This is a genomic window from Pelomonas margarita, from assembly GCF_043555875.1.
In the GTDB taxonomy this organism is placed as follows: domain Bacteria; phylum Pseudomonadota; class Gammaproteobacteria; order Burkholderiales; family Burkholderiaceae_C; genus Pelomonas; species Pelomonas margarita.
The window spans coordinates 111,023-223,258 of sequence record NZ_JBIGHW010000007.1 but is presented as its reverse complement, the minus strand read 5'-3'; the positions used below and the strand labels follow the sequence as shown (position 1 = coordinate 223,258).

96 protein-coding genes (2 of these 96 only partly in view) are annotated in these 112,236 nt (G+C 69.7%); 53 read left to right on the top strand and 43 right to left on the bottom strand.

Annotated elements, in window-relative coordinates; genetic code table 11:
• From ACG0Z3_RS14570 to ACG0Z3_RS14490, 17 genes are all read left to right on the top strand, one after another.
• A protein-coding gene (locus ACG0Z3_RS14570) for a COG4648 family protein (protein WP_394398621.1) crosses the window boundary here: on the top strand, window positions 1-43 show its end. 515 nt of this gene lie to the left of the window's left edge; 43 of the gene's 558 nt are visible here — the last part of the coding sequence; the start codon falls outside the window, past its left edge; its stop codon occupies window positions 41-43.
• Window positions 40-1,710 carry an ApeI family dehydratase gene (locus ACG0Z3_RS14565; protein WP_394398619.1) on the top strand — a complete coding sequence of 557 codons (1,671 nt, stop codon included), beginning with the start codon at window positions 40-42 and terminating at the stop codon, window positions 1,708-1,710. The genes ACG0Z3_RS14570 and ACG0Z3_RS14565 overlap by 4 nt, the downstream gene beginning before the upstream one ends.
• Window positions 1,710-2,441 carry a glycosyltransferase family 2 protein gene (locus ACG0Z3_RS14560; protein WP_394398617.1) on the top strand — a complete coding sequence of 244 codons (732 nt, stop codon included), beginning with the start codon at window positions 1,710-1,712 and terminating at the stop codon, window positions 2,439-2,441. The genes ACG0Z3_RS14565 and ACG0Z3_RS14560 overlap by 1 nt, the downstream gene beginning before the upstream one ends.
• Window positions 2,438-3,358: an LpxL/LpxP family acyltransferase gene (locus ACG0Z3_RS14555; RefSeq protein WP_394398615.1), complete on the top strand. Its 921-nt coding sequence runs from the start codon at window positions 2,438-2,440 to the stop codon at window positions 3,356-3,358. The genes ACG0Z3_RS14560 and ACG0Z3_RS14555 overlap by 4 nt, the downstream gene beginning before the upstream one ends.
• A complete protein-coding gene (locus ACG0Z3_RS14550) occupies window positions 3,339-4,865 on the top strand; it encodes an HAL/PAL/TAL family ammonia-lyase (protein ID WP_394398613.1) in 1,527 nt (508 codons plus the stop codon). The genes ACG0Z3_RS14555 and ACG0Z3_RS14550 overlap by 20 nt, the downstream gene beginning before the upstream one ends.
• On the top strand, window positions 4,858-5,274 hold the full coding sequence (locus tag ACG0Z3_RS14545) for an acyl-CoA thioesterase (protein ID WP_394398611.1): 417 nt from the start codon (window positions 4,858-4,860) through the stop codon (window positions 5,272-5,274). The genes ACG0Z3_RS14550 and ACG0Z3_RS14545 overlap by 8 nt, the downstream gene beginning before the upstream one ends.
• Complete coding sequence (locus tag ACG0Z3_RS14540; protein WP_394398609.1) at window positions 5,271-5,861, top strand: outer membrane lipoprotein carrier protein LolA; 591 nt, start codon at window positions 5,271-5,273, stop codon at window positions 5,859-5,861. The genes ACG0Z3_RS14545 and ACG0Z3_RS14540 overlap by 4 nt, the downstream gene beginning before the upstream one ends.
• Window positions 5,858-8,146, top strand: coding sequence for an MMPL family transporter (locus ACG0Z3_RS14535; RefSeq protein ID WP_394398607.1), 2,289 nt, complete (start codon window positions 5,858-5,860; stop codon window positions 8,144-8,146). Before ACG0Z3_RS14540 ends, ACG0Z3_RS14535 begins: the two co-directional genes overlap by 4 nt.
• Window positions 8,139-9,224, top strand: a complete 1,086-nt coding sequence (locus ACG0Z3_RS14530) for an SAM-dependent methyltransferase (RefSeq protein ID WP_394398605.1) — start codon at window positions 8,139-8,141, stop codon at window positions 9,222-9,224. The genes ACG0Z3_RS14535 and ACG0Z3_RS14530 overlap by 8 nt, the downstream gene beginning before the upstream one ends.
• Window positions 9,221-9,772, top strand: coding sequence for a DUF3261 domain-containing protein (locus ACG0Z3_RS14525; RefSeq protein ID WP_394398603.1), 552 nt, complete (start codon window positions 9,221-9,223; stop codon window positions 9,770-9,772). Before ACG0Z3_RS14530 ends, ACG0Z3_RS14525 begins: the two co-directional genes overlap by 4 nt.
• On the top strand, window positions 9,769-10,941 hold the full coding sequence (locus ACG0Z3_RS14520; RefSeq protein ID WP_394398601.1) for a beta-ketoacyl-ACP synthase: 1,173 nt from the start codon (window positions 9,769-9,771) through the stop codon (window positions 10,939-10,941). Before ACG0Z3_RS14525 ends, ACG0Z3_RS14520 begins: the two co-directional genes overlap by 4 nt.
• Entirely contained in the window at window positions 10,934-11,395 is a 462-nt protein-coding gene (locus ACG0Z3_RS14515; RefSeq protein ID WP_394398599.1) for a hotdog family protein, read from the top strand. Before ACG0Z3_RS14520 ends, ACG0Z3_RS14515 begins: the two co-directional genes overlap by 8 nt.
• On the top strand, window positions 11,392-12,117 hold the full coding sequence (locus ACG0Z3_RS14510; protein ID WP_394398597.1) for a 3-ketoacyl-ACP reductase FabG2: 726 nt from the start codon (window positions 11,392-11,394) through the stop codon (window positions 12,115-12,117). The genes ACG0Z3_RS14515 and ACG0Z3_RS14510 overlap by 4 nt, the downstream gene beginning before the upstream one ends.
• A 106-nt stretch (window positions 12,118-12,223) precedes the next feature.
• Complete coding sequence (locus ACG0Z3_RS14505; RefSeq protein WP_394398595.1) at window positions 12,224-13,462, top strand: beta-ketoacyl-ACP synthase; 1,239 nt, start codon at window positions 12,224-12,226, stop codon at window positions 13,460-13,462.
• Between the two features lie 128 nt (window positions 13,463-13,590).
• The gene (locus ACG0Z3_RS14500) at window positions 13,591-14,031 is read left to right on the top strand and encodes an excinuclease ATPase subunit (protein WP_394398593.1); all 441 of its coding nucleotides are present in this window, start codon (window positions 13,591-13,593) and stop codon (window positions 14,029-14,031) included.
• Between the two features lie 52 nt (window positions 14,032-14,083).
• The gene (locus tag ACG0Z3_RS14495; protein ID WP_394398591.1) at window positions 14,084-14,494 is read left to right on the top strand and encodes a hypothetical protein; all 411 of its coding nucleotides are present in this window, start codon (window positions 14,084-14,086) and stop codon (window positions 14,492-14,494) included.
• Window positions 14,495-14,534: 40 nt separating this feature from the next.
• Window positions 14,535-15,137 (top strand): 4'-phosphopantetheinyl transferase family protein, encoded by a 603-nt coding sequence (locus ACG0Z3_RS14490; protein ID WP_394398589.1) that lies wholly within the window; start codon window positions 14,535-14,537, stop codon window positions 15,135-15,137.
• Here ACG0Z3_RS14490 and ACG0Z3_RS14485 read toward each other — a convergent pair.
• From ACG0Z3_RS14485 to ACG0Z3_RS14470, 4 genes are all read right to left on the bottom strand, one after another.
• Complete coding sequence (locus tag ACG0Z3_RS14485; RefSeq protein ID WP_394398587.1) at window positions 15,134-15,856, bottom strand: class I SAM-dependent methyltransferase; 723 nt, start codon at window positions 15,854-15,856, stop codon at window positions 15,134-15,136. The two genes, ACG0Z3_RS14490 and ACG0Z3_RS14485, sit on opposite strands and share 4 nt — an antisense overlap.
• A 41-nt stretch (window positions 15,857-15,897) precedes the next feature.
• Window positions 15,898-17,079, bottom strand: coding sequence for a serine hydrolase domain-containing protein (locus ACG0Z3_RS14480; protein ID WP_394398585.1), 1,182 nt, complete (start codon window positions 17,077-17,079; stop codon window positions 15,898-15,900).
• Entirely contained in the window at window positions 17,076-17,906 is an 831-nt protein-coding gene (locus ACG0Z3_RS14475; RefSeq protein ID WP_394398583.1) for a polysaccharide deacetylase family protein, read from the bottom strand. The genes ACG0Z3_RS14480 and ACG0Z3_RS14475 overlap by 4 nt, the downstream gene beginning before the upstream one ends.
• Before the next feature lie 187 nt (window positions 17,907-18,093).
• Window positions 18,094-18,906, bottom strand: a complete 813-nt coding sequence (locus ACG0Z3_RS14470; protein WP_394398581.1) for a hypothetical protein — start codon at window positions 18,904-18,906, stop codon at window positions 18,094-18,096.
• Window positions 18,907-18,966: 60 nt separating this feature from the next.
• Between ACG0Z3_RS14470 and ACG0Z3_RS14465 the strand changes: the two genes are divergently transcribed.
• From ACG0Z3_RS14465 to ACG0Z3_RS14455, 3 genes are all read left to right on the top strand, one after another.
• Window positions 18,967-19,815, top strand: a complete 849-nt coding sequence (locus ACG0Z3_RS14465) for a D-hexose-6-phosphate mutarotase (RefSeq protein ID WP_394398579.1) — start codon at window positions 18,967-18,969, stop codon at window positions 19,813-19,815.
• 39 nt (window positions 19,816-19,854) lie between these two features.
• Window positions 19,855-20,934 (top strand): uroporphyrinogen decarboxylase, encoded by a 1,080-nt coding sequence (hemE, locus tag ACG0Z3_RS14460; protein WP_394398577.1) that lies wholly within the window; start codon window positions 19,855-19,857, stop codon window positions 20,932-20,934.
• 317 nt (window positions 20,935-21,251) lie between these two features.
• Window positions 21,252-23,327, top strand: a complete 2,076-nt coding sequence (locus tag ACG0Z3_RS14455) for a primosomal protein N' (RefSeq protein WP_394398575.1) — start codon at window positions 21,252-21,254, stop codon at window positions 23,325-23,327.
• Between the two features lie 7 nt (window positions 23,328-23,334).
• Here the strand turns inward: ACG0Z3_RS14455 and ACG0Z3_RS14450 are convergent, their stop codons facing one another.
• From ACG0Z3_RS14450 to ACG0Z3_RS14435, 4 genes are all read right to left on the bottom strand, one after another.
• Entirely contained in the window at window positions 23,335-23,691 is a 357-nt protein-coding gene (locus tag ACG0Z3_RS14450) for a hypothetical protein (protein WP_394398573.1), read from the bottom strand.
• 142 nt (window positions 23,692-23,833) lie between these two features.
• Complete coding sequence (locus ACG0Z3_RS14445) at window positions 23,834-25,891, bottom strand: ATP-dependent helicase (RefSeq protein ID WP_394398571.1); 2,058 nt, start codon at window positions 25,889-25,891, stop codon at window positions 23,834-23,836.
• Between the two features lie 150 nt (window positions 25,892-26,041).
• Entirely contained in the window at window positions 26,042-28,639 is a 2,598-nt protein-coding gene (locus tag ACG0Z3_RS14440) for a hypothetical protein (RefSeq protein WP_394398569.1), read from the bottom strand.
• Between the two features lie 168 nt (window positions 28,640-28,807).
• Window positions 28,808-29,755 (bottom strand): protein kinase family protein, encoded by a 948-nt coding sequence (locus ACG0Z3_RS14435; RefSeq protein ID WP_394398567.1) that lies wholly within the window; start codon window positions 29,753-29,755, stop codon window positions 28,808-28,810.
• A 137-nt stretch (window positions 29,756-29,892) separates the two neighbouring features.
• Between ACG0Z3_RS14435 and ACG0Z3_RS14430 the strand changes: the two genes are divergently transcribed.
• Entirely contained in the window at window positions 29,893-30,861 is a 969-nt protein-coding gene (locus tag ACG0Z3_RS14430; protein ID WP_394398565.1) for an AEC family transporter, read from the top strand.
• On the opposite strand, the gene ACG0Z3_RS14425 is transcribed toward ACG0Z3_RS14430, so the two are convergent.
• From ACG0Z3_RS14425 to ACG0Z3_RS14415, 3 genes are read right to left on the bottom strand one after another with little or no spacing between them, the layout of a single operon-like run.
• On the bottom strand, window positions 30,824-32,170 hold the full coding sequence (locus tag ACG0Z3_RS14425; RefSeq protein WP_394398563.1) for a sensor histidine kinase: 1,347 nt from the start codon (window positions 32,168-32,170) through the stop codon (window positions 30,824-30,826). The two genes, ACG0Z3_RS14430 and ACG0Z3_RS14425, sit on opposite strands and share 38 nt — an antisense overlap.
• On the bottom strand, window positions 32,167-33,507 hold the full coding sequence (locus tag ACG0Z3_RS14420) for a sigma-54-dependent transcriptional regulator (RefSeq protein ID WP_394398561.1): 1,341 nt from the start codon (window positions 33,505-33,507) through the stop codon (window positions 32,167-32,169). The genes ACG0Z3_RS14425 and ACG0Z3_RS14420 overlap by 4 nt, the downstream gene beginning before the upstream one ends.
• Before the next feature lie 10 nt (window positions 33,508-33,517).
• Window positions 33,518-33,991: a hypothetical protein gene (locus tag ACG0Z3_RS14415; RefSeq protein WP_394398559.1), complete on the bottom strand. Its 474-nt coding sequence runs from the start codon at window positions 33,989-33,991 to the stop codon at window positions 33,518-33,520.
• Between the two features lie 137 nt (window positions 33,992-34,128).
• On the opposite strand from ACG0Z3_RS14415, the gene ACG0Z3_RS14410 reads away from it, so the two are divergent.
• Complete coding sequence (locus ACG0Z3_RS14410) at window positions 34,129-34,512, top strand: cupin (RefSeq protein ID WP_394398557.1); 384 nt, start codon at window positions 34,129-34,131, stop codon at window positions 34,510-34,512.
• Window positions 34,513-34,618: 106 nt separating this feature from the next.
• Here the strand turns inward: ACG0Z3_RS14410 and ACG0Z3_RS14405 are convergent, their stop codons facing one another.
• Window positions 34,619-35,155, bottom strand: a complete 537-nt coding sequence (locus ACG0Z3_RS14405; RefSeq protein WP_394398555.1) for an FxDxF family PEP-CTERM protein — start codon at window positions 35,153-35,155, stop codon at window positions 34,619-34,621.
• A 189-nt stretch (window positions 35,156-35,344) separates the two neighbouring features.
• On the opposite strand from ACG0Z3_RS14405, the gene ACG0Z3_RS14400 reads away from it, so the two are divergent.
• Both ACG0Z3_RS14400 and ACG0Z3_RS14395 read left to right on the top strand, forming a co-directional pair.
• The gene (locus ACG0Z3_RS14400; RefSeq protein ID WP_394398553.1) at window positions 35,345-37,630 is read left to right on the top strand and encodes an FdhF/YdeP family oxidoreductase; all 2,286 of its coding nucleotides are present in this window, start codon (window positions 35,345-35,347) and stop codon (window positions 37,628-37,630) included.
• Window positions 37,620-37,850, top strand: a complete 231-nt coding sequence (locus tag ACG0Z3_RS14395) for a hypothetical protein (RefSeq protein WP_394398551.1) — start codon at window positions 37,620-37,622, stop codon at window positions 37,848-37,850. Before ACG0Z3_RS14400 ends, ACG0Z3_RS14395 begins: the two co-directional genes overlap by 11 nt.
• Here the strand turns inward: ACG0Z3_RS14395 and ACG0Z3_RS14390 are convergent.
• A complete protein-coding gene (locus ACG0Z3_RS14390) occupies window positions 37,827-38,501 on the bottom strand; it encodes a Crp/Fnr family transcriptional regulator (protein WP_394398549.1) in 675 nt (224 codons plus the stop codon). The genes ACG0Z3_RS14395 and ACG0Z3_RS14390 overlap by 24 nt on opposite strands.
• An 82-nt stretch (window positions 38,502-38,583) precedes the next feature.
• Between ACG0Z3_RS14390 and ACG0Z3_RS14385 the strand changes: the two genes are divergently transcribed.
• From ACG0Z3_RS14385 to ACG0Z3_RS14375, 3 genes are read left to right on the top strand one after another with little or no spacing between them, the layout of a single operon-like run.
• Entirely contained in the window at window positions 38,584-39,339 is a 756-nt protein-coding gene (locus ACG0Z3_RS14385; protein ID WP_394398547.1) for a class II aldolase/adducin family protein, read from the top strand.
• Between the two features lie 4 nt (window positions 39,340-39,343).
• Window positions 39,344-40,201, top strand: a complete 858-nt coding sequence (locus ACG0Z3_RS14380; RefSeq protein WP_394398545.1) for a bile acid:sodium symporter family protein — start codon at window positions 39,344-39,346, stop codon at window positions 40,199-40,201.
• Entirely contained in the window at window positions 40,198-40,812 is a 615-nt protein-coding gene (locus ACG0Z3_RS14375) for a glutathione S-transferase family protein (protein ID WP_394398543.1), read from the top strand. The genes ACG0Z3_RS14380 and ACG0Z3_RS14375 overlap by 4 nt, the downstream gene beginning before the upstream one ends.
• 13 nt (window positions 40,813-40,825) lie before the next feature.
• Here ACG0Z3_RS14375 and ACG0Z3_RS14370 read toward each other — a convergent pair whose 3' ends face one another.
• Together ACG0Z3_RS14370 and ACG0Z3_RS14365 are read right to left on the bottom strand one after the other, a co-directional pair.
• Complete coding sequence (locus tag ACG0Z3_RS14370; protein ID WP_394398541.1) at window positions 40,826-41,230, bottom strand: hypothetical protein; 405 nt, start codon at window positions 41,228-41,230, stop codon at window positions 40,826-40,828.
• 118 nt (window positions 41,231-41,348) lie between these two features.
• A complete protein-coding gene (locus ACG0Z3_RS14365; protein WP_394398539.1) occupies window positions 41,349-42,866 on the bottom strand; it encodes a Do family serine endopeptidase in 1,518 nt (505 codons plus the stop codon).
• A gap of 290 nt (window positions 42,867-43,156) precedes the next feature.
• Between ACG0Z3_RS14365 and ACG0Z3_RS14360 the strand changes: the two genes are divergently transcribed.
• A complete protein-coding gene (locus tag ACG0Z3_RS14360) occupies window positions 43,157-43,507 on the top strand; it encodes an H-NS histone family protein (protein WP_394398537.1) in 351 nt (116 codons plus the stop codon).
• A gap of 22 nt (window positions 43,508-43,529) precedes the next feature.
• Here the strand turns inward: ACG0Z3_RS14360 and ACG0Z3_RS14355 are convergent, their stop codons facing one another.
• From ACG0Z3_RS14355 to ACG0Z3_RS14285, 15 genes are all read right to left on the bottom strand, one after another.
• Complete coding sequence (locus tag ACG0Z3_RS14355) at window positions 43,530-44,633, bottom strand: glycoside hydrolase family 5 protein (RefSeq protein WP_394398535.1); 1,104 nt, start codon at window positions 44,631-44,633, stop codon at window positions 43,530-43,532.
• Between the two features lie 46 nt (window positions 44,634-44,679).
• Window positions 44,680-46,062: a glycoside hydrolase family 5 protein gene (locus ACG0Z3_RS14350; RefSeq protein WP_394398533.1), complete on the bottom strand. Its 1,383-nt coding sequence runs from the start codon at window positions 46,060-46,062 to the stop codon at window positions 44,680-44,682.
• Between the two features lie 106 nt (window positions 46,063-46,168).
• Window positions 46,169-46,972 (bottom strand): PEP-CTERM sorting domain-containing protein, encoded by an 804-nt coding sequence (locus ACG0Z3_RS14345; RefSeq protein WP_394398531.1) that lies wholly within the window; start codon window positions 46,970-46,972, stop codon window positions 46,169-46,171.
• Between the two features lie 36 nt (window positions 46,973-47,008).
• The gene (locus tag ACG0Z3_RS14340; protein WP_394398529.1) at window positions 47,009-48,241 is read right to left on the bottom strand and encodes a glycoside hydrolase family 5 protein; all 1,233 of its coding nucleotides are present in this window, start codon (window positions 48,239-48,241) and stop codon (window positions 47,009-47,011) included.
• Complete coding sequence (locus ACG0Z3_RS14335) at window positions 48,238-49,812, bottom strand: GH39 family glycosyl hydrolase (RefSeq protein WP_394398527.1); 1,575 nt, start codon at window positions 49,810-49,812, stop codon at window positions 48,238-48,240. The genes ACG0Z3_RS14340 and ACG0Z3_RS14335 overlap by 4 nt, the downstream gene beginning before the upstream one ends.
• Window positions 49,809-51,407 (bottom strand): family 43 glycosylhydrolase, encoded by a 1,599-nt coding sequence (locus ACG0Z3_RS14330; RefSeq protein WP_394398525.1) that lies wholly within the window; start codon window positions 51,405-51,407, stop codon window positions 49,809-49,811. The genes ACG0Z3_RS14335 and ACG0Z3_RS14330 overlap by 4 nt, the downstream gene beginning before the upstream one ends.
• Window positions 51,404-52,849, bottom strand: a complete 1,446-nt coding sequence (locus ACG0Z3_RS14325) for an MFS transporter (protein WP_394398523.1) — start codon at window positions 52,847-52,849, stop codon at window positions 51,404-51,406. The genes ACG0Z3_RS14330 and ACG0Z3_RS14325 overlap by 4 nt, the downstream gene beginning before the upstream one ends.
• A 136-nt stretch (window positions 52,850-52,985) precedes the next feature.
• On the bottom strand, window positions 52,986-54,344 hold the full coding sequence (locus ACG0Z3_RS14320) for a GH1 family beta-glucosidase (protein WP_394398521.1): 1,359 nt from the start codon (window positions 54,342-54,344) through the stop codon (window positions 52,986-52,988).
• A gap of 21 nt (window positions 54,345-54,365) precedes the next feature.
• Window positions 54,366-55,643: a GDSL-type esterase/lipase family protein gene (locus tag ACG0Z3_RS14315; protein WP_394398519.1), complete on the bottom strand. Its 1,278-nt coding sequence runs from the start codon at window positions 55,641-55,643 to the stop codon at window positions 54,366-54,368.
• Entirely contained in the window at window positions 55,640-57,925 is a 2,286-nt protein-coding gene (locus ACG0Z3_RS14310) for a glycoside hydrolase family 95 protein (protein ID WP_394398517.1), read from the bottom strand. The genes ACG0Z3_RS14315 and ACG0Z3_RS14310 overlap by 4 nt, the downstream gene beginning before the upstream one ends.
• Before the next feature lie 5 nt (window positions 57,926-57,930).
• Window positions 57,931-59,568: a DUF5597 domain-containing protein gene (locus ACG0Z3_RS14305; RefSeq protein WP_394398515.1), complete on the bottom strand. Its 1,638-nt coding sequence runs from the start codon at window positions 59,566-59,568 to the stop codon at window positions 57,931-57,933.
• 55 nt (window positions 59,569-59,623) lie between these two features.
• Complete coding sequence (locus tag ACG0Z3_RS14300; RefSeq protein ID WP_394398513.1) at window positions 59,624-62,608, bottom strand: TonB-dependent receptor; 2,985 nt, start codon at window positions 62,606-62,608, stop codon at window positions 59,624-59,626.
• Between the two features lie 214 nt (window positions 62,609-62,822).
• On the bottom strand, window positions 62,823-64,136 hold the full coding sequence (gene xylA, locus ACG0Z3_RS14295) for a xylose isomerase (protein WP_394398511.1): 1,314 nt from the start codon (window positions 64,134-64,136) through the stop codon (window positions 62,823-62,825).
• Window positions 64,137-64,153: 17 nt separating this feature from the next.
• On the bottom strand, window positions 64,154-65,608 hold the full coding sequence (gene xylB, locus ACG0Z3_RS14290; protein ID WP_394398509.1) for a xylulokinase: 1,455 nt from the start codon (window positions 65,606-65,608) through the stop codon (window positions 64,154-64,156).
• Entirely contained in the window at window positions 65,608-66,834 is a 1,227-nt protein-coding gene (locus ACG0Z3_RS14285) for an ROK family transcriptional regulator (protein WP_394398507.1), read from the bottom strand. Before ACG0Z3_RS14285 ends, xylB begins: the two co-directional genes overlap by 1 nt.
• Before the next feature lie 234 nt (window positions 66,835-67,068).
• On the opposite strand from ACG0Z3_RS14285, the gene yicI reads away from it, so the two are divergent.
• The 22 genes from yicI (at window position 67,069) to ACG0Z3_RS14175 (ending at window position 95,949) form a co-directional block, all read left to right on the top strand.
• Complete coding sequence (yicI, locus tag ACG0Z3_RS14280; RefSeq protein WP_394398505.1) at window positions 67,069-69,351, top strand: alpha-xylosidase; 2,283 nt, start codon at window positions 67,069-67,071, stop codon at window positions 69,349-69,351.
• Window positions 69,352-69,580: 229 nt separating this feature from the next.
• On the top strand, window positions 69,581-71,338 hold the full coding sequence (locus ACG0Z3_RS14275) for a glycoside hydrolase family 9 protein (protein ID WP_394398503.1): 1,758 nt from the start codon (window positions 69,581-69,583) through the stop codon (window positions 71,336-71,338).
• Between the two features lie 34 nt (window positions 71,339-71,372).
• Window positions 71,373-72,689 (top strand): MFS transporter, encoded by a 1,317-nt coding sequence (locus ACG0Z3_RS14270; protein ID WP_394398501.1) that lies wholly within the window; start codon window positions 71,373-71,375, stop codon window positions 72,687-72,689.
• A complete protein-coding gene (locus tag ACG0Z3_RS14265) occupies window positions 72,689-73,396 on the top strand; it encodes a polysaccharide deacetylase family protein (RefSeq protein ID WP_394398499.1) in 708 nt (235 codons plus the stop codon). Before ACG0Z3_RS14270 ends, ACG0Z3_RS14265 begins: the two co-directional genes overlap by 1 nt.
• A gap of 42 nt (window positions 73,397-73,438) precedes the next feature.
• Window positions 73,439-74,341 (top strand): hypothetical protein, encoded by a 903-nt coding sequence (locus tag ACG0Z3_RS14260; RefSeq protein WP_394398497.1) that lies wholly within the window; start codon window positions 73,439-73,441, stop codon window positions 74,339-74,341.
• Between the two features lie 147 nt (window positions 74,342-74,488).
• Window positions 74,489-76,090, top strand: a complete 1,602-nt coding sequence (locus ACG0Z3_RS14255; protein ID WP_394398495.1) for a rhamnogalacturonan lyase B N-terminal domain-containing protein — start codon at window positions 74,489-74,491, stop codon at window positions 76,088-76,090.
• 474 nt (window positions 76,091-76,564) lie between these two features.
• Window positions 76,565-77,713, top strand: coding sequence for a galactonate dehydratase (dgoD, locus tag ACG0Z3_RS14250; protein ID WP_394398493.1), 1,149 nt, complete (start codon window positions 76,565-76,567; stop codon window positions 77,711-77,713).
• Complete coding sequence (locus ACG0Z3_RS14245) at window positions 77,707-78,618, top strand: 2-dehydro-3-deoxygalactonokinase (RefSeq protein ID WP_394398491.1); 912 nt, start codon at window positions 77,707-77,709, stop codon at window positions 78,616-78,618. Before dgoD ends, ACG0Z3_RS14245 begins: the two co-directional genes overlap by 7 nt.
• A 1-nt stretch (window position 78,619) precedes the next feature.
• Window positions 78,620-79,237 (top strand): 2-dehydro-3-deoxy-6-phosphogalactonate aldolase, encoded by a 618-nt coding sequence (locus ACG0Z3_RS14240; RefSeq protein ID WP_394398489.1) that lies wholly within the window; start codon window positions 78,620-78,622, stop codon window positions 79,235-79,237.
• 24 nt (window positions 79,238-79,261) lie between these two features.
• A complete protein-coding gene (locus ACG0Z3_RS14235; protein WP_394398487.1) occupies window positions 79,262-81,658 on the top strand; it encodes a beta-galactosidase in 2,397 nt (798 codons plus the stop codon).
• Window positions 81,659-81,796: 138 nt separating this feature from the next.
• Complete coding sequence (locus tag ACG0Z3_RS14230) at window positions 81,797-84,433, top strand: TonB-dependent receptor (RefSeq protein ID WP_394398485.1); 2,637 nt, start codon at window positions 81,797-81,799, stop codon at window positions 84,431-84,433.
• Between the two features lie 2 nt (window positions 84,434-84,435).
• Entirely contained in the window at window positions 84,436-85,332 is an 897-nt protein-coding gene (locus ACG0Z3_RS14225; protein ID WP_394398483.1) for an SMP-30/gluconolactonase/LRE family protein, read from the top strand.
• An 18-nt stretch (window positions 85,333-85,350) separates the two neighbouring features.
• Window positions 85,351-86,322, top strand: a complete 972-nt coding sequence (locus tag ACG0Z3_RS14220; RefSeq protein ID WP_394398760.1) for an arabinose ABC transporter substrate-binding protein — start codon at window positions 85,351-85,353, stop codon at window positions 86,320-86,322.
• Window positions 86,319-87,827, top strand: coding sequence for an L-arabinose ABC transporter ATP-binding protein AraG (gene araG, locus ACG0Z3_RS14215; protein ID WP_394398481.1), 1,509 nt, complete (start codon window positions 86,319-86,321; stop codon window positions 87,825-87,827). Before ACG0Z3_RS14220 ends, araG begins: the two co-directional genes overlap by 4 nt.
• Window positions 87,828-87,874: 47 nt before the next feature.
• The gene (gene araH, locus ACG0Z3_RS14210) at window positions 87,875-88,822 is read left to right on the top strand and encodes an L-arabinose ABC transporter permease AraH (protein WP_394398758.1); all 948 of its coding nucleotides are present in this window, start codon (window positions 87,875-87,877) and stop codon (window positions 88,820-88,822) included.
• The gene (locus tag ACG0Z3_RS14205) at window positions 88,806-89,981 is read left to right on the top strand and encodes a glycoside hydrolase family 53 protein (RefSeq protein WP_394398479.1); all 1,176 of its coding nucleotides are present in this window, start codon (window positions 88,806-88,808) and stop codon (window positions 89,979-89,981) included. Before araH ends, ACG0Z3_RS14205 begins: the two co-directional genes overlap by 17 nt.
• Window positions 89,978-90,748 carry an SDR family oxidoreductase gene (locus tag ACG0Z3_RS14200; RefSeq protein ID WP_394398477.1) on the top strand — a complete coding sequence of 257 codons (771 nt, stop codon included), beginning with the start codon at window positions 89,978-89,980 and terminating at the stop codon, window positions 90,746-90,748. The genes ACG0Z3_RS14205 and ACG0Z3_RS14200 overlap by 4 nt, the downstream gene beginning before the upstream one ends.
• An 18-nt stretch (window positions 90,749-90,766) precedes the next feature.
• On the top strand, window positions 90,767-91,711 hold the full coding sequence (locus ACG0Z3_RS14195) for a LysR substrate-binding domain-containing protein (protein WP_394398475.1): 945 nt from the start codon (window positions 90,767-90,769) through the stop codon (window positions 91,709-91,711).
• A 122-nt stretch (window positions 91,712-91,833) separates the two neighbouring features.
• Complete coding sequence (locus tag ACG0Z3_RS14190; protein ID WP_394398471.1) at window positions 91,834-92,871, top strand: branched-chain amino acid ABC transporter permease; 1,038 nt, start codon at window positions 91,834-91,836, stop codon at window positions 92,869-92,871.
• A gap of 8 nt (window positions 92,872-92,879) precedes the next feature.
• Complete coding sequence (locus ACG0Z3_RS14185; RefSeq protein WP_394398756.1) at window positions 92,880-94,697, top strand: branched-chain amino acid ABC transporter ATP-binding protein/permease; 1,818 nt, start codon at window positions 92,880-92,882, stop codon at window positions 94,695-94,697.
• On the top strand, window positions 94,694-95,425 hold the full coding sequence (locus tag ACG0Z3_RS14180; RefSeq protein WP_394398468.1) for an ABC transporter ATP-binding protein: 732 nt from the start codon (window positions 94,694-94,696) through the stop codon (window positions 95,423-95,425). The genes ACG0Z3_RS14185 and ACG0Z3_RS14180 overlap by 4 nt, the downstream gene beginning before the upstream one ends.
• A gap of 17 nt (window positions 95,426-95,442) precedes the next feature.
• Window positions 95,443-95,949, top strand: a complete 507-nt coding sequence (locus ACG0Z3_RS14175; protein WP_394398466.1) for a GrpB family protein — start codon at window positions 95,443-95,445, stop codon at window positions 95,947-95,949.
• Here ACG0Z3_RS14175 and ACG0Z3_RS14170 read toward each other — a convergent pair.
• The 4 genes from ACG0Z3_RS14170 to ACG0Z3_RS14155 all read right to left on the bottom strand — a co-directional run bounded on the left by ACG0Z3_RS14170 (window position 95,918) and on the right by ACG0Z3_RS14155 (window position 100,026).
• Entirely contained in the window at window positions 95,918-96,547 is a 630-nt protein-coding gene (locus ACG0Z3_RS14170) for a DUF938 domain-containing protein (RefSeq protein WP_394398464.1), read from the bottom strand. The two genes, ACG0Z3_RS14175 and ACG0Z3_RS14170, sit on opposite strands and share 32 nt — an antisense overlap.
• Window positions 96,548-96,580: 33 nt before the next feature.
• Window positions 96,581-98,332, bottom strand: coding sequence for a methyl-accepting chemotaxis protein (locus ACG0Z3_RS14165; RefSeq protein ID WP_394398462.1), 1,752 nt, complete (start codon window positions 98,330-98,332; stop codon window positions 96,581-96,583).
• Between the two features lie 134 nt (window positions 98,333-98,466).
• Complete coding sequence (locus ACG0Z3_RS14160) at window positions 98,467-99,336, bottom strand: pirin family protein (protein ID WP_394398460.1); 870 nt, start codon at window positions 99,334-99,336, stop codon at window positions 98,467-98,469.
• An 84-nt stretch (window positions 99,337-99,420) separates the two neighbouring features.
• Window positions 99,421-100,026, bottom strand: a complete 606-nt coding sequence (locus ACG0Z3_RS14155; RefSeq protein WP_394398458.1) for an FMN-dependent NADH-azoreductase — start codon at window positions 100,024-100,026, stop codon at window positions 99,421-99,423.
• A gap of 114 nt (window positions 100,027-100,140) precedes the next feature.
• Here ACG0Z3_RS14155 and ACG0Z3_RS14150 point away from each other — a divergent pair, with 114 nt between their 5' ends.
• The gene (locus ACG0Z3_RS14150) at window positions 100,141-101,064 is read left to right on the top strand and encodes a LysR family transcriptional regulator (RefSeq protein ID WP_394398456.1); all 924 of its coding nucleotides are present in this window, start codon (window positions 100,141-100,143) and stop codon (window positions 101,062-101,064) included.
• Window positions 101,065-101,076: 12 nt separating this feature from the next.
• Here the strand turns inward: ACG0Z3_RS14150 and ACG0Z3_RS14145 are convergent, their stop codons facing one another.
• Entirely contained in the window at window positions 101,077-101,805 is a 729-nt protein-coding gene (locus ACG0Z3_RS14145; protein ID WP_394398454.1) for a TonB family protein, read from the bottom strand.
• Window positions 101,806-101,929: 124 nt separating this feature from the next.
• A complete protein-coding gene (locus tag ACG0Z3_RS14140) occupies window positions 101,930-102,334 on the bottom strand; it encodes a MerR family transcriptional regulator (protein ID WP_394398452.1) in 405 nt (134 codons plus the stop codon).
• A 51-nt stretch (window positions 102,335-102,385) separates the two neighbouring features.
• Here ACG0Z3_RS14140 and ACG0Z3_RS14135 point away from each other — a divergent pair, with 51 nt between their 5' ends.
• Window positions 102,386-103,456: an MBL fold metallo-hydrolase gene (locus tag ACG0Z3_RS14135; protein WP_394398450.1), complete on the top strand. Its 1,071-nt coding sequence runs from the start codon at window positions 102,386-102,388 to the stop codon at window positions 103,454-103,456.
• 222 nt (window positions 103,457-103,678) lie between these two features.
• Here the strand turns inward: ACG0Z3_RS14135 and ACG0Z3_RS14130 are convergent, their stop codons facing one another.
• The 7 genes from ACG0Z3_RS14130 to ACG0Z3_RS14100 form a co-directional block, all read right to left on the bottom strand.
• On the bottom strand, window positions 103,679-104,488 hold the full coding sequence (locus tag ACG0Z3_RS14130) for a M48 family metallopeptidase (RefSeq protein ID WP_394398448.1): 810 nt from the start codon (window positions 104,486-104,488) through the stop codon (window positions 103,679-103,681).
• A 5-nt stretch (window positions 104,489-104,493) separates the two neighbouring features.
• Window positions 104,494-105,288, bottom strand: coding sequence for a lysophospholipid acyltransferase family protein (locus tag ACG0Z3_RS14125; protein ID WP_394398446.1), 795 nt, complete (start codon window positions 105,286-105,288; stop codon window positions 104,494-104,496).
• Between the two features lie 133 nt (window positions 105,289-105,421).
• On the bottom strand, window positions 105,422-106,075 hold the full coding sequence (gmhB, locus tag ACG0Z3_RS14120; protein ID WP_394398444.1) for a D-glycero-beta-D-manno-heptose 1,7-bisphosphate 7-phosphatase: 654 nt from the start codon (window positions 106,073-106,075) through the stop codon (window positions 105,422-105,424).
• 4 nt (window positions 106,076-106,079) lie between these two features.
• Window positions 106,080-108,215, bottom strand: a complete 2,136-nt coding sequence (glyS, locus tag ACG0Z3_RS14115; RefSeq protein WP_394398442.1) for a glycine--tRNA ligase subunit beta — start codon at window positions 108,213-108,215, stop codon at window positions 106,080-106,082.
• Entirely contained in the window at window positions 108,215-109,147 is a 933-nt protein-coding gene (gene glyQ, locus ACG0Z3_RS14110) for a glycine--tRNA ligase subunit alpha (RefSeq protein ID WP_394398440.1), read from the bottom strand. Before glyQ ends, glyS begins: the two co-directional genes overlap by 1 nt.
• A gap of 29 nt (window positions 109,148-109,176) precedes the next feature.
• Complete coding sequence (gene lnt / locus ACG0Z3_RS14105; protein WP_394398438.1) at window positions 109,177-110,619, bottom strand: apolipoprotein N-acyltransferase; 1,443 nt, start codon at window positions 110,617-110,619, stop codon at window positions 109,177-109,179.
• The gene (locus ACG0Z3_RS14100; protein ID WP_394398436.1) at window positions 110,616-111,497 is read right to left on the bottom strand and encodes an HlyC/CorC family transporter; all 882 of its coding nucleotides are present in this window, start codon (window positions 111,495-111,497) and stop codon (window positions 110,616-110,618) included. Before ACG0Z3_RS14100 ends, lnt begins: the two co-directional genes overlap by 4 nt.
• Before the next feature lie 115 nt (window positions 111,498-111,612).
• Here ACG0Z3_RS14100 and ACG0Z3_RS14095 point away from each other — a divergent pair, with 115 nt between their 5' ends.
• Window positions 111,613-112,236 carry the 5' portion of a CobW family GTP-binding protein gene (locus ACG0Z3_RS14095; protein WP_394398434.1) on the top strand. It continues 429 nt past the right edge of the window, so only the first 624 of its 1,053 coding nucleotides appear in the window; the start codon lies at window positions 111,613-111,615; its stop codon lies off the right edge, out of view.

The window sequence follows — 112,236 nt, the reverse complement described above, 5'->3', positions numbered from 1 at the left end:
GCGCAGGCAACTGCGCGCGCGGTGGGAAAGGGTGCATCCGTGAGCCCAGCGCAGCGCCTGGCTGCCCTGTTGACGCTGCCGCCACCTGCCGTTCTCGGCTGGCGTCAACGCGAGCCGGTGACGGGCGCCGACTGGCTGGCCGAGGCCGGCCGCTGGCAGGCCGCCTTCGCCGCACAGCCGGGCCAGCGCTTCGCGCTCTACTTCCACGACAGCCTGAGCTTTGCGGCCGCGCTGTTCGGCGCCTGGCAGGCCGGCAAGCAGGCCTGGCTGCCGGGGGACCTGACGGCCGCGAGCCGGCAGGCGCTGCGCACGCGCGTCGATGGTTTTGCCGGCGACGTGGCGCCGCCGCAGGAGCTGCCCGTCGTCACGCCTGCGGCCGCACCTGCCGTGGCGATGGTGCCGCTGGACGCCGAAGCACTGCAGCTTGTCGTCTTCACGTCCGGCTCCACCGGCGAGCCCCAGGCCTTGCCGAAGCGGCTGCGCCAGCTCTTCGACGAGATCACCGCTCAGGAGCAGACCTTCGGCGCCACCGCGCCCGGCGCCGCCGTGCTGGCCAGCGTGTCGCATCAGCATGTCTACGGCCTGCTGTTCCGCGTGCTGTGGCCGCTGGCCACGGGCCGGGCCATCCAGGCACAGAGCGTCGTCGTGCTGGAGGACCTGGCCGAGCTGGCGCCGCCCGGTGCCCGTGCGGTCCTCGTCGCCAGCCCGGCCCATCTGAGCCGGCTGCCGCTGCAGGCACAGCACAGCGTCGACCAGGTCTTCAGCTCCGGTGCGCCGCTGCCCGACGCGGCCGTGCCCGAGGTCCTCCGCGTGTTCGGCCGTGCGCCCATCGAGGTCTACGGCAGCAGCGAGACCGGTGGCGTCGCCTGGCGACAGCGCAACCCCGGCGCGCCGACGTACTGGCAGGCGCTGCCCGGCGTCGAATGGCGCTTGGACGACGACGCGCTGTGGCTGCGTTCGCCGCATCTGGACGAGGCCGGCTGGATGCCCAGCGCCGACCGTGCCGCGGCGGTGGATGGTGGCTTCGAGCTGCGCGGCCGCGCCGACCGCATCGTCAAGGTCGCCGAGAAGCGCGTGTCGCTGACGGCCGTGGAGGCGGCGCTGCGCGCGTCGCCCCTGCTGGCCGACCTGCGCCTTGTCACGCTGACCGAGCCGCGCGAACAGCTGGGTGTCGTCGCCGTGCCCAGCGACGCCGGTTGGGCGCTGCACGACGCGCAAGGCCGGCGTGCGCTGGCCGAGGCGCTGCGGGCCCTGCTCACCGACGTCGTCGAGCGCGTCGCGCTGCCGCGGCGCTTCCGCTTCCTGCCCGAGTTGCCCGTCAATGCGATGGCCAAGTCCACGCAGGCGCGGCTGCTGACCGAATTCGACCCGCGCCGCCCGGCACTGCGCGCCATCCAGCGCCACGAGGGGGGCGAAGAGCTGACCTTGTTCATCGACGCCGCGCTGCCGCAGCTCGAAGGCCATTTCGACGGCCATCCCATCCTGGCCGGCGTTGTGCAACTGGAGTGGGCGCAGATGTTCGGCCGCGAGCGCTTCGTCATCGATGGCGAGTTCGCCGGCATGGAGGCCGTCAAGTTCCAGCGCGTCATCACGCCGGGCCGTCTCGTCACGCTGTCGCTGAGCTGGACGCCGGGCAAGCTGAGCTTCCGCTACCACTCCGACCTGGGCCAGCACGCCAGCGGCAAGCTGCTGTTCGCCGCAACCTCCTGATGAAGCTCGGCGCCGTCATCCCCGTCTACAACCATGGCGGCCCCATCACGGGCGTCGTCGCGGCGCTGCGTGCGCACGGCCTGCCGGTGCTGCTGGTGGACGATGCGAGCGAGCCCGGCTGCGCGGCCGTGCTGGATCGCCTGGCACAGCTGCCGGAGGTGACGCTGGAGCGATTGCCCGTCAACCAGGGCAAGGGTGGCGCCGTCATCGCCGGCCTGCGCCGCGCGGCGCAACTCGGCTGGACGCATGCGCTGCAGATCGACGCCGACGGCCAGCACGACACGCGCGACGTGCCGAGCTTTGCCGCCGCCGCCGCCGCCGCACCCACGCAGATGATCTGCGGCTGCCCGATCTACGACGACAGCGTTCCCAGGGCGCGGCTCTACGGCCGCTACGCGACGCACATCTGGGTGTGGATCAACACGCTGTCGCTGGCCATCCGCGACTCCATGTGCGGCTTCCGCATCTATCCGCTGACCGGCACGCTGGCCGTCATCGAGCGCCAGTACATCGGCCGGCGCATGGACTTCGACACCGAGATCGCCGTGCGGCTGTACTGGTCGGGCATGGACGTCACCAACATGCCGACGCGCGTGCGCTACCCCGAGGACGGCGTCTCGCACTTCCGTGTCTGGAAGGACAACGTGCTGATCTCGGCCATGCACACGCGGTTGTTCTTCGGCATGTTGTGGCGTGCGCCGCGACTGCTTTGGCGGAAGGTCGCGGCATGACGCGTTCGCGGCATTGGGCGCAGATGGGCGAGAACACCTTCGTCGCCGGCATCTGGCTGCTGTTTTTTGTGCACCGGCTGCTGGGCCGCGCCGTGTTCCGCGCGCTGCTGTGGCCCATCGTGCTGGTCTACTGGCTGTCCAACGCGAACCTGCGCGCGCACAGCCTGGGCTATCTGCGTCGCCTGCAGCCCACGGCCGGCTGGCGCGAGGGCCTGGCCCATGTGCGGCTGTTCGCGGAGACGATGCTGGACAAGCTGCTGGCCATCGCCGGGCGCTACCCGATGGCACGCGTGCGGTCGCGCGGCACGGAGCTGATGGAGGCCCAGTCGAAAACGGGCCAGGGCGCCGTGCTCGTGACGGCCCACACCGGCTGCCTGGAGCTTTGCCAGGCCCTGGCCGAGCAGGCGCCCGACCTCAAGGTCAACGTGCTCGTGCACACCAAGCATGCCGAGAGCTTCAACCGCATCCTCGCGAAGCTGAACCCGCACCGTGGCGTCGAACTCATCGAGGTCAGCGACCTCGACATGGGCCTCGTCCTGAAGCTCGCCGAGCGCGTCGCGGCTGGCGAGTTCCTCGCCATCGCGGGCGACCGCGTGCCGGTGCGCGGCAGCAAGACGGTGCGCATCCCCTTCCTCGGCGGCGAGGCCGAATTTCCGGTCGGCCCCTATCTCATCGCCGGCCTGCTCGGCTGCCCGCTGTTCCTGATGCTCAGCCTGCACGAAGGCGACGGCTATGCGCTGGAGTTCGAGCGGCTGGCCGACAAGGTCATGCTGCCCCGCCGCGCCCGCGAAGCCGCGCTGGCCGAGCATGCCGGCCGCTTCGCCGACGCGCTGGCCGCGCGGCTGCGCCGTTCGCCCTATGACTGGTTCAACTTCTATGCCTTCTGGGATCGCCCCGATGTCTCGCATCACGTTTGACGGCCAGCGCCTCGCCATCGAGGACATCGTCGCGCTGGCCAAACGCCAGGCCGACGCCGAACTGGGCCGCACGCCCGAGTTCCAGTCGCGCATCCAGGCCGGTGCCGACTTCGTCGCCCGCCTGCTGGCCGAGGACGGCGTCGTCTACGGCGTGACCACCGGCTACGGCGACTCCTGCACCGTCGCCGTGCCGCCGGCACTGGTTGCCGAACTGCCGCACCACCTCTACACCTACCACGGCATCGGCGCTGGCGCGCTCTTGAGCCCCGAGCAGACCCGCGCCGTGGTGGGCGCGCGGCTGGCCTCGCTGAGCCAGGGCCTGTCCGGCGTCAGCCTGGACCTGCTGCGCCAGATCGAGACGCTGCTCAGGCACGACATCCTGCCGCTGATCCCCAGCGAAGGCTCCGTCGGCGCCAGCGGCGACCTGACGCCGCTGTCCTACCTCGCCGCCGTGCTGTGCGGCGAGCGTGAGGTCAGCGTCAACGGCGAGACGCTGGCCGCCGCCGAGGCGCTGCGCGCCGTCGGCGCCACGCCGCTGAAGCTGCGCCCCAAGGAAGGCCTGGCCATCATGAACGGCACGGCCGTCATGACCGGCCTGGCCTGCCTGGCCTTCGCGCGTGCCGAGTACCTGGCCCGGCTGGCCACGCGCCTGACGGCGATGAACGTCGTCGCCGCCGATGGCAACGCCCATCATTTCGACGCGACGCTGTTCGCCGCCAAGCCGCATGCCGGCCAGCAGCGCGTGGCCGAGCGCCTGCGCGCCGATCTCGCCAGCGACCGCCCGCCGCGCAACGAGCAGCGCCTGCAGGACCGCTACTCGCTGCGCTGCGCGCCCCACGTCATCGGTGTGCTGGAAGATGCGCTGCCCTGGCTGCGCCAACTGATCGAGAACGAACTCAACAGCGCCAACGACAACCCGTTGATCGACCCCGTCGAGGAGCGCGTGCTGCACGGCGGCCACTTCTACGGCGGCCACATCGCGATGGCGATGGACACGCTGAAGACGGCCGTCGCCAACGTCGCCGACCTGCTGGACCGCCAGTTGGCGTTGCTGGTTGACGCCCGCTACAACCACGGCCTGCCGGCCAATCTGAGCGGTGCCAGCGGTGAACGCGCGCCCATCAACCATGGCCTGAAGGCGCTGCAGATCAGCGTGTCCGCGTGGACGGCCGAGGCGCTCAAAGGCACCATGCCGGCGTCGGTCTTCAGCCGCAGTACCGAGTGCCACAACCAGGACAAGGTCAGCATGGGCACCATCGCCGCGCGCGACGCGCTGCGCGTGCTGGACCTGACCGAGCAGGTCGTCGCCGGCATGTTGATCGCCGCCCGCCAGGGCCTGGCGCTGCGCGAGCGCAAGACGCCGCTGGCGCTGACGCCTGCGCTGGCCGGCTTGCAGGCCGACCTCGCCGAACGCCTGCCGCTGATCAATGAGGACCGCGCGCTGGACAAGGAACTGCGCGGGCTTGTCGATGCCATCCGCACGCAATCGTGGGAGCTGTATGCCTGACTTGTGGCACGAGATCGAGATCAGCCCGGCCTTCCATGACCTGGACCCGATGGACATCGTCTGGCACGGGCATTACGTGAAGTACCTGGAGCTGGCCCGCAACGCGCTGATGGCCCGCTTCGACTATGACTACCCGCAGATGCGCGAGTCGGGCTATGCCTGGCCCATCGTCGACATGCGGCTCAAGTACGTGGACATGCTGCCCTACGGCCGCCGCGCCATCGTGCGTGCCGAGATTGTCGAGTGGGAGAACCGCATCAAGGTCGACTACGTCATCCGCGATGCCGTGACGGGCAAGGTCATCAACAAGGCCCACACCATCCAGGTGGCGCTGAACATCGCGACGCGTGAGATGGAATGGGTCTGTCCGCCGGTGCTGTGGCAGAAGCTCGGCGTGCGTCCAGCATGAAGCGCCGTGCGCTGTTGTTGACTCTGCTGCCTGCTGCGGCATGGGCCCAGTCCAACCTCGCCCAGTCCGTGCGCGAGCGCCTGCAGCAACCCGAGTGGCTGCGCGGCGATTTCACGCAGACCAAGAAGGTGCCGGGTTTTGCCAAACCGCTGCTGTCCAGCGGAAATTTCGTTGCGGCGCGTGGCCGCGGCGTGCTGTGGCGCACGCTCAAGCCCTTCGCCAGCGAGCTGCGGCTGACGCAGACCGAGATCCGCGCCACGCAGGGCGGCCAGACGGCGATGAAGCTGGAGGCTTCGCGTGAACCGGCCGTGCGCCTCATCAACACGCTGATGTTCGCGCTGCTGAACGGCGACGTCAGCGGGCTGGCCGATGTGTTCGACCTGAAGGGCAGCGTGAATGGCGCTGGCTGGCAACTCGCGTTGGCACCGAAGGCCGGCCCGCTGCAGCAGGTGCTTCAGCGCGTCTCGCTGGAAGGCGATGGCTTCGTGCGCCGCATCCAGCTCTTCGAGGCGAATGGCGACGAGAGCCTGATCCAGCTGACCAACCAGCGCACCGACGGCGCCGCCGAGCCGGGCCTGTTCCAGTGAGTCTCGAAACGAGTACCCGGCGCCTCGCGGCCGTGTGGCTGGTGTTCGTGCTCGCGTGCGTGGTGCACAACGTCTGGCACTGGGGCCTTCAGCGCCGTGCGCCGGTGACCGACATGCTGGCCATGCTGCCGCGTGACGAGCAGCGCCCGCAGGCCGCCCAGGCCACGCAGGCGCTGGCCGATGCGGGCTCGCGGCGCATCACCGTGCTGATCGGCGGCGGCGCGCAGGCGCAGGCCGCGACGGCGGCGGATGCCTTTCTGCGGGCGCTGGGCGATGTCCCCGCGCGCCATCGTGTCGCCGATGCCGACCAGAACGCCTGGCTGGGCTTTTACGCACCGCTGCGTGCCGGCCTGCTGTCGCCGCAGGCGCGCGAGCAGCTGTCCACGGCCGACACCGAGACGCTGGCCGACCAGGCGCTGGCTGCGCTCTATCAACCCGTTGGCGGGCCGCGTGTCGGCAACTGGGCCGATGATCCGCTGAACCTCTTCGGCCGATGGCTGGCCGAGCGCGGCCAGATGAGCCGGGTGCGCGTGCAGGGCGGCCGGCTGATGCTGACTGATTCGACGGCGCCCGAACGTCACTTCGCGCTGGTGCTCATCGAACTGCCCGGATCGGGTTTCGAGATCAGCGCGCAGCGGGCCTTGCAACCGAAGCTGGACGTCGCCACAAAGGCCGCGCGAGGGCAGGGCGCACAGGTCATTGCCGCCGGCGTGCCGCTGTTTGCCGCAGCAGCGTCCGAACAGGCCGAACGCGAGATCCACACCATCGGCCTGGGTTCGCTGCTTGGCATCGTCGCGCTGACGCTGCTGGCCTTTCGCTCCATCCGCCCGCGGCTGCTGGTGGCGCTGTCGATGGCCGTGGGCCTGGCGGTGGCGGCATCGGTCAGCCTGCTGGTGTTCGGCGAGCTGCACCTCGTGACGCTGGTGTTCGGTGCCAGCCTGCTGGGCGTGGCCGAGAACTACGGCAGCAACTACTTCAGTGCTCGCCAGGGGCTGCAAGCCTCCGAGCGCTGGGCCATGCTGACGCGCCAGATCCCCGTCGTCAGCCTCGCGATGGCGACGACGGTCATCGGCTACGCGTTGCTGGCGCTGCCGCCCTTCCCGGGCCTGCGGCAGATCGCGGTGTTCTCGGCGGTCGGGCTGGTCGCGGCTTTCGTGACCGTGCTGTGGTGGTTCCCGTTGCTGGATGGCGCGGGTCTCATGAAGCCGACGCGTTTCGCGCACTGGCTGGGTTCGCGCCGCGCGCTGTGGCCCAGCCTGGGCAGGCGTGGCTTGACGCTGCTGCTGGCGGCGACGGCGCTGCTGGCGGGCTGGGGCGCGAGCCGGCTGCGCGTGGACGACGACATCCGCCAGCTGCAGTCCGCGCCCGCAGCGCTGGTGGCCCAGCAGCGCGAGTTCGCGCGGTTGATGCAGGCGCCGGGTGTCGCGCAGTTCTTCGTTGTGCATGGGGCGAGCGAGCAGCAGCTGCTGGAGCGCGAGGAAGCGCTGACGGCGCAACTGCGCGGCATGAGGGTGCATGCACAGGCTGTCAGCGACTGGCTACCGTCGCTGCGTCGCCAGCGCGAGGACGCCGAGTTGTCCGCCCGCCGTGGGGCCGAACTGCGCCCTGTGCTGGCCGACAAGCTGGGCCAGCCGGTCGCGCTCGCCGCAGCGCCGCATGCGGAGATCGAGCCGCAGGCCTGGCTGGCCAGCCCCGTCAGTGAACCCGTGCGTGCGCAATGGCTGGGCCGCATGGGCGACGGCTTCACCAGCGTCGTGCTGCTGCGTGGTGCCGAGGCGGCCGACGCCCGCGCCGGACTCGCCGCGCTGAAGCTGGACGGTGTGAGCTGGGTCGACAAGGTTGGCGAGGTCAGCCAGCTGCTGGGCCGTTACCGCCAGCTGATGTCGGCCGTGCTGGTGCTGGGCTTCGTGTTGACCTGGGCCGCGCTGGCCTGCCGCTTCGGCCGCGCGTCCTGGCGCGCGCTGGCGCCCACCGCGTTGGCCTCGGTGCTGACCGTGGCGCTGCTTGCCATCTGCGGGCAAGTCTTGCAGCTGTTTCACATCCTGCCGCTGCTCATCCTGCTGGGGCTGGGCGTGGACTACGGCATATTCCTGCTGGAACAACCCGGCCGCGCCGAAACCCGGCCCTTCCTGTCCGTCACGCTGGCCGCAGCGTCCACGCTGCTGTCCTTCGGCCTGCTGGCGCTGTCCGGCACCCCCGCACTGCAGGCCTTTGGCCTGACCTTGCTCATTGGCGTCTTCCTCGCCTGGCTGTTCACCCCATTCTTCCTTCCGCCCCATGCTTGAGACCAAGAAGTTCTCTCCCCCGAAGCAGCGCGCCTTCGACGCCCGCTTCGAGGCACAGAAGATCGCTTTCGGCCCGGTGGTTTTTCACTGCGTGCGCTACGCATGGAAGCGCGGCATGCTGCAGGCGCTGGCTGAGGCGGGCGAGGCCGGCGTTACGCTGGCCGCGCTGGAGGCCACCGGGCGCTGGAGCCGCTACGCGCTGAAGCTGGTGCTGGAGTCCTGCCTGTCGGCCGGCGTCGTGATGATCCAGGGCGGGCGCTGGCAGCTGGACAAGGCGGGCTTCTGCGTAGTCTCCGACGACATCACGCGCGTCAACTTCGACTTCATCCACGACGTCTGCTACCAGGGCCTGTTCGAGCTTGAGCGCTCTCTGGACGAAGGCAAGCCGCTGGGCCTGGCGCACCTGAGTGGCGAGGGCGACTGGCCCAGCATCTACCCGGTGCTGTCGCAGCTGCCCGAGCCGGCGAAGTCCAGCTGGTTTGCGTTCGATCACCACTACTCGGACACGTCCTTCCCCGAGATCCTGCCCGACGTCTTTGCCACCGCGCCGAAGCGCCTGATGGACATCGGCGCCAACACCGGCAAGTTCAGCCTGGCCGCGCTGGCCTACGACGCGCGCGCCGAGCTCAACCTGGTGGACCTGCCGCAGCAGCTGGCCGTGGCCGATGCCAATCTCACCGCCGCCGGCCTGCGCGAGCGCGCCCAGTTGCATGCGCGCAACCTGCTGGACGCGGACGCCGTGCTGCCCACGGGCATGGACCTGGTGTGGATGAGCCAGTTCCTCAGCTGCTTCGGCGAGGCCGAGATCGCCAGCATCTTCCGGCGCGTGGCCGCCTGCTTGGGCAGCGCCGGCCAGGTGCTGGTGATGGACACCTTCTGGGACCGCCAGCGCTACGACATCGCGGCCTATTGCCTCATCAACACCTCGCCCTACTTCACCGCCATGGCCAGCGGCAACAGCAAGGTCTACGAGAGCGGCGATTACGTCCGCCTGGCCGAGGCCGCCGGTCTGCGCCTGCTGACGATGCGCGATGGCATCGGCTATTGCCACAGCCTGCTGAGGTTCGCCCGCGCATGAGGCGGCGTTTGCTTCTTGTCGCCGCGCTGCTGGCCGGATGTGCCAGCGCACCGCCCAAGGCCGGCGGCCTGCCGGCGCTGCGCCTGCCGCCGGCGGCGCTGGGCAGCACGCGTCTGGCGCTGACGCAGCGCCTGTCCGTCACGCGCCTGGATGCGCCTGACGTGCCGCCGCAGCGCGTCGACATGCAGCTGCAGCTGGACGCCTCCGGACTGCTGCTGGCGGGCTTCGCCTTCAGCCAGCGCGTGCTGTTGATGCAGTGGGACGGCAAGGACCTGAGCGTGCAACGCCACCCCATGCTGCCGGGCGAGGTCGACACCGACCACATGCTGCGCGACCTGTGCCTGACCTACTGGCCGGCCGAGGCCGTGCGTGCCGCGCTGCCCGACGGCTGGCGCTGGGTGGACACCGCCGAAGGCCAGTCGCTGGAGCAAGCCGGAGAAGCCCGCTTGGTGGTGCGCCGACCGGCCGCGAACATCATCGAGATCGTCAACCGGGCCGAGGGCTACCGCCTGCTGATCGAGTCCCAGCCCTCGGAAGCCTCGTCGTGAGCGTTTATCTACATCCTCCCGGTGTCATCTGCGCGGCCGGCCACGACCTGGCCGAGTTGCGGGAGGCCGTCTTCGCCGATCAGCCGGGTGGCGTCTCGGTCAACGACACCGTCTGGCCGGGGCACGAACTGCACCTGGGCGTCGTGCACGCTGAGCTGCCGTCGGTGGCGGCTCTGCCGCTGGAGCAGCGCAGCCGCAACAACGCGCTGCTGCTGGCAGCGCTGGCGCAGATCCGCGCGCAGGTCGATGAGGCCATCGTGCGCCACGGCGCCGACCGCATCGGCGTCGTCCTGGGCACCAGCACGTCGGGCGTCGGTGAGAGCGAGATTGCGCTGGCCGCGCTGGCCCGCGACGGACAGTTGCCGGCGGGTTTTCACGTCGAGCAGCAAGAGCTGGGCTCGCCGGCGCTGAACCTGGCCCAGCTGCTGGGCCTGGGTGGCCCGAGCTATGTCATTTCCACCGCCTGCTCGTCCGGCGCCAAGGCGCTGGCCAGTGGCGCACGGCTGCTGCGCGCGGGCTTGTGCGACGCGGTGCTGGTGGGCGGCGTCGACGCGTTGTGCGGCATGACGGTGGCCGGATTCACGGCGCTGGAGTCCGTGGACGCCGCGCGCTGCCGGCCGATGAGCGCGACGCGCAGCGGCATCAACATCGGCGAGGGCGCTGCGCTGTTTGTTCTGAGTCGTGAGCCATCTGCCGTGCGACTGTCGGGTTATGGAGAAAGCTCCGACGCCCATCACATCTCGGCGCCCGAGCCTGGCGGCCGCGGCGCACTGGCGGCGATGCGCCAGGCGCTGGCGCGCGCCGGCCTGCAGCCGGCCGACATCGGCTACCTGAACCTGCATGGCACGGCCACGCCGCAGAACGACGCGATGGAAAGCCGAGCCGTGGCCGAGCTGTTCGGCCTGGGCCTGCCCTGCTCGTCGACGAAGCCGCTGACCGGCCACACGCTGGGCGCGGCCGGCGCCATCGAGGCCGCCATCGCGTGGCTGACGGTGGCCGGCGACGGCCGCCTGCCCGTGCATCACTTCGACGGCCAGCGTGATGCCGAGTTGCCGCAGATTGCCCTGGTCGCACCGGGTCAGCGCCTGGCCGCCGTGCCGCGCCATGTGATGAGCAATTCCTTCGCCTTCGGCGGCAACAACGCGACCTTGGTGTTGAGCCATGACTGAGACCACGCTGCCGTCCATCCTCGAACTCGTGCCGCATTCGGGTGCCATGAGCTTGCTCGACCGCGTCATCGCCGTCGAGGGCGAGCGCCTCAGCGCCGAGGTCGTCGTGCCGGCCGACGGACTGTTCAGCCACGACGGCGGCGTGGGCGCGTGGGTGGGCATCGAGTACATGGCCCAGGCCGTCGCCGCCTGGGCCGGCTGGCAGTCGCGCCAACTGGGTGAAGCACCGCGCATCGGCCTGCTGCTGGGCACGCGGCGCTACCGCTGCAGCCTGCCGCGCTTTGCCGCAGGGCAGACGCTGCAGGTCGACATCGAGCGTGGCTACCAGGCGGACAACGGCCTGGGCCAGTTCGAATGCCGCATCCATGCGGATGGCACGGAGCTGGCCAGCGCGACGCTGACGGTGTTCGGGCCCAAGGACCCGAGCGCTTTTTTGAACGGAGAAACTGTATGAGTACGGTGCTGGTCACCGGGTCGAGCCGGGGCATCGGCCGGGCCATCGCATTGCGCCTGGCGCGTGACGGGTATGACGTCGTCGTCCACTGCCGCAGCCAGCGCGAGCAGGCCGAGGCGGTGGCGGCCGAGATCACCGCGCTGGGCCGCACGGCCCGCGTGCTGCAGTTCGACGTCGCCGACCGCGAGGCCGCGTCCACCGCGCTGCTGGCCGACATCGAGACCCATGGCTGCTACTACGGCATCGTCTGCAACGCCGGCATTGCCCGCGACGGCGCCTTCCCGGCTCTGACCAGCGAGGACTGGGATGCCGTCATCCACACCAACCTCGACGCCTTCTACAACGTGCTGCAGCCGCTGACGATGCCGCTGGTGCGGCGCAAGGCGCCGGCCCGCATCGTCACGCTGGCCTCGGTGTCCGGGATCATGGGCAACCGCGGCCAGGTCAACTACAGCGCAGCCAAGGCCGGCATCATCGGCGCCACCAAGGCGCTGGCCGTCGAACTGGCCAGCCGCAAGATCACGGTCAACTGCGTGGCGCCGGGGCTGATAGAAACGGACATGGTCGATCCGGCGCTGGTCGAGGAAGCCTTGAAGATCATCCCGGCCAGGCGCGTGGGGCGGCCCGAAGAGGTCGCGGCGGTGGTGAGTTTCCTGATGAGTGAGGATGCGGCGTACATCACTCGCCAGGTGATCTCGGTCAACGGCGGGATGGTGGGATGAGGGCGGGCCGAGCGCCGGGCCGCCCCAAGCCGGCCCGCATCCCCTCGGGGGATCGGCCGGTGTACTCGTCGGACGAGGGGCAGACATTTAGCGGGGGAATGGTGGGATGAGCGGAAAAAAGAGAGTCGTCATCACGGGCATCGGCGCGCTGTCGCCGCTGGGCCATGACGTCGAGACCGTGCTGGACAGCCTGCGCGCCGAGACCAACAAGGTCCAGCGCATGGCCGAGTGGGCCGACTACGAAGGGCTCAACACCCAGGTCGGCGTGCCCTGCGCGCACTTTGAGTTGCCGGCCGACCGCTACAACCGCAAGAGCATGCGCAGCATGGGCCGTGTGGCGCAGATGGCGACACGTTCGGCGGAACTGGCGTTGGAGCAGGCCGGCCTGCTGGGAGACCCGCTCGTCACCAGCGGCCGGATGGGCGTGAGCTTCGGCAGCTCCAGCGGCACGCCCAGCGCCGTCGGCGACTTCGGCCGCATGATGAGCGCCAAGAGCATCGAGGGCATCAACGCCAACACCTACGTGAAGATGATGTCGCACACGGCGACCGTCAACATCGCGGTGTTCTTCGGCATCACGGGCCGCATCATCACGACGAGCAGTGCCTGCACGTCGGGCAGCCAGGGCCTGGGCTATGGCTTCGAGGCCGTGCAGAGCGGCAAGCAGATCGCGATGCTGGCCGGCGGCGCCGAGGAACTGGACCCGACGCAGGCCGCCGTGTTCGACACGCTGTTCGCCACCAGCACGCAGTACAACGATCAGCCGCGCCTGACGCCGCGCCCCTTCGACAAGGACCGCGACGGCCTGGTGCTGGGCGAGGGCGCCTGCACCTTCGTACTGGAGGAGTACGAGCACGCCAAGGCGCGCGGCGCGATCATCCTGGGCGAGATCGTCGCCTACGGCACCAACTGCGACGGCACCCACGTCACGCAGCCGCAGTCGGCCACGATGGCCGGCGCGATGCGGCTGGCGCTGGAAGACGCGGGACTGCCGCCCGAGGCCATCCCCTACGTGAACGCGCACGGTACGTCGACGGACCAGGGCGATGTGGCCGAGAGCCAGGCCACGCAGGCCGTGCTCGGCAGCCGCACGGCCATCTCGTCGCTGAAGAGCTACATGGGCCACACGCTGGGCGCCTGCGGTGCGCTGGAGGCCTGGATGACGCTGGAGATGATGAAGACCGGCTGGTTCGCGCCGACGCTGAACCTGCGCCAGGTCGACCCGCGCTGCGGTGAACTGGACTACGTGCTTGGCGGCGGCCGCAAGATCGAGACCGAGTACGTGATGACCAATAATTTCGCCTTTGGCGGCATCAACACGTCGCTGATCCTGCGCCGCCCTTGACGCGGCCGCACCCCGATCGGCTGGCACGTGACATTCGCTGACACGCTGGCACCGCGCCGCGAGAAGGCGGTCGTCATGGGGCGCTGATACTGTCTTGTCATCGTCGACCGACCGAAAGGCCCCGGACCATGCGTCGCGCATCCCTCGCGCTTGCCGCGCTCACCGCCGCGTTGCTGGCCGGCCCCGCTGCCGCCCGCGACACCGTGCTGCACATTCCTCTGGCCGATGTGCTGGACATGCCCGAGGCCAAGGGCAAGCTGGACCCGGCTTTCAAGTTCTTCCTGGCCGGTCAGGCCACGCCCAAGGTGCTCAAGCGCTACTCCAGCGACGTCAGCAATCCCAAGACCAATGGCTTCGGCAAGGACGACAGCTTCGGTTGTAAGTGGGCAGCGCTCAGCGCGCTGATCAATTTGCAGGACAGTGCCAAACGCCAGGGCGGCAATACCGTCGTTGACATCGTCAGCTATTACAAACGCGTCGAGTACAAGAGCTCGACCGATTTCGAATGCCATGCCGGCGCTTTCGTCATCGGCGTGGCGCTCAAGGGCGTCGCGGCCAAGGTCGAGTGACGCTTGCGCCAATAATCCGGCGACTTTTCAGTTCCACAAGGGAAGGATACACATGAAAGCACTGAAGACGGCCCTCGTGGCCATGAGCCTGGGCCTGACGCTGGGCACGGCGGTTGCACGAGACGAACCGATGTACGTGCCGGAGCGCGTCAACCTGGCTGGCCGGCCTGGCATCACCCAGAGCAAAGTGCACGATTCGCTGGTCCGCGCCGCCGCACGCCGCAACTGGGTGGTGCAGAGTGATGCGCCCGGCGAGATGGTGCTGAAGCAGAGCCGCAATGGAAAGCACGAGGCGACTGTCAAGGTGACCTACGACGCCACCGGCTACCAGCTGATCTACGCCAACAGCTACAACCTGAACGCCGACGCCGACAAGCAGCGTATCCACCCGACCTACAACATGTGGATCCGCAACCTGAGCAACGACGTGGCCAGCGAGGTGTCGCTCGCGACGTTGAACTGAGAGGGTGGGCTGGGCCTGTATCGCGCCGTTGCAGCAGGCCTTGGCGGCTGTCGGAGACGACACAGCCTGGCTGACGCAGGCTGAGCGCGAACGCTGGGCCGGCTTTGCCGGCGCGGCGCGGCGGCAGCAGTTCGTGGCCGGCCGGTGGCTGGCGCGGCTGCTGCTTGCACGTACCAGCGGCGCCAATCCGGCCAGCTTCTCGCTGGCAGTGGATGCCGAGGGCCGGTGCATTGCGCCGCCGCCCTGGCGAGCGTCCATCAGCCATAGTGTTGGCTGGATAGGCGTTGCGGTTGCCCGTGACTCACGCGTGGGCCTGGACCTTCAAACCGAGTCCGTGCGCCGTGACTGGCGCCCGTTGGCGGTTTTCGCCGGCCTTGAGCCGTGTCCCGATGCCGCCTGCTTCTATCGCCACTGGACGCTGGCCGAGGCCTGGCTGAAGGCGCACCCTGACATCACCAGCCTGTCGACGCTGCGCGGCCTGCGCTGGCAGCCCGACGCCGCCGGGCCGGCCTGGCAGGGCCAGGTGGGCGAACTGCACTGGGCTTTCGTGGGCGACGCGGCGCCCGAGTGGGTCAACGACCTGCTGCCGGAAAGCCTCCAACCCGCTCCGGGCCAGGGCTGGTCGCCGATCAGGCCGGCTTAGAGCGGCTTCAGCGCCGCCGCGTTCAGCAGCGTCTCTTCGCGCACCTTGGGCACGCCGAAGCCCAGCCATTCGAGCGCACCGAGGTCCGAGCGACTCCACCACAGATAGGGCGTGCTGATGCATTCGTCACTGAGCTCGAAGCCGGCGGCGCGCAGCATGTCGAGGAACTCCGGCGCGCTGCGCTGCACGTGCATTGGGTGGCGGAACAGCAGCCGGATGATCCAGCTGTGGATGTAGGCGCGCGTGCTCTCCGCGAGCAGCAGGCGGCCGCCGGGCTTGAGCACGCGGAAGACCTCGGCCAGCGCGCTTGTCTGGTCGACGATGTGGTGCAGCGTCTGGTGGCACAGCACCGTGTCCACCGACGCGTCGGGCAGCGGGATGCGCTCGGCGTGGGCCTGGTGCAGCGTCACCGGCACGCCGGCCGCGTCGCGCATCGCGCCGCAGCGCTGCGCGAAATCGGGCTCGGGGTCCAGTGCGTGGATGTGGCAGGGCTTGAAGCGCTCGGCCAGTTCGGGTAGCGAATGGCCCTGGCCGGTGCCGATGTCCAGCATGACGCCACCGGCGGGAATGTCGGGCGCCATGCGCTGCAGGTCGCTCAGCGCGCGGCCCAGCACGTGGATGCGCCACGTCGCCGTGGACAGGAACCACAGGCCGAAGCGGGTTTCGGGCACGAATGCCAGCTTGCGCGTGGCGGCCGGGGAGGGCTGGATGGTGGTCATGGATGGCTCTGGCATTGGCGCCTGGTGTGCCGCGGGCGCGGTCACTCCCTGTCCGGGCGGCCGGCCGCGATGATAGGCGCAGCCCAATCGAGGCGACCGCGCACCAGTCGCAGCAGCAGCTTGTGGCCGATCTTGAAGTTCCAGTTGAAGCTGGTCTGCAGCACGACGACGGCCATGCGGCTGTCGCGGTGCACGCCGACATAGGACGTGTGGCCCACCGCCATGCCGACCTGATTGGTGATGGGGATGCCGTCGAAGTCGTCGGTGACCCAGGCGATGCCGGGTGCGTCCTGCGGCTGCGGCATGCGCACGCGCAGGTTGTCGGCCAGCAGGCCATGGAGATGGCCCGCATGCGAATCGAGGTGGGCGACGGCGAAGCCCAGCAGGTCGGCGGCCGAGGAATACAGCGCGGCCGAGCCCTGCATGGCCGGCGGGAAGCGCCAGTCGCTAACTTTTTTGCCGCGCGGCATGAAGTAGGGCTGGTCGCCGGCATGGCCCTGCGCGCGGTGGGCATCACCGGGCTCGAAGCCGGTGTGGGCGAGTTGCAGCGGCGCCAGCACCTTCTCGGCCAGCAGTGCGGGCAGCGGCCGGCCGGTGCGGGTCTCGATGGCCAGGCCGATCAGCGCGTAGCCGATGTTGGAATAGGCCGGCTCGGGACGGGCGGGCGGCGTGAAGCCGGCCATGAAGCGCGCCAGGCCGTCGGCGTCCAGCACCTCGTAGAAATTGCTGCCGGTGAAGGTGAAGCGCAGCAGGCCGGTCAGCAGGCCGAGGTCGGTGGGTTGGCGCGGCAGGCCGGCGCTGTGTGTGGCGAGCTGCAGCAGCGTGAGGCGCGCTGCCGGTGGCGTCAGCTTCAGCTGCGGCAACAACTCGGCCAGCGTCGCGTCCCAGCGCAGCGTGCCCTCGTCCACCAGCAGGCTGAGCAGCGCGGCGGTGTAGCCCTTGGTCAGCGAGCCGATGGGGAAGCGGGTGTCGGGGCCCAGCGGCTTGCCGTCGGTCTCGCCCTGACCATAGGCGAAGAAGTGCCGTTGCCCGTCGGGCGTGGCCACGCCGACGATGAGGCCGGGCGTCTCGTGGCCGGCCAGCACCGGCAGCACGAGGCGGTCCACGCCGGCCCGCAGAGGTTCGCGTGGCAGCGCCGTCGCGGCCGGCTCGGGCTCCTGGTGCGTCATGTGGCCGCAGCCGGCCAGCAGCGTGGCCAGCAGGAGGGCGGCCCACGGTTTCACGGCGTCATCCTCAGCAGCGAATGCCAGAAGCCGGGGATGCGCTGGATGGGCGCGTCGGCGTTGACCGTGCGGGTCAGCGCGACGGCCTCGATGTCGTCGCCTCGGCCGTAGAAGGGTTGGTCCGAGATGCGCAGTCCCTGGTCGCGGGCGCTGCTGACCAGCAGTCGCAGGTACTCGGCCATGTGCTCGGCGGTGAAGGGGTTGGGGTCGTGGAAGGTGACCACCACCGGGATGACGCCGCCCACCACCGGCAGTTCGCCCGCCAGCACGCGCGGCTTGAGCAGGGCCATCTGGTAGCCCATGTGCTGCTTGCGGCGCGGGCTGCCATAGGGCCAGATCAGCTTGCCGTCGTTGGCAGTCACGTCGGTCATCAGCGCCTGCATGCCGGCTTCTGCATACAGGTCCAGCGTGCGCGCGTCGTAGGCCCACATGGGCGGACGCACGAGGCGTGGCGCGAGGCCGCTGATCTCGGCGTGGTCGGCGAGGCCCAGCTGCAGGCTGTCGCGCAGCTGCTCGCTGGACATGCCGACGTGGTTGGAATGCCCGGGCGTCGCCGTGTGAAAGCCCAGCACATGGCCTAGCGCCAGCTCGCGCCGCATCAGCGCACGGCCCTCAGGCGTGCCGCCGCCGTTGGCCGCGCGGGTCTGCACGAAGAAGATGGCCTTGATGCCCGGCTGGAGCGAGTTGCTGGCCAGCGTGTGCAGCACCTGCGTTGTCGGATTGGGCTCGCTGCGGATGCTGGGGCCGTCGTCAAAGGTCAGCAGGAAGCGCAGCGGCGGTGTGTCGGGTGGCACCGGCCGTTTGACCGCCGACCGGCATCCGGCCATGAGGAGGGCGGCAAGCAGGGCGAGGCAGAGAAGGATGAAGGGCCGGGATCGGTTCACGAAATGCTGATGGCTCGGATCTGGGCCGGCCAGCGGCGTGACAGCGATCTCTGCGGAGCAGTGCTTGAGATGACCCGCGATTTTATGAAGGCGCGCTGCGGTGTCCCTCCTGCAGACTCGGGGGGGGCGCTCAGTCCACGCCGAAGTCGTAGAAGCTGTTCGCCGCCTGCGCGAAGAAGCCGGCCACGCGCACTTCGGCCGTGTAGAACACCAGCGCGTACTCGCCGGAGGCCAGGGCCTTCTCGGGCTTGACCTTGTAGAGCACGAAGCCTTCCTTGGCGCGCGACTGGTCGGGCATCTGCTCTGACGTGATCGGGATGACGCGGTCCTTGGCGATGCCGGTGGAGTAGCTCATGTAGCCGCCGCCGGTGGACACTTCGCGCGTTCCGTTGTTGCGCACGGCGAAGCTGGCGATGGTTACGTAACCCGTTACCTGCGCGTTCTTGGGCACGCTGACGATGAATTCGAATCCCTCGGCCGGCAGGCGGCGTGCGGCCTTGGTGCCGGTCAGCGACGCATAGCTCGCAACGCCACCGAAGCCCAGTGCTCGGGCGGCCGTGCGCATCTGCGCCATGAGGTACTGCATCGGCGTCTCCTGGCCGTTTTGCACGACGATGGCTTCTTCGGGGTTGATGGCGTTGGTCGCTGCCACCGGCACGGCGCGGGCTGCGGGCGCCGCAGCCGCAACGGTGGCGTGTGTTGCCGTGAGGGACTTCGGCGAGATGACCGCGTTTAGTACGGCAGGCGAGGCGCCCTTGTTCTTCAGCGCGATCAGCGCTGCGGGCGAACTGTCGAACCTGGGCGTGTTGGTGGCGATGGAATTCAGGATGACGCTCTCGGGCATCTGTGCGTCGAGCAGCTTGATGATGTCGGCGTTCGTGATGGTTGCGGCCGACGCGATGGCGCTGACGCCGAGCAGGCCCGTGGCAAACCAAGTTTTCATCTTTGATCCTCCCGATTGATTGATTGAAGCGGGGCGATTCTAGGAACCTAAACTGGCGGCATGTCTGCCGATAGCCCAGAGTCCATCACCCTCGTCGCGCCCGACGGCGCCCAAGCCACCCTGTCGCTGCACGGCGGCCACCTGCTGTCCTGGCAGCCCGTCGGCGGCGTCGAGCAGCTTTATCTGTCCCCGCGCAGCGAGTTCGCGCCGGGCAAGGCCATCCGGGGCGGCGTGCCGGTGTGTTTCCCGCAGTTCGCCGAGCGTGGGTCGCTGCCCAGGCATGGCTTTGCTCGCACGGCGTTGTGGGAGCTGGTGAGCCAGGAGCAGGGCCAGGACGACGCGCTGGCCGTGCTGCGGCTGCGAGACAGCGACGCGACGCGGGCGATCTGGCCGCATGCCTTCGAGCTGGAGCTCAGCGTGCGGGTGTCCGGGCGCAGCCTCGACATCGAGCTGGCCTGTGAGCATCGGGGCCAGCCGGATGACGCACCGCTGCAGTTCACGGCCGCGCTGCACACCTATCTGCGCGTGGGCGACCTGGACGCCGTCAGCGTCGAGGGCCTGGCGGGGCTGCGCTACTTCGACGCCGTTAAGCAGGCCGAGGCGCTGCAGCGCATGGATCTGCTGCTGACGGGTGAGAAGGGCGTGCTGGACCTGGACCGCATCTATTTCGGCGTCAAGGAGCGGCCGCTGCTGGTGAGCGAGGAGCGCCGCCAGCTGACGCTGCAGCAGCAGGGCTTCGATGACACGGTGGTCTGGAACCCGGGCCCCGATCGCTGTGCCAAGCTGGCGGACATGCCGCCGCAGGACTGGTCGCAGATGCTGTGCGTGGAGGCTGCCTGCATCGGCCGCCCGATCGAACTGCAGCCGGGCGAGAGCTGGGTGGGGCGGCAGAGCCTGACCTTGCTTTGAATCAGGCGCCGGCGCGGGGGCGGCGCCGATAATCCGGTGATGTTCGCCCCCCTGCAAAACGACAGCTTCCTGCGCGCCTGCCTGCGCCAACCCACCGAGCACACGCCCGTCTGGCTGATGCGCCAGGCCGGCCGCTATCTGCCCGAGTACCGTGCCACGCGCGAGCAGGCCGGCAGCTTCATGGGGCTGGCCACCAACAAGGACTACGCCACCGAGGTGACGCTGCAGCCGCTGGAGCGCTTCCCGCTGGACGCGGCCATCCTGTTCAGCGACATCCTGACCGTGCCGGACGCGATGGGCCTGGGCCTGTCGTTCCAACAGGGCGAGGGGCCGAAGTTCGCGAAGGTCGTGCGTGACGAGGCAGCCGTCGCGGCGCTGGCCGTGCCCGACATGGACAAGCTGCGCTACGTGTTCGACGCGGTCACGTCCATCCGCCGCGCGCTGAATGGTCGCGTGCCGCTGATCGGCTTCTCGGGCAGCCCCTGGACGCTGGCCTGCTACATGGTGGAGGGCGGCGGCTCCGACGACTACCGCCTGGTCAAGAGCCTGATGTACGCGCGCCCGGACCTGATGCACCGCATCCTGGACATCAACGCGCGCGCGGTGGCGGCCTACCTGAACGCGCAGATCGAGGCTGGTGCCCAGGCAGTCATGCTTTTCGACTCCTGGGGCGGCGTGCTGGCCGACGGGGCCTTCCAGCAGTTCAGTCTGGCCTACTCGCGCCAGGTGCTGGCGGCCGTGAAGACGGAGCACGAGGGCGTGCGCATCCCGCGCATCCTGTTCACCAAGGGCGGCGGGCTGTGGCTGGACGAGATCGCCGGCGCCGGTGCCGACGCCGTCGGCCTGGACTGGACCGTGAACCTCGGCCAGGCCCGCGCCCGGGTGGGCGACCGCGTCGCGCTGCAGGGCAACCTCGACCCCAACGTGCTGTTCGCGCCGCCCGAGGCCATCCGCGCCGAGGCCCGCCGCGTGCTGGACAGTTTCGGCACGCCGGCCGACGGCGCAGGCCACATCTTCAACCTGGGCCATGGCATCAGCCAGTTCACGCCGCCGGACAGCGTCACGGCGCTGGTGGACGAGGTGCACAGCCACTCGCGGCGGCTGCGCCAGGCGCGTTGAGCCCACGACTGCACCGACTTGCTCGCGGACTTATCCCCAAAAAGTAGGGGGCGGGCCGTGCAGTCACCCATTTCGGGTTGGCCCATCAGAGTTTTCCCGAATCCGCGCTAAGTGATTGATTTTGTTGGAAGGCACCAGAACCATGCATGCAGGCGGTGTCGCGCTCGACGGGCGCTGTCCCGCGTGTGCAGCGCGACCCGGCGCCAATTGCCCACAAAGTTATCCACAGAAATTGTGGGCAACCCAAGAAGCCTTGCAAATCATGAACTTGGCGGTGGTTTCTGAGCCATCGCTTCACCAAGCGCGCGGAGCTGGCCATGACTGAGCCGGGCGCGTCGGCGGTGGTGCGGGTGGCGGTGGATGCGCCGCAGCACAGCGGACTGAACGCCCCGCTTGACTATGCGAGTGAGCAGGCGCTCGCCTCAGGCACGCTGGTTCGCGTGCCGCTGGGCAAGCGCGAGCTGCTGGGAATCGTCTGGCCGGGCCAGGCGCTGGGCGAGCCGGCGGTGGCGCTGCGACCGGTGGCGGCGGTGTTTGCCGGGCTGCAGCCGCTGGGGGGCGACTGGTGTCGGCTGCTGGACTTTGCGGCCGGCTACTACCAGCGCAGCGTGGGCGAGCTGGCCAGTGCCGTGCTGCCCCCGCAACTGCGCGAGCTGTCACCTGATCAACTGGCGGCGCGGCTGCGCAAGTTGGAAAAGAAGCAGGCCGGCACGGTGGCCGCAGCGGCGCCGCACAAGCCCGAGCTGGCGCCCGAGCAGGCCGAAGCGGTCGTGCGCATCCAGGCGCAGCTGACTGCTGTTGCGCCCAAGCCGCAGTTGCTGTTCGGCGTGACCGGCAGCGGCAAGACCGAGGTCTACCTGCGCGCTGCCGAGGCCGCACTCGCGGCCGGCCGCCAGGTGCTGGTGCTGGTCCCCGAGATCAACCTGACGCCGCAGCTCGAGGCGCGCTTCACGGAGCGCTTCGCGGCCCTGTTGCCGCAGCCGCTGGCCATCGTGTCGCTGCACAGCGCGTTGACGCCCGCCCAGCGGCTGCAGAACTGGCTGGCGGCCCACCTGGGCCAGGCGCGTCTCGTGCTGGGCACGCGGCTGGCGGTGTTTGCGTCGCTGCCGGACCTCGGGCTCATCGTCGTCGACGAGGAGCACGACCCGTCCTACAAGCAGCAAGACGGTGCCCGCTACTCCGCGCGCGATCTGGCCGTGTGGCGTGCGCATGACCTGAAGGTGCCGGTCGTGCTGGGCTCGGCCACGCCGTCGCTGGAAAGCTGGCAGCACGCCGAGAGTGGGCGTTACGAACGCCTGACGCTGGCCGCCCGCATCGGCGGCGGCGCGTTGCCGCGCGTGAAGCTGTTCGACATGAAGGCGCTGCCCGCCACGGCCGGCGTGACCACCGCGCTGACCGCACCGCTGTTGGCTGAGCTGAAGGCGCGGCTGGAGCGCGGCGAGCAGAGCTTGGTGTTCCTGAACCGGCGTGGCTATGCGCCTGTGCTGCACTGCGGCGAATGCCAGTGGAAGAGCGACTGCCCGCACTGCAGCGCCTGGCGCGTGTTCCACAAGCGCGACCGCACGCTGCGCTGCCACCACTGCGGCTTTACCGAGCGCGTGCCTAGCGCCTGCCCCAACTGTGGCAACCACGACATCGCGCCGATCGGCCGGGGCACCGAGCGGCTGGAAGAGCAGCTTGCCGAGGCGCTGCCCGGCGCCCGGGTGCTGCGCATCGACGCCGACTCCACGCGCCGCAAGGGGGAGCTGGAGGCGCAGCTGCAGGCAGTGCACGACGGCGAGGTCGACATCCTCGTCGGCACGCAGATGATCACCAAGGGCCACGATTTCCGGCGCATCCGCTTCGTTGCGGCCGTCAACCCGGACGGCGCGCTGTTCAGCAGTGACTTCCGCGCGCCCGAGCGGCTGTTCGCGCTGCTGATGCAGGCCGGCGGCCGCGCCGGGCGCGATGCCGCAGGGGAATCGCCCAGCGAGATGTGGGTCCAGACCTGGCATCGCGACCACGCGCTGTACCAGGCGCTGGCGCGGCACGACTACGTGCGCTTCGCCAGGACCCAGCTCGACGAGCGCCGCTCGGCCAGCCTGCCGCCGTTCTCGCACCTGGCGCTGCTGCGCGCCGAGGCGCGCACCGCCGAGGCCGCCAAGACCTTCCTGGATGCGGCCGCAGGGCTGCTGCAGGACGAGGGCGTGCTGATCTACCCGCCCGTGCCGCACGCCGTGGCGCGCGTGGCGGACGTGGAGCGCATGCAGATGCTGGTGGAGGCCGGCCAGCGTGGGCGGCTGCAGGCCTTCCTGCGTGCCTGGGTGCCGGCGTTGATCGCGCTGAAACGCGAACGGCCCGAATTCCGGGCCGTGCTGAGGTGGGCGGTCGACGTGGATCCGCTGGCGATCTGAGGTCCGCTCAGCGGCGCGGCAGCGTGCTGGACAGCGCGCTGGCGCGCCGCTGCTGCTCCTGGCGGCGCAGCCAGCGGCTCACCGGGCGATAGGCCGCGAGGCCGGCCAGGCCCAGCGCCAGCAGCCACTGACCTGGTTCGACAGCTGCGCTCAGCGTGTCGAAATCGGCGTTGGCCGAGGCGTGGCCGGAGCCCTCCCAGGCAGCCGCGTCGCGCGTGCCGGTCAGGCCGGCCGCGCTCAGCCGGCCGGCATCGGCCATGACGGCGACGGTGTGTTCACCCCGGGCCTGGGGTTCGCGGGCGGCGCTGGCCTGCGAGGTGGAGGCCAGCGCGACAAGAGCGGCAGCAAGGAACAGTGACTTCATGATGCGGGCTCACCGTGGGCGAAAGTTCTGCAACGGATTGTTCCCAGCCTAGCGTGGCGCAGTTGTGAAGACTTCACGCGCCTGAGGGGTTCCCCCCGCGAATGGGCGAGCCGGCCTTGACCACCGCATGCGGCGCTGTCGCTCAGGGCGCGGGTTTGTCGTCTCTGGCCGCAGCCTTGGCGGCCAGCTCGGCCCGCATGCGCTTGAGCTTCTCGCGCGGGTCTTCGCGGCCGCTTTCCTCGTGCAGCTTCATTTCCGCCAGGAAGCGGCTGGGAATGCCCACCACCGTGTCGCGGCCCTTCTTGCGGCGGCGCAGCGTGGAGACGGCCAGCGTCGTGCGTGCCCGCGTGATGCCCACGTACATGAGGCGCCGCTCCTCCTCCAGCGCTTCGACCGTCAGTTCGACGTCCTCGCGCCTGAAGGGCAGCAGGCCTTCGTTGACGCCGGCCAGCACCACATGCGGCCACTCCAGGCCCTTGGACGCGTGCAGCGTCGTCAGCGTCACCTGGTCCTGCTCGTCGCCGCGCTCGGCCAGGGACAGGATGACCGAGATGGTCTGCGCCACGTCCAGCACGCTCTGCTTGGGCTCGGTGAAGCTGACGCCGTCTTCCTCGCTCTGCTGTCCGCCGCAACGCTTGGACACCCAGTCGACGAAGTCCAGCACATTGCCCCAGCGCGCCTGGGCGACCTTCTCGTTCTCCTCGTTGTCGACGAGGTGCTGCTCGTAGCCGATGTCCTTGAGCCAGGCCATCAGCATCGCGTGCGCGGCGGTGTGGCCCTCGGTGTGGCGGGCCTTGTGCTGCAGCTCGTTCACGGCGCGGCCGAATTCGTGCAGGCTGTCCAGGCCGCGCTGGGTGACGGCGGTGGCCAGGCTCTCGGAGAAGAGGGCCTCGAACATGCTGCACTTCCACTGAGCCGAAAAGGTGCTCAGCGCGCCCAGCGTCGTGTGGCCGATGCCGCGCTTGGGCGTGGTCACGGCGCGCAGGAAGGCCGGGTCGTCGTCCTGGTTCACCAGCAGGCGCAGCCAGGCGCACAGATCCTTGATTTCGGCCTTGTCGAAGAAGCTCTGGCCGCCCGACACCTTGTACGGGATCTGCGCGCGGCGCAACGCCTGCTCGAACACGCGCGCCTGGTGGTTGGCGCGGTACAGGATGGCGAAGTCCTTGAAGTTGGGCCCCTTGCCGTCGGCGCGCAGTTGCTGGATGCGGGCCACGGCGCGCTCGGCCTCGTGCTCCTCGCCGTCGGCCTCCAGCAGTGCGATGGGCTCGCCGTCGCCGTACTCGCTCCACAGCTTCTTCTGGAACAGCTTGGGGTTGCCGGCGATGACGTTGTTGGCCGCGCGCAGGATGGCGCCCGTGGAGCGGTAGTTCTGCTCCAGCGGGATGACCTTGAGTGCCGGGTAGTCCGTGGGCAGCTTCTTCAGGTTCTCGATGGTGGCGCCGCGCCAGCCGTAGATGGACTGGTCGTCGTCGCCCACGGCGGTGAACATGCCGCGCTCGCCCACCAGCGCCTTCAGCAGCTCGTACTGCACGGCGTTGGTGTCCTGGTACTCGTCCACCAGCACGTAGCGCAGCTTGTTCTGCCACTTCGCGCGCGCCTCGGCGTCGGTCGTCAGCAGCTTCAGCGGCAGCGTGATGAGGTCGTCGAAGTCCACCGCCTGATAAGCGGCCAGGCGTTCCTGGTAGCGCACCATGACGGCGGCAGCCGCGCGCTCGTCGTCGTCTGCGGCGATCTGCGCGGCCTGCAGCGGGCCGACGCCGTTGTTCTTCCACAGGGAGATCGTCCATTGCCAGCGCTGCGCCTGCTTGGCATCGGTCGTGCCGCCGGCGTCCTTCAGCACGTTCAGCACGTCGTCGCTGTCCAGGATGGAGAACTGCTCCTTCAGCCCGATGCGCGTGCCTTCCTCGCGCAGCAGGCGCACGCCCAGCGAGTGGAAGGTGGAAATGGCCAGATCCTTGGCGGCCTTCTTGCCCACCAACTGCTTGGCCCGCTCGCGCATCTCCTGCGCGGCCTTGTTCGTGAACGTGATGGCGGCGATCTGGTTGGCGCGGTAGCCCGAGTGCAGCAGCTGCCAGATCTTGGTGGTGATGACCTTGGTCTTGCCCGAGCCCGCGCCGGCGATGACGAGACAGGGGCCGTCCAGGTGGTGGACGGCGGCGAGCTGGGCCGGGTTGAGGCCGGCGGACGGGGCGGAAGACATGGCGGTCAGGCTGGCGGCGCGCCCTGCGGGCCGAGCGCCGGGCCGCTCCCAAGCCGGACCGCGCTGGCGATGTGAACGCGGCTCAACGCCGCATGCATCGCCGCCCCCCCGGGGGACCGGCCAAGGGATACCTTGGACGAGGGGCGCGCATCATGCCACGCGGGCCACGCCCTCGCCCGGCAGCGCCCGCAGGCCCAGCCCCAGCAGCAGCAGCGTGAAGAAGACGAAGCCGATGCGGGGCGCGTCCAGCAGGCTGTCGAAGGCGCCGACGGTGGCAAAGCCGATCAGCGCGGCCACGATGGCGGGTGCCAGCGGGTGGTCGCGCCCGCGGCCGAACGACAGGCGCGCGAGCACCAGCACCACGGCCGACCCCAGCAGCGCCAGCCCCAGCAGCCCTTGCTCGAACAGCACGTGCAGCGCGGCGTTCTTCATGTGCCAGGGGAGGTGGTGGCGGTCGCTGCTGAAGAACCAGTGCGCCATCTCGCGGTTGAAGTCGCCGTTGGTCAGCAGTGCGCGGCCCTGGGCGTCGTGCAGCGCGATGCGGCTGATGTCCAAGCGCCCGCCGCGCGCGTCCAGCGACATCGAGAACGTCACGAAGCGGGGCGCCCACCAGTCGCCGCCCATGGCTTGCACGCCTGGAATCTCGAAGGTCTGCCTCTGCCAGTCACCCACGCGCTGAGGGTCGGCCCCCTCGGCCCGCTGGGGCTTGAGCTGGGAGGCAACGGCATGGCAGTTGTCCGGATAGATGAGATTGCGTTCGCAGATCTCCAGCACGAGGGTGGCGTCGCTGGCGGTGCGGCTGACCAGCGTGACCTTGGCTGTTCCCGGTGCCGGCGCGGCGATGCGCTGGCTGATGCGGAAAAGCTCGCCTCGCCCCAGCACGTGCTTGCCCGCTGTCAGCGCCAGGTAGGCCTCGCCCTCGTCGGTGCGCAGCCGGTAGTCGCCGATGCGGGCTTCGTTGGCGCCTTCGTAGAAGTTGGCCGGCACGAAGCGGCCGGTGCCGCGCCCCAGCAGCCATTGCTCCGGGCCGTGCAGCAGGCGCAGGCCCTCGCGCCAGTGCGTCAGGCGGAACAGGCCGTCCTCCTTCCACGTCGCCATGCGGTCACGCAGGTAGGCGCCGCCGCCCAGCGCGGCCACCACGGCCATCACCAGCAGCAGCCCCGCCACCAGCAGGGCGCGCTTGCGCCAGGCCGCTGACCCCGTGGCGCCGGCATCCTGCAGCGGCCACAGGCGCGGCTCCAGCAGCATGGCCGACCACACCCCGCCCAGCGCCAGGCCGGCGGCCATGGACGTCCAGCGGCCCGTGGTGCCGCCCCAGTAGTCCGCCACGATGACCATGGTGGACAGCAGCCAGAACCAGCTCGCCGTCACCAGCAGCACATAGACCGGGCGCGTCTGCCCCGGCGCGTCCCGCCAGCGCAGCGCGGCGCAGCACAGCAGCGCGACGACGTTCAGCACATAGGCCGCCTTGGGCACCGCCACCGACAGCGCCCAGCTCGCCCCGCCCAGCAGCAGCGCCAGCACGGCGCCCATCAGCACGGCTGTCAGCCGCTGGCCCAGGCTGGGCCGCCACAGGCTGGCGGGCATGACCAGCAGCATGGCCATGACGAAGAACAGCGCGATCAGCCCGCGGTAGCCGCCGCCCGTGAACACCAGCGTGGCGGCCAGCGCGAAGGCGGCGGCCATGGCCAGCGCACCCAGCTTGGCCAGCCGCGGCAGCGGCGCGTCCACCGCGCCCAGCGTGCTGTCCAGGTGGCTGCTCTCCGGCCCCGAGCCGGCAGCGCGCCGGCGCTGCGCATCGGCCAGCAGCACCAGGGGCACCAGCATCAGCGGCAGCGCGAGGTACACGCCGCGCGAGAACGTCGTCAGCACCGCATAGGCCGCCAGCAGCACGACGCCCAGGCCCGCCGCGAACCACCACGGCGAGCGCGTGCGCAGCAGCGCCAGCAGCGCGAACGGCAGCGTCATGACGAGGAAGCCGTCCAGCGCCGCGCCCCCCACATGCATCTCCCAGAACAGCGCGGTGGTGCGGTAGTCGGTGGAGAAGTCCAGCAGCCCCGTGTAGGCCAGCCGCTCCCACAGCGCGGCGAGGCTGCCGGCGGCCAGCGCCAGCACCAGCCCCAGCAGCAGCCCGCGCGAAAAGCCGCGCGGCCGCGCCGCAGCGGCGGCCGTCCACAGCGGCAGCAGCGCCAGCGCCAGGAACAGCGCCTTGCCGTTGCGCACCGAGTTCATGGGCTCGTGGTAGCCGTGGAACCAGCCGAAGACAAAGCCGCCGGCATCCTCAAAGCCGCGCCACATGCCCAGCATCGCTGACGCGGCCAACGCCAGGATCAGCAGCTGCACCGCAGGCGAATACACCAGGCCATGCCGCCAGGCCGGCGCGCGGTCGCGGGCATTGAGTTGCAGCGCATAGGCCAGGTAGCCACCGCAGCCGCAGGCGGTGGCCAGCAGGTCCAGCTCCTCGAAGCTGATCCAGCCGCTCCAGGGCGCCAGGCCGATCAGCGGCAGCGGCGCGAGCAGCAGCGCCGGCGATTTCACCCACAGCACGGCGGCCGCAGCGGCGGCCAGGCCCCAGGCCGCCAGCGCCAGCGTGCCCGACAGCGGGTGATGGCGGGCGAGCTCGACGCCGATGACGCCCATGGCGATGCCGGCCAGCAGGGCCAGGCCTTGCTGCCAGGTCGCCGGGCGGCTCAGGCGCAGCGTGCCGAAGCCGAACAGCCCGGCCTGCGGGTGGCCCGTGGCAGCCATCAGCGGAAACACGCCGTCGGGCGGCGAGCGGACGTCAGCAATACGCGAAGCCGCGAGGAGCGGGCCATGGGAGCCTCCGGGTTTGGGGGCCGCATTGTTGCCCAGCGCCGCGTGGCGGACATCCCGACAAGCCCGGCTTGGCCGGCCCGCAGGCAGGGGGGGCGGGGCTCAGGGCGATTGCGGGCGCAGCCAGCGCTTCCACCAGGGCTGTTGCTGGCGGCTCGAGCGGGCACTGGCCGCCAGCGCGCTGCGCTTGGGCGCCTGGCCCAGCCATTCGCGCAACTCGTCGGCCAGGCCCTCGGCGCCGCGCGTGCGCAGCTCGGGCGATTCGGCCATCGTTGCGCGCAGCAGTGCGTCCAGCTGCATCTGCAGCACCTCGCTGAGGCGGGGCCACTGGTCGCCCGCGCTGCCGCGCCGGGGGGCCAGGCCCTTGGGGGTGTCTTCCCAGCCGCAGATCAGCACGCGGGCGAAGGCGCCCAGGCCGTAGATCTCGCTGGCCAGGCTGGGCGGTGCGCCGTCGCGGCGCTCGGGTGCCGTGAAGGCCGGCGCCGCGCCCAGGCTGAGGCCGCGGTCGAAGGGGTCGGTGGGGTCGGGGATGCGGGCCAGGCCCAGCCCCATCAGCCGCACGTTGCCGTCGGCGTCCAGCCAGATCATGGCGGGGTCCAGCTCGGCCAGCAGCCAGCCTTGCTGGTGGGCCGAGCGCAGCGCCTCGCACAACTGCACCAGCAGATCGATGCGCTGGCGCAGGCTGAGCTGGTGCAACTGCGGCAGCAGCGGCTCGCCGTGCGAGCCCTCGATGATGAGGTAGGGGTGGGCGTCGGGCGTGACGCCGCTGTCGCTGGGCACGGCGATGTGGGGGTGTTGCAGCGAGGCGAGGTCGCCGGCCTGGTCGGCGTAGCGCAGCATGACCCCGGCGCCCTGGTCGCTGCGGTCCAGCACCAGCACGGCCGCCTTCTGCTCAGCGGCACGCCCGTGGTGGGCGCTGTACCACTGACCGGCATGCGCCTGCTCGCCGTCGGGCAGCGGCTTCTCCAGCCGCCACACGCCCAGCGCCTGGCCTTCGTCCAGCGGGGCGGCGGCAGCAGGGGGCGGCAGGGACAGATTCGGCATGCGCATCACCGCATATTAGGGGTGACCCGTAGCCGCCGGCCATCCCCTGCGTGGACGAAGGCGGGGGCGGCGCGCATTCGCTCACGGCGAGGCGCGGGCTCCCGGATACTGCGGCCCGCACGTCGCTGCCCGTCTGCCCGCGCATGTTCGCCGTCCTCGCCACCACCTTCCCCTTCTTCGCCCTCGTGCTGTGCGGCTGGCTGGCCGCCCAGCGCGGCTGGCTGCCCGACAGCGCCATCCCTGGCCTGAACGGCTTCGTGCTGTTCTTCGCGCTGCCCTGCCTGCTGTTCCGCTTCGGGCGCGACACGCCGGTGCTGCAGTTGCTGAACCCGGCGCTGCTGGGCGTGTACCTGGCCGCTGCGCTAGCCCTCGTGTTCCTCACGCTGCGCCTGACGCGCACGACGGCGCTGGGCATGAAGGACCTGGCGTTGGGCGCGCTGGTGGCGGCGTTTCCCAACACCGGCTTCATGGGCGTGCCGCTGATCGTCGCGCTGCTGGGGCCGCAGGCCGGCGGCGTGGTTATCAGCACCATCCTGGCCGACCTGTTCGTCACCAGCTCCCTGTGCTTGGCGCTGGCCCAGGCCGGGCCCGGCCTGCGCGCCGAGCGGGCCGCCTTCGTGCAGTCGCTCAAGGCGGCAGCGTCCAACCCGCTGCCCTGGGCCATCGCGGCGGGCGCGCTCGTCGGCACGCTGGGCGTGAGCCTGCCGGGGCCGCTGAACAAGACCGTGGCCATGCTGGCCGAGGCGGCGTCGCCGGTGGCCTTGTTCACCATCGGGGCCGTGCTCAGCCGCTCGGGCCGCTCCAACCGGGCCGCCGGCCGCGTGACGCCCGCCTCGCACTACCTGCCGGTGGCAGCCATCAAACTGGTGCTGCACCCGATGCTGGTGTTCGCGCTGGGCAGCGCCGCCCAGGCGCTGGGCGCACCGCTGACGCCGAGCCAGCTCATCGCGCTGACGCTGGCTGCCGCTTTGCCCAGCGCCAGCAATGTGTCGTTGCTGGCCGAGCGCTATGGTGCGGACACCGGGCGCATCGCGCGCATCATCCTGGCGTCCACCGCGCTGGCCTTCCTGAGCTTCAGCGGCCTGGCGGCACTGCTGATCCCGGCAGGCTGATCGTCACGCACAGGCCTCCGCCGTCGCGGTTGGCCAGCGTCACGCGGCCATCGTGCGCTTCCACGATCTCGCGCACCAGCGCCAGGCCCAGGCCTGTGCCACTCGGCGCGCCCGGTTCGGCACGCTTGGTGGAATAGAACGGCAGTAGTGCCTGCGCCAGCACGGCTTCGCTCATGCCGGGGCCGCGGTCCAGCAACTCGATGCGCTGCTCGCCGACGGCCGTGCCCACTCGCAGCGCTATCTCGTCGGGGTCGCTGCCCGACTCGTGCGCGTTCTTGACGAGGTTCAGCAGCGCCTGCTCCACCTGTGCGGCGTCGAACCAGCCGGGCTCGGCCGGCAGCTCGCCGTCCACGTGAAACTCGGCCAGCGTGCCCAGCCGTTGCAGGAACGCCGCCCAGTCCACCGCCTCGCGGCGCGGCGCCGGTAGCTTGGCGAAGCTGGCGTAACCGCTCAGGAAGCCGTGCAGGTGCGATGCCCGTTCACCGATGCTGGCCAGCACTTGCGGCAGCCGCGTGGTGTCGCCGCGCCGCGCCAGCTCGGCGCCGCTGTGCGCCAGCGACGAGATAGGCGCCAGCGAGTTGTTGAGCTCGTGGCTCAGCACGCGGATGACGCGCTTCCACGTGGCCACCTCGGCACGTGACAGTTCGCGCGTCATGCGCCGCAGCAGCCGCAGCCTGTGGGGCTGGCCCTGCAGCCGGAACGCGTGGGTGCTGTGGTGGAAGGTTTCCTCGGGCTGGTCGAGCAGCGTGACTGCGAACAGCTGGTCGGCCTCGCCCTGCAGCGCCTCGCGCAGTGGGGCCGGCAGCGGCGCGATGACGGTGGCGAAGTCCAGCCCTGTCAGGCTACGCCCGCCGGCCAGCAGCTGGCGCGCTGCCAGGTTGGCAATCGCCACCTTGCCGCCGGGCCCGGTCAGCACCAGCGCCGTGGGCGTGTTCTGCACCACCGTGTCCAGCAGCAGCTCGCGCTGGGCCAGGTGCTGCCGTTGCTCGCGCAGCGCCAGGCCCAGCTCGGCATGCTGTTGCATGAGCCCCGCCAGCTCGCGCGGGCCGTCGGGAGCGAGGTTGAGGCTGAAGTCGCCGTCGCGGTAGCTCAGCACCGCGCCTTCGAGCGCGCGCGTCAACCGCTGCAGCGGCGCCAGCCAGCACGCCGCCAGCCAGGCCAGCAGCGGCAGCATCACGGCCATGGCGGCCGCCAGCGCCCAGCCGTCGTCCAGGCCCAGCCGGCGCACGCCCAGGATGACCAGCGGTGGCACGGCGGCGGCCGTTGCCAGCGCCAGCAGCGCGCGGGCGCGCAGGGACAGTGGCCTCATGGGGTGATGCCGTAGCGCTCCAGCCGCCGGTACAGCGCCTGGCGCGACAGCCCCAGCTGCGCCGCCGCGCGGCTGACGTTGCCGGCCGCTGAACCCAGCGCGGCGACGACGGCGTCGCGGCTGGGCTCGTCGAGGTTGCGCCAGGCGGGGCCGCTGCCGGGCAGGTCGTCCAGCCCGAGCAGGGCGGGCGTGATCTCGCCGCCACCGCCCAGCAGGGCGGCGCGCTCCACGGCGTTCTTCAGCTCGCGCACATTGCCCGGCCAGCGGTGCGCCAGCAGCGCGTCGCGCGCTGCCTCGCCCAGCCGCGCGCGGCCTGCCAGGAAATGCTCGGCCAGCGGCAGCACGTCGTCGCGCCGTTCGGCCAGCGGGGGCAGCCTGAGCTCGATGAGGTTGAGACGGTAGAACAGGTCCTCGCGGAAGCTGCCGGCCTTCACCATGGCACGCAGGTCGGCGTTCGTGGCGCTCAGCACGCGCACGCGGGTCTGGCGCGTCTTGCTGGACCCAAGCCGCTCGAACTGTCCAGTCTCCAGCACGCGCAGCAGCTTCATCTGGCCGGCCAGCGGCAGGTTGGCGATCTCGTCCAGGAACAGCGTGCCGCTGTCCGCCGCCTCGAAGCGGCCCACGCGCGCCTTGGCCGCGCCGGTGTAGGCGCCGCTGTCGCTGCCGAACAGCTCGGCCTCGATGAGGTCTGCGGGCAGCGCGCCGCAGTTCAGCGCGACGAAGGGGCCATCCTTGGCCGCAGAGTTCGCATGCACGAAGGCCGCGATGCGCTCCTTGCCCGCGCCGTTGGGTCCGGTGATGAGCACCGGCACCGGCGCGGCGGCGATCTGGCCGGCCAGCTCCAGCAGGCTCAGCGTGGCGTCTGCATCAAACACCAGGCCCGAGAGATCGTGTCGGCGTGCCAGCGACGCCTTGCGCTGCCGCCGCGCCTCGCGCAGCTGCGCAACCTCGCGGCTGGCCTCGCCCAGCTCCAGCAGGTTCTCGACGGTGGCCACCAGCTTGGCGTCGTCCCAGGGCTTGGCCAGGTAGTCCGCCGCGCCTGCCTTCACCAGTGCTACGGCGGCGTCCAGCCGCGTCCAGGCGGTGAGCAGGATGATGGGCAGGTCGGGCCGCCGGGAACGGATGGCGCGAAAGAGCTGCTCGCCTTCCTCGCCGGAGGTCGTGTCGGTCGAGAAGTTCATGTCCTGGATGACCAGCCCGAATGGCCGTGTCTCCAGCAGCGCCAGGCCCTCGGCCGGGCTGGCTGCCACGCTGGCCTCGATGTCGTGAAGGGACAGCAGCAGCTCCAGCGCCTGGCCCACACCAGGGTGGTCGTCAATGATCAGGACTCGTCGCATCGTGCAGGGGTCAAGGGGCTGGGGGCGGGGTCTGGGCTTCCAGCCAGACGCGCTCGGAAGTCTCGCGGTGAATGCGGAACACGGCCGTGGCGCGCGGCACGCTGCGGGGCGGCGTGCCGGCCTCCAGCCTGCCGTTGGTCAGTGCGTGCAGCTCCAGGTGGGTCAGCTGGTCGTCCAGCGCGAACGCCAGGGCCACGCAGTCCGGCGGCACGGCTGTGTAGCGCACGATGCGCCCGCAGTGGTTGCGGCCGGCGCCAATGAAGGCGCAAATGTCTTCCCGCGAGGTGCCGGGCTTGAACACGACGAAGCGGTCCCAGCCGAAGCTGGTGAGTCGGCCGAGGTCCACCGTGGTGGCCGCCGGGTCGCGCACCTGTTCACCGATGCGCTGGCTGATCATGCCCGGCCCGTTGGCCACCTCGCTGCAGGCGGCAAGGGTCAGGCACAGGGCCAGACTCAGGGGGGCGGAATGCAGAGCGCGCGGCATGCGGGGGAGGATAGCCGGGCGGCGCTGGGCACCAGATCCTGTGCGTGAAGCGAGTTCATGGCCTGGGATTGCCTTCTGAGCCGCAACTGCCCTAGGCTGGACGAGCGGGCGTGTTGCCGCGCAGGAGTGCCCGTGCCATGCCTTTGACCCCTGACACCACCTACGTTCACCTGGCCCATGACGGCAGCGTCACCCCGGTACCGGGCGGCGAGGCGTTCTGGGGCTTGCCGCCTGAGCAGCTGAGTGCGTTCGACCAGGGCTGGCTGATCACCGAGTTCGAGTGCACGCAGGACTGGAGTACCTGGGAGCGGCATCCGCAGGGCGACGAGTTCGTCTACCTGCTCAGCGGCGATGCGGCGCTGGTGCTGGCGCTGGCCGAGGGTGAAACGGTGGTGCGCCTGACCGGCCGGGCAGCGCAACTGGTGCCGCGCGGGGTGTGGCACACGGCGCGGGTGTTCGCGCCCAGCCGGATGCTGTTTGTCACTCGGGGTGAGGGCACGGAGCATCGGCCTGTGGGGTGAACGGACCCCACGGCTGACCGACGCACCAGCCGCTTGAACCACAACATCGGCAGCACCAAAAGAAAAGGGCCTGCATTGCAGGCCCTTGCATTCACGCGAGGTGAGATCAGGCGCGGCGGCGGCGCGCCAGGAAGCCGATGGCGCCCAGGCCAGCCAGCAGCATGGCGTAGGTTTGCGGTTCCGGCACAGCGACCGCGGAAGCGGTGTACGACAGGCGGCCGCCCGCAGTGCCAGCGCCCGTGCCGGTGGCTTCGAAGAAGTAGCTGCCGGCGGCCCAGGAGCCCGGCGTCTGGACGCTGATGTAGTCGCCCGAGCCGAACGAGCCCAGGAACACGTCAGCGGCGTCCTTGACGCCCAGGGTGCCGCCGTCTTGCCACAGGGACAGCGACAGGCCGGTGATGTTGTAGCGCTGCGAGCCCAGGTTCACCGACGGCAGATCGGCCACCGACACGGCGCCGACGTAGGGCGCCGACGCGGTGAAGAAAAAGTCGTACACGAAGGCCCCTGTGCCGACCGTGGCGATGCCATCGGTGTCGAACGACGGCGTGATGTTGCCGAGATCGGCAGCGTAGACATTGGCCGCGTGAGCGCCGCCGGCGAGGCCGAGTGCGATGAGGCTGGACAGAGCGATTTTGCGGAACATGCCGACTCCTGAATACGAACGAAACTGGCCTGCAGAATACCGGCGTTGTCGGCGTGCGGGCACCCCTAGATGGGCAGCAATACCGTTCTGCCCCCCGCGTACGGGGGGGCGAATGCCGCAAGGCCGGCGCCTGGGCGAAGGCGGTTGCTCCGCGAGACGGGGCAGCCTGCAGTGCTAGGCTGCCCCGCCATGAGTGAAGCCAAGAAGATTGAGCTGTACGACGGCCCCGCCGGGGGCTGGGGCGCGCTGAAGAGCGTGGCCAGGCACCTGAACGAGCAGGGCGTGCCGGTGAAGGGCGCCAAGACGCTGCTGCATGCCAACCAGGCCGACGGCTTCGACTGCCCCGGCTGCGCGTGGCCGGACCGCGACCACCGCTCCACCTTCGAGTTCTGCGAGAACGGCGCCAAGGCCGTGGCCGCCGAGGCGACAGCGCGGCGGGCCACGCCCGAGGTCATTGGCGCGAAGACCTTGAGCGAGTGGGCCGAGGTGTCGGACTACGAGCTGGAGGCCACCGGCCGGCTGACCGAGCCCATGGCCTACAACCCGCAGACGGACCGCTACGAGCGTACGAGCTGGGACGCCGCCTTCGCGCTGATCGCCAGCGAGCTGCGGGCGCTGCCGGACCCGAACGAGGCCATCTTCTACACGTCGGGGCGCACCAGCAACGAGGCCGCATTCCTGTACCAGCTGTTCGTGCGCGAGTTCGGCACCAACAACTTCCCCGACTGCTCCAACATGTGCCACGAGCCCAGCGGCTCGGGGCTCAAGCCCACCATCGGCGTCGGCAAGGGTACGGTGACGCTGGCGGACTTTGAGCAGGCCGACTGCATCCTCGTGTTCGGCCAGAACCCCGGCACCAACCACCCGCGCATGCTGGGCGAGCTGCGCGCGGCCCGCAAGCGCGGCGCGCGCATCATCAGCTTCAACCCGCTGCGCGAGCGGGGCCTGGAGCGCTTTGCCGACCCGCAGAACGCGATGGAGATGGCCACGCTGGGCGACTCGCCGATCAGCAGCCACTACGTCCAGCTCAAGGTGGGCGGCGACTTTGCGTTGCTCAAGGGCATGTGCAAGCGCGTCGTCGAGCGCGGGCTGCTGGACGAGGCCTTCATCGCCGAGCACACGACCGGCTTCGAGTCGTTCGTCGCCGAGCTGCGCGAGCAGCCATGGGCCCCGCTCGTCGACGCCTCGGGGCTGACCCGCGAGCAGATCGAGCAGGCGGCCGACCTCTACGCCAGCAGCGAGCGCGTCATCGCCTGCTGGGGCATGGGCATCACGCAGCACCGGCATTCGGTGGCGACCATCCAGATGATCGTCAACCTGTTGCTGCTGCGCGGCAACCTGGGCCGGCCTGGCGCCGGCGCCTGCCCGGTGCGTGGCCACAGCAACGTGCAGGGCGACCGCACGATGGGCATCTACGAGAAGCCCGCGCCAGCCTTTCTCGACAAGCTGGGCGAGGTGTTCGGGTTCACGCCGCCGCGCGCGCATGGCGTCGACACGGTCGGTGCCATTCAGGCCATGCTGGACGGCCGGGGCAAGGTGTTCATCGCGATGGGTGGCAACTTCGCTGCGGCCACGCCCGACACGGCGGCCACGTGGCGCGCGCTTCGCCAGTGCGGGCTGACGGTGCACATCACCACCAAGTTCAACCGCAGCCACGTCGTGCACGGCCGTCAGGCGCTGGTGCTGCCGGTGCTGGGCCGCACCGAGATCGACATGCAGGCCAGCGGCCCGCAGGGCGTCACGGTGGAAGACTCGATGAGCATGGTGCACCTGTCGCACGGTATGAACGCGCCGGCCAGCGAGCACCTGCTGTCCGAGCCCATGGTGGTGGCCCGCATGGCGGCGGCCACGCTGCCGGCCAGCCGCACGCCGTGGCTGGCGCTGGCGGGGGACTACGCCGCCATTCGCGACAAGATCGAAGCCGTGCTGCCTGACTTCGCCGGCTTCAACGAGAAGCTCAAGGCGCCCGGCGGCTTCCGGCTGCGCAACACCGCCAGCGAGCGCGTCTGGGCCACGGCCAGCGGCCGCGCGGAGTTCAGTACGCATGCGCTGCCGACCGACTTGGCCACAGAGCGCGTGGCCGATCGCCACCGAGACCAACGCGTCTTCACGCTGACCACGCTGCGCTCGCACGACCAGTACAACACCACCATCTACGGCCACGACGACCGCTATCGCGGCGTCTACGGCCACCGCCGAGTCGTCTTTATCCACGCCGACGACCTGAAGGACCTGGGCCTGAAAGCGGGTGACTGGGTGGACATCACCAGCCTCTACATCGGTGAGGCCGGCGGCGACGTGCAGCAGCGCCGTGCCGAGCGCTTCCTGCTGGTGGCCTACGACATCCCGCGCGGTTGCTTGGCCAGCTACTACCCCGAGACCAACCCGCTGGTGCCGCTGGAGAGTTTTTCCATCACCGCGCGCACGCCCACCAGCAAGTCCATCCCGGTCGTGCTGACGCGCCATGCAGGCTGAGCTGCTTCAGGCGCTGCGCGAGCTGGCGCCGGCCGGCGAGCCCGTCGCGCTGACGCGGCTGGCCAAGCGGCTGGACGCGCGCGTCAGCGTGCTGCTGCGCGAGCTGACGGCGCTCAGCCACGCGCGTGTGGGCGGCGTGCCGGGGCCCGGCCTGGTGCAACTGGCCTGCGACGACGCCGGCCGCTGGACGGTGCTGCTACTCGCCCAGCCGGTCCAGTAGCGCCGCGTCGACGATGGCGATGCTGCGGTAGCCCAGCTTCACGGCGCCGGCCTTGGCCAGCTCGCCCAGCTCCTTGCTCAGTGTCTGGCGGGTCAGGCCCAGCATCATCGCCAGCGCCTCCTGCGATACCGGCAGGTGCTGGCGCGCCTGCAATGCCTGCGTGGCGTCGCCGCGCGCCAGCAGCGCCAGCCGCCGGGCCAGCCGGGCGCGGGTGGGTCGCAGCGTGGCGTCCTCGACGATGCCGAACAACGTGCGCAGCCGCCCGGCCATGAGCCGCGCCAGCGCGGTCGCGAACGCGGTGTCCTGCATGAAGCGCGCGAAGGCATTGGCCGGCACGGCGAACACGGTGGTAGCGCCCATGGCCGTGGCGTCGTGCACGCGTGGGCCGCCGTCCAGCAGCGAGATCTCGCCGAACCAGTTGCCCGGCTCCAGCACGGCAAGGATGGACTCGGTGCCGTCCGCCGCTGTGCTGCTGGCTTTGATGGCGCCGCTGTACACGGCGTGCCAGTCCCCCGGCGCATCGCCCTGGCGGAACAGCACCTCGCCCGCGGCCAGGGGCTGTACGCGGCCGGCGGCCAGCACCGCGTCGGCCAGCGTGGCGGGCAGAGACGCGAACCACGGGTTGTCACGCAGGGCCAAGTATTCGGGCATGCCCTGAATTGTCTGGTTTCGGACAGATCGACAGGCCCCGCGCATGCCCCAATCGTCAGACAACCACTTGAAGGAGACAGCCATGACCTCGACCGTGCGCGACCAGGTAGGCCCCGAAGAATGGGCGCTGCGCGAAGACCTCGCGGCCTGCTATCGGCTCGTGGCGCTGATGGGCTGGGACGACCTCGTCTTCACCCACATCAGCGCCCGCGTGCCTGGCCCCGAGCATCACTTCCTCATCAACCCCTATGGGCTCATGTTCGATGAGATCACGGCCAGCAGCCTCGTGAAGGTGGACGGCCAATGCCACAAGGTGATCGACTCGCCGTACCCGGTCAACCCGGCCGGTTTCGTCATCCACAGCGCCGTGCACGCGGCGCGGCCCGACGTGCAATGCGTGCTGCACACCCACACGACGGCCGGTGTGGCGGTCAGCGCGCAGGCGGGTGGCGTGCTGCCCATCTCGCAGCAGAGCACCTTCGTGCTGGCATCGCTGGCCACGCATGGTTACGAGGGTGTGGCCTTCCGCCCCGACGAGGGGCCGCGCCTGCAGGCCGACCTGGGCGCCGCCACCTTCCTGCTGCTGAAGAACCACGGCCTGCTGACGGTGGGCCGGTCGGTGGCCGATGCCTTCCTGGCCATGCACACCTTCGAGGCCACCTGCCGCATCCAGCTCGCCGCACAAAGCGGCGGCGGCGCGCTGACGCCCGTGGACCCCGCCATCCTGCGCGGCACCGCCGAGGCTATGCGCGTGCAGACCGGCGGCCTGGGCGGCGCCTTCGTGTGGCCGGCGTTGCTGCGCAAGCTGGACCGCCTGAACAGCAACTTCCGGGACTGATGCCGTGACCGCTGCCGTGTTGACCAATGCGCTGCTCGGCGTGCTCGCCGTTGTCATGGCCGGCCTGGGCCTGTCGCTGACGCTGGACGATTTCCGCCGGCTGCGCGACCACCCGCTGGCTGCCGTGCTGGCGTTGGGTCTGCAGGTTCTCGTGCTGCCGCTCGTGTGCGTGGCCGTCATCGCCGCGTTCAACCTGCCGCCGCTGTACGCCGTGGGCCTGATGCTGCTGGCCGCGTCGCCAGGCGGCATCACGGCCAACCTTTTCAGCCACCTGTTCGGCGGGCATGTGGCGATGAACCTGTCGCTGACGGCGTTGAACACCGTGCTGTCGCTCGTCACGCTGCCGCTGATCGCCAACTGGGCCATCGCGCACTACGCCGGTGGCGGGCAGGTGGTGCCGTTGCCGTGGCAGAAGCTGGCGGAGGTCATCGGTGTCATCGCCGTGCCGGTGCTGCTGGGCATGGCCGTGCGGCGCTCGCGGCCCGGCCTCGCAGCGGCGCTGGACAAGCCGGTGAAGGCACTGTCCGCCGTGCTGCTGGTTGTACTGACCGTGGCGGCCATCGCCAAGGAGCGCGAAGCCTTGATGGGCGCAGCCGGCGAGCTGGGCGGCGCCGTGCTGGCCTTCAATGTGCTGAGCCTGGCCGCCGGCTACGGCCTGGGACGCACCGCGCGGCTGCCGCGGCCGCTGTGCATTGCCATCGCCTTCGAGGTGGGCGTGCACAACTCGACGCTGGCGCTGTACCTCGCGTTGGGCGTGCTGCAGCAGTTTCCGGTCGCGCTGCCGGCGGCGCTCTATTCCGTCAGCATGTACGTGACGGCGCTGCTGTTTGGCCTGTGGCTCAGGCGACACTCGACAGCATGAAACTCCTGGGCCGTCTCACGTCGCTCAATGTCCGTAAGGTCACCTGGACCGCTGCCTTGCTGGGCCTGGACCTGCCTCGCGAGGATTGGGGCACGGGTTTCCAGTCCACGCAGCAGCCCGAGTACCTGGCGTTGAACCCCAACGGCCTGATCCCGGTGCTCGTCGATGGCGACTTCGTGCTGTGGGAGAGCAACAGCATCTGCCGCTACCTGGCAGCCAAGCTCGGCGCCACGGCGCTGCTGCCCGCCGAGCCGCAGGCCCGCGCCCGCGTGGAGCAGTGGATGGACTGGCAGGCCGGCGAGCTGAATAACTCGTGGCGCGTGGCCTTCATGGCGCTGGTGCGCGGCCAGCCGGCGGCGCCGGAGGCGGTTCAAGCCAGCGTGGTGGGCTGGAACCGGCACATGGCGATGCTGGACGCGCAGCTGGCGCGCACCGGGGCGTTCGCGACGGGGGATGCGTTCACGCTGGCCGACGTGGTGCTGGGGCTGTCTGCGCAGCGCTGGCTGAACGCGCCCATCGAGCGGGCCTCACTGCCGGCGGTGAGCGCCTGGCTACAGCGTCTCGGCGCCCAGCCAGGTTTTTCTACCTACGTCGACAACGGCATGCCCTGAGGCAAGGCGGCACTCAGCGCGGCGGCTTGAGTGTGCCGCGACCCACCTGGCGGCCGCCCTCGTAGACGCCGAATTCCAGCCGGTCCTCGCGCAGCCGCAGCGTGTCCAGGCAGGTGGCCGTCAGGTCGGTCGTCTCGCCGGGCTCCAGCTTGTCGGCTGGCGGCGGCAGCTTCAGCGCGCAGGTGACGCCGTCCTTCATGCCGGCGAAGCGCAGCTGCGGGCGGTAGCCGTTGTAGAACGGCGTGTCCCGGCCGATTGGGCCTTGTCGAGTCAGCAGCGTCACGCTGGCGGGCAAGGGGCTGTCCTTGACGAACTCCAGCGTCCTGGGCGCAGGCTCGCCGGCCGTGGCCGACGAGATGACACCGAGCAGCGCGGCCGTGGCACAGGCAGCGCGCAGGTCAGGAAAACAAAGCGGCATGGGGCGTGGCCAGAGTGAAGCGAAAGAGGTGCGGATTGCAGCAGTGCAGGCGCCGCATGGCCATCCCTATGGCCATGCGGCGGTGCATCGCAGGGGCAGGCCCGTGCGGCCTCGGCCCTCAACCCATGCGCACCGGCACGAAGATCTGTTGTCCGTCGCGGGCTACCAACAGGGCCACGGACTTGGGCGCATCTTTCATCGCCGCCCGCACCTCGTCAATGCTCTTCACCGGCTTGCCGTTCAGCGCCAACAACACGTCGCCGGCCTGCACGCCGGCCAGTTGGGCCGGACCAGTCACGCGCTCGATCAGCAAGCCGCCGTCCAGCCCCGAGCCGCGCAGCTCCTGCGGCTGCAGCGGGCGCAGCGCTAGACCCAGCTGGCCGCCCTGTGGCGCCGCGCTGGCTTCTTGCGTCTCCTTGTCGGCGCGGCCCAGCGCGACGGTCTCGGTCAGGCCCTTCTTGTCGCGCCACAGGCTGAGCTTGAGCTTGTCTCCCGGCTGCGCCAGGCCCACGCGGCTGGACACATCGCCGGCGATGCGCACGGGTTCGCCATCGATGGCGGTGATGACGTCGCCCGGCTTCAGGCCCGCCTTGGCAGCCGCACTGCCCGGCATGACGCTGGAGACCAGCGCGCCGTCCGGCGCCTCCAGGCCGAAGGAGGTGGCCAGCGGCGCGGACAGGTCCTGCAGCGTGACGCCCAGCCGCGCGTGCTCCACCTTGCCCGTGGCGACGATCTGGTCCTTGATCTTCAGCGCCACGTCGATGGGGATGGAGAAGGCCAGGCCCTGAAAACCGCCGCTCTGCGAATAGATCTGTGCGTTGACGCCAACGACGCGGCCCGAGGCGTCGAACAGCGGGCCGCCGGAGTTGCCGGGGTTCACGGCCGCATCGGTCTGGATGAAAGGCACGACGCTGTCGCCCGGCAGGCTGCGGCCCTTGGCGCTGACGATGCCTTGCGTGGCCGTCTGCTCGAAACCGTAGGGCGCGCCGATGGCCAGCACATAGTCGCCCACCTGCACCTGCTTGGCATTGCCCAGCTGCACGGTGGGCAGGTTCTTGGCGTCCAGCTTCAGGACGGCGATGTCGGTGGCCGGGTCGCTGCCCAGCACCTGGGCCGCGAACTCGCGGCGGTCGCTGAGCTTGACGGTGACCTGCTTGGCGTCGCGCACGACATGGGCATTCGTCAGCACCAGGCCGTCGGGGCTGATGATGAAGCCCGAGCCCTGGCCGCGAAAGGGCTGAGCGCCCTGTTGCGGCATGCGCAGGCCCGGCACGCCGCGGAAGAAGCGGAAGAAGGGATCGTTCTCCATGCCTTGCGGCAGCTCCGCACGCTCCTCGCCGCCGGCCTTGTGCAGGCCGGCCACGGTGATGCCGACGACGGCCGGACCCTGCGTCTGCACGATGGCGCGGTAGTTGGGCACGAGTGCGGGGGGCAGCGCGGCGTCCGAGGCCGGCGTGGCGGCGGCTGCCAGCGCGACGGTGGCAGCCGGGGCGCCGCCGCCGGGGGCCGTCACCGGGGCTTGCGACTTGGTCAGGCCAGGCAATGTCCAGCCGTTGGCCGCGGTGGTCAGCGTCACGCCGGCGCCCAGCAGGGCGGCGGCTGCGGCGGTCAGGGTGAGCTTGGTGGTCTGGGTCATGGCGGGCTCCTCGAGCAACAGGCTGCGGCGCAGCCGATGCCGTGGACTCTAGGAAGCCGAGGTGAGCGCTCGATGAGGCGAAAGTGAGGCGAACGTTAGGACGCTGCCGGCCCCGTGGCCGGCCATGCGCCGCAATCGTGCGCATTCACGTCAAGCGATGCCAGCTTTTGCCGCAATGATTGGGTGGCATTGCAATGGCCATGGGTTTCCATTGAGGTTGAGGCATTCGGCGAATGAATCTTCCGTGATTGAATGCGGCACTCAGAACAACCATTTCAATGGAGCACCGAATGGCCAAGAGTTTGCAAACGCTGTTGAAGCAGATTGCCCAATTGCAGAAACAGGCCGACACATTGCGCTCGCGCGAGAAGTCGGACGTCATCGACCGCATCAAGGAAGCCATCGCCCATTACGACATCACGGCCGATGAGCTGTTCGGCGGCACGCCGGCCCGTGCGACGCGCAAGCGGGCCGCTGCCAGCCAGCCGCGCAAGGCGGCCGCGGCCAAAAAGGCGGGCGGCGTGGCCAAGTACACCGACGGCGCCGGCCGCACCTGGTCCGGCGTGGGCAAGCGGCCCACCTGGTTCAAGGACGCGCTGGCCGCCGGCAAGTCGGCGGAAGATCTGCTGATCAGCCGCTGACCCGGCCCGCGCCGCGCGCGGCTCAGTCGCTGCGCATGGCGCCCATGATGGCGGCCAGCAGGGCGCCATCCAGCACGCGGCCGGTCGCCCGGTCGAACAGCGCGAAGCCCTCGCGCTTGTCGAACACGCCGTTGTCCCAGTACACCGGCACCAGCCCGCGCTGGTGTGCGGCGCGCGTCACGTAGGCATTCCAGTCGGCGCGGTAGCGCGCCGCACCGGGCTGCGACGGGCGCGCCACGGCGCCGTATTCGCCCAGGATGACGGGCACGCCCCGGTCCACGAAATGGGCCTTCATCTTGTCGAACTGCCGGTCCACATGGGCCTCATCGCCCCAGCCGGCGGTGGCCTTGGCGTTCGTCGCGCCGCGCCCCCATTGCCAGACCTGGCCCTCGTTGTTCAGCGTGAACTCGTAGGGGTCGTAGTAGTGCACTTCCATCATCAGCCGGCCCGGTGTGGGGTCGGCGGGCAGCACGGCGAAGTCCACCGTGTGGTCGATGTTGGTGTTGAAGCCCTGCACGATGAGATGGCGGCGCGGGTTGTTGCCGCCGGTGGCGCGCACCGTGCTCACGAAGGTCTGGTTGAAGCTGTTCTGCACCTTCACGTACTCGGCGCTGGGCTTGCCGTAGTCGCCTTCCACCATGACCTCGTTGGTGCCCGCGAACAGCAGGCCTTCGTCGTGGTCCTTGAAGTGCTCGGCGATCTGCGTCCAGTAAAGCGCCAGGCGGCGGTTGACCTCGGTCTGGTGTCGGGCCGTGGGCTGCATCCAGCCACCGTCCCAGTGGATGTTGATCATGACGATCAGGCCGGCCTCGCGCGCCCAGCCCACGACCTCGGTCACGCGGGCCAGCCAGTCGGGCCTGATGCGGCCTTGCGCATCGGTGTACTGCTGCCAGGCCAGCGGGATGCGGATGGATTGGAAGCCGGCGGCCTTGACGGCCTGGATGAGCGGGCGCGTGGTGCGCGCATTGCCCCAGGCCGTCTCGCCGCCAATGGCTTCCATCGAGTTGCCGAGGTTCCAGCCTGGCGCCATCTCGCGGGCCAGCTCGGCGCTGCTGAGTTCGCGCCAGGGATCGGCCTGCACCGCGAGCGAGGCCAGGGCGAGCAGCAGGGTGAGGATCAGCTTCATGGTCTTGTCTTCAAGTCTTCAACTCAGGGGTGCCGGCGCTGGGGCGTTACTTGGCCGCGTTCACGACGGCGCTGATCAAGCCCGGGTGGACCTGCGCGCCGCTGCTGCGGTCGAACAGCCCCATGCTGTGGTTGGCATTGGGCAAGCCGGCGTCCCACCAGACCGGCACGGCGCCGCGCGTCCAGGCGGCGCGGGCGACGTAGCGGCTCCAGTTCGTGCGGTAGGTCTCCGAGCCGGCGTACTGCGTGCGGCGGATGGCGCCGAACTCGCCCAGGATGACCGGCACGCCGGCATCGACGAAGCGGGTCTTCATCTTCTGGAACTGCGCGTCCACGAAGGCCTCGTTGGCCCAGGCCTCGGTGTTGGCGGCGCTGGTGGCGGCGGCGCCCCATTGCCAGATGGTGCTGTTCTCGTTGAGCGTGAAGTTGTAGGGGTCGTAGAAGTGCACTTCCATCATCAGCCGCTTGGCTGCCGGGTCGGTCGGCAGCGTGGCGAAGTTCACCGTGTGGTCGATGTTGGTATTGAAGCCCTGCACGATGAGGTGACGGGCCAGGTTGCCGCCGCCGGTGGCGCGCACTGCATTGACGAAGGCCTGGTTGAAGCCGTTCTGCACCGTGTAGTACTCGACGGTGGGCGTGCCGTAGTCGCCGTCCTTCATGACCTCATTGGTGCCGGCGAACAGCAGCGTGTCGTCGTAGCCCTTGAAGTTGTTGGCGATCTGCGTCCAGAACTTGGTGATGCGGGCATTCGCCAGCGCCTGGTTGGCATAGGTGGGCTGCATCCAGCCGCCGTCCCAGTGGATGTTGACCATCGTGTAGAGGCCGGCGTTCCTCGCGTAGTTGACGACCTGGGTCACGCGGCTCATCCAGCTGGCGCTGATGTTGTCGTTGCCATCGGCGTACTGCTTCCAGGACACCGGGATGCGCACGCTTTTGAAGCCTGCCGCCTTGACCGCGTTGAACAGCGCCTGCGTGGCGGGCGGGTTGCCCCAGGCGGTCTCGCCGCCAATGGCTTCCAGCGAGTTGCCCAGGTTCCAGCCCGCACCCATCAGCTTGGACAGCTGCAGGCTGCTCAGGTCGCGCATGCCGGGCACCGTGATCGTGAAGGCCCGGGTGGACTTGGCGCCGCAGCTGTTGGTGTAGGTGGCCGTGGCGGTGCAACTGTGCTTGGCGGTGAGGTTTTGCTGGCGCGCCGTGCCGCTGCTGCCGCAGCCGCTCCAGGCCCAGTTGCCGCCCGAGGTGGGCTGCGGGCCCAGGCTGACGGCGCTGCCGGCGGCGGTGGTGGCCGTGGAGCTGCTGCTCCAGGCGGCCGTGCCGACCTTGATGTAGGGCGTGATGGCGGTGGCCGTGCAGGTCTGCGCGACGGCCTGCGTCTGCGCGGCGAGTGCGAGTGCCAGCAGGCACAGGGAGTTGCTAAGGGTCGATGCCATGGTTGTCTCCAGTGGGGCGGGTGGGGGCGCGGCACCTCGTGTCGGGTGCTTGCGCCGTGGCGGCGGGGCTGCCGGCCGGCAGCGCCTCGGTGCCTGGGGCGGCTGCTCAGCGGCGGCGGTGGCGCAGCGCGAGGGCGGCGAGCCCCAGTGCCAGCAGCATGGCCGGCGCGGGCTCGGGGACGGGGGCTGCCGTGGCCGACAGCACCTGCGCCGAGGTCAGCAGCGTGATGCGCGCCACGGCAACCTCGCTGGACGCGTTGTCCCAGCTGACCGACAGCGTCGCGGGGCCGTTGTAGGCGACGGAGAAGTCCGGCGCGTCTATGGCCTGCGCCTCGGCGTTGACGAAGCCGGCGCCGCTGGCGTTGTGCCAGATGCCTAGCGTGGCCAGCGCCATCGCGGTGCCGCCCTGGCCGGTGGCGGAGAGGCTGTCCAGCGTCAGGTTGACCACCACCCGCGTGCGCCCGCCCACCATGAAGGCGGCATCCCACAGCCGGGCGGTGGCGGTGGCCACCTCGCCGCCGCTGGCGCTGGCGAACGACGTGGCCGCGCCGGCGCTGCTCAGGTCGCCGCCCGAAAAGCGGACGCTGGCGCTGGCCGAGGCAGTGCCGTTGGCGACGGCCGCCTGGCGGCTGCTGCCCAGCCAGCCGCTGGAACCATCGAGCAGGCCGGCGTTGCCAAGGCTGGCCTCGGCGACGGTGGCCGGTCCGCTCGCCGGCCAGCCGGGCCCGGTGTTCTGCACCAGCCAGGGCCACGCGCCGGTGATCCAGGGTTCGGCGTCCAGCGCCACCGTGGTGACGACGACGTTGGAGATGCTGACCTCGGCGGTCGCGGCCTCGGCGGCGCCTGCCGCAGGCGCGGCCATGCCCAGGGCCAGCGTGAGTGACAGGGCGGCGAAGAAGGCTTGTCTCATGGCTTGTCTTTCTTGGGGTGAAAAGCGCTCGCCCTCTCAGCGCGCGCCGTCCATCAGCGCGGCCAGGAGGGGGGCGTCGAGCACGCGGTTGCTGTTGCGGTCCAGCAGGCTGCCGGTGTCCCAGTAGAAGGGCACCAGGCCGGCCGCGCGGGCGCGCTGCGTGACGGTGCGCACGTAGGCGGTACGACTGCGGCGGTGCAGGGCGAGGGCGTCGCCCGTGAGCGTGCTGCTGCGGTCCTGCGCGCCGTACTCGCCGACGATGACCGGAATGCCCCGGTCGATGAAGCGGGCCTTCATCAGCCCCACCATCGTGTCCAGCGTGGCTTCTTCGCCCCAGGTGGGGTTGTGGGCGGTGTCGGTGGCGGAGTGGTTGCCCTGGCCCCAGTAATAGAACTGGTTGCCCCAGCTCTCGTCCTTGGTCATGCCGGTGAAGTTCCAGGGCGTGTAGTAGTGGACTTCGGCCATCAGCCGGCCGGCCACGGTGTCGGTGGGCCAGCCTGTCATCAGCTGGCTCGTCAACTCCACATCGGTGGACGGGCCCTGCACGACCAGCGTGCGCCAGGCGTTGCGCCCGCCTGTGGCGCGCACGGCGTCGATGAAGGTCTGGTGGTAACTCATCAGCACCGCCATCTGCGCGGCGGTCTTGACGTTGGGCTCGTTGGCGCTGGCGAACAGCAGCCGGCCGTCGACGTGGCACAGCGCCGTGGCGATCTGCTCCCACAGCGCCTTCTGCCGGTGGTTGACGGCCACCTGCTTCTCGGGCGTGACGTGCTCCTCCAGCCAGCCGCCGTCCCAGTGGATGTTGAGAACGACATGCAGGTCGGCGTCCACGCAGTACTGCACGACCTCCTGCACACGGGCCAGCCAGGCGATCTCGATCTTGGCCGTGGCGGCGTCGGCGTAGGGGTTCCAGGACACCGGCAGCCGGATCGCGTTGAAGCCCGAGGCCTTGGCGAACTGCACGAACTCGCGCGTGATGCGCGGGTTGCCCCAGTAGGTCTCGCTCTTGCCGCCGACGGCCTCCAGCGTGTTGCCGATGTTCAGCCCGAGGCGCAGCTTCTGCGCGATCTGCAGGGCGTTGTCGGCCATGCCGGTCGCATCGGCGGCCTTGGGGCTGGTGTTGTAGTTGGGGTAGGGCGAGGCGGCAGCCGGCGGCGGTGCCGGCGCGACGGCGGCCGGGGTGCTGGCGGAGGCCTCACCACCGCTGCCACCACCGCCGCAGCCGGCCAGCCCCGCCAGCAGGCTCAGCGCGGCGTCGCGGCGCCTCATGCGCCCAGCCGCTTCAGGCCCAGCAGCACGACGTCGTGGCTGCGCAGCTTCAGCGTGACGGTGGCCGTGCCCTGGGCGCCCACGCGCAGTTCGCGCCGGGCCTCGGGCTGGTCCGTGGTCAGGCCCTGCAGCGTGGCGAGCTGGCGGGCGTCCAGGTTCTTGGGGGAGCCCATCTTCAGGTAGGCCGTGTGCGCGTCGTTGACCTCGTAGCCCACGCGGTGCTGCGTGAGCTGGTAGCGGCCGGGCGCCATGCCCCGCAGGTCGACCGTGGCGGTGCCCACGTCGCGCGAGGGCTGGGGCTTGCCGAAGAAGCTGCGGTTGCTGACCTTCTGCTCGGTGTTGCGCCAGTCCCAGACGATGGCCTGTAGCTGTTGGCCGTCGGTGGCCGCCCAGGTCTGCTCGTCGCTGGTGGGCACCTGCCGGCCGTTCAGCCGGGCCAGCGCGGCCAGGTACTTGTAGCTGAACCAGGTCGGCTTGCGGATGCCCTCGCGCGTCATCAGCCCAAAGCCGCCGTGGAAGGGCGCATCCGGCGGGCCCGGCTCCTCGAACAGGTCGCTGTAGACCCAGTAGCTCATGTGCTGTGCCAGGCCCTGCGAGCCCTTCAGCTTGGTCAGCACATAGGCGGCGCTCATGTAGCTGTCGTGCACCAGGTCACGCGGGTTGTAGCTGCTGCTCCATTCGGTGAAGAACATCGGAATGCCGGGCAGGTGGGAGGCGTCGATTTCCTTGCGCACGCGGCGCACGTCGGCCAGGATGGCATCGGGCGTGGCCAGCAGCATCAGGTCTTCCTTGCCGAACTCGTCCAGGAAGCCGCCGTCCACGCCGTAGGTGTGTACGGTGACGAAGTCCACCGGCGTGTCGGTCGCCTTGGCATGCGCCAGGAACTCGGGTACCCAGGCCGCGCCGGCGGTGGCCGGGCCGCCCACCGGCAGTTGCGGGTCGATGGCCTTGATGGTCTTGGCCGTTCGGGTGTAGAGGTCGAAGTAGGCCTGCTTGTCGGCCTTTTCCCAGAAGCCGTCGAGGTTGGGTTCGTTCCAGACCTCGAAGTACCAGCTGCGGACTTCCTTCTCACCATAGCGTTGCAACAGATGGCGCGTGAACGCGTCGATCAGTGTGACCCAGCCCTTGGGCTCGGGGTGCGACGTGTTGCCGGCCCAGTAGAAGATCTTCAGGTCGGACGTCTTCAGCGCCAGCGGCGTGAAGCCCAGCTCGATGAATGGCTTGATGCGCCGCGCGAGCATCGCGTCGTAGAGTTTGTCGATGCCGGTGAAGTCGAACACCAGCTGGCCGGCGGCGTCGCGCGTCACCGTCTTGAACACGTCGTGGAAGATGGCGTGGAAGCGCAGGTAGCGAAAGCCCAGTTCATCCACCGTGGTCTTCAGCTGGGCCAGCGAGTCCTCTCGGAACAGCGTGCCGGGGTAGTCGGCGCCGACGCAGTGGTCGAAGAAGCGGTCCAGCGGCTGGCTGGCGGTCGCCAGGTCCAGCACGATGCGGCGCTGTGGCGGCGCGGCCTGGGCCGCCAGCGGCAGTGCGGCGGCGGCGGCGATCACTTGGCGGCGGGAAGGCGTCATGCGGGAAGTCCTCGGTAGGTGAAGTTGCGGGCGCGCACCTCGCCGGCCCCGGCGCTGAACAGCGCAGGCCGCAGGCTGACGAAGCCGCCGAACACGTTGTGATGCAGGCCGGAGACCTCCATCTGCCAGGGGTGCTGGGTCCAGGTGCCGCCGCCATCGTGGCTGACGTGCCAGGTGACGATGTGCTCGCGGTTGACGAGGCGGATGCGCACGCGGCGCGTGCCCGTCGTGGCGGGCAGCGGCTCGCGCATCCACGCGTGCTCCTGGCCGTAGCCATAGGTCAGCATCTGCGTGGCGCTGAAGCCCAGGCCGACATGGCCGCGCTCTTCGTAGAACAGCGCCAGGCCGCCGTGGCCGTCGCCAGTGATCTCCAGATCCACCGTGACCTCGTAGCGACGGTCGCCGCAGGCGCAGGTCAGCGGCGAGCTGTCCGGCAGCGCCCGGCCCTTGCCGCGGATGACGAGGGACGGACCGTCGAAGCGCAGGCGCCGGGCTTCGTCCGGCCCCGGCGCATGGAAGGCCCATTGCAGGCCGAGCTTGCCCGAGGAAAAGTCATCCGACAGCGCAAAACCAGCCGGGCTCGGCTTGCCGCCGCGCGGCTTGGGCAGCGGCTGGTCCAGCGTGCCGCCCTTGGCGCGCAGCCAGCCGTCGGCGGTCCATTCGACCGGCTCCAGCAGCGCCTGGCGGCCCAGCGTGCGAAAGCCGTTTTCGTAGCCGTGATAGACCATCCACCAGTCCCCCGCCGGGCCTTCGACGACGGTGGCGTGGCCGCGCGACCACCAGGGCTCGTCGATGCTCGTCGTGCGCACGATGGGGTTGTTGGGCGCGTCCTCCCACGGCCCATGCACGGAGCGTGAGCGGGCCACCGTGACCATGTGGCTGGTAGGTGGCCCGGCCGTGCCGCCGACGGCGCTGATCAGGTAGAACCACGCGCCGCGCCGGAACAGCTTGGGGCCCTCGGGCGCGAACATCTCGACCACCCAGTCCTTGGGGTATTGCCAGGGCGTCCACGCGTTGGCCTGCAGCTGGCCGTCGGTGGTGAGGCCGTCGTCGCTCAGCCGCACGCGGCGGCCGCCGTTGACGAAGAGGTAGCGCCGGCCGTCCTCGCCCACCACGTGGCCGGGATCGATGCAGCCAGGGATCTTCAGATCGATGGGTGCACTCCACGGGCCGCGGATGTTGTCCGCGTGGATGACGTAGATGCCGGTGCCGGCGTCCTGCAGCACCGGGATGTAGAGGTAGTAGCGGCCGGCGTGCTTGATGAGGTCCATCGCCCAGACCGTGCCGATGGGCTGGTGCAAGGCGGCGGTGATGGGCGTCCAGTTCACCAGGTCCTGCGAGTGCCAGATGACGGCACCCGGGTAGGACTGGAAGGACGAGAAGGTCATGTAGTAGTCGGCGCCGTCCTTCAGCACCGTCGGGTCGGCATGGTCACCGGCCACGATGGGGTTCAGGTAGCGGCCATCGCCGCGGTCGGCCTGGCGCTGGCCTTCGAGGCCGACGCCCGGCCTGGGCGCCCCCGCCACGCCGGCCGAGGCCGGCACGCTGGCGCCGGCCAGGGCGAGTTGCAGGGCGTGCCGGCGCGACAGCGTCATACCGTGCCTCGCGTGCTTTCCAGCTGCCGGCGGATGTCCAGCATGCGTGCCTCCGTCAGCGGGAAGCGCAAGATGGCGATCAGTGCCAGCACCAGGCCGATGACGGGGATGCCCGACAGCAGCAGGCGTATCCAGAGCAGGGCCTCGGGCGTCTGCACGTTCAGCTTTGAGTCAAAGCCCGTGAACTGCAGGATCCAGCCCGACGCGCCGACGCCGAGCGCGATGCCGACCTTGGTGATCCAGGACTGGCAGGCTGAGAACGAACCTTCGCGGCGCTGGCCGGTCTGTGATTCGTCGTAGTCGACGACGTCGCCGATGGTGGCGCCGTAAAGCGTCCAGAAGCCTGCGCCGGTGAAGGCGACGAAGCCGCAGGCGAACAGCTGCAGGTAGGGGCGCTCGGGGTCGTACAGCCACCAGTCGCCGATGAATGCGGCGATGGCCATCACCAGCACCGTGGCCAGTGCGGCGCGCTTGCCGTGCTTGCGCGCGATCCACGTGAAGAACGGGATGCCCGCGAAGCCGAAGGCCATGCCGGCCAGTCCCATGGCAGTGTTCCACTTCGTGGCCAGCGTCACGTCGCCCTTGCAGACGTAGTAGACGGTCGCGTAGTAGCCCAGGGCGCCCACCATGGCCGTGCCGATGCCGTAGGCCAGCGCCATCAGCAGCACGTGGCGGAAGGGCTTGCAGCGCAGCGTGCGCCACAGCGTGTCGGCGAAGGGGATGTGGGTCTGCGTGCGCGACACCAGCTTCTCGTAGTAGCGCTCGCGCACCAGCAGGAAGATGGCGATGGACACCGCCACCATGATGGCGCCCAGGATGGCGCAGTAGGTCTGCGCGCCGCGCAGGATGTCAGGCTTGCCGGTGGCGGGGTCGTTGAAGATGGCCAGCGTCGTGAACTGCGCGGCGAAGAACATCGCCAGCTCCGGCCCCTTCTGGATGGCGTTGCGGATGGCCATCACCGAGGTGCGCTCGTGATAGTCCGGCGTCATCTCCGAGCCCAGGCTGACCCAGGGCATGTTGAAGCAGCTCATCACCGGCACGTAGACCAGCATGCTGACCAGCATGAAGACGAAGTACTGCGTGTCGGTCCAGCCCTTGCCGACGGCAAACATCAGCGGCAGGCCGATGCCGGCGAGTACGCCGCCCACCAGGATGAAGGGCCGCCGCCGGCCGTAGCGCGTGCGGGTGTTGTCGGAGAGCCAGCCGAAGATGGCGTCGCTGGCGGCGTCGATGAAGATCTTCACCATCTGCACCGTCGAGATCAGCCCGGGTGCCACGCCGAGGAAGATGTTGAAGACGTGGAAGGCCAGCGAGGGGTAGAGCCAGTGGCCCCACATGTCCAGGATGGAGCCCAGGCCGAAACCCACCTTCTGCCGCATGGGCAGGCGGTCGGCCGACGGTGGCACGACGGCCATGTTCAGGGTCAGATTCTGCGGATTCATGGTGTAGGGCGGGTCATGACCCGCCGTTCGGTGGCGGCAACCCGCCGTTCGGTGGCGACAGCCCGCCCGTGCCGGCGGGTCATGACCCGCCCTACGAAGCTCGGCGTCGCCGTCGGGTGTTTTGTTTCAGCGGGGCTCAAAGAATCCGCCGCTCACGAATGATGTCGGCGTAGTACAGCGCCGACAGCTTGGGCGTGCGCACCAGCGTCTCGTAGTCGCAGTGCACGATGCCGAAGCGGCGCTGGTAGCCGTCTTCCCACTCGTAGTTGTCGATGAAGCTCCACAGGAAGTAGCCGCGCAGCGGTACGCCGTCGCTGATGGCGCGGTGGGCTTCGCGCAGGTGGTTGCGCAGGAAGTCGCGGCGGTGCAGGTCCAGCACCTCGCCGTTCACGACCGGCTCGTCGTTGTAGCCGCAGCCGTTTTCGGTGATGTAGAGCGCCTGGTGGCCATAGCACTCGGCCGCGAAGCGCGTGGCCCAGTAAATGGCCTGCGGGGCGATGTGCAGCCAGGGGCTGTCGGCGCGCGGGTAGTTGGCCGGCAGCGGCACGGTCTCCCAGGCGGCGCCGTTGCGGCTGGCGCGCACGTAGGTGCCGGTGTAGATGTTCAGGCCCAGGTGGTCGGTAGGCAGGCTGATGAGCTCGAAGTCGCCGGGTAGCACGGTGGGCGCGTCGGCTCCCACGCGGGCCAAGTAGTCCGCCGGGTAGCGGCCGGCGTGCATGGCGCCCAGCACGTGGGCGTTCTTCTCCAGGAACCACGCCTTGGCGGCGGCGATGTCGGCTGGCGTCTCGGTGACGGGGATGCAGACGTCGCAGTTGTCGGTCAGGCCCACGACGGCGCCCGCGCCGCCGAACTCACGCACGGCCCTCACCCCATGCCCGTGGCACAGCAGCGCGTGGTGGAAGGTCTGGTTGACGACTTGGGCGCTCTCTTTGCGGCCCGGTGCCTTGGTGCCGTAGCCGTAGGCCAGCAGCGTGAAGCAGCGGATCTCGTTCATCGTGATCCAGTGCGTCACCTCGCCGGCAAAGGCCTTGACGATGGTGTCGGCGTAGCGGGCGAAGGCGTCCACCGTGACGCGCGAGGTCCAGCCGCCGCGCTCTTCCAGCGCTTGCGGCAGGTCCCAGTGGAACATCGTGACCCAGGGTGTGATGCCGTGCTTCTTCATGCTGGCGAACAGCCGGTGATAGAAGTCCAGGCCGGCGGGGTTCAGTTCGCCGTCGCCGTTCGGGTAGATGCGCGGCCAGGCGATGGACAGCCGGTAGTGCTTGACGCCGAGGGACGCCATCAGCGCGAAGTCCTCGTCGAAGCGGTGGTAGTGGTCGCAGGCGACATCCAGCGTGTCGCCGCCGAGCACCTTGCCGGGCTCGCGGCTGAAGCGGTCCCAGATGGATTCGCCCTTGCCGTCGGTGAAGGCGGCGCCCTCGATCTGGGCGGACGCGGCGGCGACGCCGAACACGAAGTCGGTGGGGAAGGGGCTGGAGTAGGTCAGTGCGGTCATGGGGGCAGGGAGGAGGCGCCGTCAGGGCGCCAGCAGAGGGGTCAGGGTGGCGTCCAGGCGGCGGGCCCAGATGTCGTAGCCGGCCGGGCTGAGGTGCAGGAAGTCCGGCAGCAGGTCGCGGGACAGCGTGCCGTCCGGCTGGGTCAGTGCGGGGCCGATGTCGAGCAAGCGCACGCGCTGGCCGTCGGCCAGCGATGGCAGCAGCGCATTGATGCGGGCGTTGTGGCGGCGGGTCAGGTCGTCGGGCGTCTCGCCGCGCGGCAGCAGCGCCATCAGCAGCACGGTGGCCTGGGGTTGGCGGCGGCGGATCTCGTCAAGGTTGGCGCGGATGCCGGCCACGGTCAGCGTCGGGTCTTCCAGCCGCTCGCCGGTGTTGTTGGTGCCGATCAGCATCACGACGACCTTAGGCGCCATGCCGTCCAGTGCGCCATGGCGCAGGCGCCACAGCAGGTTCTCCGTGCGGTCGCCGCCGAAGCCCAGCGCCACGGCGTGGTGGGGGGCGAAGTGGCGGGCAAATGCCGCCGTACCTTCCTTCTCCCAGCCTTGCGTGATGGAGTCGCCCAGGAACACCAGGTCCACGCGCCGGCCGGCGGCCTGATGTGCGCGCACCTCGGCGATCTTGGACTCGTGGCGCGGCAGCCACCAGTCCACCGCCCACGACTCCTGCAGCGGCTCGGGCGTGACGGACTGCGTGCGGTAGTCGGGGCAGGCCGTGGTGGGCTTGCCGGCCTTGTTCAGGCGCAGCCGGCTGACGCGCACCTCACCGCTGCCGGTGCCTTCCAGCGTGAAGGGCAGGTCCACGGCGCTGAAGTCGTCCCCTTCCCGCCAGAAGCATTTCAGCGCGAACGACAGGTGCTGCCGGCCCTGGCCCGCCAGCGCGCGGCCGGCGAACAGGAAAGGGATCTTGCGTTCGCAATCCTTGCCGCAGCCGAGCTTGAACTTGAGGCCGCCTTGGGCAAGGTCGATGACGTCGAGGTCGAACTCGACGGTGCCTTGCGGCAGGTAGGCGTTCAGGTCCAGCGGCTGGCCGCCCTGCCAGCGCAGCTGCGCGATCCAGCTGTGGCTGAACTGCAGCGTGACGGCCCCGTCGTCGCCGCGCCGGGCGGCCACGCGGCTGCTGGGCACGCGCGGCTGGGCGGGCTTGGGCACGGTGACGCGCTCGCCAGCCAGGCGGGCCTGGCCCTCGAAATCGGTGACGGCGATGTGCCAGCCCGGCGCGGGGCGGCCGGTGTCCAGGTCCAGTGACTGCGCTGTCAGCGGCAGCACGGCCAGGCAGAGGGCGTGAAGCAGGCGTCTCATGGCAGAGGGAACTCCAGCGTGCGGGTCTGGCCGGGGCGCAGTTGCAGCTCGATGACGCGCTCGCCCACGCGCAGCCGGCCGCCGCCCGCGCCGGCCACGGCGCGCACGGAGGTGCGCGTCACTCGGCCCTGGGCCCAGGCGATATCGACGACGAAGCCGCCGCGCGCGCGCAGGCCCTGCACCGAGCCTTGCCCCCAGGCAACAGGCAGGGCGGGCAGCAGGGCGATGACGCCGTCATGCGACTGCAGCAGCATCTCGGCGATGGCGGCCGTGGCGCCAAAGTTGCCGTCGATCTGGAAGGGCGGGTGGGTGTCCAGTAGATTGGGGTAGGTGCCGCCCTGGTGCACCTCCGCGCCTTCGCGGGCCTTGCGCGCGCCGGGCTGGGCCAGCAGGCCGCGCAGCAGTTCGTGGGCGTGGTTGCCGTCGTGCAGCCGGGCCCAGAAGGCGATCTTCCAGGCCATGGACCAGCCGGTGCTCACATCGCCGCGTGCGGCCAGCGTGGTGCGGGCTGCCGCTGCCAGCGCGGGCGTGCGGGTGGGCGAGATTTGCCGGCCGGGGTAGAGCGCGTAGAGGTGGGACACATGGCGGTGCGTGTCGCGCGGCGTGTCCAGCACTGGGTCCTTCAGCTCCTCCATCCACTCCAGCAACTGGCCCCAGCTGCCGACGCGCGGGCCGGCCAGACGGTCGCGGATGGCGGCGGCGCGGTCGCGGGCGGCGGGCTCGCCCAGCACCTCGGCGGCCTGGGCGAGGTTGTCGAAGTGGTCCCACAGGATTTGCTGGTCATAGGCCACGCCGTCCTGGATGGGGCCGTGCTCGGGTGACCAGCCGTTGGGCGCGACGAGCCCGCCGTCGGGCGTGGTCCTCAGCCGGTCTTCCCAGAACTCGCCCACCTCGCGCAGCACGGGCCAGGCCACGTCGCGCAGGAAGGTGCGGTCCTGCGTGAAGGCGTAGTGCTCCCAGAAGTGGCGGGCATACCAGGCGTTGCCAGTCATGTTCCACAGGTAGCCCTGGTGGCCGAAGGGGTTGGTCTCGGTGCGCAACGCCCAGCCGCGCACGGGGGTCCCGGTTGTGGTCAGGAAGGTCTCTGGCGGCGGCTGCACGGAGTTGTCCCAGGGCGGTGTCTCGGGCGGCAGGGCCTGTGGGTTGGTCAGCGCTAGCGCGGCCCGCTCGGACACGGCGTGGCGCCACGCAGGGATCAGGCGCTGCACGAAGCGGTGGAAGGGCCGTGCGGTCTCGGCGAGGTTGGTTACCTCGGCCGGCCAGTAGTTCATCTGCAGGTTGATGTTGGAGTGGTAGTCGCTGTTCCACGGTGGCTGCAGGTGGTCGTTCCACAGACCTTGCAGGTTGGCCGGCAGCGAGTCCCGCGAGCTGCTGACGAGCAGGTAGCGGCCGAAATGGAAATACAGCGCCTCCAGCTCGGGGTCGTTGCCGTGCTGGGTGTAGGCGGCCAGGCGGGCGTCAGTGCTCAGTGCGCGGCGCTCGGGCGGGGTGGCGCCCAGGTTCAGCGTCACGCGGCCGAGCAGGGCGCCCACGTCGCGCTCGTGCGCGGCGCGCAGCTGCGCCCAGCGGGGTGCGGCGGCCGCCTGGCGCTGCACGCGCGGCAGCGGTGGCTGGCCGTCGGCAAAGCTGGTGCCGGCGCCGAGGATGAGGGTCAGTGCGTTGACGCCGTTGAAGCGCAGCGTGTTTCCGTCGACGCTGACCGTGCCACCTTCATGCACGACGCGCAGCTGGCTCGCATAGGCCATGCCGTTGGGCAGCGCACCGACAGCGGTCAGCGTGTTGTTGGCCGCGCTGAGTGCCGCGCCATGGCGGTCGGTCAGCGCGATGCGGCCGTGGTAGCGGCCGGGCCGGTCAGCCGTCAGCCGCCAGGCGATGACCTGGGCCGGGTGGCTGGCCAGCGCCTCGCGCGTGAAGCGCACGCCGTGCTGCGTGTAGGTCAGCCGGTTCACGGCGCGGGCGATGTCCAGCTCACGGCGGTAGTCGCTGACGGGCGCGTCGGCGTCGTCCAGCGTCAGCACCACGTCGCCGAAGGGCTGGAAGGCGCCCATGGTCCGGCGGTCCCCGGTCCACAGCGTGATGTCGTTGAACTGCAGGCGGTCGCGCGCCACTTGGCCGAACAGCATGGCACCCAGGCGCCCGTTGCCGATGGGCAGGGCCTGCTGCTCCCAGCCCTGCGGTGTGTCCGGCGCCGGGCTGGCGTAATGCAGTACCTGCTCGGCCGCCTGCAGGTGCAGGGCGGCACAGCCAGCGAGCAGGGCGGCGATCAGGCGGCAGCTGCGCATGAGGGTCAGTGGGGGCGTGCCATGGTGATCTTGAGCATGACGGGCTCGGTCGGCAGGTTCAGGCCCCAGTCCACCTGGTCGCCGTTCCAAACGCGCTCCATGACCCAGCGGCCCTGGGCATCGAAGCGGCCCTGCTCGGCGCGCAGCATCATGCCGCTGCTGCCCTCGGCGGGCTCCATGCGCACGCGCACGCGCTGGCCGATCAGCAGGAACTCGTCAGGCCCCAGCTGCGCCATCGCGGCGCCGCCGTTGGGCTCCTCGGTGCCCGGCGCGGGCTTGGCGAACTCCGGGCCCCAGCTGGCCTCGCCGAAGCGGCCCAGGCGGTAGGTCAGCTTGGCGGTCCAGCCGGGGAAGTCCAGCTGCTGGGGCTTGCGGTCGTCGGCTTCGCCGACGCCGCGCACCTTGCCGTCGAAGGCCCACTGCGCCCACTGGCGCTGGATGGGCGCGAACATGCGGTAGACGCGCTCGAAGGGCTCGACGATGGTCTTGTCGGTCGCGGTGGCGCCCAGCGGGTGGTTGCTGTAGTCGAAGTAGTCCATGCCGAATGGCGACACGCCGATGGCGCCCCTGCCCAGCATTGAGTACAGGTAGCGCCCGTAGGCCGACTTGGAGCCGATCTCGGGCACCCACAGCGCGTTGTCGGCGCGCTGGAACAGCCGCAGGTTGGCCTCCACCTGGGCGGACTCGGCGTTGTAGAGGTCGGGGCCGACGATGTCCACAGCCGGCGCGGCGGCCTTGTAGATGTCGATGACGTCCCAGCTCGGGCCGCCGCTGGAGAAGTTGTTGGCCCAGGGCTTGGGCGGCTGCTCCAGCGGGTTGCGCAGCGCGTTGTTGACGAACATGGGCAGGTCGTACACCGCGCGGCCGGCAGCGGCGATCTCGCCTATGTAGCGGGCGATGGCCCAGGCGTGGAAGTATTCGTCGGCGTAGTCGCCATAGACCTCGCGCCAGTTGCCGGTGGCCGCGAGTTTGGGCTTCTGGCGCGCCAGCACGGCGGCGGGCACGGGCTGCTCGAACGCGGCCTGTGCGGCCGGCGCGAAGTCGCGAACGAGACCGTAGGTGCCGACTTCGTTCTGCACCTGCACCATCAGCACGGTGCGTTGCTGGGCGTCGATCTTCTTGAGGTGCGTCATCAGCGCGACGAAGGCGCGCTTGTCGTGCTTCAGCGTCTCGGTGCCGAAGGGGCTGAGGCAGTAGCTCGCCTTGCCGTCCTTGTCGCGCATGGCCGGGAAGCGCTGCGGCGCGAGCTTGACCCAGGCCGGCGTGTACTGCGCGCTGGTGTTCTTCCAGGTGGCGAACCACAGCAGCACGAGGCGCTTGTTCTGCTGGCGCGCCTGCTGGACGAGTGTGTCCACGAAGCTGAAGTCGAAGCGGCCTTCCTCGGGCTCCACCTGCTCCCAGGCCACGGGCATCAGCACGGTATTGGCCTTGAGGTCGTTGGCAGCGGCCCAGACGGGACCCAGCCCGGCGGGGTAGTTGCTGGAGTTATGCGCCTGCGCACCGAGGATGAGGAAGGGCTTGCCGTCCACGAGCAGTGCGTGGCGGCCGTCCTTGGCGACGAGGCGCGGTGCTTCCGCGGCCCAGGCGGGCGCGATGGACAGCAGGCCGGCCAGCACCGCTGCGGCGAGGTGGGTTGATTTCATAGCGGATCCTGAAAATCCGGCGGCGCGGTGGCCGCCGGACGGTCGTGTCAGCGCATCAGAACGAGTAGCTCGCCTGCACCGAGTAGCGGCGGCCGGTGTAGTTCACCGCGCGCGTCATCATGCCGATGTTCTGCTGCATCAGCTGCCGTGCCAGCGCGTTGTTCAGGTTCGAGCCTTCGAGGCTGAAGCTGAACTTGTCGTTGAAGCGGTAGGTGATGCCGGCGTCGATCTGGCCGTAGTCGTCGCTCCAGGTGGGCAGCGCGTAGGCCACGCCGGTGCCGTCGGCCAGGCGGCCGTCGCCACCGCGCGTGCCGTTGGCGTTGACGGCTTGCAGGTACTTGGAGCGCCAGCTGTAAGCCACGCGTGCCGAGATCGGGCCGTAGTCGTACAGCAGCGCCAGGTTGTAGGCGTTGCGGGACAGGTTGGTCAGCGGCAGGTTGCCGAAGGTGCGGCCGTCGGTGTCGCAACCGTTGATGTTCAGGTTGAGGTTGACCGCGTCGGTGCTGGTGCCGGCGCAGAAGGCCGACAGCACCGGGTTGTACGGCGTCGTCTTGCTGTCCACGTAGGTGTAGTTGGCCTGCACGCCCAGGCCCGACATCCAGCCCGGCAGCATGTCGAAGTAGCGCTGGAAGGCCAGCTCGAAGCCGCGGGCATGGCCCTTGGCGCCGTTCACCGGCGACGTGACCGTGAAGTTCAGCGGCGTGCCGTTGGTGGCCGGCAGTTGAAGGGTTGCCGACTGGCTGACGATGATGTCCTTGAGCTCCTTGTTGAACAGCGCCAGCGTCACCGAGCCGTTCTTGGAGAAGTACCACTCACCCGACAGGTCCAGCTGTGTGGACTTCACGGGCTTGAGCAGTGGGTTGCCGCTGGCCGTGCCGCTCAGGCTGACGGAGTCGACGACGATGGTGTTGCCTTCGGTGCGCTGCTTGGTGGACAGCTCCATCGTCGTGTAGGCCTGCAGCTGTGAGAAGTCGGGGCGCGAGACGCCCTTGCCCAGCGCGGCGCGCAGCTGCAGCTCGTTGCTCAGCTTGTAGCGCAGGTTCAGGCTGGGCAGCACGTCGGTGTAGTTCTGCTCGGCCTGGATGGGGCTGCTGAAGCTGCTGATCACCGGCACGGCCACGCCGCCCAGGCTCTGGCCCGCGTTCAGCGTGGGGGCGCTGTTCTTGAACACGACGTAGCCGCTGGCCTTCATGTCGGTGCGCACGACACGCACGCCGACGTTGCCGTCCACCGGCGCGCCGACGTCGTTGAAGTCGAAGCGCAGCTGGCCGTAGACGGCCTGCGAGCGCTCATGCTGTTCGTTGGTGCCCGCCGGGTCGGTGCCGAAGCTGGCCGGGGCCCAGGCCGTGCAGCCCGAGCGCCAGGACTGCGGCATGCACAGCACCTCGTCGTGGTACTTGTGCAGCAGCTGGTAGGAGTTCGGGTAGTCCTTGGCCAGCGACACCGCCGGCACGTAGATGGCCGGCACGCTCTGGCCGCCGAAGAAGTTGTCGAAGGTGTGCAGCCGCGTGGGCGCGTTGAAACGCGGGTCGTTCAGGTAGGCCAGGCCGGTGATGTCCCAGCCGCGCTGCCAGGTCTGCGTGATGGCTGACCAGTTGTAGTCGGGCACCGTCTTGGTGGTGGTGGCATCGCGGTCGGTCAGGCGGATGCCGAAGGACAGATCCTGCAGCACGGCATGGTCGAAGTTGAACTTGCCGTCCGCGCGCCAGGCCTTCTGCTCGGCCTTGCTGCGGTCCAGGTGCTCCATCGTGAAGGCCCAGTAGTAGTTGGCCTTGTTCTGCAGCGCGGCCAGGTCGCTGGCATCGAACACCACGCGCGGCGTGCTGCCTGACAGGTCCAGCGTCTCCTTGGGCATCAGCAGGCCGGTGGCGACAGTAGAGTCGAACGCATTGGTGGTGGACTTGACCAACTGCAGGTCGGTGCTGAACGACCACTTGTCGCTGGCCTTCCAGGCGAGGTTCCAGCCCAGATCCTTGGTCTTGGAGTTGCGCGTCATGTAGCGCGTGTCGGCGCCGAAGTTGACGCCGCCGTCGGCCGGCGAGGTCAGCGTGCCGCTGACGAAGACGTTGTTCTTGTCGTACTTGGCATCGCTGCCGACGACGATGTTCCAGGGCGTGGTCTGCGCGAACAGCGCGTTCTCGTCCCACTGCATGCGGTACTTGGACTGGAAGTAGGTCAGCGAGCTGCTGAGGTCATCCTTCTTCCACTGCAGTGCGCCGTACAGGCCGTTGCGGTTGCGCTCGAAGTTGGAGTCGCGCCACTGCGCGCCCTTGGGCACCCAGTGCGTGCTGTCGATCTTGTAGTAGGGCTCGACCTGCCACAGATCGGTGCGGGTGGAGCTCTTGCTGTGGGCCAGGCTCATCAGCATGCCGACCTCGCCGATGTCGGTCTTCCAGCGGTTGGACAGCAGGCCGGAGGCCGAGGGGCTGAACTTGCCCTGCAACTCGTTGTAGTTGCCGCTGGCCGTAACGTGGCCCTTGAAGCCGGCGTAGTCGAAGGGCATGGCGGTGCGCAGGTTCACCAGGCCGCCGATGGAGCCCTCGATCTGCGCGGACGACGGGTTCTTGTAGACGTCCACCGCGGCCATCAGCTCGGGCGGCACGTCCTCGAAGTTCAGCGCGCGTCCGCCGTTGGCCGAGAAGGTGTCACGGCCGTTGACCTCGGAGCGCACGTAGGAGAGGCCGCGGATGTTCACGCTGGAGCCTTCCACCGAGTAGTGCTCGGGGTCGTTCTTGGCCATCGTGCGGTCAATGGTCACGCCGACGATGCGCTGCAGCACCTCGGTGACGGACTTGTCCGGCAACTTGCCGATGTCGTCGGCCACGATGGAGTCGACGATCTCGTCGGCGTTCTGCTTGATCTTCTGCGCCGACTCCAGCGCCGCGCGGCGGCCGCTGACGACAACGGTCTCGACCTTCTGCACCGGCGCCGACGCAGCGGCGGCCGGCGGGGGCGCGCTCTGCGCCACGGCCAGGCCGCTGCACAGCAGCGCCGCCTGGGCGGCGGCGATGGAAATCAGGGTTCTCTGGGGCTTGTTCACGGATGTCTCCTCTCGAAGTGCTCGTTGGCACGGGGGATGGTGTTTGCCGAGGGGTACTGCTGCTGGTTCGGCGGTGGGGAAAGGGGCGTGGGCGCGGCGGCGGGCAAGGCTGGCGGGGAGGCGCGGGGCGGAAATGTCAGCGTTGTCAGTCGGCGCGGAAAAAACCGCTGCGTGTCGGCGCGTCAGGCGCTTTGCGCAGCGGGGCGGCGGTCTATCAGGCGCAGAGGCGGTTGACGAGGTTCTCCAGCACTTCCTGGCGGCCGGAGACGGGGGCGATGTCGACGTTGCGGGCCAGCACCTCGTCGGCCAGCTCGCTCAGCGTGCGGCGGCCGCCCAGGATGTCCTGGCCGGCCGGCGTGTCCCAGCCGGCATATCGCGTTCTCTGGGCGGCCTGCAGGCGGCCGTCGTTGATCATCTTCTCGGCGATCAGCAGCGCCTGGGCGCAGACGTCCATGCCGCCGATGTGGCCGTGGAAGAGGTCGGCCGCGTCGATGGACTGGCGGCGCACTTTGGCGTCGAAGTTCAGGCCGCCCGACCCCAGGCCGCCGGCCTTCAACACCTCGTACAGCGCGATGGCCGTCTCGGGCACGTTGTTGGGGAACTGGTCGGTGTCCCAGCCCAGCTGCGGGTCGCCGCGGTTCATGTCCAGGCTGCCGAGGATGCCCAAAGCGCCCGCCGTCGCGATCTCGTGCTCGAAGCTATGGCCCGACAGCGTCGCGTGGTTGGCCTCGATGTTGACCTTCACTTCCTTCTCCAGGCCGTAGCGCACGAGGAAGCCGTAGACGGTGGCGGTGTCGAAGTCGTACTGGTGCTTGGACGGCTCGCGCGGCTTGGGCTCGATGAGGATGGCGCCCTTGAAGCCGATCTTGTGCTTGTACTCGACGACCATGTTCAGGAAGCGGCCCAGCTGGTCCAGCTCCTGACCCAGGCGCGTGTTCAGCAGCGTCTCGTAGCCCTCGCGGCCGCCCCACAGCACGTAGTTCTCGCCGCCCAGCGCGAGCGTGGCGTCCATGGCGTCGCGCACCTGCAGCGCGGCCATCTTGAAGATCTCGGGGTCGGGGTTGCTAGCCGCGCCCGACATGAAGCGGCGGTGGCTGAACAGGTTGGCTGTGCCCCACAGCAGCTTCATGCCGGTGGCCTGCTGCTTCTGCGCCAGCACGTCGACGATGCGCTTGAAGTTGTCCTGGCTCTCGCGCGGCGTGGCGCCCTCGGGTGCTACGTCACGGTCGTGGAAGCAGTAGTAGGGCGCGCCCAGCTTGGCGAAGAACTCGAAGGCCGCGTCGGCCTTCAGCTTGGCCAGCTCCATCGGGCTGCCGCCCTGGAACCAGGGACGCTCGAAGGTGGCGCCGCCGAACGGGTCCAGGCCGGTCCAGACAAAGTTGTGCCAGTAGCAGACGGCGAAGCGCAGGTGGTCTTCCATGCGCTTGCCCAAGACGATGCGGTCCTTGTCGTAGTGCTTGAAGGCCAGGTCGTTGGGGCTGTCGGCGCCCTCGAAGCGGATGGCGGGGATGTGTTCGAAGTAGCTCATGTCGGTGGTTGCAAAGATCAAGCGCCACGCAGGCGCTGGTACAGGTCACGGAAGCGCGCCAGGCGAGGGGCCAGGCGGGCATGGCGTTCGGGGTCGGGTGTGTGGCGGGCCGACAGCGCCGGGCGGGTGCAAACGGCGTCCACGCTGCCGCCGGCAGCCAGCCAGCCCAGACGGGCTGCACCCAGCGCGCCGCCGGCCTCGCTGCCGGCGTGCACGACGATGTCCACGTTCAGCACGTCGGCGATCAGCTGTGCCCAGTAGGGGCTGCGCGAGCCTCCGCCCACCAGCGATAGCTGACTCACCTCGGTGCCGGCAGCGCGCAGCGCGTCCAGCCCGTCGGCCAGGCCGAAGGCCACGCCTTCCAGCACGGCATAGGTGCAGTCGGCGCGCGTGGTGGCGGCCTTCAGGCCGTGGAACACGCCGGGCGCGAAGGGGTCGTTGTGTGGCGTGCGCTCGCCGGCCAGGTAGGGCAGGAAGAGGGGGGCCCGGTCGTTGACGGTGCGGTCGTCGCGCGCCAGCTCGGCCAGCAGCGCGCTCTCGTGCTGGCCCACGAGCTGGCAGAACCAGCGCAGGCAACTGGCGGCCGACAGCATGACGCTCATCTGGTGCCAGCGCTGGGGCAGCGCATGGCAGAAGGCGTGGACGGCCGAGGCCGGGTTGGGCCGGTAGCGGTCGTTGACGACGAACAGCACGCCCGAGGTGCCCAGCGAGATGAAGCCGTCGCCCGGCGCCGTGGCGCCGATGCCGATGGCGCTGGCCGCGTTGTCGCCGGCGCCGCCGGCCACGATGACTTCCGCGCCCAGGCCCCAGGCTTGTGCCAGCTCGGGGCGCAGCACGCCGCTGGGTTCGCTGGCCTCCACGAGACGCGGCATGTGGGCGCGCGTGAGGCCGGTGGCGGCCAGCAGCTCGTCGGACCAGTCGCGCCGGGCGACGTCCAGCCACAGCGTGCCGGCCGCGTCGGACGGGTCGGACACCTTGTCGCCGGTCAGCTGCAGGCGCAGCCAGTCCTTGGGCAGCAGCACGCTGGTCACGCGCGCGAAGACGTCGGGCTCGTGCTTCTTCACCCACAGCAACTTGGGCGCGGTGAAGCCGGGCATGGCGAGGTTGCCGGCGATGGCGTGCAGGGCCGGTGCGGCGGCTTCCAGCTCGGCGCATTCGGCATGGCAGCGGCCGTCGTTCCACAGGATGGCCGGGCGCAGCACGTTGTCGGCCGCATCCAGCAGCACGGCGCCGTGCATCTGGCCTGACAGGCCGATGGCGCGCACCTGCGCGAACTCGTCCGGGTGCGCCGCGCGCAGCGTGGCCACGGCTGCCTGCGTGGCGGTCCACCAGTCGGCGGGCGCCTGCTCGGACCACAGCGGTTGCGGGTTGGCCAGCGTCAGCGTGTTGCCAGCGCTGCCGATAGTGTGGCCGCGGCCGTCCAGCAGCAGCAGCTTGACTTCCGAGGTGCCGAGATCAATGCCGAGATACATCAGAGGGCTTCCTCAGCCAGGGGCAGTCCCGTGTCTGCCAGCGGCAGGGCGGGGCGGGTGAGTCGGTAGCGGGCCAGCGCGGCTGCGCCCACCGCGACGGCGTTGGCGCCGAAGCGCGAGGTGCGCACGGTGGGCGGCGGCAGGCCGGCCGCGGCGGCGTAGTCGTTCAGCGCGTCCAGCGCGGGCTGCAGGAAGGGCTGGCCCAGCTCCACCACCGAGCCACCCAGCACGATGCAGCCGGGGTCGTAGGCCGTGGCCAGGTTCTGCAGCAGTACGCCCAGGTAGCGGCCGGCGGAGGCCACGGCCTTCAGTGTCTCGGGGTCTTCGTCCACCAGGTGGGCGCGCACCTCGGCCAGCGAGCGCAGCACGGGCTCGCCGTCGCTGCCGCCGAGCATGGCGCGGGTGGCGATCAGTGCCTCGGCGCAGCCACGCCGGCCGCAGGAGCAGCGCGGCCCGCCCAGTTGCAGCACCATGTGGCCCACCTCGCCGGCAAAGCCCCGGCTGCCGGTCAGCAGCCGGTCGCCGACGATGACGCCGGCGCCCAGACCCTGATTGATGGAGACGTAGAGCAGCGGGTCGGAGCCGGGCGCGGGGTTGAACTCCATCTCGCCCAGGGCAGCGACGTCGGCCTCGTTCTGGATGAATAGCGGCACGCCGGCGAGCAGGCTGTCCTGCAGCTTGTCGGCCAGCAGCTCGCCGACGGCCACGTCGCGCCAACCCAGGTTGGGGGCGAAGTGCAGCACGCCGCGCGCCTCGTTCACGCCGCCGGGCAGGCCCACGCCGATGCCGAGGATCTGCTGGCTGGCGTCCAGCTGCTTGCGCACCTTCAACAGTGCGGTGGCCAGCGTGGCCATGCAGGCCTTGGCCGTGCGGCTGGCGCCGTAGTTGGCCAGCGCGCAGGCCAGCACCTCGCCGGTCAGCGAGGTGGCGACCACGCGCACGGACTCTATGCCCACCTCGGCGCCCAGCAGCAGCAGCCGGGCCGGGTCGACGAACAGCGGCGTGGGGCGGCGGCCCAGGTCGCCGGTGGCGACGACCTCGCGCTCCGCCAACCAGCCCTCGGCCACCAGCTCGCGCACCAGCAGGCTGACGGTGGACTTGGTCAGGCCCACGGCGCCGGCCAGGTCGGCCCGGGACAGGCCCGGGTTGGCACAGAGGTGCCGCACCAGCGCCATGCGATTGATGACCTTCAGCAGCTGCTGGCTGCCTGCGGTTTCGGGCTGCACGTGTTGTCTCCTGTCGTGCCCGGGGTCCAAGGTGTCCCCAGGTTTTTGGCTATATTAGTTCGGCCGTCGCACGAAGTAAATTGGGTGAAAGCCCCTAGCGCGTCGGGTGGCTGCCGGCCGAAGATGCCGCCGGTGCCCGACGCGGTCGGGCCGGCCATCGCCCGTTGCGGGCGACGCGGCACACAACAGAGAGGCAGCGCCTTGCTGCTGATCGGAGACAACCAGGAACCCCTCATGAAGTTCACTGACGGACAGTGGATGCTTCAGCCGGGCGTCGCCGCGCACTACGCGGCCGAGGCCTATGCGGTGCAAGCCCACGCAGACCGACTTGTCGTGCTCGCCACGACCCGCCCCATCAAGCACCGTGGCGACACGCTGCAAGGCCCCACGCTGACCGTGACGCTGAGCTCGCCGCTGCCCGGCGTCATCCGTGTCAGCGTGGAGCACTACACCGCCTCCACGCCGCCGCGTCTGCACATCCCCATGGTCGGCGCGCAGGCCGCGCCGGTGCAGATCACCGAGACCGAGACGCACGCGCGGCTGAGCTCGGGCGCGATCTCGGTGGAGGTCAAGAAGGGCGAGGGCTGGAACCTCGTCTTCCGCGAGGGCGATCGCATCCTTACCAAGAGCGACTGGCGCAGCCTGGGCTATGTGCAGTGGGGCGACAAGGGCAACCACGTGCACGAGCAGCTCACGCTGGGCGTGGGCGAGAACGTCTACGGCCTCGGCGAGCGCTTCACGCCCTTCGTCAAGAACGGCCAGGTGGTGGAGAACACCAACAAGGACGGCGGCACCGCCTGCGAGCAGGTCTACAAGAGCGTGCCCTTCTACCTGACCAACCGTGGCTACGGCGTGCTGGTCAACGAGGCCGGCCCGGTGTCCTTCGAGGTTGGTTCGGAGAAGGTGGCCCGCGTGCAGTTCAGCCGCGAGGGCGAGAGCCTGGACTACTGCGTCATCGCCGGCCCCACGCCCAAGGATGTCGTGTCCCGGTTGACAGCGCTGACAGGCCGCGCCCCGCTGCCGCCGGCCTGGAGCTTCGGCCTGTGGCTGACGACCTCGTTCACGACGCAGTACGACGAGGCCACAGCCACTCACTTCATCGACGAGATGAAGCGCCGCGAGCTGCCGCTGTCGGTCTTCCACTTCGACTGCTTCTGGATGCGCGAGTTCCAGTGGTGCGACTTCGAGTGGGACCGCCGCGGCTTCCCCGAGCCCGAGGCCATGCTGCAGCGCCTGCATGCCAAGGGCCTGAAGATCAGCTTGTGGATCAACCCCTACGTGGCGCAGAAGTCACCGCTGTTCGCTGAAGGCGTGAAGCACGGCTACTTCATCAAGCGCACGAACGGATTGACCTTCCAGACCGACCAGTGGCAGCCCGGCATGGCCATCGTGGACTTCACGAACCCCGCCGCCAAGGCCTGGTACCAGGGCCATCTGCGCCGCCTGCTGGCCACCGGCGCCGACTGCTTCAAGACCGACTTCGGCGAACGCATCCCGAGCGAGGGCGTGCAGTACTTTGACGGCTCCGACCCCGTCGAGATGCACAACCTCTACGCGCTCCAGTACAACGAGGCGGTGTTCGAGCTGCTGCAGGAGGTGCAGGGAAGCGATGCCATCGTGTTCGCGCGCTCCACCTACGCGTCGGGTCAGCGCTTCCCGGTGCACTGGGGCGGCGACTGCTGGAGCACCTTCGAGTCCATGGCCGAGAGCCTGCGCGGCGGCCTGTCGCTCACCAGCTGCGGCTTCGCGTTCTGGAGCCACGACATCGGCGGCTTCGAGGGCAACCCGCCGCCGGCCGTTTACAAGCGCTGGATCCAGTTCGGCCTGATGTCCTCGCACAGCCGTCTGCACGGCAGCAGTTTTTACCGCGTGCCCTGGCTGGTGGACGAGGAGAGCTGCGACGTGCTGCGCGTGTTCACGCGCCTGAAGCACCAGCTCATGCCCTACCTCTACGCCAAGGCGTTCGAGGCCACGCAGACTGGCGTGCCGCTGATGCGCGCAATGCTTCTGGAGCACCCGGACGACCCGGCCTGCGCGACGCTGGACCGCCAGTACCAGCTGGGCGAGAGCCTGCTGGTGGCGCCAGTGTTCACCGAGAGCGGCGAGGTGGAGGTCTACCTGCCCGCCGCCCAGGGCTCGGGCGTCTGGACCCACCTGCTCAGCGGTGAGAAGAAGGCCGGCGGCCGCTGGGTACGCGAGACGCATGGCTTTCTGAGCATGCCGCTGTACGCCGCGCCGGGCAGCGTCATCCCTTGGGGTGCCGAGACCGAGAAGCCCGACTACGACTATGCCCGTGGCACCGTGCTGCGCGTGTTCGAGTTGGCAGACGGCGCCAGCGCCGACTTCACGGTGGTGGGTCTGGACGGCCAGGTCGCGGCGCGTGGCCGCGTCAGCCGCGCCGGTGGCGAGTACCTCGCGCAGGTCAGCGAGGGGGCGTTGCACGACTGGGCGCTGGACGTCGATGGCCGCCGCAGCCCCGTGCTGGCCGAAGGCCTGGAGCTGCGCTGGGGCGCCTGACCCCGTGCATGGCGATGCCGGCCGGCCCTGCGCAGACTGCGAGGGCCGGCCTTTTTTCGTGCTGCTGGACGCAGGGGCGGCGAGCCTCGCCGCTAGGCTGCCCCGTCTTCCAGTGCTCAACCCGTCGCCATGGATGGATCACCCGTCAACACGCCACACACCTTTATCGCGCTCTGGGCAATCACCCCAATGTCCAGCCGCTGACAACGTTGTCAAAATTTCGCCCGCCATGAAGAAATCCTTCCTCCGAGCTGCCCCGCTGCGGGCGTCCCTGATCGCCTGCGTGCTGGCTGCTGCCGCGGCCGGCACGGCCTCGCGGGCGGCCGCCGCCCAGCCGGGCGATGCCGCCGTCAACCAGCTAGGCTACCTGCCCGGCGCCGCCAAATGGGCCGTGCTGCCCGCGGCGGCCGGAGGCGAGTTCCGCGTCGTGCGGGCAGGCAGCGACAGCGTCGTGCTGCGCGGTGCCGTCAGCCCGGCCCGGCTGTGGGCCATGTCCGGCACCGAGGTGCGCCTGGCTGACCTGTCCGCGCTGACCGCGCCGGGCGACTACGAGCTGCGCGCCGACGGCCAGGCCCCGGTGCGCCTGCGCGTGGCGCCCGACGCCTATGCCGCGCTGACGGCCGGGGCGCTCAAGGCCTTCTACTTCAACCGTGCCAGCACGGCGCTGGACGCCCGCCACGCAGGCCCCTGGGCCCGCCCGGCCGGCCACCCGGACACCGAGGTGCGCGTGCACGCGTCGGCCGCCAGCGCCCAGCGGCCCGAGGGCACGCCGCTGTCTTCGCCCAAGGGCTGGTACGACGCGGGCGACTACAACAAGTACATCGTCAACTCCGGCATCACCGTCTACACGCTGCTGGCGGCCTACGAGCAGTTTCCGGCGCTGTTCAAGGCGCAGCACCTCAACATCCCCGAGAGCGGCAATGCGCTGCCCGACGTGCTGGACGAGGTGCTGTGGAACCTGGACTGGATGCTGACCATGCAGGACCCCGCCGATGGCGGCGTCTATCACAAGCTCACCAACAAGGGCTTCGACGGCAACCAGATGCCGCACCAGACCGTGGCCCCGCGCTATGTGGTGGCCAAGGGCACGGCGGCCGCGCTGGACTTCGCCGCCGTGATGGCCCAGGCGAGCCGCGTGTTCAAGCCGTTCGAAGCGCAGCGGCCCGGGTTGTCGGCGCGCATGCGTGATGCGGCAGTCGCCGCCTGGCAATGGGCGCGTGCGAATCCGCATGTGGTGTTCAAGAACCCGCCCGATGTGCGCACCGGCGAGTACGGCGACGACAAGCTTGACGACGAATTCGCCTGGGCCGCTGCCGAGCTCTTCCTCACCACCGGCGACGCCGCCTACCGCGAGGCGCTGAAGCTGGAGGCTCAGCCCATCCGCGTGCCCAATTGGGGCGATGTGCTCGGCCTGGCCTGGATGAGCCTGGCCCAGCACCGTGACCAGCTCGCCAAGGCCGATGCCGAGCTCGTCACGCGCCGCGTCGGCGACTTCGGCCGCCAGCTCGCGGCCACCTGGCAGGCCTCGGCCTACCGGCTGACGATGGAGTCCGCCAGCGACTTCGTCTGGGGCAGCAACTCGCAGGCGCTGAACCAGGCGCTGATGCTGATTCAGGCCTACCGCCTCGGCGGCGAGCGCGCGCAGCTGGACGCGGCCCAGTCGGTGCTGGACTACGTGCTGGGCCGCAACCCGCTGGGGCTGAGCTATGTGACCGGCTTCGGCCAGCGTTCGCCGCTGCACCCGCACCACCGCCCGTCCGAGGCCGACGGTGTGGACGCGCCCGTGCCCGGCTTCCTTGTCGGCGGCCCCAACCCCGGCCAGCAGGACCAGCCGCACTGCCCGGTGCGTTACGCCTCCAAGCTGCCGGCGTTGTCCTACATCGACCATGGCTGCAGCTACGCGGCCAACGAGGTGGCCATCAACTGGAATGCGCCGCTGGTGTACGTGTCGGCGGCGATCCAGGCGCTGACGCCGCCCTCACGCTGACTCGCCGGCGCAAAGAAAAAATACGGAGACCTTCATGACCATCCCACAACGCCACCTGCTCACCTGGGTGCCCTCGCTCTACCTGGCCATGGGCTTGCCCAACGTGATGGTCGGCGTGGTCGCGGCCATCCTTTACAAGAACCTGGGCGTGTCCAACGAGGACATCGCGCTCTACACCTCGCAGCTCTACCTGCCGTGGGTGCTCAAGCCGCTGTGGGCGCCGCTGCTGGAGGTTTACCGCAGCAAGCGCTTCTGGGTCATCAGCATGGAGTTCACGATGGCCGCGGCACTTGGCCTCATCGCGCTGGTACTGCCGGTAGCGGACTTCTTCAAGCTGTCGCTGGCGTTCTTCTGGATCGTCGGCTTCGCGTCCGCCACGCAGGACACCTGCGCCGATGGCGTGTTCATGACCACAGCTTCCAAGACCGACCAGGCCCGCTACGCCGGCCTGCAGGGCATGTGCTGGAACCTGGGTGCCGTGCTGGCCTCGGGCCTGTTGGTGTCGCTGACTGGCTACCTGCACAACCAGATGGGCCTGTCCTGGGTGCAGTGCTGGATGGTGGTGGTGTCGCTGGCGGCGGCGCTGATGGCGGGCTTCGGCGTCTACCACTGGCGGGTGCTGCCGGCGGGCGCGCCCTCGCAACTGCATGGCCAGGGCCTGGCTGGCGGGCTGAAGGCCACGACCGAGGCCTGGGTCACGTTCTTCCAGAAGCCGCAGATCTGGATGATGCTGGCAGTCATCTTCTTCTACCGCTTCGGCGAAGGCTTCATCGAGAAGTTCGGCCCGCTGTTCCTGCTGGACAGCACCGCGGCCGGCGGCCTGGCCCTGGACAACGAGGCGCTGGGCCACATCAACGGCACGGTGGGCACGCTGGCCTTCATCGCCGGGGCCTTCCTGGGCGGCTTCTTCGTCGCCCGCAAGACGCTGCCGCGCAGCTTTTTCACGCTGGCGCTGGTGCTCAACATCCCGCATGTCACCTACTTCTACCTGGCGCAGACCCTGCCGACTGACACGGTCACCATCGCCGCCATCGTGGCCATCGAGAAGTTCGGCTTCGGCATGGGCTCGGTGGGCCACATGCTGTACATGATGCAGCAGATCGCGCCGGGCCCCTTCCGCATGGCCCACTACGCGATGGCCACCGGCGTCATGGCGCTTACCAAGTGGGGCACCGGCAGCGTCAGCGGCCTGCTTTGGAACTACGTGGGCCACAACTACCTGAGCTTCTTCGGCTGGGTGCTGGTGTTCTCCATCCCGCCAGTCATCCTTGCTTGGTTGGCGCCGTTTCCGCATGACGGCGAGGCCGCCACGGCGGCTGAGGGCCACGCGGCGCCTGCCGGAGCGCATTGATGAGCCTCCTGCTGGCCCTGGCGATGACCGCCGCCGCACCCGCCTGCGCGCCCGACGCGCTGGGCACCGCCCGCACGCTGACGCTGCCTCGCACGGCCAGCGCCTGGGGCACGGCCCAGCATGCAGCGCTGCCCGGGCTTGCGCGGGGCGAGATCGTGCTGACCTTCGACGATGGCCCGCGCCCCGGCTCCACGCCGCGCGTGTTGCAGGCGCTGGCCGATCAGTGCGTGAAGGCTACCTTCTTCGTCAACGGAGAGCCGCTGCGCCAGCATGCCGACCTCGCCCGCCAGGTGCGCGACGCCGGTCACACGCTGGGCATGCATGGCCACCGGCACGACAACTTCGCGCAGCTGCCTGCAGAGGCGCAGGGCAGCGACCTCAAGGCCATGCTGGCCGCCTACGTCGACGTGCTGGGCGAGCGCCCGGCGGCCTGGCGCTTTCCTTTCCTGGCCGAGTCGCCGGTGATGATGGCGGCGCTCGCCAGCCTGGGCGTCACGGTGATGTCGGTAGATGCCGGCGCCGAGGACTGGCTGCCCGCGCAGACGCCGCAGATGTTGGCCACCAAGCTGCTGGGCCAGCTTGCCAAGAGCGGCGGCGGCATCGTGCTGCTGCACGACGCGCAAGACCAGACCGCTGATGCGCTGCCCTTCCTGCTGCAGACGCTGAAGGCAGAGGGTTACCGGGTGGTGCATCTGCGCTGGGAGTGAGCCCGGCGGCGGCCACAATGGGCCGCCATGCGTCGATCTCCGGTGCTCCTGCTTGCCCTGCCTGCCGCGGTGCTGATCACCGCGGGCTGGGTGCTGTGGCAAAACCCGGCGCCGACGCCTGCCCCGGTCGCGGCGGCCGTGCCCGCCAGCGTGCCGCGACTGCCGGTTGAGGTGCTGCCGCAGCCGGCGGCCCATGCCACTGCCCTCTCGCCGGCGCCCGAAGGCTGTGCGCCCAGCACGCTGCCCGTTCACGAGCTGGCCCTGGGCTGGCAGCGTGCGCTGGCCGTGCTGGCCAGCGGGTCGGGCGCGGACGTGGTGCTGGGCCTGCTGCTGCAACCCCCGCCCGCCGAGGACTTGGTGGCGCAGGCGCAGTGGTCGTCCCAGGTGCGTGATGCGGCGCTGCGCTCGCAGGACGCGCTGGCCCTGCGCTGGGCCACGGCGGCCTGCCCGGGCGCGGCCTGCCGGCGCGAGCTGCTGCAGGCACGGCTGCGGCTGGAGCCAGGCAATGCCGTGCACTGGGCGGCCTGGCTTGAAGAGGCTCCTGACGATGCCGACGCCGCCTGGCAGGGCCTGGCCGCCGCCGGGTACTGGCACGAGCAGCCGCGGGCCTGGCTGACGCGGCTGGGGGCGGCACTGCCGGCGGCCTGGACACCCGCGCAGCGGCAGGCCGTGTTGCGCGGCCTGCCGGCGCCGGCCTGGGCGGAGTCGCCTGCGCCGTCTGTGATGCTGGCCAATGCCTGCGGCCACTATGGCGCGAGCCATCCGGTGGGGGCGGCCTGCGCCCACGTCGTCACGCTGATGTTGACGCGCAGCGATGCGCCGCAGGCCTGGCAGCAGGGCGCCGCACTGGCGCGGCAACTGGGCCGCGCCGATATCCCGCCGTCGCCCGCAGCGCCGGCCGTCGTGGCGATGCCGGCTTGCCCGGCCTCGCAATCAAGTCGCTGAGAGATTGCGCCGACTCGGTAGCGCGCCCGAGGCGCGCCCATGGACAGGCTGCCTATGCTGAGTGCCGACCGCTCCGGCTGCACAGGGGCGGCAACGCGCTGCGGCGATGACGCTGTCGGCGTGACCACAACGACTGGAGACAAATCGATGAACCACTTCTTGCGCGGGCGCCTCGCGGTGCTCGGCCTGGCTGCGGCCGCCTGTACGTTGGTCTCGACCTCGGCGCTGGCCGCCTGGGGCATCACGGACGCCAGCGGCGTGCTGACCGTGGACACCGGCGCCGGCTTGGTGTTCAAGCTCAACAAGGCCAGCGGCGACATCACGTCCATCAAGCTCAACAACGGCGCCGAGCTGCAGGGCCAGACCAAGTTCTCCCACATCAGCTCGGGCCTGGGCGCGCCGGCCACCTATGCGTTCTCGCCGTCGGGTACCACGGCCGTCATCACCATCACGGCGTCCACGCTGAAGCACTACATCGTGGTGCGCCGCAACGAGAACACGCTGTACATGGCCACCCACATCACGGCCGAGCCGGCGGTGGGCGAGCTGCGCTGGATCACGCGGCTCAACGGCAGCGTGTTCACGGGCGTGCCGGTCGAGTCCAGCCTGCGCGGCACCACCGGCGGCATCGAGAGCAGCGACGTGTTCGGCAACAGCGACGGCACGACGCGCTCCAAGTACTACGGCAACCAGCGCGCCAAGGACATGACGATCCGCGGCGTGACCGGCTCGGGCGTGGGCGCGTTCATGGTCTACGGCAACCGGGAGTCGGCCTCGGGCGGCCCGTTCTTCCGCGACATCCAGAACCAGAGCGGCACTGACACCGAGCTCTACAACTACATGAACTCGGGCCACAACCAGACCGAGGCGTTCCGCATGGGCCTGCACGGACCCTATGCGCTGATGTTCACGACGGGGGCCACGCCGTCGGTGCCGGACATGAGCTGGATGTCCGGCCTGGGCCTGGACGGCTGGGTCGCCGGCCGCGGCAAGGTGGTCCTGAACGGCCTGACCGGCATGGACACGGCCTATGCCTACACGGTGGGCTTTGCCAACGGCACGGCGCAGTACTGGGGCACCACGTCCGGCAGCGGCGCGGTGACGGTGGCCAACATGAAGCCCGGCACCTACACCATGACCGTCTACAAGGGCGAGCTGGGCGTCTACACCGAGCAGGTGTCGGTCAGCAGCGGCGGCACGACGACGCTGAACACGCGGGCCATCACGGCCGACCCGTCGGCGCAGGCCGTGCTCTGGCGCGTGGGCAATTGGGACGGTACGCCGCTGGAGTTCCTGAACGGCCAGACGCTGAATGTGCGCCATCCGTCAGATACCCGCAACCCGTCCTGGGGCCCGGTGACCTACGCGGTGGGCAGCGCCACGAACAAGTTCCCGGGTGCGATCTGGAAGGGCGTCAACAGCGGCACGAAGATCACGTTCAACCTGACCAGCGCCCAGCTGGCTGCACGTACGGTTCGCGTCGGCATCTCGGCAGCCTACGCGAATGCGCGGCCGCAGATCAGCGTGAACGGCTGGACCTCGACGGTGCCCAGCCCGTCCACGCAACCCGACTCGCGCTCGCTGACCATCGGCACCTACCGTGGCAACAACGCGACCTTCACGTTCAGCGTGCCGGCCAGCGCCTTTGTGGCGGGTGCCAATACGCTGACCATCCATGCCGCCTCCGGCAGTGGCAGCACCGGCTATCTCAGTGCCGGTTTTGCGGTGGATGCGGTGGATTTGCGCTGAGGTGGCGGCAGGCCATGTGGCTCACATGGCGGCCTCCCCAGGCTGGCGGCGCTGATTGCGCCGCTGCCCTTGCCGTGCGGCTGCAGGGCTTGCCGGCACTGAAGGCCGGCTTGGCGCGCCCCTAGCTGTTGCGGGGGGGCGCGCTGGCGTCAGACGCCGATGGCGTTGGCGGCCGCGCGGCGGCTCATGAAGTCACCGAACTGGGCAACCAGAGCCACGGCGGAGAAGGCCAGCGTGATGAAGAGCAGTTCCATTTCTTTTCCCTTTGCATGTCGTTGATGTGCGATCAGTGTAAGGGTTTTCACCATGATTGCAAGGGTTAACCCCAGGGTTTGTGCTTGCAATACGCGTGTCACACGCCGTCAGGGCGATGGCGACATGCCAACTGCATATAGATCCAGCGAATAAAACAATATTTGCCAACTAGCTGCCCCTCCTAAGCTCACGCCCGTTCTGAAAACAAGCCTTGAGCCCATGCGAATCACGAAGCTGACGACCTATCGCGTCCCGCCGCGGTGGATGTTCCTGAAGATCGAGACCGACGAAGGCGTCGTCGGCTGGGGCGAGCCGGTCCTGGAGGGGCGCGCCCGTACCGTCGAGGCCGCCGTGCACGAGCTGTCGGAGTACCTGGTGGGCCAGGACCCGTCCCGCATCAACGACCTGTGGCAGGTCATGTACCGCGCCGGCTTCTACCGCGGCGGCCCCATCCTGATGAGCGCCATCGCCGGCATCGACCAGGCGCTGTGGGACATCAAGGGCAAGGTCATGGGCCAGCCGGTCTACGAGCTGCTGGGTGGCCTCGTGCGCGACAAGATGAAGGTGTACTCCTGGGTTGGCGGTGACCGCCCGGGGGACATCATCCGTGACATCAAGCGCCTGCGCGAAGGTGGCTTCGACACGTTCAAGATGAACGGCACCGAGGAACTCGGCATCGTGGACAGCGCCCGCAAGGTGGATGAGGCCGTGGCCCGCATCGCCGAGATACGCGAGGCCTTCGGCCATGACATCGAGTTCGGCATCGACTTCCATGGCCGCGTGGCCGCGCCCATGGCCAAGCCGCTGCTGAAGGCGCTGGAGCCCTACCGCCCGCTGTTCGTCGAGGAGCCGGTGCTGGCCGAGCAAGCCGAGTACTACCCGCGCCTGGCCGAGCAGACCGCCATTCCGCTGGCGGCCGGCGAACGCATGTTCTCGCGCTTCGACTTCAAGCGCGTGTTCCAGGCCGGCGGCATCGCCATCGTGCAGCCCGACCTGTCGCACGCCGGCGGCATCACCGAGTGCTTCAAGATCGCATCCATGGCCGAAGCGCACGACGTGGCCTTCGCGCCGCATTGCCCGCTGGGCCCGGTGGCGCTGGCGTCCTGCCTGGCGGTGGACTTCGTGTCTCACAACGCCGTGCTGCAGGAACAGAGCATGGGCATCCACTACAACAAGGGCGCCGAGCTGCTGGACTTCGTGAAGAACAAGGACGACTTCCGCATCGAGGACGGCTTCATCAACCCGCTGCGCAAGCCGGGCCTGGGCGTCGAGATCGACGAGGAGCGCGTCATCGAGGCTGCCAAGAACCCGCCCGACTGGCGCAACCCGGTCTGGCGCCACGCCGACGGCTCGGTCGCCGAATGGTGATGGCTGCCGCCCGGCTCATCGCGCTCGACTGGGGCAGCACGCGGCTACGCGCCTTTCTGTTGGGCGACAGCGGTGAGGTGCTGGCGACGCGCCAGTCCAACGACGGCGCGGCCACGCTGAGCGGTGCCGACGCCTACGCCGCGGCGCTGGCTGCGCTGGTGGGCGACTGGCGCGCGGATCATCCTGGCATCCCGCTGCTGGCCTGCGGCATGGTCGGCAGCCAATACGGCTGGCGCGAGGCGCCCTATGTGCGTTGCCCGGCCGACGCGGCAGGGCTGGCGGCGCAACTGCTGACGCTGGATGGCCAGCTCAGCATCGTGCCCGGCCTCGTCGACGAGGCGGCTCAGCCCGACGTCATGCGCGGCGAGGAGACGCAGATCGTCGGCGCGCTGGCGCTGCATCCGGAGCTGGCGGAAGACGCCTGCCTGGTGCTACCCGGCACGCATTCCAAGTGGGCGCGCGTGAAGGCTGGCCGTGTGATGGGTTTTGCGACCCACATGACCGGCGAGCTGTTCGCGCTGCTGCGCCAGCACTCGGTGCTGAACCGCCTGATGCCGGCCGACGGCAGCTCGCCGGCATCGCCCGAGGCCTTCCTGAAGGGCGTGGACGCCGCACAGCAGCCGGGCGGTCTCGGCCACCAGCTGTTCGCCGTGCGCACGCTGGGCCTGTTCAAGCAGCTGTCTGCCGAGCAACTGCCCGACTACCTCTCCGGCCTGCTGATCGGCCACGAACTGGCCAGCGAGCTGCAGGGCGCGCAGACGCGCGTCGCGCTGATCGGCGACCCCGCGCTGTGTGCGCGCTATGCGCGGGCGCTCACGCATCTGGGCCAGCCCGATCCGCTGCTGCTGGACAACACCGCGCCGGCCGGCCTGTGGGCGCTGGCGCAAACGACGAATCTGAACTGACATGCTGGATCAAGCCCTGCAACACCTGCCCCTCGTCGCCATCCTGCGCGGCGTCAAGCCCGACGAGGTGGAGGCCGTCGCCGACGCCGTCTATGCCGAGGGCTTTCGCGTCATCGAGGTGCCGCTGAACTCGCCCGACGCGCTGGATTCCATCGCGCGCCTGGCGCGCCGCATGCCGGCGGACGCCATCGTCGGCGCCGGCACCGTGCTGAGCGTGCAGGCCGTGGCCGATGTGCAGGCCGCGGGCGGCCGCGTCATCGTCATGCCGCATGCGGACGTGGAGGTCATCCGAGCCGCCAAGGCGCGTGGCCTGTTCTGCGTGCCCGGTGCGGCGACGCCGACCGAGGCCTTTGCCGCCGTCAATGCTGGGGCCGATGCGGTCAAGCTGTTCCCGGCCGAACTCATCACGCCCACCATCGTGAAGGCCATGCGCGCCGTGCTGCCCAAGGCCTTGAAGCTGCTGCCTGTGGGCGGCATCACGCCGGACAACATGGGCCCCTACGTGAAGGCCGGCGCTGCCGGCTTCGGGCTGGGCTCGGCGCTATACAGCCCGGGCCTCACGGCGGCCGAAGTTGGCCAGCGCGCACGTGCCTTCGTGGCCGGCTGGCGCGCGCTCTAAGAACAGAACACCCCCGGAGACACCATGAACTGCATCCGCCCGCTGACCGCGGCGCTGCTGGTGGGGGCGCTCGCCCCTACGGCCGGCGCCGACACCCTGCTCAAGCTCGATGCCCGCGCCGCCGTGCCAGCACCGACGACCGGCCACCTGAAGCTGGGCACGGCCGTCTCGCCCAAGGGCGGGACGCTGGCCGCCAACAGCCAGTACCTGCTGAAGGACGGTAAGCCCTGGCTGCCGGTCATGGGCGAGTACCACTTCACCCGCGCGCCGGCTTCGCAATGGGATGCGCAGCTGCGCCTGATGAAGGCGGCCGGCCTGGATATCGTGGCGACCTATGTGTTCTGGAACCACCACGAGGAGCAGCCGGGTGCCTTCAACTGGCGCGGCAACCATGACCTGCGCCGCTTCGTGCAGCTGGCGCAGGCCGCCGGCCTGAAGGTCGTCGTGCGCCTGGGGCCGTGGTGCCATGGCGAGGCGCGCTATGGCGGCATTCCCGACTGGGTGGTGGATGCCATGCCCACGCGCGGCAACGACCCTGAGTACCTGGCGCTGGTGGAGAGGCTGTATGGCCAGATCGGCCAGCAGATCCAGGGTCTGCTGTGGAAGGATGGCGGCCCGGTCGTTGGCGTGCAGCTGGAGAACGAATACAACCTGCGCGGCCCGGGCGAGGGCGAGGCCCACATCAGTGAGTTGAAGCGCCTGGCCCTCAAGGCCGGCATGGATGTGCCCTTCTACACCGTGACCGGTTGGGACGGCGCCGTCTACCCGTCTGGCGAGGTGACGCCGGTGTTCGGCGGCTACCCGGACGAGCCGTGGTCGCGGCAGGTCAAGGAGCTGCCCCCCAAGGAGACGCACGCCTTCCGCTTCAACACCCGCGTGAGTGGCGATCTGGGCGCGCAGACCAAGGCCCACGGCGTCGGCACCGCCGAGTCGGACAAGGACAAGGTGCCATTCTTCGGCGCCGAGTACGGCCCCGGCCTGCCGGCCATGTACCGCCGCCGCACGCTGGTGTCGCCTGATGACATCGCGTCCATGCTGCCGGTGCAGATCGGGTCGGGTGTCAACCTGTTGGGCTATTACATGTTCCACGGCGGCCGCAACCCGGTGGGCGTCGGCGGCACGGGCCTGGAGGAAAGCACGCACAGCGGCGGCTACAACGACACGCCGCGCATCAACTACGACTTCCAGGCACCGCTGGGCCCGGACGGCCAGCAGCGCGAGGTGCTGACGCGGCTGCGCCCCTATCACTACTTCCTGCGCGACCATGGCGCCCAGCTCGCGACGATGACGGTGCGCCAGCCCGAGCGCTCGCCGGCCAACCCGGCCGACCTGCAGACGCCGCGCTGGTCGGTGCGCAGCCATGGCGACAGCGGGTTCCTGTTCTTCAACAACCACGTGCGCCAGTACGCCATGCCCAGGCAGGTGGGCGTGCGCTTCGAGATCGCGCTGCCGGGTGGCGCCGTGACACTGCCGAGCAAGCCGGTGGACCTGCCGAATGGCGCCTACTTCGTGTGGCCCATCAACCTCGACCTGGACGGCGTGACGCTGCGCCATGCCACGGCACAGCCGGTGGCTCGCCTGGATGCCGGCGCGCAAGGGCTGGTGCACGTATTCGCGGCCACGGCCGGCGTGGACGCCGAATTCGCGTTGCCCGATGGCCTGAAACTGCTGGCGCCCGACGCCGGCCAGCTTCATCGCATCGGCACGCGCGACGGCCGTGCGGTCAGCGTCTTGCTGCTGCCGCCCGCGCAGTTGGCCCAGCTGCAGATCCTGGACATCGCCGGCCAGCGCCGCCTCGTCTTCAGCGAGCAGCAGGCCTGGGTTGCTGGCGGCAAGCTGCAGCTGCGCGGCCTGGCCACGCAGCCGGTGCGCGCGGCCGTGTTCCCGGCGTTGCCCAAGCCTGCTGCCGCCGGCCTGCAGGTGCGCCAGGACGGCCTGCTGCAGCGACTGGAGCTTGCCGCCACGCTGGCCGAGCCGGCGCTGCAGGTGCGCCAGACGCGCCAGGCCCGTTCAGCGCCGCCCATCCGCATCGGCGGCCATGCCAATGCGGCTGTCCAGCCCATCCCCGAGGCCTTCGCGGCGGCGGCCAGCTGGTCGCTGACGTTGCCCGACAAGCTGCCGGCCCAGGCCGAGGACGTGGTGCTGGCGCTGGACTTCGTCGGTGACATCGGCCGCGTGTTCTCGGGCACCACGATGCTGGACGACTGGTACTACAACGGCCAGCGCTGGGAGATGGGCCTGCGGCAGTTCGCGCTCAAGCCGGGCGCGGCGCTCAAGCTCACCGTGCTGCCGCTGCGGGCCGACGCGCCCATCTACATCGACGCCGCCCACCGCCCGGCCTTTGCGGCCGGCCAGAGCCAGGTGGCCGAGCTGCGCAGCGCGCGTCTGCTGCCCTTGCGCCGGGTCAGCATCGCGCCCTGAATCTATATGGATTCTTGATAGTTAAGGGCTGTAATTCGATTAGTGCGGAATGAGGCGGGCCCGTAACTTACGGCCCGCCGGCCGTTGAGGGTCCGGCAGGGCCGCAGAGCCCCACAACGATAAAGACCCGGAGATCCCATGTTCCTTCGCCCGCCCGCCCCGTCCCGCCATCGCCTGGCGCTCGCGGCCAGCCTGCTGTTCACCGCGCCCGCCTGGGCGCAGCAGGCCCCCGCCACCGAGTCGCTGGAGACCGTCGTCGTCACCGGCATCAAGGCAAGTCTCTCCAAGGCGCAAGACCTCAAGCGCAACGCCGACCAGATCGTCGACTCCATCGTCGCCGACGACATCGGCAAGCTGCCGGACGCCAACGTCGCCGAGGCGCTGCAGCGCATCGCCGGCGTGCAGATCTCGCGCAATCGCGGCGAAGGTGACCGCGTGCAGGTGCGCGGCCTCTCGCAGACGCAGACGCTGTTGAACGGCCGCGCCATCTTCACCGCCGGTAAGGAGCGCGGCCTGTCCTTCCAGGATGTGCCCGCCGAGTTGCTGGCGGGTGCCGATGTCTACAAGACGCCCACGGCCGACCAGGTCGAGGGCGGCATCGCCGGCCTCATCGACTTGCGCACCCGCAAGCCCTTCGACTTCACCGGCGCCAAACTCGCCGCCACCGTCAAGAGCACCCAGGCCGACCTGGCCGACAAGCGCAAGTTCGAAGGCTCCGTGCTGGCCAGCAACCGCTGGGACCTGGGCGGCGGCCAGCAGGTCGGCGCACTGGTCAGCGTGGCCAAGCAGCAGCGCGCCTACCGCGCTGACACGCAGGAGCTGGGTGCACCGGCCCAAATCGCCGACGGCTCCGGCCCGTTCGCGCCCACCGGCGTGTGGAACGCCTATGAGCTGGGCACGCGCGACCGCACCGGCGTGACCGCTGCGCTGCAGTACCGCCCCAACCGCGACACCGAGTACGCGCTGGACGTGCACCACACGCGCCTGAAGACGAAGACCGACACCTACGGCTTCTTCGGCTCGCCCTTCTGGGCCAACTGGACCGCCGCCACCAACCTCGGTGCGCTGTGGCCCAACGGGGCCGTCACCAAGGACGCCAACGGCAACCTGGCCAGCGGCAAGTTCTGGGGCGCCAGCATGAGCACGTCGGCATTCGTCGCCGACAACGACACCAAGACCACGCAGGCCGCCGTCAGTGGCAAGTGGAAGGTGCAGGACTGGACCGTCAAGTCCGAACTGGGCCACACGAAGAGCGACTTCAGCCGCCTCTACCAGGAAGCCCGCCTGGGCGTGTGGACCAACAACCCCGGCTTCGGCTTCGACCTGACGACCGAACTGCCCTCGGCTTACCCGGTGCTGGCCGGCGCGGCTGACCTGACGACGCCGTCGCAGTACTGGGCCGACAAGGCGCTGTACTTCAAGCAGCAGAACACCGGCAAGGAAACCACGGCCCGCCTGGATGGCGAGCGCCGCTTCGACGGCGTGCTGTCGCGCGTTCGCACCGGCGTGCGCCTGTCTGACCGACAGGCGACGAGTGCCGAGATCAACACCATCGACAACCTGTGGAGCGCTGCCGCCACGGGCCCGGTTGCCGGGGCCGCGCCGGCGTTGGCCGCCAAGATCGGCGTCATCGGCGAGGGCGACCTGCTGAAGTACGCCGGCGCCGGCAACACGCCGCGCCAGTGGCTGTCCGTCACCGACCTGGCCTGGCTGCGCGAGCCCGCCACGGCCCGCGCCGCGATGGGCCTGACGGTGCCGGCTTTCGACGCCGCCCAGACCTTCGACTACCGCGAGAAGACCCAGGCGCTGTACGGCGTGGCCGACTTCGACAGCGAACTGGCCGGCCTGCCGCTGTCCGGCAACGTGGGCCTGCGCCATGTGCGCACCGAGGGCGAGCGCCGTTACACCACCGCGGCCGGCACGCCCACGACGCTGAAGACCCGCGACAACGAGTGGCTGCCCAGCCTGAACGCGCGGCTGGACCTGACGGACAAGCTGGTGGCCCGCTTCGGCGCGTCCAAAGTCGTCACGCAGCCCCACTTTGACCAGCTGACGCCGTCGCTGAGCCTGAACGCCAACGACCGCACCGGCTACCTCGGCAACCCGACGCTGGGCGCACTGCATGCCCGCCAGCTGGATCTGTCGCTCGAGTACTACCTGAACAAGAGCGACCACGTCTACGGCGCCGCCTTCCACAAGCGCGTGGACGGCTTCCTGCAGACCCGCACGCAGAGCCTGGCCTACCAGGGCACGACCTACACCGTCTCCACGCCCAGCAATGGCGAGGACGGCAGCATCAAGGGCGTGGAAATCGGCTACCAGGCCTTCTTCACCAGCCTGCCGGGCGCGCTGCGTGGCCTGGGCCTGCAGGCCAATGCCACCTACGTGGACAGTTCCGCGCCGGGCGCGATTGCAGGCCAGAAGACGCAGCTGGAAGGCCTGTCGCGCAGCAGCTTCAATGTGGTGGGCATGTACGACTACGAGCAGGTCGCGCTGCGCCTGGCCTACAACTACCGCAGCAAGTACCTGGCTGGTGTCAGCAACTACTACCCGAGCAATGGCACCGTCATCGCGCAGACGCCCGTGTTCCTGAAGGGCTACGGCATGCTGGACGCTTACGCCAGCTGGTCCATCACGTCGCAGCTCAAGCTCGCCGTCGAGGCCAACAACCTGACGCGCACGGTGCGCCAGAGCACCTACGGCGTGGGCAACCTGGCCCGCGGCACCTACGCAGACGATCGCCGCTACGCCGTGAGCCTGCACCTGGATCTCTGAGCATGACGCTGGACGGCGAACTCGAACTGGCGCTGCCCTTCGGCGCCACCCTCGGCGAAGGTCTGCTGTGGCAGGGCGGGCGCTGGTGGTGGACGGACATCGAGGGGGCCACGCTGCATGCGTGGCGGCCCGGCAGCGATGCGGCCGAGTCCTGCCGTCTGCCGGACCGGCTGGGCAGCTTTGCCCACACCGTGTCCGGCCGCGTGCTGCTGGGCCTGGCCAAGCGGCTGTGCATCGCCACGCTGGGCGACGATCTGTCGCTGACGCAGCTGCAGACGCTGGTGCCCGTGGACGCGGCCGAGCCGCGCACCCGCATCAACGACGGCCGCACCGACCGGCACGGCCACTTCGTGTTCGGCACGCTGAACGAGGCCAAGGAGAAGCGGCCAATCGCCAGCTTCTACCAGTACGCCACGCAGCACGGCCTGCGGCGGCTGGCGCTGCCGGCCGTGGCCATTGCCAACAGCATCTGCTTCAGCCTGGACGGCCGCACGATGTACTTCTGCGACTCACTGAGCCAGCGTATCCAGCAGTGCGACTATGACGCCGAGACCGCCCAGGTCGACAACGTACGCCTGTTCACGCAGATGGACCGCCCCGATGCCTGGCCCGACGGCTCGGTCATCGACGCTGAGGGCTGCCTGTGGAACGCGCAGTGGGGGGCCGGCCGTGTGGCACGCTACGACCCCGCGGGCCGTCTGATGGGCGCCTTTGACGCCCCGGCCGCCCACACCAGCTGCCCCGCCCTCGGTGGCGAGGCGCTGGATCACCTGATGATCACCACTGCCCGCGCCGAGCTGGGCCGCGAGGCCCTGGCCGCGCAGCCGCTGTCCGGCAGCCTGTTCGGGCGGCGCCTGTCCCGGGCGCTGGGCGTACCCGATACCTTGTTCCAAGACTGAGGAGACCTGACCATGAAGATGCAACGACGCGCTTTCACCCTGGCCGCACTGGCCACGCCCTTTGCGCTGCAAGCCGCCGAGCCGGTCAAGGTCGGCTTCCTCGTCAAGCAGGCCGAGGAACCCTGGTTCCAGGACGAATGGAAGTTTGCCGAACAGGCTGCCAAGGACAAGGGCTTCACGCTCGTGAAGATCGGCGTGCCCAACGGCGAGAAGACGCTGGCCGCCATCGACAACCTGGCCGCGCAGAAAGCTGTCGGCTTCGTCATCTGCGCGCCCGACGTGAAGCTGGGCCTGGCCATCAACCGCGCCGCCAAGCGCCACAAGCTCAAGGTCATCTCCGTGGACGACCAGCTCGTTGACGGCGCCGGCAAGCCCATCGCCGACATCCCGCACATGGGCATCTCGGGCTACGAGATCGGCAAGCAGGTCGGTGCTGGCCTGCTGGCCGAAATCAAGGCCCGGGGCTGGAAGCTCGACGAAGTCGGTGTGTTGCGCGTCGCCTACGACCAGCTGCCCACCGGCCGCGAGCGCACCATGGGCGCCGCCGATGCGCTGAAGGCCGCCGGCGTGCCGGCCGCCAACATCGTCGATGCGCCGCAGGCCAAGACCGACACCGAGAGCGCCTTCAACGCGGCCAACATCGCGTTCACGAAGAACGCAAAGTTCAAGAAGTGGGTCGCCTTCGGCCTGAACGACGAAGCCGCGCTGGGTGCCGTGCGCGCCGGCGAGGGCCGTGGCATCAAGGCCGACGCGATGCTGGCCATCGGCATCGGCGGCAGCCAGACCGCGCTGAACGAGTTCACCAAGCCCACCGCCACCGGCTTCTTCGGCACCGTGCTGATCAGCCCCAAGCGCCACGGCTACGAGACCGCGACGATGGTGTTCGAGTGGGCCACGCAGGGCAAGCAGCCGCCCGCGGTCACGCTGACCAGCGGCGTGCTGATGACCCGTCAAAACCAAGCGGACATCCGCAAGCAAATGGGTTTGTGATGGCGGCTCTGCAGTTCGACAACATCAGCAAGGTCTTTCCCGGCGTCAAGGCGCTGAATGGAGTGAGCTTCCAAGCGCACCCGGGCCAGGTCATGGGCCTGCTGGGCGAGAACGGCGCGGGCAAGAGCACGCTGCTGAAGATCCTGGGCGGCCAGTACAAGCCCGACGGCGGGCGCCTGGTCGTGGACGGCCAGGAGCGCCACTTCACGTCGGCTGGCGACGCCATCGCCGCCGGCGTGGCCATCATTCACCAGGAGCTGCAGTACGTGGCCGAGCTGACCGTGGCCGAGAACGTGCTGCTGGGCCGCCTGCCCACGCGCTTTGGCCTCGTCGACCACAAGGCCGCGCGCCAGATGGTGGCCGCGCAGTTGGCCAACATCGGCGTGGACCTCGACCCGGCCTCGCGCCTGTCGGACCTGTCGATCGCGCAGCGCCAGATGGTGGAAATCTGCAAGGCCGTCATGCAGGACGCCAAGGTCATTGCCTTCGACGAGCCCACCAGCAGCCTGTCGCATCGCGAGACCGAGATCCTGTTCCGCCTCGTCAAGCGCCTGCGTTCTGAGGGCCGCACGCTGATCTACATCTCGCACCGCCTGGAAGAGCTCTACGAACTGTGCGATGCCTGCACCATCTTCCGCGACGGCCGCAAGATCGTGACGCATGACGTGATGGCCGACGTGCCGCGCGACCGCCTCATCAGCGACATGGTCGGCCGCGAGGTGAAGGACATCTACGACTACCGCAGCCGCCAGCAGGGGCCGGTGCGCCTGGAGGCGCGTGGCCTGCGCAGCGACCGCCTGCCCGAGCCGCTGAGCTTCGCGATGCGCGGCGGCGAGGTGCTGGGCTTCTTCGGCCTGGTGGGCGCGGGCCGCAGCGAGCTGATGCGCCTGCTGTACGGCGCCGACCCGCGCCGCGGCGGCGAGGTGCTGCTGGACGGCCAGCCCGTGCGCGCCAGCGCGCCGGCCGATGCGATTGCCGCCGGCATCGTGCTGTGCCCCGAGGACCGCAAGGAGCAGGGCATCCTGGCCCACTCGTCCGTGGCCGAGAACATCAACATCAGCTGCCGCCGCCACGGCCTGGCCGGCGGCGTGTTCCTGCGGCATGCGCAGGAGGCGCAGCGGGCCGACGACTTCATCAAGAAGCTGCGCATCAAGACACCCAACCGTGAGCAGGAGATCCGCCTGCTGTCGGGCGGCAACCAGCAGAAGGTCATCCTGGCGCGCTGGCTGGCCGAGCCGGGCCTGAAGGTGCTCATCCTCGACGAGCCGACCCGCGGCATCGACGTGGGTGCCAAGAATGAAATCTACAAGATCATCCACGACGTCGCGGCCTCGGGCTGCTGTGTCATCGTCATCTCCAGCGAGCTGCCCGAAGTGCTGGGCATCTCCGACCGCCTCATCGTGATGCGCGACGGCCGCATCAGCGGCGAACTGGACCGCGCCTCGGCCAGCGAAACCGCTGCGCTGGCGCTCGCACTGCCTGACGGCGCCACAGCGGCGCACTGACCATGAACACGACCACCTCCACGACCGCCGCGTCGCCCAGCCCCGCCATGACCCACACCTCCCGCGCCTTGCTCAAGGAGCACAGCATGACGCTGGGCTACTTGGTGCTCTTCGTCGTGCTGTCCTTCAGCGTCGAAAACTTCTTCTCGTCGGCCAACATCGTCGGCCTGCTGCTGTCGGTGGCGCAGATCGGCATGGTGGCCTGCACCATGATGCTGTGCCTGGCCTCGCGTGACTTCGACCTCAGCGTCGGCTCCACGATTGCCTTCGCCGGCGTGCTGGGGGCCATGGTGCTGGAGAGCACTGGCAGCGTGCCCATCGCCATCGGCGCCGGCCTGCTGGCCGGTGCGCTGATCGGCGCGGGCAATGGCGTGTTGATCTCCTACCTGCGCGTCAATGCGCTGATCGCCACGCTGGCGACCATGCTGATGGTGCGCGGCCTCGCGTTCATCGCGTCCAAGGGCCAGGCCGTGGGCATTGCCGACGAGAGCTTCTTCGCCTTCGGCGACACCGTGGTGCTGGGCCTGCCGCTGCCGATTTGGATGACGGTCGTGTGCTTCATCGTCTTCGGCGTGCTGCTCAACCACACGGTGTTCGGCCGCAACACGCTGGCGATCGGCGGCAACCCCGAGGCCGCGCGGCTGGCGGGTGTGCGCGTGGAGCGGCTGCGCGTGTGGATCTTCCTTCTTCAGGGCGTCGTCGCGGCGCTGGCGGGCCTGATCCTGTCGGCCCGCATCACCAGCGGCCAGCCCAATGCGGCCACCGGCTTCGAGCTGGACGTCATCTCCGCCTGCGTGCTGGGCGGCGTGTCGCTGGCCGGTGGCAAGGCGCGCATCTTCGGCGTCGTCATCGGCGTGCTCATCATGGGCACGGTCGAGAACGTCATGAATCTGCTGAACGTCGATGCGTTCTACCAGTACCTGGTGCGCGGCCTGATCCTGCTGGCTGCCGTGCTTCTCGACCAACTGAAGACTCGCGGTGAACGTCGCAATTGATCGCCGCACGCTGCTGGCCGCCGCGCTGGCTAGCGCGCTGCCGGCAGCCCATGCGGCCAAGGCGCCGCTGCTCGCCGGTGGCGACATCTCCGCACTGACGTGGATGGAGCGCGCCGGCGCGGTCTACCGTGACCGCGACGGCCAGCCCGGCGACTGCCTCGCCATCCTGAAGCGCTACGGCCACAACATCGCGCGCATCCGGTTGTACGACCGCACCGGCTCCGGGACTGGCGCCGACGGCTGGTACTGGCCCGAGGGCTCGATGGACCTGCCCGACGTGCTGGCACTGTCGCGCCGCGCGAAGGCGCAGGGCCTGCAGATCCAGTTCAGCTTCCACTACAGCGACTTCTGGACCAACTCCAAGACGCAGGATCCGCCGCACGCGTGGCGCCGCGAGCTGGCCCGGCTGCCCGACGACACGGCGCGCTTCGAGCGCCTGCTGGCGCTCGTCGAGCAGCGCACGCGTGAAGTGATGAAGGCGCTGGTGGACCAGGGTACGGCGCCCGAGTTCGTGTCGCTGGGCAACGAGATCGAGATGGGCATGCTCTACCCCTGGGGCCGCACCAGCGACTGGCCGCGCCTGGGCGCGCTGCTGAAGGCGGGCTACGCGGCGGTCAAGGCCGTCAGCCCTGCGTCCAGGGTCGTGCTGCACCTGGACGGTGGTGGCGACGTGCCCAAGTACCGTGACTGGTTCGACAACGCGCGGGCGCAAGGCGTGCCGTGGGATGTCATTGGGCCGTCCTATTACCCGTTCTGGACACAGAAGAACGTCGCCCAGCTGATGAGCTTCTGCGACACCATCTCGGCCCGCTATGACAGCGACCTGCTCATCATGGAGGCCGGCTTCAACTTCTCGCCCACGCGGCACGACGGCTGGCCCGGCCAGTTGGAGAACAACGGGCCTTACCCCGCCAGCATGAGCAGCCCCGAGGGCCAGCGCGACTTCATGGCCGAGCTGCTGGCCGCCTGCAAGTCGCATCCGCGCGTGCTGGGCCTGTTGTACTGGGACCCGATCATGATCGCCAACCGCAAGGTCGGCTGGGCGCTGAAGGAAGGCTCCGGCGAGCCCGGCCCCAACGTGGTGTCCAACACCACGCTGTTCGATTTCAAGGGCCGGGCGCTGCCTGTGCTGGACATCTGGAAGCAGTACACGCAATGAGTTCCCGTTTGCAAGGCAAGGTGGCGCTGGTGACCGGTGCCACGCAGGGCATCGGCAAGGCCATCGCGCGGCTGTTCGTCGCCGAGGGCGCGCGCGTCATCCTCAACGGCCTGGCCGCCGATGAGCCGCTGGGCACCGCGCTCGTGCGCGAGCTGAGCGAGGACCACGCGCTGTTCATCGCCGCCGACATCGCCGACGAGGCGGCGGTTCAAGCCATGGCCGCACGCGGCGCGGCGCGTTTCGGCACTATCGACGTTCTCGTCAACAACGCCGGCATGAACGTGTTCGCCGAGCCGCTGGCGATGACGACGGCGCAGTGGCAGCGCTGCTTCGCGGTGGACCTGGAAGGCGCCATGCATTGCAGCCGCGCAGTGCTGCCCGGCATGCTGGCGGCAGGCGGCGGCAGCATCATCAACGTCGCGTCCGTGCACGGCCACCGCATCATCCCGGACGCCTTTCCGTACCCGGTCGCCAAGCATGCGCTGATCGGTATGACCAAGGCGCTGGGCATTCAGTACGCGGCGCGCAACGTGCGCGTGAACTCCATCTCGCCCGGGCTGATCCTGTCGGAGCGCGTCGTCGAGTGGCTGGACAGCGTCACGCCCGAGGAGCGCCAGCGTCAGATCGACCTGCTGCCACCGAAGCGCATCGGCGAGCCCATCGAGGTGGCCTACACGGCGCTGTTCCTGGCCAGCGATGAGGCGCGTTTCATCAACGCCACCGACATCCTTATCGATGGCGGCCGCTCGCAGCTGTATCACGAGTAGGCGGGGCATCATTCAGGCATGTCCGATCCGCGCTCCGACCGCTTCGTCCGCTCTCATCTCAAGACCCGCCAGCTCGTGCTGCTGGTGGAGCTGGGGCGGCACGGCTCCATCCTGCACGCGGCGCAGGCCGCCAACCTGACGCAGCCGGCGGCCTCCAAGCTGCTGGCCGACCTGGAGCACGCACTGGGCGTGAAGCTGTTTGAGCGCCTGCCGCGTGGCGTGGCGCCGACCTGGTACGGCGAGGTCATGATCCGCCGCGCGGGCGCGGCGCTGGCCGAGCTGGACGCCGGACACCAGGAGGTCATGGAGCTGCTGTCGGGCCTGTCCGGCCGCGTGGCCGTGGGCTCGGTGCTGACGCCGTCCACCACGCTGCTGCCTGCGGCGGTGGTCGCGCTGAAGGCACGCCAGCCCCGCGTGCATGTGGCCATCACGGTGGACACCAGCAAGCTGATGACCCAGCAGCTGCAGAACGGCGAGCTGGACATGGTGGTGGGCCGCGTGCTGGACAGCGAGTCCGCGGCGCAGCTGAGCTTCGAGCCGCTGATCGACGAGCCGCATTCACTGATCGTGCGCGCCGGCCACCCGCTGGCCGGCCGCGACGATCTCAGCCTGCAGCAGCTGGCCCGCCAAAGCTGGATCCTGCCGCCGTCGGGCAGCATCCTGCGCGATCGCCTCACGTCGCTGTTCCTGACCGCTGGCCTGGACCAGCCGCAGCAGGCCGTGGAGACGCTGTCGCTGCCCGTCATCACCAGCCTGCTGGCGCAGTCCGACATGGTGGTCGCGCTGCCCGAGGAGCTGGTGAAGCCCTACCTCGACGTGGGCCTGCTGACCGTGCTGCGCATCGAGCTGGGCCTGCGCATGGATGCCTACGGCATCATCACGCGCCGCGGCCACCAGCTGTCCCCGGGGGCGGAGCTGATGCTGACCTGCCTGCGCGACGAGGCGCAGCGGCGACTGGCCTGAGTCTGCCGCGAAGCCAGCCTTCGTGCGCAACGGCGCTGGGGCATGGCGATGTCGGGTGATACCCCGACCGCTCGGTCGAATATCCGCCGATACCATGGCCGCTCACTCGCAGTTGAGCCGCCATGGATCTCACGATTGCCGCCATCCTCGGCCTGGACGGCCTGACCAACGGGGCCATCTACGCGCTCGTCGCGCTGGCGTTGGTGCTGGTGTTCTCGGTCACCCGCATCGTCTTCATCCCGCAAGGGGAGTTCGTCGCCTTCGGCGCGCTGACGCTGGCCGCGCTGCAGACGGGCAAGGTGCCCGGCACCGTGTGGTTGCTGGTGATGCTGGCGGTGGCGGTGGCGGTGCTGGACGGCGTGCAGGCGTGGCGCGAGCGCTGGCCGGCCGGGCGGCTGGTGCGGCGGCTGCTGGGGGCAGTGCTCGTGCCGCTGCTGATCGCGGCCGGCACGCATGCGCTGGCCGCCGCGCAGGCGCCGCTGCTGGTGCAGGTGTTGGCGACGCTGGCGTTGGTCACGGCCATGGGGCCGCTGCTGTACCGCGTGGCCTACCGCGCGCTGTCGGCGGCCAGCGTGCTGACGCTGCTCATCGTCTCGGTCGGCGTGCACTTCGCGCTCACCGGCCTGGGCCTGGTGTTCTTCGGTGCCGAGGGCTGGCGCACGCCGGCCTTCTGGGAGGCCCGCTTCGACGTCGGCCCGCTGAGCCTGACAGGTCAGACGCTGATCATCTTCGGCGCGTCCGTCGCGCTGATCGGCGCGCTGTTCCTGTTCTTCGAGCGCACGCTGACGGGCAAGGCCCTGCGGGCCACGTCGGTCAACCGCACCGGCGCACAGCTGATGGGCATCTCGGGTGACGCGGCTGGGGCGCTGAGCTTCACGATGGCGGCCTTCATCGGGGCGCTGTCGGGGCTGCTGATCTCGCCGTCCACCACCATCTATTACGACACCGGCTTCCTGATCGGCCTGAAGGGCTTCGTGGCGGCGGTGTTCGGCGGCCTGGCCAGCTTCCCGATGGCGCTGGCCGGCGCCATCGGTGTGGGCCTGGTCGAGAGCTTTGGCTCCTTCTGGGCCAGCGCGTTCAAGGAGGTCATCGTGTTCACGGTGATCCTGCCCATCCTGCTGTGGCGGTCCTTCGTCGACCCGCATCACGAAGAACATTGATGACGACGATGACGCGCTTTCCCTTCCCGCTCCCGGCGGCTGCGGCCACCGTCCTGCTGCTGGGCCTGCCGCTGCTGCCGGTGCCGGACTTCTGGATCACGCAGCTCAACTACATTGGCCTGTTCTCGCTGGTCGTGCTGGGCCTGGTGCTGCTGACCGGCGTGGGCGGGCTCACGTCCTTCGGCCAGGCGGCCTTTGCCGGCGTGGGCGCCTACGCCACGGGCTACCTGACGACGGTGCTGGGCCTGTCGCCGTGGCTGGGTTTGATTGCCGGGCTGGCCGTCACGGCGGCGCTGGCGCTGGCCATCGGCGCGCTGACGCTGCGCATGTCCGGCCACTACCTGCCGCTGGCCACCATCTGCTGGTGCCTAGCGCTGTACTACCTGATCGGCAACCTGGAGGTGCTGGGCAAGTACGACGGGCTGTTGGGCCTGCCGGCCGTGACGCTGGGCGACGTCAGCTTCCAGAGCGAGCGCCGCATCTACTGGCTGATCTGGGGGGCCGCGCTGCTGGCCGCGCTGGGTGTCACGCGGCTGTTGGACTCGCGGCCGGGCCGCATCATGCGCGCGCTGAACGCTAACCGGGGCGGCGGCAGCACCATGCCCGAGGCGATGGGCGCCAGCACCTTGCGCTACAAGCTGGTGATGTTCGTCATCGCGGCGTTGCTGGCCTGCGTGTCGGGTTGGCTGTATGCCCACATGCAGCGCAGCGTGAACCCGTCGCCCTTCGGCATCAAGTTCGGCATTGAGTACCTGTTCATGGCCGTCGTCGGCGGTATCGGCACCGTGGGCGGCGCCTTTGCCGGCGCAGCGCTCGTGAAGCTGGCTGAAGACCAGCTCAAGGTCTGGCTGCCCCTGGTGTTTGGCGGCTCGGGCAATTACGAGATCATCGTTTTCGGCATCGTGCTGGTGCTGGTGCTGCGCTTCGCGCCGGACGGCCTGTGGCCGCTGGTGTCGCGCCTGCTGGCCCGCGTGCTGCCGGCGCGTGACGCGCGGGCGGTGGACGAGACTGCGCCGCCACTGGCCTCGCGCAGCCACCCGCCGCGCGGCGCAGCGCTGCTGGACGTGCGGGCCATTCGCAAGCAGTTCGGCGGCCTGGTGGCCGTCAACGACATCAGCTTTCAGATCCGCGCGGGCGACATCGTGGGCCTCATCGGCCCCAACGGCGCCGGCAAGAGCACCACCTTCAACCTCGTCTCCGGCGTGCTGCCGCTGACCCGTGGCGAGGTCGAACTGCTGGGTCAGCGCGTGGACGGCCGCGGCAGCCGCGACATCGCCCGCGCCGGCCTGTCCCGCACCTTCCAGCACGTGAAGCTGGTGCCCGACATGACGGTGCTGGAGAACGTCGCGCTCGGCTGCTACCTGCGCACCAAGAGCGGCGCCGTCGCCGCCATGCTGGGCCTGGACCGCGCGGAGGAGCGCCAAGCCCGCGCCGAGGCGATGCGCCAGCTGCGCCGCATCGGCCTGGCCGACCAGGCGTTCGAGCTGGCCGGCAACCTGGCGCTGGGGCCGCAGCGGCTGGTGGAGATCGCCCGCGCGCTGGCCAGCGACCCGTCACTGCTGCTGCTGGACGAACCCGCCGCCGGCCTGCGCCACAAGGAGAAGGAAGCGCTCGCCGAAGTGCTGAAGCAGCTGAAGGCCGAGGGCCTGTCGCTGCTGCTCGTGGAGCACGACATGGACTTCGTCATGAAGCTCACCGACCGCATCGTCGTCATGGAGTTCGGCCGCTGGCTGATGGAGGGCACGCCCCCCGAGGTGCAGGCCAGCCCTGCCGTGCGCGCGGCCTATCTGGGCGCGGATGACTTGACGGACGAGGGGCGGATATGAGCGCGTTGCTTGAGGTGAATGACCTGCGCGCCGGCTATGGCCGCGCCGAGGTGCTGCAGGGCCTGAGCTTTTCGGCCGCCGAGAACAGCGTCGTCACCGTCATTGGCCCCAACGGCGCGGGCAAGTCCACGATGCTGGGCGCGCTGATGGGCTTGATCCCGTCGCGCAGCGCCGCGCTACGGTTTGCCGGCGAGGACATCGCCCGACTGACGCTCGAAGAACGTGTCATGGCCGGCCTGGCCCTGGTGCCCGAGAAGCGCGAGCTGTTCGGCACCATGACCGTCGAGGACAACCTGCTGCTCGGTGGCTGGCGGCCTCGCAAGCTCGGCGACAAGCGCTGGCGCGATGGGCTGGACAGCGTCTACGCGCGCTTCCCGCGGCTGAAGGAGCGCCGCGCGCAGGCGGCCGGCACGCTGTCCGGCGGCGAGCGCCAGATGCTGGCGCTGGGCCGCGCGCTGATGGGGCAACCCAAGCTCCTGATGCTGGACGAGCCCAGCCTGGGCCTGGCGCCGCTGATCGTGCGCGAGATCTTCGCCATCGTCGACGACCTGCGCGCCAGCGGCGTCAGCATCCTGCTCGTCGAACAGAACGCCCGCGCTGCCTTGCGCGTAGCAGACCATGGCCATGTGCTGGAGACCGGCGAGTTCGGGCTCAGCGGCCCGGCGGCCGCGTTGGCGGCAGACCCGCGCGTCATCGAGACCTACCTGGGGGCTGCGGGCGGCCACTGAGCTGCGTCGCCTGCCGCATGGCGTCCGTCGAACTCGTGCAGGCCCAGCCGGCCTGGCCGGTGCAGTTCCAGCAGCTGGCGGATGAGATCCGCGCCGCGATGGCCGGTGCGGTGCCAGCGCTGGAACACATCGGCAGCACGGCAGTGCCGGGCCTGTGCGCCAAGCCCGTGCTGGACGTGCTGCTCGGCGTGCGCGCGCTGGACGAGATGGCGCCGCATGTCGACGCGCTGGCCCGCTGTGGCCTGGTGTACCGGCCAGCCTACGAGGCCCACATCCCGCAGCGGCGCTACTTCGTGCGCGAGGCGGGCACGCTGCCCCGGGTGCACCTGCACGCGGTGGTGCAGGGCGGAGCGCTCTGGCAGGCGCACCTTCACTTCCGCGATCGCCTGCGCGAGGATGCCGCACTGCGTGAGCGTTATGCCGCGCTGAAGCGTGAGCTGGTGCAGCGCCATGCGCAGGACAAGGCCGCCTACACCGAGGCCAAGGCGCCATTCATCCGCGCGGTGCTGGCGGCGCCGCGCTGACCCGGCGCCAGACCAGCAGCAGGTTGTTGGCCGGCATCGCGATGCGCTCGTGCAGCGTCAGCCCGGCGGCTGCGGCCATGGCCGCCACGTCAGGCAGCCGCCGCAGCCCCCAGGCGGCATCGCGCGTCCGGAGATCTGCATCGAAGGCCAGGTTGCTGGCCGCGGTGGCCACGCCGTCTTCCAGGTAGGGGCCGTAGGTGAGCAGCACACCGGTCGGCGACAGGTGCCGTGCTGCTCCCTGCATCAGTGCCGCCGCGCAGGCCCAGGGCGCGATGTGGAGCATGTTGGCGCAGTAGATCGCCTCCACCTGCACGGGCACGCCGGGCCAGGGGTTGTCGAGCACGTCCAGCGTGATGGCCGGGCGCACGCGGTCCAGCCCCTCGCACCAGGCCGCAATGGAGGGCAGGGCGACGGCGTCGACGTCGCTGGGTTGCCACACCCAGCCGGGCAGGCCTGCGCTGAAGCAGGCCGCATGCTGGCCGGTGCCGCTGGCGATCTCCAGCATCAGCCCGGCCGGCAGCAGCAGGCGCTGCAGCTGCGCGAGCAGGGGCGGGGCGTTGCGTTCGGCGGCGGGGCTGTGGCGGCGGGCGGTGTCCATGCCGCCATCTTGCCCGCTGCCGTGGCACCCAGGCTAGAAGCTGGTCCAGTCGTCATCCCCGCCGGCCGGGGCGGCCGGGCGAGGGGCGGCCGGCGCGGGTGCCGCTGAGGGCGACCTGGCCGCCGGGGCGGGGGCTGGCTTGGTCGTCGTTGTGGCTCGCGCGGGTGCAAGCGCCGGGCGGGGCGCCTGCATGCCTGAGCGCATGGCGGGGCGAGGTGCCGGCGCTGCGCGGCCCGCATCGCCGCCGACGCGGAACACCGACACGATCTCCACCATCTGCGTGGCCTGCTGGCGCAGGCTCTCGGCGGCGGCGGCGGACTCCTCGACCAGCGCGGCGTTCTGCTGCGTGACCTGGTCCATCTGCGTCACGGCTTGCTCCACCTGGCCCACGCCATCGGCCTGCTCGACGCTGGCGGTGCTGATCTCGCCGACGATGTCCGTTACGCGCTGGATGGCCTGCACCAGCGACTGCATGGACTGGCCGGCCGTGTCGACCTGCTGCGTGCCGCGCTCGACCTGCTCGACGCTGCTGGTGATCAGCGTCTTGATCTGCTTGGCGGCCTCGGCGCTGCGCTGGGCCAGCGTGCGCACCTCACTGGCCACGACCGCGAAGCCGCGGCCCTGCTCGCCGGCTCGGGCGGCCTCGACGGCCGCGTTCAGCGCCAGGATGTTGGTCTGGAAGGCAATGCCGTCGATGGTGCCGATGATGTCGGCGATGCGGCGGCTGGAGTCGCTGATGCCCCGCATGGTGTCCACCACGTCGCCCACCGCGCTGCCACCCTGGCGTGCGGCCTCGCTGGCGCTGCGGGCGAGCTGGTCAGCCTGGCGGGCGTTGTCGGCGTTGCTGCGCACGGTGCTGGACAGCTCGGACATGGTGGCCGCAGTCTGCTGCAGGGCCGAGGCCTGTTCCTCGGTGCGCTGGCTGAGGTCGGCGTTGCCCTGGGCGATCTGGCTGCTGGCGGTGGAGACGGACTCGGCATTCGCCCGCACGCTGGACACCGTGGTCGTCAGGCCCTGGCGCATGCGTTCCAGCGCGCGCATCAGCAGCGCGGCCTCGTCGTTGCCGTGGGCGTCGACGGTCTGGCGCAGGTCACCCTCGGCGACCGCGTCGGCCACCTCGACGGCGCGCTGCAGCGGCACCGTGATGGAGCGGATCAGCAGGCGTGCCATCAGCAGCGCGATGGCGACGGACGCGCCCAGCGTGATGAAGATGACCAGCCGGCCGGTCGTGAACGCGGCGCCGGCCGCGACGCGGGCGGCCTCGGCGCCTTGGTTGTTCAAGGCCACCAGCTTGAGCAGCAGGGCGGAGGAGCTGTCGAACAGCTTCTGCGATTCGCCGTTCAGCAGCGCCAGTGCCTGCTCGTTCTCGTTCTTGCTCGACAGCGCATGCAGCCTGGCATGCACGGCCAGGTAGGCCGTCCATTCGTTGGCGAAGCTGTCGTACAGCTTTTGCTCCTCTGGCGAGCTGATCAACTTGGCATAGGCGCTGCGGTTCTTTTCGAGATCCTTCAGCGCGGCCGCCAACTGGGCGTTCCTGGCCGCCATGGCCTCGTCCGTTGTGGCCAGCACATGGCCGGTCTCGGCGATCCGATAGTCGGAGGTGTTGGTGTTCATCTGGTTGGTCAGCGACACGCTGGGCAGCCAGTTGTCGGTGATGTCGTCCGTCTGCGCACGCATGGCCAGCATCTGGAACACGGCAACGGCAGATAACAGCAGCAGCAACGCCAGCATCAGGGCCATCGCGGCGGCCAGGCGGGGGCCGATCTTCCAGTGCAGAGGATTCATGAGCACGTCTCCAGGTTGGCGCGGTGCCTGGGCTCGGATGAGCGTGGCGACCTGGGATCAGTCTCGTCGTTGCGCCCCTGCGCTGTCCACCGGAAGAGGTGCTGGGCTTGTTGTTTTTGCCAATTTTGTCAAATTTATCCGAGGCGGCCTGCTTGGAAATCACGCACCGCCTGCACCAGCTCCGCCTCGGTGTTCATGACGAAGGGGCCGTACTGGGCGATGGGCTCGCCCAGCGGCCGGCCGGCGATCAGCAGCGCGCGGGTCGGCTGCTGGCCGGCCGTCAGGCGCACGCCGTCGCTGGCTGGTGTGTTGGCCAGGATGGCCATGCGCCCGGCCGGCTGCAGGCAGCCGCTGTCGTAGGTCAGCGCGCCCTCGTAGACGTAGACGAAGGCATTGAATTCGGGCGGCAGCGGCTGCTCGAAGCGGGCGCCTGGTGCGAGGTGCAGGTCCAGGTAGAGCGGCTCGGTGGCGTCGCGCTGCACCGCACCGGCCACGCCGTGGCTGGCGCCGGCAATGACGCGGGCCTTCACGTTGTCGCGTTCGAACTCGGGCACCTCGGCGCTGGTGATGTCGCGGTACCAGGGCTCGCGCATCTTGTGCCGCGCCGGCAGGTTGAGCCACAGCTGGAAGCCGGCCATGCGGCCCTCGCTCTGCTCGGGGGTCTCGCTGTGGACGACGCCGCGCCCGGCCGTCATCCACTGCACGCCACCGTCGCTGATCAGGCCTTCATGGCCCGCCGAATCGCGATGGCGCATGCGGCCTTTGAGCATGTAGGTGATGGTCTCGAAGCCGCGGTGCGGGTGGTCGGGGAAGCCGGCGATGTAGTCGTCGGGGTTGTCGGTGCCGAAGTGATCCAGCATCAGGAAGGGGTCCAGCCGGCGCTGCAGGGTGTTCGTCAGCACGCGGCTGAGCTTGACGCCGGCACCGTCGCTGGTCGACTGGCCGGCAACGAGGCGCTCGACCTCGCGCGGTCGGGTCAACGGGGAAGTGGCGACGGTGCTCATGGTGATGCTTTCAAGTATTTCCGGGCCGAGCGCCGGCCCCTCGGGGGACCGGCCAAGGTCTCCCCTCGGACGAGGGGCGCCAGTTCAGGCGGCGAGGAGTTCAGTGATCTGCGCGCGGGCGTTGGCCAGGCCCTGCTCGGCGGCGAAGGCCATGCCTTCAGCGTAGACGAACTCGACATCCGTCATGCCCAGGAAGGCCAGCACGGTGCGCAGGTAGGGCGTCATCTGGTCGCTGGGCTGGTCGCGGTGGATGCCGCCGCGGCTGGTGACGATGTAGACCTTCTTGCCGGTCACCAGGCCCACCGGGCCCTGCTCGGTGTACTTGAACGTGACGCCGGCGCGGGCTACCGCGTCGATCCAGTTCTTGAACTGGGCGGTCACGTTGAAGTTGTACATGGGCACGCCGATGACGATCGTGTCCGCGGCCTGCAGCTCGGCGATCAGCGCATCGTCCAGCGCGACGCGGGCGGCCTGCTCGGGCGTGCGCTGGCCGGCGGGTGTGAACAGCGCGCCCAGCGCGGCTTCGTCCAGCACGGGCTGGGGTGTCACGTTCAGGTCGCGCACGGTGACGGTGGCGGCAGGCGAGGCGGCACGCAGCCCGGCGGTCAACTCGTTGGCCAGGCGGGTGGAGACGGAGCCCTCGGCATCGGTGGCACGGCGGGCGCTGGCGTTGATCTGCAGGATGTTCATCTGAAGCTCCGGAAGGGGCGGTTGCGATGGGATGAACTTTAGAAATGCTCTGAGCGCACCGGAAGCCGCTGATCTGCATAAGATTGTTCCGCTGATGGATCAATGAGGTGGCCCATGGAACCCGATGCAGATGATTTGCTGCTGTTTGCCCGCGTCATGGAGGCCGGCAGTTTCAGCCGCGCTGCCGAGCGCGTGCACTGGCCCAAGAGCACGGTGTCGCGGCGCATCGCGGCGCTGGAGGTGCGGCTGGGAGAGAAGCTGCTGCAGCGTTCCACGCGCAAGCTGTCGTTGACGGACTTCGGGGCCGGCGTGCTGGAGCATGCGCGCGTGGTGGCGGCCGAGGTGGACGGCGCGCTTGCGCTGGCGCTGCACCGCCAGCGCAAGCCCAGCGGGCGGCTTCGCGTCAGCATGCCGGCGGATTTTGCCGAGCAGGTGGCCTCGCGCATGCTGGCCGAGTTCGCCATCCAGTACCCCGAGGTGCAACTGGAGCTGGACCTGACGCCGCGGCGTGTCGACATCGTCGGCGAGGGCTTCGATCTCGCCATCCGCATGGGCGCGCTGGACGAGGACAGTCAGCTGGCCGCGCGGCGGCTGGCCACCACGCACTGGGGCCTGTACGCGTCGCCCGACTATCTGGCCCGCGTCGGCGAGCCGCTACTGCCGCAGGCGCTGGAAAGCATGCACGGGCTGATGCTGCTGAGCCGCACCGGCGAGCCGGCGCCCTGGCGGCTCAACCGTGTCGACGATGCGGGTGCTGCACCTGTCGTCGTGCTGCCCGCGCAGCGCAGCGTGGCGAACTCGCCCAGCCTGCTGGCCCGTCTCGCGCTGCGGGGTGTGGGCATTGCCGGCGTGGACCGCCTGCTGGTGCGTCACGCCGCCGAGTTCGGCGGGCTGCGGCAGCTGATGCCGGACTGGCAGTTGCCCGGCTCCACGGCCTGGGCGGTGTTTCCCGAGCGCCGGCTGATGCCGCTGCGCACGCGGGTGTTTCTTGAGGCGATGTCGTCGCTGCTGGAAAGCTGCCCGCTGCCGGCGCCGTAGCGGCCGTGCGCGCTACTCCTCGGCGTTGTTGAACGCGAACTCGATGGCGGCCTCGCGTGCCGCCGGAATGGGCGCGAAACGCCACTGCTTGATGGCTTCCACCGCAGCGGGACCGAGCCGGCTGTGGCTGGCCTCCAGTACCTCGGCCTTGCTGACCACGCCGGCCGGCGTCACCGTGAAGCGCACGCGGGCAAAGCCGTTGCGGAAGGACTGCTGCTGCAGCTGGCGCGGCACGACCGGGTTGACGCGGGACAGCGGCGTGAGCTGCACCTCGGGTTCCGGCGCCGGTGGCGGCGGCGGGGGCGCCGGAACGGCCGCCAGCGCCACGGTGGCGGGGGGCGCGGCCACCGGTTCGGGCGCGGCGGGTTCGGCGGCAGCGGTCTGCACCGGGGCCGGCTCCGGCGCCACGGCAGGGGCCAGCGGCGCGGCCGCCTGCACGGGGGCAGAGGCCGGTGCGGCCGGCTTGGGTGCGGCGGCCACCGCCGCGGGTTTACGGGGCGCCGGTGCAGGTGACGGCGCAGGCGGGGGCGGGGGCGCCGGCTGCTGGCGGTTGGCGCCCTTCTCGCCGTTCAGCTTGATCCAGTGAAAGACGGCGTCGGCTTGTTTTTGCGCGCGCTCCAGGCGCTGCTTGTCATTCGCGGGTGGCGTGGTCTGTGCCAGGGCGGCCTGGCTCAGCAGCATGAGGCCGGTGGCGATGGCTGTCAGCTTGGGCGTTATGTCGGAGCGCAATCCAGCGAGCATGGTGGGTGTCGAGGGGCAGGGGAAGGCCAGGAGGTAGCGGCCGCAACTCTAGTCAAGCGTGCAAACACTGCTAGCGGGTTTGCCCCGTTATGCGAGCAAGGTGCTGAGCGATTTCGGCAAGGTGTCACGTGCTGCCCAGCAGGGCGCGGCAGCGTTTCTCGTGCTGGCGGATCTCGGCCAGCGTGACCTCGATGTCGTCGCGCTGCTGCTCCAGCTGCTGGCGGTGGCGGGCCAGCGTGGCTAGGAAGGCACGCAACTGCGGCGCGGCGCTGGACTGGCTGTCGTACATGTCCACCAGCTCCTTGATCTCCTGCAGCGGCAGGCCCAGGCGCTTGCCGCGCAGCGTCAGCTTCAGCCGCGTGCGGTCACGCGGGGTGTAGATGCGGTTGCGCCCCTTGCGCCCCGGCTCCAGCAGGCCGGCTTCCTCGTAGAAGCGGATGGCGCGCGTCGTGATGTCGAACTCGGCGGCGAGCTCGGTGATCGTGAACGTCGCCTCGGTCGCGGCGGGGACAGACTTGGCGGAGGGCATGGCTACACTGGATTGACGTTAACGTCAGTCTAAGTCCCGCTAGGCAGCACCATGGCCAACGCACGCGAATCAGAACTGCATTACCCCCTGGGCGAAACCCTGCCCCAGCCCGGCGAGGCGCTGGACCTGGCACCCGGCGTGCGCTGGGTGCGCATGGGCCTGCCGTTCGCGCTGGACCACATCAACCTGTGGCTGCTGCGCGATCGGATCGACGGCCCTGAAGGCGAAATTCATGGCTGGACCATCGTCGACTGCGGCATCGCCAGCGACGACACTCGCGCCAACTGGGAGCGGGTGTTCGCCGAGCGGCTGGACGGCCTGCCCGTGCTGCGCGTGATGGCCACGCATTTCCATCCCGACCATCTGGGCCTGGCCCATTGGCTCACCGAACGGTGGAACTGTCGGTTGTGGATGAGCGCGACCGACTTCAACCTCGCCCGGCTGGCCAGCAGCTCCACCGTGGGCATGGGCGGCGCAGCCGCGGCGGCGTTCTTCGGCAGCCATGGCCTGAGCGACCCCGATGCGCTCGACAAGATCCGCGCCCGCGCCGACTACTACCCCAAGATGGTGCCCGTCGTGCCAGCCAGCTACGGCCGGCTGATGGATGGCATGGCCCTGGATATCGGTGGGCGCACGTGGCGCTGCATCGTCGGCTATGGGCACGCGCCCGAGCACATCAGCCTGTTCTGCGATGAAGCGAAGCTGCTGATCTCCGGCGACATGGTGCTGCCGCGCATCTCGACCAATGTGTCCGTCGTCGACGTGGAGCCCGAGGCCGACCCGCTGACGCTGTACCTGCAATCGCTGACCCGCTACCTGGACCTGCCGGCCGACACGCTGGTGCTGCCTTCGCACGGCAAGCCCTTCACCGGCCTGCACGCGCGCATCGACCAACTGCGCGAGCACCACGACGAGCGCCTGGCCGACGTGATGACCGCCTGCCGCGCGGCGCCCACGCATGCGGCCGAGCTGCTGGGGGTGCTCTTCAAGCGCAAGCTGGACCTGCACCAGACCACCTTCGCCATGGGCGAGGCCATCGCGCACCTGCATGCGCTGTGGCTGCGTGGTGAGCTGGTGCGCGAGCGCGGGGCGGACGGCGTCCATCGCTTCACGGCGGCCTGAGAGGGGCGTGCGCCCAAGAAAAACGCCGCCGCAGATGATCCGGCGGCGGCGTCGTAGGCACGGTACTTTTTATCCCTGACTCTTCGCGCCGGCAGTGCCGGCGTTCAGTACCTGTGATGACAGCGTCGGCGCGCAGTGTTGCCGAGCGAGGCGGCGCCGGTGTTACATCTTCTCGGGAATATTCACACGCCCCCCGGGGCTGCGGGTGTCCGGGGCCGCGCGTCACTGCACGACGATGGATTCCTCGCGCAGCGCGTCACGCGAGCGCTCGAAGTCGGGCAGCACCGAGCGCACCGTGTCCCAGAAGGCCGGGCTGTGGTTCATCTCGCGCAGGTGGGCCAGCTCGTGGGCGACGACGTAGTCGATGATGGCCGGCGCGAAGTGGATGAGGCGCCAGTTCAAGCGGATGGAGCCGTCGGCGCTGGCGCTGCCCCAGCGCGTCTGGGCCGACGACAGCCGCAGCGACTTCATCGCCACGCCCAGTTGGCCGGCAAAGCGGTGGCAGCGGGGCAGGAAGTCCTCGCGCGCGCGCGCCTGCAGCCAGGCCTGGGCCAGGTCGCGGATCTGCTCAGCGCTGGCGCCGTGAGGCAGCGGCAGATGCAGCTCGCGGGTGTCCACATGCCAGGCCACCTCGCGCGCGGCCGGGGCGATGACCAGCGTGAGCGGCTGGCCCAGGTAGGGCAGGCGGCCGCCATCGGCCCAGTCGATACGGGCGGCCTGCACGCGCTGCTGGCGCTCACGCTGCTCGACGAGCTTGCGAAGGATCCAGTCGCCCTTGTGATGCAGCGCGCGTTCGATCTCGCCGATGGGCACCCAGCGTGGTGCGCTGACGCGCAGCCCCTGCGGCCCGACGACGAAGCCGATGCTGCGCCGCCGCGCGCGCCGCAGCTCATAGCCGACGCAGTGCTGTCCCAGCCACAGCTCGCGCCGCGAGCGGGCGGCGCCGGGGTCGGCCGGCGCGACGTTCGCCTGCGCCTCGAACAGCGACAACTGGCTGTCCTGCAGAAGGGGGGCCGGGCGCTTCGGGGGCATGGCGCTCAGTGCTGGTTGGCGGTGCCGGCCACGCCGGCGGGCGAAGGGTTGGTGTAGGCCTCCGGGTCGAGGCGGCGCATCTCGCTCTCGATCCAGTCCTTGACCTCGTTCATCAGCTCGCCCGGCGCGCGGCCCTCGGGGCGGATCTGGCGGCCGATGGAGATGTCCACGACGCCGGGACGCAGCAGAAAGCTCTTGCGCGGCCAGCAGCGCGCGGCCGTGGCCGCGATGGGCACGACGGGCAGGCCGGCCTCGATGGCCAGGCGGGTGCCGCCGGTCTTGTAGTCGCCCACCTCACCGCGCGCGATGCGCGTGCCCTCGGGGAACATGATGACCCAGTTGCCCTGAGCGCCCAGGCGCTTGCCCTGCTTCAGCACCTTGTTCCAGGCCTCCGTGCGGCGGCCGCGGTCGATATGGATCATGTCCATGCGCGCCATGGCCCAGCCGAAGAAGGGCACGTAGAGCAGCTCGCGCTTGAAGACGTAGGCCAGCGGATGGCTCAGCAGCGCCGGGTAGGCGAAGGTCTCCCAGGTGCTCTGGTGCTTGGACAGCAGCACGACACCGGCCTTGCGGTCCGACGCGCTAGGCAGGTTCTCCATGCCGTGGATGCGCCAGCGTATGCCGCAGATGATGCGTGCGCTCCAGATGGCCACCGTCAGCCAGCCTGCGCAGGCCCAGTAGATCGGGTCGCCGCGGCGGAAGATGGACAGCACCAGCACGCCCAGCGCCCAGGGGACGACGGTGACGATGAGGACGAGGACGAAGATGAACGAACGAACGGCGCTGAGAAGCGTGGCCATCAAATCACCTGTCCAATTCGCGGGGCGCTCGCGGCGCTGTAGTGCATTGCCAAGCAGATGCAGCGGAACCGGCTTTGCCGGGCCGCTCGCATCGCCCCCTCGAGGGGGCCGGGGAAGCCGGTACGGGGTGGGGTCAATTCAGGTCTCCGGCCTGGGTATCGGGGGTCAGGGCCTGGCCGCGCGCTTCGGCGATGCGGCGGCGTTCTTCCTGGATCAGGGTCTCGGCAAAGCTGCCGAGGTCGTCGTGCACGCGGGCCGTGGGCACCTGCACCAGCAGCTTGGCGAGTTCCTCGGTGCCCAGGTTGCCGAAGGGGCCGGTAAGCACCAGGTGCGGGATGCAGCCGGCGTTCTGCGCCGTCATCAGATCCGTCAGCGAGGCGCCCACCATGTGGACCTTGGGCAGTTCCACGTCGAAGCGTTCGCCGATCTGCTGGATCAGCCCCGGCAGCGGTTTGCGGCAGTCGCAGCCTTCCTCCGGCGTGTGCGGGCAGAAGAAGGCCGCGTCCAGCCGCCCGCCTTTTTCGGCCAGCAACTGGTTGAGCCGCAGGTGCACGGCGTTCAGCGACGCCATGTCCAGCAGGCCGCGGCCGATGCCGGCCTGGTTGGTGGCCAGCACGGTGTGCCAGCCGGCGTGGTTGAGCCGCGCCACGGCCTCCATGGCGCCGGGCAGCGGGTCCAGTTCCTCGGGGGCCTTGACGTGGTCGTCGCGGTAGCGGTTGAGTGTGCCGTCGCGCCCGAGGATGACGAGCTTCATGCCATGGGCGTGGTCGGCGCGCATCGTGGGCATGGCTTCAGGCCGCCAGGCGCGACAGGTCGGCCACGCGGTTCATCGCGGTGTGCAGGCGGCCCAGCAGTGCGAGGCGGTTGGCGCGCAGGGCCGGGTCTTCGGCGTTGACCATCACGCCGTCGAAGAAGGCGTCGACCGGCGCCTTCAGCGCTGCCAGGGCTTTCAGCGAGCCGGTGTAGTCATGCTGCTCGAAGAGCAGGTCGGCCTGCGGCTGCACCTCGGCGATGGCGGTCGCAAGCGCCTGCTCGGCGGCCTCCTGCAGCAGCGCGGCGTTGATGGCCGTGGGCAACTCGCCCTCGACCTTTTTCAGGATGTTGCCGACGCGCTTGTTGGCGGCCGCCAGCGATGCGGCTTCGGCCAGCGCGGCGAAGGCGCGCACGGCGACCAGGCGCTTGGGCACGTCGCCCAGGCGTGTGGGCGCCAGCGCCAGCACGGCGTCGACTTCCTGGGCGCTGTAGCCCTGGTCGCGCAGCGAGACGGCCACGCGGTCGGCGAAGAAGCCGAGCAGAGCCTCGCGCGGATTGGTGATGAGCTCGCCGAACGGCGGCACGGCGGCGTCGATCAGCGCCGGCAGCTCCAGCGGCAGGTTCTTCTCGACGAGGATGCGGATGACGCCCAGCGCGTGGCGGCGCAGTGCGAACGGGTCCTTGTCGCCGGTGGGCAGCTGGCCGATGCCGAATAGGCCCACCAGCGTCTCCAGCTTGTCGGCCAGTGCGACGACGGTGCCGGTGTGGTTGCGCGGCAGCGCGTCGCCGGCAAAGCGGGGCTTGTAGTGGTCTTCAATCGCGATGGCGACGCCGTCGCGCAGGCCCTCGTGGCGGGCGTAGTAGCCCCCCATGATGCCTTGCAGCTCGGGGAACTCGCCGACCATGTCGGTCAGCAGGTCGCACTTGGCGAGGCTTGCCGCCTGCTTGACCTTGCTGTCCAGCACCTTGAATTCGTCGTCCGCCTCCACCGTGTAAGGCAGCGTGGCCATGCTGAGCTGCTGCACGATGGCATGCGCGATGGCTGCGACGCGCTCGGCGCGTTCGCCTTGCGAGCCCAGCTTGCCGTGATAAACGACCTTGGCCAGACCGGGGAGGCGGTCGGCCAGCTTCTTCTTGCGGTCCTGGTCGAAGAAGAACTTGGCGTCCGCCAGGCGCGGGCGCACGACGCGCTCGTTGCCTTGCGTAACGGCGCTGGCATCGGCCGGGGCGATGTTGCTCACTACGAGGAAATGACGCGTCAGCTTGCCTTGCGTGTCCAGCAGCGGGAAGTACTTCTGGTTGGCCTTCATCGTCAGGATGAGGCATTCCTGCGGCACGGCCAGGAACTCTTGCTCGAAGGCGCAGGTCAGCACGTTGGGGCGCTCGACCAGCGAGGTGACTTCGTCCAGCAGCGCGTCGTCATCGATGGGCGTCAGGCTCAGCGCGTCAGCCGCAGCCTTGAGCTGGCGCGCAATCTCGGCGCGGCGCTCGGCGAAGCTGGCGATGACCGCACCCTGCTCGCGCAGCTGCGTGGCGTAGCTGTCGGCGGTGTCGACGCTGACGGTGGCCTGGGCCGCTTCGAAGCGGTGGCCTTGCGTGGTGCGGCCTGACGTCAGGCCCAGGGCCTGAACGGGCACGACGTCGGAGCCATGCAGCGCGATGAGGCCGTGCGCCGGGCGCATGAACTTCACGTCGGTCCAGCCGTCGGCCAGTTGGTAGGTCATGACCTTGGGGATGGGCAGCTTGGCCAGCGTCTCGTCCAGCGCTTTCTGCAGGCCCTGAGCGAGCGTCGCGCCGGGTTGCACGCTGTCCCAGAACAGGGCTTCGGCCTTGCCGTCGGGCTGGCGCTTGAGCTGCGCCACGACCTCGGGGCCGGCGCCGACGGCCGCGAGCTTCTTCAGCAGCGCGGGCGTGGCCTGGCCGTCGGCGGTGAGGGCTACGGCGACCGGCATCAGCTTCTGCTGCACGGCCTTGTCGGCTGCCTTGGCGGCAACGCCGGTGACCAGCACGCCCAGGCGGCGCGGCGAGGCGAACGACGTGACAGCCGCCTCGGTCGCGGCGAGGCCCTGCGCCTTCAGGCTGTCGGCCAGCACGGTGGCGAAGGAGTCGCCCAGCTTCTTCAGCGCCTTCGGGGGCAGCTCTTCGACAAACAGTTCAACGAGCAGGTTGGTCATCAGGCGGCCGCCTTCTTGCTGTTCTTCAGTTCGATCTGTGCAACGACCTCATCGGCCCAGGCCTTGGGCGCCATCGGGAAGCCGAGACGTGCACGGCTTTCGAGGTAGCTCTGCGCCACGGCGCGCGCCAAGTTACGGATGCGGCCGATGTAGGCCGCGCGCTCGGTCACCGAGATGGCGCCGCGCGCGTCCAGCAGGTTGAAGCTGTGGCCGGCTTTCAGCAATTGCTCGTAGGCGGGCAGTGCCAGCTTCTCGACCATCAGCTCTTGGCTCTTGCGCTCATGCGCGGCAAAGGCGGACAGCAGGAAGTCCACGTCGCTGTGCTCAAAGTTGTAGGTCGACTGTTCGACCTCGTTCTGGTGGAACACGTCGCCGTAGGTCAGGCCATCGGTGTAGACGAGGTCGTAGACCGATTCCTTGCCCTGCAGATACATGGCCAGGCGCTCCAGCCCGTAGGTGATCTCGCCGGTGATGGGCTTGCAGTCGATGCCGCCGACCTGCTGGAAGTAGGTGAACTGCGTCACCTCCATGCCGTTCAGCCAGACCTCCCAGCCCAGGCCCCAGCAGCCGAGCGTCGGGTTCTCCCAGTCGTCCTCGACGAAGCGCACGTCGTTCTTCTTCAGGTCGAAACCCAGCGCTTCCAGCGAGCCCAGGTAGAGCTCCAGGATGTTGGCCGGCGCGGGCTTGAGCACGACCTGGTACTGGTAGTAGTGCTGCAGGCGGTTGGGGTTCTCGCCGTAACGACCGTCCTTGGGGCGGCGGCTGGGCTGCACGTAGCCGGCCTTCCACGGTTCGGGGCCGAGCGCGCGCAAGAAGGTGGCGGTGTGGCTGGTGCCGGCGCCGACTTCCATGTCGTAGGGCTGGAGGAGTGCGCAGCCCTGCTTGGACCAGTAGTCCTGCAGGGTCAGGATGATTTGCTGGAAGGTCAGCATGAGACTCGATCGAGAGGGGATGGTCGATTCTATTGGCCGGCTTTGCGCAGGCCGGCCAGCGCCAGCAGCCCCGCAACCCACAGCGGCCACAGTCCCAGCGCGGCCAGCCAGCGGGCGTAGGGCGTGCTGCCCTGACGGCCGTCCACTGTCACCTCCAGCACGCCGCGCGCCAGCGCCGGCAGTCGGGCCGTGACCTGGCCGCGGTGGTCCACCAGCGCCGTGGCGCCGGTGTTGGTGGAGCGGGCCACCGGCCGCTGGAACTCCAGCGCCCGCATCTGCGAGAACTGCAGGTGCTGGTCCTGGACCATCACGGTGCCGAACCAGGCCAGGTTGCTGACGTTGACGAACACGGTCGCCGCGTCCGGGCCGACGGCGCTGTGCACGATGTCCTCGCCAAACAAGTCCTCGTAGCAGATCAGCGGGCGCAGCCGCTGGCCGGCCACGACCCAGGGGCGCTGGTGGTCGCCGCGGCCCTGGTCGTCCATGGGAATATTCATCGCGCGCACGAACCAGCCCAGGCCGGGCGGGATGAACTCGCCGAAAGGCAGCAGGTGGCGCTTGCCGTAGTGGTAGCCCGTGCCCAGGCCGACGACGGAGTTGACGAAACCGTCGTCGTGGTTGCCCAGGAAGGCCCCCAGCAGCGCGGGGCGCTCGGGGCGGGACAGACGCGTCAACGTCGCGGCATCCAGGTCCAGCAGTGGCAGCGGCACGACGGATTCCGGCGTGATGACCACCTGCCCGCGCGACGACTCCACCAGCCGGGCCAGCGTGTCGAGGTTGGTGGTGAAACGCTCGGGGTCGAATTTCTGATCTTGCGGGATGCTGGGCTGCACCAGAGACAGCGCCACCTGGCCGGCCGGCTGCGTGAAGTCCTGCGGCAGCAGCGGACCGGCCAGCGGCAGCAGCAGTGCGGGCGCGGCCAGCGCCCAGGCACGCTGCTTCAGCAGCACCAGGCCGGCAGCCGCCAGCGCCGCCAGCGCGGTGATGCCGTATACGCCCACCCAGGGCGCCCAGCCCGCCAGCGGGCCGGCCGTGTGGGCGTAGCCGGAGGCGATCCAGGGAAAGCCGCTGAACCAGGTGGCGCGCGCCAGCTCGGCCAGCAGCCAGGCCGGTGCCAGCGCTAGCAGCCGCCAGCGGCCGGGTTCGATGACACGGGCCGTCAGCCCCAGCGCCAGCGCGTAGTAGCCGCACAGGAAGGTCGCCAGGAGCGCCACCGCCAGGGCCGCCAGCAGCCAGGGGATGCCGCCGAACTGGTGCATGGAGATGTGCAGCCACCACAGGCCCGAGGCCAGCCAGCTCCAGCCGAACAGCGCGCCGCACAGGGCGGCCATCTTGGGCGTGGCGCGGGCGACAACGCCGAACAGCAGTGCCAGCGCGGCGATCTGGGCCCACCAGGCCTCGGTGGGCGAGAACGACGCGGTCTGCAGCAGGCCAGCGGCCAGTGCCGCGCCTGCAGCGAGCGCGGGCCTCACGCGCCAGTCTCGCCGTCAGCGGCGCGTGTGACCTTGAACCAGCGCACCGCGCCGCCGCGTGTCAGCATGACGGCGAAGTTCAGCCCGCCCACCGGCACCGATTCGCCCCGCCGTGGTACCTGGCCATGCTCGTGCGCGATCAGGCCGCCGATGGTGTCGAAGTCAGTGTCCGGCAGACTCAGGCCGAAGGCGCCGTTGACGGCCGCGATCGAGGCGTCGCCGGCCACGCGCAGGCTGCCATCAGCCAGCGTGTACAGGCCGGACTCACCGTCCTTTTCGTCGAACTCGTCCTCGATCTCGCCGACGATCTCTTCCAGCACGTCTTCGATGGTGATGAGGCCGGCCGTGTTGCCGAACTCGTCGATGACGATGGCCAGGTGGTTGCGGTTGGAGCGGAAGTCGCGCAGCAGCTCGTTCAGGCCCTTGCTCTCGGGCACGAAGACCGTGGGCCGCAGCAGTGCGCGCAGGTTGAGCTCGGGCGCGCGTTGCATCTTCAGCAGATCCTTGGCGAGCAGGATGCCGATGATGTTGTCCTTGCTGCCTTCGAAGACCGGAAAGCGCGAGTGGCCGGTGTCGATCACCAGGCCCAGCAGCTCGTCGTAGGGCGCGTCGATGTCCAACAGGTCCATGCGCGGCGCGGCCACCATCACGTCGCCGGCCGACAGCTCGGCCATGCGCAGCACGCCCTCCAGCATCTGGCGCGACTCGGGCTCGATCAGCTCGCGCTGCTCGGCGTCGGCCAGGGTTTCGATCAGTTCGGTCTTGGAGTCGGGGCCGGGGTGCAGGAACTCCAGCATGCGCACCAGCAGGCCGCGGGCCTCGGGCGGGTGTTTGGCGGCCCCGCGAACTGGGGGCCGGCCTGAATGTGGTTCGCTCAAGGGGAGCCGTCAGGGTATTGCGACAGGGGACAGAATAGCCGATTGGTTTGACAGACCTTGCAGTCCGGCGCCCAGACCTCATCTGCGCCGCCTTCCCTCGAAACCGGTTCCCGCCATGTCCAGCAACAACGGCCTCATCCCCGCAACCATCCTCACGGGCTTCCTCGGCGCCGGCAAGACCACGCTGCTCAAGCGTGTGCTGACCGAGGCCCACGGCCAGAAGATCGCCGTCATCGAGAACGAGTTCGGCGAAGAGAACATCGACACCGACATCCTGGTGTCCGACACCAACGAGCAGATCATCCAGATGAGCAACGGCTGCGTCTGCTGCACCATCCGCGAGGATCTGCGCACCACGCTGAGCGACCTGGCTGCCAAGCGCCGCAAGGGCGAGCTGAACTTCGAGCGCGTCGTCATCGAGACCACCGGCCTGGCCGACCCCGGCCCCGTGGCCCAGACCTTCTTCATGGACGACGAGATCGCCGAGGCCTACCTGCTGGACTCGGTGCTGACGCTGGTTGATGCCAAGCACGCCGACGAGCAGCTGAACAAGCGCCAGGAAGCGCGCATGCAGGTGGGTTTTGCCGATCAGATCTTCATCAGCAAGAGCGACCTGGTGGAGCCGGCGGCCGTGGAGGCGCTGATCCACCGCATCAAGCACATGAACCCGCGCGCGCCCATCCAGACCGCGCATTTCGGCGAAGTGTCCCTGTCCAAGGTGTTCGACCTGCGCGGCTTC

Excerpts from the sequence above, each read along its gene's own strand:
- ACG0Z3_RS14560 (WP_394398617.1), top strand. The coding sequence starts at position 1,710 with ATGAAGCTCGGCGCCGTCATCCCCGTCTACAACCATGGCGGCCCCATC.
- ACG0Z3_RS14555 (WP_394398615.1), top strand. The coding sequence starts at position 2,438 with ATGACGCGTTCGCGGCATTGGGCGCAGATGGGCGAGAACACCTTCGTC.
- ACG0Z3_RS14550 (WP_394398613.1), top strand. The coding sequence starts at position 3,339 with ATGTCTCGCATCACGTTTGACGGCCAGCGCCTCGCCATCGAGGACATC.
- ACG0Z3_RS14545 (WP_394398611.1), top strand. The coding sequence starts at position 4,858 with ATGCCTGACTTGTGGCACGAGATCGAGATCAGCCCGGCCTTCCATGAC.
- ACG0Z3_RS14540 (WP_394398609.1), top strand. The coding sequence starts at position 5,271 with ATGAAGCGCCGTGCGCTGTTGTTGACTCTGCTGCCTGCTGCGGCATGG.
- ACG0Z3_RS14530 (WP_394398605.1), top strand. The coding sequence starts at position 8,139 with ATGCTTGAGACCAAGAAGTTCTCTCCCCCGAAGCAGCGCGCCTTCGAC.
- ACG0Z3_RS14525 (WP_394398603.1), top strand. The coding sequence starts at position 9,221 with ATGAGGCGGCGTTTGCTTCTTGTCGCCGCGCTGCTGGCCGGATGTGCC.
- ACG0Z3_RS14515 (WP_394398599.1), top strand. The coding sequence starts at position 10,934 with ATGACTGAGACCACGCTGCCGTCCATCCTCGAACTCGTGCCGCATTCG.
- ACG0Z3_RS14510 (WP_394398597.1), top strand. The coding sequence starts at position 11,392 with ATGAGTACGGTGCTGGTCACCGGGTCGAGCCGGGGCATCGGCCGGGCC.
- ACG0Z3_RS14505 (WP_394398595.1), top strand. The coding sequence starts at position 12,224 with ATGAGCGGAAAAAAGAGAGTCGTCATCACGGGCATCGGCGCGCTGTCG.
- ACG0Z3_RS14500 (WP_394398593.1), top strand. The coding sequence starts at position 13,591 with ATGCGTCGCGCATCCCTCGCGCTTGCCGCGCTCACCGCCGCGTTGCTG.
- ACG0Z3_RS14495 (WP_394398591.1), top strand. The coding sequence starts at position 14,084 with ATGAAAGCACTGAAGACGGCCCTCGTGGCCATGAGCCTGGGCCTGACG.
- ACG0Z3_RS14485 (WP_394398587.1), bottom strand. The coding sequence starts at position 15,856 with ATGACCACCATCCAGCCCTCCCCGGCCGCCACGCGCAAGCTGGCATTC.
- ACG0Z3_RS14475 (WP_394398583.1), bottom strand. The coding sequence starts at position 17,906 with ATGGCCGGATGCCGGTCGGCGGTCAAACGGCCGGTGCCACCCGACACA.
- ACG0Z3_RS14470 (WP_394398581.1), bottom strand. The coding sequence starts at position 18,906 with ATGAAAACTTGGTTTGCCACGGGCCTGCTCGGCGTCAGCGCCATCGCG.
- ACG0Z3_RS14465 (WP_394398579.1), top strand. The coding sequence starts at position 18,967 with ATGTCTGCCGATAGCCCAGAGTCCATCACCCTCGTCGCGCCCGACGGC.
- hemE (WP_394398577.1), top strand. The coding sequence starts at position 19,855 with ATGTTCGCCCCCCTGCAAAACGACAGCTTCCTGCGCGCCTGCCTGCGC.
- ACG0Z3_RS14455 (WP_394398575.1), top strand. The coding sequence starts at position 21,252 with ATGACTGAGCCGGGCGCGTCGGCGGTGGTGCGGGTGGCGGTGGATGCG.
- ACG0Z3_RS14450 (WP_394398573.1), bottom strand. The coding sequence starts at position 23,691 with ATGAAGTCACTGTTCCTTGCTGCCGCTCTTGTCGCGCTGGCCTCCACC.
- ACG0Z3_RS14445 (WP_394398571.1), bottom strand. The coding sequence starts at position 25,891 with ATGTCTTCCGCCCCGTCCGCCGGCCTCAACCCGGCCCAGCTCGCCGCC.
- ACG0Z3_RS14440 (WP_394398569.1), bottom strand. The coding sequence starts at position 28,639 with ATGGCTGCCACGGGCCACCCGCAGGCCGGGCTGTTCGGCTTCGGCACG.
- ACG0Z3_RS14435 (WP_394398567.1), bottom strand. The coding sequence starts at position 29,755 with ATGCGCATGCCGAATCTGTCCCTGCCGCCCCCTGCTGCCGCCGCCCCG.
- ACG0Z3_RS14430 (WP_394398565.1), top strand. The coding sequence starts at position 29,893 with ATGTTCGCCGTCCTCGCCACCACCTTCCCCTTCTTCGCCCTCGTGCTG.
- ACG0Z3_RS14425 (WP_394398563.1), bottom strand. The coding sequence starts at position 32,170 with ATGAGGCCACTGTCCCTGCGCGCCCGCGCGCTGCTGGCGCTGGCAACG.
- ACG0Z3_RS14420 (WP_394398561.1), bottom strand. The coding sequence starts at position 33,507 with ATGCGACGAGTCCTGATCATTGACGACCACCCTGGTGTGGGCCAGGCG.
- ACG0Z3_RS14415 (WP_394398559.1), bottom strand. The coding sequence starts at position 33,991 with ATGCCGCGCGCTCTGCATTCCGCCCCCCTGAGTCTGGCCCTGTGCCTG.
- ACG0Z3_RS14410 (WP_394398557.1), top strand. The coding sequence starts at position 34,129 with ATGCCTTTGACCCCTGACACCACCTACGTTCACCTGGCCCATGACGGC.
- ACG0Z3_RS14405 (WP_394398555.1), bottom strand. The coding sequence starts at position 35,155 with ATGTTCCGCAAAATCGCTCTGTCCAGCCTCATCGCACTCGGCCTCGCC.
- ACG0Z3_RS14400 (WP_394398553.1), top strand. The coding sequence starts at position 35,345 with ATGAGTGAAGCCAAGAAGATTGAGCTGTACGACGGCCCCGCCGGGGGC.
- ACG0Z3_RS14395 (WP_394398551.1), top strand. The coding sequence starts at position 37,620 with ATGCAGGCTGAGCTGCTTCAGGCGCTGCGCGAGCTGGCGCCGGCCGGC.
- ACG0Z3_RS14390 (WP_394398549.1), bottom strand. The coding sequence starts at position 38,501 with ATGCCCGAATACTTGGCCCTGCGTGACAACCCGTGGTTCGCGTCTCTG.
- ACG0Z3_RS14385 (WP_394398547.1), top strand. The coding sequence starts at position 38,584 with ATGACCTCGACCGTGCGCGACCAGGTAGGCCCCGAAGAATGGGCGCTG.
- ACG0Z3_RS14375 (WP_394398543.1), top strand. The coding sequence starts at position 40,198 with ATGAAACTCCTGGGCCGTCTCACGTCGCTCAATGTCCGTAAGGTCACC.
- ACG0Z3_RS14370 (WP_394398541.1), bottom strand. The coding sequence starts at position 41,230 with ATGCCGCTTTGTTTTCCTGACCTGCGCGCTGCCTGTGCCACGGCCGCG.
- ACG0Z3_RS14365 (WP_394398539.1), bottom strand. The coding sequence starts at position 42,866 with ATGACCCAGACCACCAAGCTCACCCTGACCGCCGCAGCCGCCGCCCTG.
- ACG0Z3_RS14360 (WP_394398537.1), top strand. The coding sequence starts at position 43,157 with ATGGCCAAGAGTTTGCAAACGCTGTTGAAGCAGATTGCCCAATTGCAG.
- ACG0Z3_RS14355 (WP_394398535.1), bottom strand. The coding sequence starts at position 44,633 with ATGAAGCTGATCCTCACCCTGCTGCTCGCCCTGGCCTCGCTCGCGGTG.
- ACG0Z3_RS14350 (WP_394398533.1), bottom strand. The coding sequence starts at position 46,062 with ATGGCATCGACCCTTAGCAACTCCCTGTGCCTGCTGGCACTCGCACTC.
- ACG0Z3_RS14345 (WP_394398531.1), bottom strand. The coding sequence starts at position 46,972 with ATGAGACAAGCCTTCTTCGCCGCCCTGTCACTCACGCTGGCCCTGGGC.
- ACG0Z3_RS14340 (WP_394398529.1), bottom strand. The coding sequence starts at position 48,241 with ATGAGGCGCCGCGACGCCGCGCTGAGCCTGCTGGCGGGGCTGGCCGGC.
- ACG0Z3_RS14335 (WP_394398527.1), bottom strand. The coding sequence starts at position 49,812 with ATGACGCCTTCCCGCCGCCAAGTGATCGCCGCCGCCGCCGCACTGCCG.
- ACG0Z3_RS14330 (WP_394398525.1), bottom strand. The coding sequence starts at position 51,407 with ATGACGCTGTCGCGCCGGCACGCCCTGCAACTCGCCCTGGCCGGCGCC.
- ACG0Z3_RS14325 (WP_394398523.1), bottom strand. The coding sequence starts at position 52,849 with ATGAATCCGCAGAATCTGACCCTGAACATGGCCGTCGTGCCACCGTCG.
- ACG0Z3_RS14320 (WP_394398521.1), bottom strand. The coding sequence starts at position 54,344 with ATGACCGCACTGACCTACTCCAGCCCCTTCCCCACCGACTTCGTGTTC.
- ACG0Z3_RS14315 (WP_394398519.1), bottom strand. The coding sequence starts at position 55,643 with ATGAGACGCCTGCTTCACGCCCTCTGCCTGGCCGTGCTGCCGCTGACA.
- ACG0Z3_RS14310 (WP_394398517.1), bottom strand. The coding sequence starts at position 57,925 with ATGCGCAGCTGCCGCCTGATCGCCGCCCTGCTCGCTGGCTGTGCCGCC.
- ACG0Z3_RS14305 (WP_394398515.1), bottom strand. The coding sequence starts at position 59,568 with ATGAAATCAACCCACCTCGCCGCAGCGGTGCTGGCCGGCCTGCTGTCC.
- xylA (WP_394398511.1), bottom strand. The coding sequence starts at position 64,136 with ATGAGCTACTTCGAACACATCCCCGCCATCCGCTTCGAGGGCGCCGAC.
- xylB (WP_394398509.1), bottom strand. The coding sequence starts at position 65,608 with ATGTATCTCGGCATTGATCTCGGCACCTCGGAAGTCAAGCTGCTGCTG.
- yicI (WP_394398505.1), top strand. The coding sequence starts at position 67,069 with ATGAAGTTCACTGACGGACAGTGGATGCTTCAGCCGGGCGTCGCCGCG.
- ACG0Z3_RS14275 (WP_394398503.1), top strand. The coding sequence starts at position 69,581 with ATGAAGAAATCCTTCCTCCGAGCTGCCCCGCTGCGGGCGTCCCTGATC.
- ACG0Z3_RS14270 (WP_394398501.1), top strand. The coding sequence starts at position 71,373 with ATGACCATCCCACAACGCCACCTGCTCACCTGGGTGCCCTCGCTCTAC.
- ACG0Z3_RS14265 (WP_394398499.1), top strand. The coding sequence starts at position 72,689 with ATGAGCCTCCTGCTGGCCCTGGCGATGACCGCCGCCGCACCCGCCTGC.
- ACG0Z3_RS14255 (WP_394398495.1), top strand. The coding sequence starts at position 74,489 with ATGAACCACTTCTTGCGCGGGCGCCTCGCGGTGCTCGGCCTGGCTGCG.
- dgoD (WP_394398493.1), top strand. The coding sequence starts at position 76,565 with ATGCGAATCACGAAGCTGACGACCTATCGCGTCCCGCCGCGGTGGATG.
- ACG0Z3_RS14245 (WP_394398491.1), top strand. The coding sequence starts at position 77,707 with ATGGTGATGGCTGCCGCCCGGCTCATCGCGCTCGACTGGGGCAGCACG.
- ACG0Z3_RS14240 (WP_394398489.1), top strand. The coding sequence starts at position 78,620 with ATGCTGGATCAAGCCCTGCAACACCTGCCCCTCGTCGCCATCCTGCGC.
- ACG0Z3_RS14235 (WP_394398487.1), top strand. The coding sequence starts at position 79,262 with ATGAACTGCATCCGCCCGCTGACCGCGGCGCTGCTGGTGGGGGCGCTC.
- ACG0Z3_RS14230 (WP_394398485.1), top strand. The coding sequence starts at position 81,797 with ATGTTCCTTCGCCCGCCCGCCCCGTCCCGCCATCGCCTGGCGCTCGCG.
- ACG0Z3_RS14225 (WP_394398483.1), top strand. The coding sequence starts at position 84,436 with ATGACGCTGGACGGCGAACTCGAACTGGCGCTGCCCTTCGGCGCCACC.
- ACG0Z3_RS14220 (WP_394398760.1), top strand. The coding sequence starts at position 85,351 with ATGCAACGACGCGCTTTCACCCTGGCCGCACTGGCCACGCCCTTTGCG.
- araH (WP_394398758.1), top strand. The coding sequence starts at position 87,875 with ATGACCCACACCTCCCGCGCCTTGCTCAAGGAGCACAGCATGACGCTG.
- ACG0Z3_RS14200 (WP_394398477.1), top strand. The coding sequence starts at position 89,978 with ATGAGTTCCCGTTTGCAAGGCAAGGTGGCGCTGGTGACCGGTGCCACG.
- ACG0Z3_RS14195 (WP_394398475.1), top strand. The coding sequence starts at position 90,767 with ATGTCCGATCCGCGCTCCGACCGCTTCGTCCGCTCTCATCTCAAGACC.
- ACG0Z3_RS14190 (WP_394398471.1), top strand. The coding sequence starts at position 91,834 with ATGGATCTCACGATTGCCGCCATCCTCGGCCTGGACGGCCTGACCAAC.
- ACG0Z3_RS14185 (WP_394398756.1), top strand. The coding sequence starts at position 92,880 with ATGACGCGCTTTCCCTTCCCGCTCCCGGCGGCTGCGGCCACCGTCCTG.
- ACG0Z3_RS14180 (WP_394398468.1), top strand. The coding sequence starts at position 94,694 with ATGAGCGCGTTGCTTGAGGTGAATGACCTGCGCGCCGGCTATGGCCGC.
- ACG0Z3_RS14175 (WP_394398466.1), top strand. The coding sequence starts at position 95,443 with ATGGCGTCCGTCGAACTCGTGCAGGCCCAGCCGGCCTGGCCGGTGCAG.
- ACG0Z3_RS14170 (WP_394398464.1), bottom strand. The coding sequence starts at position 96,547 with ATGGACACCGCCCGCCGCCACAGCCCCGCCGCCGAACGCAACGCCCCG.
- ACG0Z3_RS14165 (WP_394398462.1), bottom strand. The coding sequence starts at position 98,332 with ATGAATCCTCTGCACTGGAAGATCGGCCCCCGCCTGGCCGCCGCGATG.
- ACG0Z3_RS14160 (WP_394398460.1), bottom strand. The coding sequence starts at position 99,336 with ATGAGCACCGTCGCCACTTCCCCGTTGACCCGACCGCGCGAGGTCGAG.
- ACG0Z3_RS14155 (WP_394398458.1), bottom strand. The coding sequence starts at position 100,026 with ATGAACATCCTGCAGATCAACGCCAGCGCCCGCCGTGCCACCGATGCC.
- ACG0Z3_RS14150 (WP_394398456.1), top strand. The coding sequence starts at position 100,141 with ATGGAACCCGATGCAGATGATTTGCTGCTGTTTGCCCGCGTCATGGAG.
- ACG0Z3_RS14145 (WP_394398454.1), bottom strand. The coding sequence starts at position 101,805 with ATGCTCGCTGGATTGCGCTCCGACATAACGCCCAAGCTGACAGCCATC.
- ACG0Z3_RS14140 (WP_394398452.1), bottom strand. The coding sequence starts at position 102,334 with ATGCCCTCCGCCAAGTCTGTCCCCGCCGCGACCGAGGCGACGTTCACG.
- ACG0Z3_RS14135 (WP_394398450.1), top strand. The coding sequence starts at position 102,386 with ATGGCCAACGCACGCGAATCAGAACTGCATTACCCCCTGGGCGAAACC.
- ACG0Z3_RS14130 (WP_394398448.1), bottom strand. The coding sequence starts at position 104,488 with ATGCCCCCGAAGCGCCCGGCCCCCCTTCTGCAGGACAGCCAGTTGTCG.
- ACG0Z3_RS14125 (WP_394398446.1), bottom strand. The coding sequence starts at position 105,288 with ATGGCCACGCTTCTCAGCGCCGTTCGTTCGTTCATCTTCGTCCTCGTC.
- gmhB (WP_394398444.1), bottom strand. The coding sequence starts at position 106,075 with ATGCCCACGATGCGCGCCGACCACGCCCATGGCATGAAGCTCGTCATC.
- glyS (WP_394398442.1), bottom strand. The coding sequence starts at position 108,215 with ATGACCAACCTGCTCGTTGAACTGTTTGTCGAAGAGCTGCCCCCGAAG.
- glyQ (WP_394398440.1), bottom strand. The coding sequence starts at position 109,147 with ATGCTGACCTTCCAGCAAATCATCCTGACCCTGCAGGACTACTGGTCC.